This is a genomic window from Paenibacillus catalpae (assembly GCF_900112695.1).
In the GTDB taxonomy this organism is placed as follows: domain Bacteria; phylum Bacillota; class Bacilli; order Paenibacillales; family Paenibacillaceae; genus Pristimantibacillus; species Pristimantibacillus catalpae.
In genome coordinates, this window is sequence record NZ_FOMT01000001.1 from 865,071 (window position 1) to 980,413 (window position 115,343).

Here is a 115,343-nt window from a genome sequence, read left to right on the forward strand (position 1 = left end):
GTACATCCATTAAAGTATTAGGCGTACATGCCGATGGCGGCATGCGGGAGAAGATCTCCGTGCCGGTTACGCATTTGCTCAATACGAACGGGTTAACCCTGGAGCAGGCTGCTGTAATTGAACCATTCAGCATCGGGGCTCATGCGGTCCGTCACTCGGGACTTGGAAAAGGAGACACGGCACTTGTGATTGGGGCAGGTCCAATCGGACTTGGCATTATGGCTCTTGCCAAGCATGCCGGTGCGAATGTCATTGCGATGGACGTCAATAACGAGCGCTTGGCATTTTGCAAACAATGGGCAAAGGTAGATCATGCCGTTAATGCGCTGGACAATCCGACCGCACAGCTGGAAGCTCTGACAAACGGCGATTATCCCATTATCGTGTTTGATGCAACCGGCAATACGAATTCGATGTCTGCAGCCGTACAGTACGTGGCACATGGCGGTACGCTCGTATATGTCGGTTTGGTCAAAGGACATATTTCCTTCGATGATTCCGAGTTCCATAAACGCGAACTCACGATCATGGGCAGCCGCAATGCAACTAAGGAAGATTGTCAGCATGTGCTTGACGTCTTGCGTGCCGGCGGTATTGATGTAAATAGTTATGTTACTCATCAGGTGCCGTTTAATGAGATGATCGAACATTTTGATTCCTGGCTGGATCCGGCAAACAAAGTGATTAAAGCGATGATTGAGTTTCCATAGGGAAAGGAGAAATTGTATGAGAATAGATTCCCATCAGCATTTCTGGATATATAACGAACAGGATTATGATTGGATGTCCGGAAAGCATAAGGCGATTCAGACCGATTTTCTACCGCAGCACTTATTGCCCTTATTGCAGGAGAGCGGATTCGACGGCTCGATTGCCGTTCAAGCCAGACAGACGCTTCAGGAAACAGAATGGCTGCTGTCACTCGCCGAGCAGAATCCTGAAATTAAAGGAATTGTTGGCTGGGTAGACCTGTGCTCACCGGAGATCGGGCAGCAATTGGAGAAATACAGCACTCATCCTCTGCTCAAAGGTGTCCGTCACGTGGTGCATGATGAACCGGATGACCGCTTTGTGTTAAGAGAAGATTTTATGAACGGCATTTCGGCCCTTGAGAAATACGGTCTAACCTATGACTTGCTCCTGTTTCCGAAGCATCTGCCGTATGCAGCGGAGCTGGTGGAGAAGTTTCCAAACCAGCCGTTTGTCCTTGATCACATTGCCAAGCCGGATATCGCGGGCAAAGGATTCAGCCACTGGGCACAGGATCTGGCAAAACTCGCAGCTTATCCCAATGTCTATTGCAAGCTTTCCGGCATGGTGACGGAAGCGGAGTGGGGCAATTGGAAGGAAGAAGATTTTGCGGTGTACCTGGATGCCGTTATCCAATGCTTCGGAATAGACAGAGTGATGATTGGCTCTGATTGGCCGGTTTGCACGCTTAGCGGTACTTACGAGCAGACAATGAATATCGTGAAGCATTACTTGAACGCTTTCACCGATAAGGAAAGGTCGCTTGCATTAGGGGAGAATTGCGAAAGATTTTACCGTATTGGTTCGTAGAATGATAGACTGCAATTTATCGAAAGGGAGCGGATTGGCTATGAAATTACAATACAATCATGCGTCTAGAAAGTGGACGGACGCACTGCCAACCGGAAACGGGCGCCTTGGAGCGATGATGTTTGGCGGCCAGGAAACGGAACGCATTCAGCTGAACGAAGATACACTCTGGTCCGGAGGGCCGCGCAATACGGATAATGACAACGCTGTCAAGGTCCTTCCTGAAGTGAGGCGGCTGGTTGAGCAAGGCAAATATTTTGAAGCCGATCAATTATGCAAAAAGATGATGGGGCCATATACACAGTCTTACATGCCAATGGCAGACTTATATGTCAAGTTTCTTCATGGGAATATTGTAAAAGATTATCGCAGGACCCTTCATCTGGAAGACGGCACCTCAACCGTGGAATATCGGATCGGAAGCGTGACTTATACAAGAAGCTTGTTTGTATCTTATCCGGATCAGGTTGTCGTGCTTCGACTGGAAGCGAGCAGCCCGGGGAAGCTGGATGTTCTGGCAAGTCTGGAAAGTCCGCTTCGCTATGAAACCTCCTGCGATAAGGAGTGCCTGATCCTTAGTGGAGTTGCTCCCGAACAGGTTGACCCCAGCTACTATGATACGGAAGAACCTCTGGTATATGGCGAACCGGGGAGCTCTAATGCGATGCGGTTTGAAGGACGTCTGGCAGCCAAGCTGGAAGGCGGACAAGCCAAGTACAGTCAAGATGGCTTGCAGGTTACAGGAGCAACTGCTGTTACGCTTATTTTCAGCGCGGCTACAAGCTTTAACGGCTACGATCGTTCACCGGGGAGTGAGGGCAAGAACGAGTCGGCAGAAGCTTCAGCTTATCTGGAAAACGCGATGAAGCTCTCTTATTCTGAGTTGCTGCAAAGACATGTTGCTGACCATCAACAGTTGTTTGATCGGGTTCAGCTCAGCCTGGGGGAATCAATCGCTCCAACCGATTATCCGACCGACGCGCGTATCCGCGATTACGGTGCAAGTGATCCGGGGCTAGTGGAGCTGCTCTTCCATTACGGCCGATATTTGATGATCGGCAGCTCTCGGAAAGGTACCCAGCCAGCGAATTTGCAAGGCATATGGAACGAGGAGACCCGGCCGCCGTGGAGCAGCAACTGGACATTAAATATTAATGCAGAAATGAATTATTGGCCGGCCGAAACTTGTAATCTGGCAGAGTGTCATACGCCGCTATTGGATTTTATCGAAAGACTGTCCAAAAACGGTCAAAAGACGGCTGCAACCCATTACGGAGCGAGAGGCTGGACGGCTCATCATAATAGCGATATTTGGTGTCTGAGCTCTCCGGTTGGAGGATATGGGCATGGAGAGGCGATTTGGACGATATGGCCAATGGGCGGGGTATGGCTCTGTCAGCATCTATGGGAGCATTATGCTTTTGGGAAAGACCAGACATTCTTGCGGGAACAAGCCTATCCCATCATGAAAAATGCCGCCTTATTCTGTCTGGATTGGCTGCATGAAGATAAGGAAGGACGATTGATTACCTCTCCATCAACTTCGCCGGAGCATAAATTCCGCACGTCAGAAGGCTTGGCTGGCGTCAGCATGGCATCTACGATGGACATGTCTTTGATCTGGGACTTGTTTACGAACCTCATCGAAGCTTCCAGCATTCTAGGTGTCGATGAGTCGTTCCGGGAGCAGCTCTCGGATACGCGTAGCCGCTTGTTCCCTCTGCAAATCGCCAGCAACGGAAGACTTCAGGAATGGTCGAAGGATTTCGAGGACGAAGACCAGTTCCACCGTCATGTCTCTCATTTGTTCGGCGTATATCCGGGACGTCAATTGACGTGGAAGGAGACTCCGGAGTTGATGGCTGCAGCAGAGCGGTCGCTCGATATTCGCGGAGACGGCGGGACCGGCTGGAGTCTAGGATGGAAGATTGGTCTGTGGGCGCGCTTTGGCAACGGTAACCGCGCATTTGGGTTATTGTCTAATTTGCTGACATTGGTAGATGGCGAGAAGGAGAACTATCACCATGGCGGAGGTGTTTATACGAATCTCTTTGATGCGCATCCTCCATTCCAGATCGATGGCAATTTCGCTGCAACATCGGGAATTGCCGAGCTGCTCCTGCAATCCCATCAAGGCTTTATTCATCTCCTGCCGGCACTTCCAGAAGCCTGGCCTCAAGGCTATGTGAAGGGACTGCGGGCAAGAGGACATTTCGAAGTGTCGCTTCAATGGGAAGAAGGAGCAGTCCAGAACGTTGATATTATTTCTAACTCGGGAGGAACCTGCCGGGTGATGTCATCCGTTCCGCTGGAAGTGGAAGCGGATGGCGTTAAGCTTACGGTTAATCCGGATGAGAACGGGATCCTGTCCTTCGAGACAGTTCCAGGCGGCAAGTATAAACTAAGCAGAACGTAAATAGCGGGAAGGATCTTCAAATACAGGAGCGGATGAAGAGGAATTTGCTGTTTGTACAGCGAATATACTACGCGACCTTGGTCCGAGGAAGCTATTTGAAGAAAGGGAGAATACCCGACATGTTGGATCAGACAGCAATCAGCCAGATTAAAGCAACGCTTAGAAAAGGGATCGATAATAACGAAGTCTCAGGCGCTAACTTCATGGTGATCAAAGACGGCAAAGAAATTTTCTACCATGAAGACGGTATGGCAGACCGGGAAGCGGGACGACCCATTACCAGAGATTCCGTCTTCCGGTTATATTCCATGACGAAGCCGGTTACGGCAACGGCTGTTATGATTCTGGTGGAACGCGGAGAGATTGATTTGTTCGATCCGGTTAGCCGTTACCTGCCGGGCTTCAAGAATCAGAAGGCAGAGGTTGACGGTGAATTGGTTCCGGTAGAGCGGGAAGTGAATATTCATGACTTGCTTGACATGACATGCGGACTTGTTTACGGGGGAACGAATGCAGCCGGACAAGCAACGGAAGCGCTGTTCCGGGAAGTAGATGAACGTCTGCTGGGAGAAACGCCGCTTGGCACTGTGGAAATTATGAACCGTCTGGGCGGAGCACCGCTTGCTTTTCAACCGGGGGCCTCCTGGACCTACGGAACCTCAGCGGATGTGCTGGGAGCTGTAGTAGAAGTCGTCAGCGGAATGCGCTACGGCGAGTTTCTGCAACAAGAATTGTTTGGTCCGCTGGGCATGAAGGATACCGCATTCTGGCTGCCCGAGGACAAGAGAGGGCGTCTCGTTAAGACCTATGCCGACAATGGCGAAGGCGGATTGACGCTGTATACGGGCAATCATTTGGGTATCATACATCAGATGGACCGCGATCCGGCATTCGAATCAGGCGGGGCCGGACTTGTCTCCACCATTGATGATGCGGCCAAATTTACGACCATGCTGATGAATAACGGGACTCTAAACGGCGTTCAGATTTTGAGACCGGCAACGGTTCGCTATTTGACGACAACAACCTTAAATGCGGAGCAGCAGAAGGGTTTTGACACCTGGCACCAGCTGACCGGCCACAGCTACGGCAACCTGATGCGCATTATGACGGATACCAGAACCGCGGGCATTCTCGCAAGCCCGGGAGAATACGGCTGGGACGGCTGGCTTGGCGCCTACTTCGGCAATTGCCCGCAGGATGGAATTACGATTCTGTTCATGATTCAGAAGAAGGATGCCGGCACCACGCCGCTCACCCGGAAGCTTCGTAATATTGTCATGAGCTCGTTGTTGAAATAAGCAGAAAGCTGCTGCGCTATGTGCGCAGCAGCTTTTTTTTGTTATTGGTCCGGATAGTTCCGAGTCATATAGTCCACGTAGGACTGTGCGAAGATTAAATCCTGCAGCGCTTCCTTCGCTGTGCAAGGGGCGGAGCGGTCGCCTCGGACAGCAGCGAGGAAATTGCGGGCTTGATTGCGCATAGCGGATACGTTTGGCAGAATCGGCTCGTAGGTGAGAGCTTCGCCAACAGTGGCATTGTCTTTCTTTATCGTCACTTTTCCCGCACGTTGGCGTGCTAGCGGGGCGGGAAGATCGATTCGGACATAGCCATGGCGAAAACCGACAAGAATTTGCTCTTCCCACTCATGGGAAGTATGGTAAGGGGCCATCTCTAGCGTAACAGTAATGCCGCTATCGCTTTCTCCATTAAGGACAATCCCGCGGCGGTCGCCGAAGGTAAGCCGGTAATTCTCGCCAAGAAGGTGACGGAACATATTCACTTGATGGATGTAGTAGTTAACGAAGCTGTCCAGCATCTGCGTCATCTTGTCCGTGTAGCTGTCCGGGCCGGGCTCCAATTGGAGTGAAGGATAGGGTTCTTCACTGCTTAGCGGCTGGTCCGCACCCCCAACCCAATCGCCAGGCGGCATCGTTATCCGTATATATTGCAGATCACCATAGCTGCCGCTTTCCTTCCATTCTTCAATAACCCTTTTGGCATACTCCACAGCCGGATCGGAACGCTTATGGTAACCAATGACATGTAAACTGCCGTGTTTTTCGCCTATCTGCACCATATGGCTTCCTTCCCGTACCGTCAGGCAGAGCGGCTTTTCCGTCAAGACAGGAATACCTGCCAGCAAAATATCCGGAATCACATGGGGATGGTTGCGGAAAGGCTGAGGCGCTACGATTGCATCAACAGCGGAATGTTCTAACAGTTCAAGGTGGCTGCTGAATACTTCCGGTACGCCATAGCGGCTGGCGACAAGCTGTGCCATCTGCTTCCGGGGCTCTGCAATAGCGACGACCTCGCATTCGTCCTTCAAAACAGCATAATTAGACAGATGTGCCATTTGCCCCATGCCTCCGACGCCAACAAACCCGATTCTCAGTTTTTTGCTCATCGCAATGTCTCCTTTACCGGTCCTGTATTCTCAAATAGATAAAGTCCGTCTTTGCCAGGTGCCACAATGTCCGGATAGCCGTTGCCGGTAAGGTCCTGAACCCAGAAATAGATACCGGTACCCGAAGCTTCTCCGGCACTGCCATAATCAATTATAAATTTGGTGAATTGGCCGCCATCAATGCGATAGTAGTAGAGCCCAATAGGATCATGAGCGCCGGGGTCGCCATCGTTATGGGCGCGATAACGTTTGCCGGTGACAAGCTCCAGCTTGCCGTCGAGGTCGAGATCGACCAGCCAGAGGTCATGGAATTGCGATCCGGTATCGTCAATCGTGTGGCGGTACCAACTGCGGTTGCCATCTGCCTCTTTGCGCTGCTCATACCAGTGAAGGCCGTAATCATGAGCCTGGCCAACGATCAAATCCATGAGACCATCGCCATTCACATCATGGCCAATAACGGGAACACTCGCAGAGCCTAACGACCATTCGGGATGGAATGTCCAAGGCGTGTGAAAGGGATCCTCAGGCTGCTCAAGCCAGCCTTCATTCAGCACAATATCGATGCGCCCGTCCCCGTTAATATCTACGAAGCCCATACCGTGCCCGCTTGCTGCTTCTCCAATAACCACCTTTTGAAACATGCCGGTGCCTTTGCCGTCGGAGTCTCGGAGCAGCTTATAGAAGGCTTGAGGTTCATTTGGAGTATTGGGGAAAATCTCCGGCACACCACATCCGTCAATATCGCAGAAACGGATCGTCTCAATATTGCCGCAGCGGTCAATATCATTCGTTTCCCACTCGTCTGTGTTATTGCCGGGATTGCGGCGCCATCTCAGCGTTTCGGTAAACCAGGAGCCGGTGATCAGGTCAGGCCATCCGTCACCGTCCACATCCATGGGATAATCGGAGAAGTCATCATGATACTCCCCGATAGCTTCCACCTCGCAAATACGGTGCCTGCGGGTGAAATCCGGTCCTTCATACCAGTACGCTCCGCTTACGATATCCGTAATTCCGTCGTTATTTACATCAAACACGGCACATGCTTCGTACTTGTCTTCCGAAAGAAGGCGTTTCCTGAATTCCAGCATAGAACGATTCCTCCGTATCATAGCTATTGTTTATTGCAAAAAGTCCCGAAAAGCATTTATAGTTCAAGTAGCGCTTACATACTAGAAAATACCGAATTTTAAGCCTGTTCTCAATATGGAATGTTGCGAAATGGGTTATTCATTCTTGTGAATAGAGGGGGATAGAGATGGGAGATTACTCGCGTTTTCTTAATCCGGCTTATTTGATAGCAAGCGGAGAGTTTCATTGCAGAGAAACCAATCCTTTTCAGCATCCGCTTCACCGGCATGAGACGTACAGCGAGCTTCTCTTTGTTGAGGAGGGCAGGGGGACGTTTATTATTGATGATACTCCCTATGAGGTCGGACCCGGGACTGTACTGCTGTATCACAGGGGAGTATGGCATGAGGAGTTGTCCACGCATTACCCGTTTCGCGCTACTTTTTTTGCGTTCAAAGGACTGCAGGTGAAGGGTTATCCAAACGATTACTTCCTGGAAACGGATTATTCACCTGTTGTTGAGCTTGGCGAAAGGGCTGAAGATTTCGTTAAGCTGCTGCGAAGCAGCCACGCGGAGTTTCATTCGGATCGTCCTGAAGCTCGTGCTGCGGCTAATTATTGGTTTGGGTTGCTGCTTGTTCTATTAGCGCGCGAGGTGACGGGTTATGTTGCAGAACGGAGCTCGGTTAAACCCTCGGAAGCTGCTGTCTTGAAGGCAAGAAGCTATATGGAAGAAAACTTTCGGCAGTCAATATCCCTTGAACAGCTTGCAAAGATCACATTTGTAAGCAAATACTATTTATCTCATTTATTCAGGCAAGAGGTTGGGATGTCCACCATTCAATATCTGATCCGATGCCGGATGGAGGCAGCGAAGCGGTACTTGCAAATAACCGACCGTCCGGTTAAAGAGATTGCAGAACTAGTCGGCTATCAGAGCGAGACGACTTTTCATAACATTTTCAAGAAAATGACAGGACTTACGCCAGGGCAATATCGCGAGTTAGAGTGGGAATAGCTGTTTTTTTGCAAAATGTTTTATGGAGTTAACTAAAGTTAATTGGCTGACTCAACAATTTTTGCTACTCTTGTCCTGCTTATTCAGTTAGAGGAGGATGAAGGTAATGCTTCGTAAATTAAGTTACACTTTATTGCTTATCGCAATTGCTTTTGTATTCTGGCCATCATGTGTGGAAAAGGCGGCTTATGCCGCGGTTTCGTTGGAGGAATTGCCAACCCCTCCCGAGCCGATCCCCGGCTCCGTGGCGAGCCCGGTTGGAGGAAACCATATTCTGGTGACCGGGGGGCAGAACGGCTCGAATGCAATGTCGAAGAATTCGTATATCTTTGACACGGTCTCTCAAACTTGGTCGTCTAGTGCGCCATTACCCCTCGCTTATCACAATCAATCCACGCTGTCTAACGGAAGCGTGTTGGTTACCGGAGGGAATGTCTTCACTAATGGAGTCGGGTATATCTATAACGACCAAGCCCGGATTTATAATCCATCTACAAACACGTGGTCGAATGCGGCAAACGTCCCTCATACCGTGATTGGCCATACACAGAGCACACTTACGGATGGCCGTGTACTGATCGCAGGCGGAGCTGACTCCATTTATTCCCCCAGCTCCGATTCCTTGCTTTACAGTAATGCGTATATTTATGATCCCTCCGAAAACCGTTGGGAAGAGGCGGCCCCTTTGCCCAGAGGTCTATATGGAGCAGCCCAAAGCACTTTAAAGGACGGTCGTGTGCTGGTGACCGGCGGCCTGAGCGGGTTTGTCTATTCGTTCTTTTCCTATATCTATGATCCAGCGGCTAATACCTGGACGACGGTTGCGACTATGCCTTATAGCGGCGGTGACCTTTTTTACAATCATGCGCAAGTGACGCTTGAGAACGGGAAAGTATTGGTGATGGGAAATTACAATTTTTACATTTATGATCCCGCGACAAATACCTGGACAAAGGACATTGAGAACCCGGGGAACATGGTCGATGCAAGCTTAGTAAAGATTGGTTCTGCCGTATATGTTATAGGCGGTTACAACTATACGGACTATTCCATTAATACAAAGTTCTATAAGCTTTCCTTCGACTTTAATGCGCCTACGCCACCGACGATTGCGGGAGCCGGAAGCGGATGGACCGCATCGGATGTCGATATCACGATTAGCCCGGGAACGGATGCTGAAACAGGGGTTAATCGGACAGAGTACAGTTTATCCGGTGCTACACTCCTTGGTTGGACAACATACGACGAGGCGTCCCCCATTCGTATCTCAAATTCGGGGCAGACAACCGTTACTGCTCGTACGATAGATCATGCCGGCAACATAAGCACGGCGGCTTTAGCGGTCGTAAAGATTGACCGAACGCCGCCTGCCACGCCGACCATTAATCTGTCAGCAAGCGGATGGAGTTCAAAATCAGTATCAGTTTGGTTTTCGTCTTCGTTGGATTCGGGCGGTTCAGGTGTACAGCGAATAGAATACAGTCTGTCTGGCGCTGTAACCGCAGCCTGGAAAACATATACCGCGGGTTTTGAAATACTCGGGCAAGGACAAACGACAGTCCATGTGCGGGCAATTGATAACGTGGGCAATGCCAGTGCCGAGGGGACAGCCGTTATTATGATCGATAAGACAGCGCCTGGAGCGCCAAGCATTACACCCGCATCCGGTACCTGGAGCAATACGGACATTACTGTAGCCATCGTATCCGGTACAGATACAGGCGGCTCCGGTGTCAGCCGGACGGAATATAAGTTGACCGGTGCTGCGACATCGAATTGGACCACGTATGCCAGTCCAATATTAATAGGGGCTGGCGGACAGACGACCGTTGAAGCCAGAACAATTGATAATGCCGGCAATATCAGTACGAGCAAGTCGATTACCTTGAAGCTGGACAAGACGCAGCCTACGGCGCCGACCGTTACTCCTGGCACGACGAATTGGACCAATGCCGCATCCGTGAGGGTTACCGTTACGCCCGGAACGGATGGCGGTTCAGGTGTCGCCAGGACGGAATATAGCTTAAGCGGCGCTGCTACGCTCGATTGGACGACCTATACGGGACAGGTGACAGTCAATGCCGAAGGGCAAACCACGCTCAGCGCCAGAACGGTAGACAATGCCGGCAACGTTGGACCTGTCACGACAAGTGTCGTAAAGATTGACAGGACAGCGCCTGCGGTGCCAGCTATAACTCCGTCAACTACAGCATGGACGGCAGCTGATGCCTCGTTTACTTTGACTGCCGGAACTGATACCGGCGGTTCGGGAGCAGCCCGCACCGAGTTTAGTCTAAGCGGAGCAGTCACATCGGGCTGGACTACCTATACTGGCGCTGTGACGATCACTGCAGAAGGACAAACAACCATTCACGCCAGAACGATTGATCAGGCAGGCAATATAAGCACCGAAAGCACTTCGGTCATATCGATCGATCAAACAAAACCTGCCGTTCCCGTTATTACACCTGTTGGATCAGATTGGAATGCGTCGAATGTAACGGTAACTGTCGCAGCCGGGACAGACGTTGGCGGCTCCGGTGTGAACAAGACGGAGTACAAACTGTCAGGTGCAATAATGAGAGATTGGACGGCTTATACCGGTGCGGTTTCTATTAGTGCGGAAGGTCAAACGACAGTAGAAGCTAGAACGATAGATAACGCAGGCAACACAAGTACAGCAGCTCCCGTTATTGTGAAGCTGGATAAGACAAAACCTGCTGTGCCGGTGGTGACTCCGGATCTAACAGCCTGGACAAATGCTGCATCCGTAAAAGTTACAATCACACCGGGAACAGACAGTGGTTCAGGCATCAGCCTAACGGAATATAGCTTAAGCGGCGCATCAACTCTTGCCTGGACAACCTATACGGGCCAGATATCTATTACTTCGGAGGGTCAGACTACAATTAATGCCAGAAGTATAGACAACGCGGGAAATGTTGGCCCTGTATCGACAGGAGTCGTTAAGATCGACAGGAGTTCTCCGTCTGCTCCAGCCATCAGTCCTGCAGGAGGAGACTGGTCGGGATCTTCGATTTCAGTAACGATGACCGCCGGAGCAGACAACGCATCATCGGCAGACCGCGTTGAATATAAGCTGACCGGAGTGACAACGCTTGGCTGGACAACTTATACGGAACCTATCAACCTGAGAGCAGAAGGGAAAACAACGGTAACCGCCAGAACGGTTGACAAGGCAGGAAATATTAGCACGGAGTCAGAAGAAGTTCAGTCGATCGATCTCACAGCACCAGGAGCAGCGTTACTAACTTCTGAAGAATCAGGTTGGACTTCTTCAGCTGGCGTGACGGTGACGGCGTTGGCCGGTACGGACAGCGGAGGATCAGGAGTTAAGCGCATAGAATACCGTCTGTCTGGAGCAATCACCACGGATTGGAAGCCTTATACGGGGCCGATTATCGTAACGGAGGAAGGTCAGACGGAAGTATCCGCGCGAACAATAGACAATGCCGGCCATATTGGAGCTTCAACCAAGGTAACGGTTCAGCTTGACCGAACCTCTCCGACGAGTCCTGAGGTTGCTGCTTCGGCTGCGGACTGGACGAAGGAAAACGTTGGTATTACGATCACGCCGGGAACCGATTCTTTATCTGGTGCAAGTCTTACAGAATATAGCTTAACTGGCGCAGCCAATGCGGATTGGACAACCTACTCCGGGGAAATTACGGTGACAGCCGAAGGCCAGACGACGGTTCACGCAAGGACCGTGGATCAGGCAGGAAATAGAAGTGAAATGACCGATTTGAAGGTGTATATAGATAAAACGGTACCGGTATCGCCGGAAATACGAATCGGCAAAACAGGCTGGAATTCGGCAGATAAGGTTGACTTCTCTATCACGCCGGCTGCAGAACAAGGCGGCTCTGGAGTTAGCCGAATAGAGTATCGCTTATCAGGTGCAGTAACGAAAGATTGGACCGAATATTCCAATACTGCGGATATTGAAGCTGAAGGCTTAACAACTATCAGCGCAAGAACCATTGATGCGGCCGGTAATGTTGGTGCTCAGCAGGAAGCGACCGTTAAGATCGACAGATCATCGCCTGCAGCCCCAACCGTTGTGCCCGAGACTACGGAATGGACATCGGCAGATTCCGTGAAGGTGACGGTAACAGCTGGCACGGACCTCGGTGAATCCGGAATTGAGCGGACAGAATACCGAATTACGGGAGCGGGTGCCAAGGAATGGGCGACCTATGAAGGGGAGCTGACGATCACCGCTGAGGGCGAGAGCATTATCAGCACAAGATCCATTGATAAAGCGGGCAACATTGGTTCTGTTGCGGAAGCTGTCGTTCGTATCGATAGAACTCCTCCTCCTGCACCGGTTGTGTTGGAGCCTGCAGACGGCGAGCTTTTTGCAGATAATACGCCGGCGATTTCAGGTACAGCAGAAGCAAATTCTATTGTTACGGTAATGATCGACGGCAGCACGCTTCCTGTCGTTACTGCAGATAGGGATGGAAAATGGAAGGCTCAGCTTGTTCATGCATTGGCTGACGGTGTTCATCATGCGCTGATATCGGTTAAAGATCCCGTAGGCAATACCGCGGCGGAATCGGCTGAACTGACGTTTACCATTGATGCAATTGCTCCGGAAGCTCCAGTCATCGAAGCTCCGGTTCATGGGGCAATGACGAGTAATAACAAGCCTGTCTTTAAGGGACAGGCAGAGGCAAACTCGAAGGTCACCTTATATATTGGAGATACGCCAGTTAAGACGGTAACGGCCAGTGGCGGTGGAATATGGACGTTTACGATGACCGAACCGCTTGAAGATGGGGTTTATTTACTGAAGGCAGCGGCTAAGGATGCTGCAGGGAATGTCAGTGAGATATCAAATTCCGTCTCGTGGACGATAGACACGAAGGAGCCAGTAGCACCGGTTGTCCTTGCTCCGGTAGAGGGAACGATTACAAAAGGAAACAAGGTAACGATCTCGGGAACTGCGGAAGCTGGCGCCACTGTACGCGTTTTTATGGATGATCATCAGGTAGTTGAAGGGAAAGCAAGCAATTCAGGCGCATGGTCGTTTACGCTGACAGAAGAATTGCCGGACGGCAAGCACACGATTCGCGCGTCAGCAGAGGACGAGGCTGGAAACATCGGACTACATTCCGAGGAAATCTATTTTACGATTGATACGGCAGCTCCAGATCTAGCCATCATCTCCGATCCAACCGAAGGGGCATTACTGAACACGGCAAAGCCTGTTATTACTGGACAGGCCGAGGCAGGTGCCTGGATCAATTTGACGATGGACGGATCGGCCATTGACCCGTTGAAGTCGGATGAAGAAGGCAGCTGGTCATTCAGCCCTGCGAGTAGTTTAATGGATGGCGCGCATCAGCTTAAAGTCAAAGTCGCAGATGAGGCAGGCAACGTGAGAGAGGACGCTGTACAGTTGAATTTTGTTGTTGATACGGCAGCCCCAGCGGTGCCATTCGTAACGAAGCCAGATGAAGATTCCAGAACCAACCAAACAAAGCCTGAAATTTCGGGAACGGCGGAGAAGCTGTCCAAGATTACCATCCGGATTGACGGTGAGGTGGCTGGCGTGGCTGAGGCGGATGATCTTGGAAACTGGCGGTTTGTGCCAAAGACGGATCTTATAATTGGCGGACATAGTATTCAGGTGATTGCTGCGGACGCTGCGGGCAACGAAAGTGAATCATCCTCTAATTATCACTTTGAGATTGTTTCAAGTAACGCAAATTTGAGTGAACTCAAGCTAAGCGATATTAGGATGAACGAGCCCTTCCTGAACAAAACGCTGAATTACACAGCGGGGGTTACGTACTCGGTATCGACAACAAAAATGACGGCAGTCCCTGACGATACCCGTGCAAAGGTTGATATTTTAAACGAAAAAGGCGAGCCGCTGGAGGAGTTAATCGATTTGTCCGTCGGAACCCAAATCATTACGATTCGTGTTACTGCTCAAGACGGGACAACAATCCAGACTTATACCGTGACAATTACGAGATATAATCCGGTTAGTCCACCTCAAGTTGAACCGGAAGAGCCGGAGGAACCAGAGGAAGCAAGCCCGGTTGAGCTGGTCGCTTGTAAGCCGGCAGAAAAAAGCACCTCTGCTTTTGCCGATATGACGGGACATTGGGCGGAGGAGACAGTCAGGGACGCATACGGCTGCGGGGTGGTCCATGGATTTAATGATGGTACGTTCCGGCCGGAGGGACATGTCTCACGGGCAGAATTTGTCACGATGCTTATGAATGCGGTGATAGACAAGGCAGCTCCTGCCGGATCAGAATCGGAATTCTCCGATGATGGCAATATTCCAGTGTGGGCGGCTCAAGCCATAGCCAGAGCGAAGGATTTCGGAATTGTAAATGGTTACGCAGACGGTTCATTCCGGCCAAACGAGCAAGTAAGGAGAGCCGAACTGGTAACGATGCTGGCCAAAGCGGCGGGAATTAAGCCTCTAGAGCCGGAGAAGGTAAAAGAGTTATTCTCCGATGCTTCGGACATTCCTGCGTGGGCAGCCGGTTATGTAGCGGCCTTACAGCAGGCAGGTATCTTGCAAGGTAGAGGAGACGGCAAGTTCGAACCTTCAGGCCAAGCAACACGTGCGGAAGCAGCGGTACTGCTGCTTCGGATAATCGATTTCAGTCATCATTAATAATCTTGTTTGATAGAAAAACCATTGCCAAGATTGGCAATGGTTTTTCTTAGCTGTTTTTCAGCGTAATTTATTTGTCTGGCACATATCTACGCAAACAAAAGGCGTCTGTTCATTGAACAGGCGCCTTTTGTTATGGGTTTAGATAAAGTCCAAATATTGCAGCATGCGCAGCAGCATTGTTGCCATCTCTGCGCGGGTGGCCGTATCCTGCGGCCGGAAATTACCTTTCTCATCACCTTTAATGATCCCAAGTGATGCAACCTCGGAAGAAGATCTAATCCTCCTACTAATTTGGTATGGAGATTATAGTTTTTCCGGGACTGAAATACGATTAACGAAAGTTAATTTTTCAGCAAAAAATGTCGAAGTTTCGGTATAATAGAGGTAATATGTCCTATTAGAAGGAGTTCGTATGTTATTCTCTGAACCTATCCTATTGAAAACAAAAATACGGCTTCCTGTCGTGAAGGAAAATCTGGTTGTCCGGGAGAGGCTTCTGGAGTCCCTGGAGCACGGTTTGAAGGGTCGCATGATCACGGTTTGCGCTCCCGCGGGCTCCGGCAAATCAACGCTTATTGCGCAATGGGCACAACTGGCTTGTATACATACCGCATGGGTATCCCTGGATGAAAGAGACAATGATGCCGCGCGATTCTGGCGCTATGTGGTGAATGCTTACATGGTAGCGGGGACGCCTGCATTAACAGAATCGCTCTCGGTTATTTCGGCAATGGTTGCCGGCAATACAATAAATGCTGTAATGGATACGCTACTCAATGAGCTTGCGGCTGTTCAAGAGCCAATTGCTCTTGTGCTCGATGATTATCATCAAGTTGAGATTGCCGATATCCATAACAGTTTATCTTACTTTATTGAATACTTGCCGCCACAACATCGGATCATTATTGCAAGCCGGGGAGAGATCTCTTTTGGTGCAGCCAAATGGCTTGCAAGAGGCGAGCGGACAGATATCGGAATGCAGCAGCTTCACTTTACCCAAGAAGAGACGCAAGAGTTTTGCAGATCAGCGGGAATTGATCTGGAGCAAAGGCATGCCCATAAGCTGTTTGAACGAACAGAAGGCTGGGTTGCGGGGCTTCAGCTGGCTTCTATTTCGCTCCAAGACCAGCAGAATATTGACAGGATCATCTTTGGTTTTGACGGAAGCAATGATAAGGTATCCTCTTATTTATTTCAGGAGGTGCTCGATAAGCTGCCCGCTGATCTGACGGACTTCCTGCTGCAGAGCAGTGTCTTCGAACGGATGGATGCGGAGGTTTGTAACCAGGCATTCAACCGCACAGACAGCCGGGCTCTACTGGAGCGTCTGCGCGCTCTCAACTTATTCGTCATCCCGCTGGATGATCATAATGGTTGGTTCCGTTATCATTCTCTGTTTGCCGATTTCTTAAGGAACCGCCTCAGATCCCAAAGCCGGTTGTTATGGCTGGATTATCATCATGCGGCAAGTCTGGCCTTTGCTGCCAGGGGTATGCTGGATAAAGCCATCGATCATGCGATAGCAAGTGAAAGATACGGCGAAGCAGCGGAAAGATTGGAATCCTATATCCCGGATGCGCTGAAACAAGGAGAGCTCGCTTCGCTGCTCGAACGCATACAGGCAATTTCGGAACATATCCCTATGACAGCAAGTGTAATGCTTTATCAGGCTTTTGTATTTTTCTTAACGGGTCAAATGTTTTTTGCCGCGGAGACCGTTGAAAAGCTTGAAAGGAAATATGAACAACCAGAGTACGCAGCAGAGCTGGAGCCGCTGCAGGGTGGTATGTTGTTCCTCCAATCGAATCTGCTCTTCTACACCGGACGTTATGAGCAATGGGATACGTTTGTCGGGTACCGGCTTCAAGGAGTATTGCCGGAGGATCCGATCTTCTATAATTTCAATTACAATGTGATCGAGCCTCTTGTAAGACGGACCGCTTTTGGATTAAAGGGAGTTTTGTCTGCCGATACCGAAAGAATCGGGCAACGGTTCGTATCCGTGCTGGAGCAGCATGGGTGGGGACAGTCACTTATCAACTTATATGTCGTGCAAGCCTTGTCCGAAGGTTACTATGAATGGAACAGGCAGAGTGACAGCCTGCAATTGGTTCGCAAAATCGAGCAATCCGACCGGGCAAGGCAAACAGCCGGCTTGTTTGTGCCTAACCGGATTACGCTTGCCCGTATTCATGCTGCCGCAGGTCAATTTCAGAAAGCGCACGAGGCAATAGATGAGGCCGTACAGATGGCGGAGCATCTAGGCGAATACCATTGGATATATCCTTTGCGAGCAAGTCGTGCTCATCTCTATTTAAAAGAACACAATCTGGCTGAAGCTAAAGCCGAAATTTCACAGCTGCGTCTGTCTGACCGGATTCAGCCGGCATCTAACCGCTGGTCCGAATATACGGTATATGCAAGAATACTGACTGCTCAGGGGAAAACAACCGAAGCGCTGCGGCAGCTGGAGTTGATCAAATCAGCTATCGAGCAAGAGCATTGCTTTCTCGTGCTTACAGAGATCAGCGTTGTACAGTCGCTGGCAGAATATCAGCGCGGCAACCGCAGCGCGGCACTTCATTTGTTGCATGGAGCGCTGGTCATCGGCGAGGCAAATGGCTACATCCGCAGCTTTGTAGATGAGGGGCCATTGATGAAGAAGCTGCTGCACACGTATACGGAGCAGCGTCAGCGTGAAACTGGACAATTCCCTTTGCAAGGGGTATCGCCTGCTTATGTAGTCAAACTGCTGGAATGCTTCCCCGAGGAGGAGATCCCATCACAAGCAGCTGTGCCATCGTTAGTTGAGCCATTAACGGAGCAAGAAAGTTTTATTCTTCAACTACTGGAACAAGGTGCCCCGAATAAGCAAATCGCGGCTAGGCTTGCTTTGACGGAAGGTACGATTAAGGTGTATTTATCCAGGATTTACGCCAAGCTTGGCGTCTCATCCCGGACACAAGCTCTCGCTGCAGCTCGTCAGTTGAACAGGAGGGAGCAATAGAAGGATACGGAAATCTGGAGATCTCTCCAGATTTCTTTTTTTTACAAGGCCATTCCGCATGAGATGGAATGGCCTTTCATATTGACTATCCCGGGCTATGCTGGATAATAAATAGCATACTAAGAAGCGAGGGAATGGATATGAATACAGGCCCGACTACAGCGACAGGGACTTTTGGATTTCGTTTCACCACGCCGGATCAATTAGCCTTATGCAACCTGTTTGCCATCGGAAGGGATAAGATAACGGATCCGCAATACAGATGGGACGGATTGACCCGATCGGACGGACCTCTGTTGTTATTTCAATATACGCTTGATGGAGAAGGGATTTATGAGAAGGGCCAAGAGAAGTTTCGGATCCAGGCGGGCCAAGCCTTTCTGACGGAAATTCCTGGCGATCACCGTTATTATTTTCCTGCTGACGGGACGCACTGGTCTTTCATCTTTCTGTTATTTCGTCCGGCACTTATACTTCCGAATTGGGAGGAAGTAAAGAAGCAGCTGGGTGAGACTCCCTATTTGCCGGCAGGAAGCCGGCCAATTCGCCTGCTGCAGAGCATGTGGGAAGAAGCCCAGGCAGGAAGAATCAAGGAGCCGTATACCGCATCCTCCTATGTGTATCAATTTGTCTCCGAGCTGTGCCGGTTCGCATTGGCTCCTCAGGATGATACAAGCGAATGGCCGCCTAAGGTGAAAGAGGCAATATCATATATCGAAGCCCACTTTGAGCATATGATTAGTCTCGATCAACTGGCCGATCAGCTTGAGATGTCCAAGTATCATCTGCTCCGTGTATTCTCGAAGACGGTGGGCATGTCGCCCAACGATTATTTGAATCAGATCCGGATTAAGGAGGCGATACGCCTGCTGAAGGAAACTGACTGGAGTATTGAACGGATTGCGGAGCAGGTCGGTTATTCCGGCGGCAGTTATTTTATCAAGTGGTTCCGCAAAATTACGGGGGAGACGCCGGGAAACTTTCGTCTGGGAGAAGGGCAGCTTATCTATAACCGTGTATATTTTGATTAATGAACGAGAGCAATATTTTACTATGCTTGAAACTAGATTACTGTAGATACCTGATTCTGAATGGAATTATGATAGGGATGTAGCAGCAATTCATTCCTATAATTTCTTGAAATGCAGGAGGGTCTCTATGAAGCATCATGAATTTGCCCCAACACCACCGCTTGGTTGGAACAGCTGGGATTGTTACGGTGCAACCGTAAGAGAAGATGAAGTGCGCGGAAACGCGGAATATATGGCTGAGCATCTGAAGGCATTTGGCTGGGAATATGTTGTCGTTGATATACAATGGTACGAGCCGGGAGCCGTATCGGATCTATACCGTCCGTTCGTCAGATTGGAGATGGATAACTATTCGCGGTTAATTCCTGCCGTGAACCGTTTCCCGTCTGCTGCAGACGGGAAAGGCTTCAAGCCGCTTGCTGATTATGTACATAGCCTTGGATTAAAATTCGGGATTCACATTATGCGTGGCATACCGCGCCAGGCTGTTCATGATAACACCCTAATTAAAGGAACCTCGGTTACTGCCCGCGACATTGCGCATACCTGCTCCTTCTGCGGCTGGAACACAGATATGTATGGGGTAGATGCCTCCAAGAAAGGCGCGCAAGAGTATTATAACTCGCTCTTCGAAATGTACGCCGAGTGGGGTGTCGATTACATAAAAGTGGATGACATCGCAGATTCCTGGCTGCATGGCGGGGCGCATCTCGGCGAGATCGAGCTGATCCGCAAAGCGATTGACCATGTTGGACGGCCGATCGTTCTCAGCTTGTCTCCAGGGCCTGCACCAGTCAAGCATGCCGACTTCCTGGAAGAAAACGCTAATCTATGGCGGATGACGGATGATTTCTGGGACCGCTGGCCGCTCTTGCTTGATATGTTCGACCGTTGCAAAACATGGGAAGGCCGCCCGAAGCCAGGCAATTGGCCGGATTGTGATATGCTTCCGCTTGGCCGGATCGGCGTCCGCTGTTCGCATCCGGACAGAATGACGAACTTTACACGCGACGAGCAGCTGACGATGATGACCTTGTGGTCGATCTTCCGTTCTCCGCTTATGATGGGCGGCGAGATGCGTGATAATGACGAGTGGACGTTATCCTTGTTAACGAACTGGGATGTCCTTCATATGCACCGAACCAGCTTTGGCGCACGGCAAGTATCGCGTATCGGTGATCGAGTGGTTTGGATGGCGGAAGGAAACAACGGAGAGCGTTACGTTGCCTTGTTTAATACCGGTGAAGAGGCTGCTGAGGTATCCGTATCCTTCAGCGATCTGGGTATGGACGGTGAAGCGAGTGTGAAGAATTTGTGGAGCGGGGATACGATAAGTTCAATTTCCACTACTCTATCCACCGTTATTCCGCCTCATGGTGCCGCTCTGTATAGATTGAATACGGTATAACCTGTAATGGCGAACTCCCAGAGGAGTTCGCCATTTGTTTGCGGACACTTATTTCATCAGAGCGGAATTAAGCTCGGTAATGCCCATGTTTACTATCGAATCTACATGCTCTCCATTACTCGCCCGCACCAGCGTTTCGACGATGCTTTGCCCCCATGCCGCTTCGTTCTGAGAAATGACGGCAGCTAGCTGGCCATTTAATAACGCGTCATGGTTCGTTGCTGTAATCCCCATTGATACAGCCAGCCGGTTTAATCCCTTGGCTTTCCAGATGAGCGTGGATGCGGAGGCCGAAATATAATCGAGTCCCACCATCGCATCAAAGTGGGGATGGGCATCAATCATACTTTCAATATCGCTCATCGCTTGCTCCTCGCTGCCTTTATTATGATGAACCTCGAGAACATCAATGGATGATTCCTGGTTCAAATAATCCAGGAAGCCTTCCAACCGCTGCTTCATGCCGAGCATTTCCTCCATGCCGTTTTCTACAATAATCATTCCTTTGTTTCCGAGAAGCCGACTCACCGTTATTGCGCTTTGTCTGCCTGTCAGGAAGTTGTCTGCTCCGATATAGGCAGTCCGCTTGCTGCCCGGGGCATCCGATTCAAAGGTGACAACCGGGATTCCTGCAGTTTCCGCCTTATTGATGACGGGAGCCAGAGCAGCGGAATCCACGGGGGAGATGGCAATCCCGTCAATACCTTGCTTGATCATGGATTCCATGATTCGGATTTGCTGTTCCGTATTTGCCTCATCCGGCGCATTAACGATTAACGCTACATTATGGCTGGCTGCTGCTTCGTTCGCATCCAGTGTGACGAGTTCATAAGTAGGGTAAGTCATCGGATAAATAATACCAAAGGTTTTATCCTTGGTGAAGCTGCCTTTAGGCGAAGGGGGATTAAGCGTTGCAGATTGATCCGTCCCGTTATTGGAACAGGAACATAATAAAATGGTGATCATCATGTACATGCCAATCATTCGGATCATGCCGTCTCATCCTTTGTACCTTGATTCCGGTATTCCTTGGGTGTCATGCCCGTCATCTTCTTGAACAGGTTCGAGAAGTAATGGGGGTCGTTATAGCCGACCTCAAAGGCAATCTCGAATGATTTGCTGCGAGTTGTCTTAAGAAGCTCCATTGCCTTGCCAATCCGTATCTGCGTTAAATACTCGGTAAGCGTCTGTCCCGTCTCCTGACTGAACACCTTGCTTAGATGGCTGGGGCTGATCCTCACATGATTCGCAATGATTTTGAGTGATAACTGCTCATTATTATAATGGCTTACAATATACTCCTTCACTTGTTTGATGACGTCACCGTATTTATCCGATGATTCCGCCCGCCACTGCCACAGCTCATTCAGCAGACTGCTTAAATAATGGCAGCAATCCTCCCAGGTAGAAATCTTTTTGATCTCTTGCTGAAGCCGGGCGATACTGCAGCCGGGATCCGCGCCGGTACGGAAGGACTGCTTCGCAGCGCGGAGCGCCTCCAGGGTTAGATCATTTAACAGGTAAAAGCTGTACGAGGACATAAACGGCAGGGACTTCAGCGAGCCTGCAAATTCGCGGACGAAGGAATCCCGCTGCGATGGAACGCCAATCTTCACAAACTCGAAAAATATACTGCGGTCGAGCACAACGTCCATAGGCTCGTGGATATCGTGCAGGGATGCTTGATTGAGCTGGGTCAGCCGGCTGATATATTTATCTTCTTCCGCTTCCAGGTAGGAGAAGTGGATGCCTTGAATCCTCTCCTGTATACTGCCGATACCCGTGTAAATTTCACAGCCGAACTGACGTTCCAGCTCTGTACGGATCCGGGGATTAAAGGATTGAAGCAGTTGGGCCATCTCTTCTGCGGAATGGCTCTTGAAGATACAGACGAGCTCCGACCTGCTGCGATAATAAGATAAGCATTCGATCGGCTGTTCAAGCTGTCTGTCGATTTCATTCCTGATCCCGTTCAGGAGCGTCAGGTCCGAAGATTCAGCTAGTCTGATATCCAGAATGGCAGCCGCATAGAAACGGGAGGTGAGGGGAATGGACAGCTCTTTGGCCGATTCGATCGCTTCCGAGGTGCCGATTAATCCGCCGCATAGGTCGGACAGCAGCCGCTCTTTCGTAATGGACTGGCTTTTTTGCCGTTTCTGTTCCTCATCAATCTTTTTGCTGACCTTTTGAAGGATCGCAATTAATTCGGATGCACTTATCGGCTTCAGGCAGTAATCCTCGACACCAAGCCGTATCGCATTCTGGGCATACCGGAACTCATCATGCCCGCTCATGATAATAACCTTCATGTCGGGCATCTGTTTGCGGACAATGGCGGTTAATTCGAGGCCGTCCATAAAGGGCATTTTAATATCCGTAATCAAGATATCAGGCTTATGCTCCTCAATTAGAGGCAATGCGATTTCTCCGTCTGGCGCGTCTCCACAGTAGATAAAGCCTTCCTTCGTCCAATCCACGCAGCTCCGGATATTTTCGCGGATTAATATTTCATCGTCAACGATCATCACTTTTTTCATCGTTATGACCATCCTTATTTTTTTGGAATACGAACCGATATTTTGCTGCCTTCTCCATATATGCTGCAGATCTCAACCCCGTAGGGCTGGCCAAAATACAATCTGATCCGCTGATGCACATTTTGCAGGCCAAAGCCGCCTTCCTGATCATCCTGCTGGGCTGCCAGAGAGTCGATCGGCTTCTCCAATTCCTCCTGCAGCTGTGCCAGCCGCTCCGGCGTCATGCCAATTCCGTTGTCTTCCACCGTCAGGATTAGATCTCTATCTTCGACATGCCCGCTAATTCTGATCAATCCTTGGCCGCGCTTGTTTTTAATTCCGTGATAGATCGCATTTTCCACTAAAGGCTGCAGACTCATCTTCAGAATCGGGTAGACTTGAAGCTCGGGATCAACCTCTATCTCATATTGCAAAATATCATGATATCTCATCTGCTGGATGACCAGATAATTATGCGCATGCTCCAGCTCCGTCTTAATTGAAATCCAGTCTCGGCCCTTGTTCAAGCTTAAGCGGAAGAACCGGGATAAGGCTTTGACAAGTTTGATAACGCTTTCTTTTTTCTCCGCTTCAGCCATCCAAATAATCGAGTCCAAAGTGTTGTACAGAAAATGGGGGTTAATCTGGGCTTGAAGGGTTCGCAGCTCCGCCATTTGCTTCTGTTCCTGCTCCCGTCTGTTCTTATTCATCAGACTCTTGATCTCTTCAATCATCCGGTTAAAGCTGTTGCCAAGATCCGCAATCTCATCCGTCCCGGTTGGCGTCACCTTCGCATCCAGGTAACCGCTTGAGGCTTTGCGCATCTTGTTCATCAGGATTTGAATCGGTAGAGTAAGGCGGTTAGTCAGGAAGAAATAAAGCGTTAAAGCAAAGATCGCGCTAAGCACAACGCTGACGATAATCAGCTGCCGAATGCTGTTGGCCTCTGCGATAATCTCTTGAAACGGCACGACACCGACAATTTTCCATCCGGTAATTTGCGACGTGCTGTATACAATGAATTGAGGCTTGGATTTGGTTGGGAGAACATAGCTGTCACTTGCTGCCGTCATCGGTTCCTGCGCGATCTGTTCCAGAATGTTGTGCGAGGCCTTGGGGGACTGAGGCTGGAAGACGGTGGTTCCGTATTGGTCATTAATATAGAAGAAGCCGGTTTTGCCGATAACGGTATTCGCCAGAAAATCATCAATCATCGCTTCGTTAAGGTCAATAACTATAAAGCCGATAACTTCATGCGTAATTCGCTGTTTAATTGCCGCGACAATCGATAACGCATTCTGATTCGGATAAGTAAATCCGTCGAGACGGTTATGATCGGAGGAAGCGGACTCGGGAATTCGCAAGACGGCATCCGGGTATTGCGTTAAATATTGAAAATACGGATTTCGCAGCGGGTTACGGTCTAATTGGAAAACGCCTTTCCGTTCGCTGATGCCTTTTCCGTAAAAGTTCACCATCGATATGTTTAATACTTTGTCGTACTGATAGGTTTCCCGGTAGAACTTGAACGTCTGAAGGATCGACTTGGCTTCCTGATACGTCTCGGATTGCGAATAGAGGAATTGCAGTACCTGCGGATCCTTCCCCATTTCCAAGATCCTCTCGGTATCCCCGAACAGATTATCCATATTGCGCGCTAATTGGTCCGCGGCCAGCTGGGTCGAGGCTTTACTGTGATCGGAGACGGTATTGTACGATTTCTGATAGGAGATGAGTCCAACGAGCAGTAAAGGAACGGCAGTAAGAATAATAAACATGCTCAGCAATTTGGCCCGGAGGCTCGAAGTAATCCACTTGATGAGCTTCATTGGTTGTTCTCTCCAATTAAGATGAAATTTGTTCCACCACAATAGAACTTGAAAATTTTTAAGGCAAGAGTGGCCTCGATAGAAGTTTTCTCATTATAGCATGATTTTTAGCGCTTTTAAGAGATTCGCGGCATAGTGCACCTTTTGCCAAAAAAATTACACTTTACGTTGAAGGTCCGAGTAAGATACCAAAATTATTAAATCAAACTCGAAACGGATTCCATATTCTCCCTTTAAGCTCCGGATCTATACTTAAGGCACGCCAAACATGGTGAACTTAAGGGAGGATTAACCAGATGAAGCTAAAGAAAAGATGGGGACTTGCTGTAACGCTTGCTGTCATGATGTCTATTGTAACCGCATGCGGCGGAGGTAATGGAGGCAATAACGCGAACAATACGGCGAATGCCACCAATAAGCCGGCCGAGACAGCTGCGGCGCAGGAGGATACGGGCAGTACGGGTGCAGGAGACAAGAAGATTACGCTTGGCTTTTCGCAGGTAGGGGCAGAGAGCGGCTGGCGTACGGCTAATACGAAGTCGATTCAGGATACGGCAAAAGAGGTGGGCTTTGATCTGAAGTTCTCCGACGCGCAGCAGAAACAGGAAAATCAGATTAAAGCCATCCGTTCCTTCATCCAGCAAAAGGTCGACGTGATCGCTTTCTCTCCGGTTGTAGAATCCGGTTGGGATACGGTACTGAAAGAAGCAAAGGACGCCGGCATTCCGGTTATCCTGACAGACCGCGCGGTGGATTCGGCAGATACGTCGCTGTACAAGACGTTTATCGGTTCGGACTTTGTTGAAGAAGGCAAGAAAGCCGGCCAATGGCTGCTGGATCAATATAAAGATACGCAGGAAGATGTCAATATCGTAGAGCTGCAAGGGACAACGGGCTCTGCTCCGGCGAATGACCGCAAAGCGGGCTTCCAGGAAATGATCGGCTCCAATCCCAAGCTCAAAATTATTGCTTCCCAGACCGGTGACTTTACACGTGCCAAAGGCAAAGAGGTTATGCAAGCTTTCCTGAAGGCGCATAAAGATATCGACGTTCTGTATGCCCACAACGATGATATGGCATTAGGCGCGATTCAAGCGATCGAAGCGGCTGGTCTTGTGCCGGGCAAAGACATCATTATTATTTCAGTCGATGCGGTTAAAGACGGCATGCAGGCAGCAGCAGACGGCAAGATCAACTTTATCGTGGAATGCAACCCGCTGCTTGGACCACAGCTTATGGAAGCCGTTCAAGCCGTTGTAGACGGCAAAGAAATTGATGCGCGTATCGTTACGAAAGAATCAACCTTTACTTCGGAGCAGGCGAAGGAAGCTTTGCCAAGCCGTCAGTACTAATGTTCTAAGAATAGTACGAAAAGCCGCCTGGAGCACCAGATTGCCGCTTGGCGGCTTTTTCGCTTGGAAAGGAGACGGATATATGCATACACCGCTATTGCAAATGACGGGAATTACGAAACGATTCCCTGGCGTTAAGGCTTTGTCCAACGTGGATTTCAGGCTGTTCCCCGGTGAAGTCCATGCGCTTATGGGAGAGAATGGAGCAGGCAAATCTACCTTGATTAAGGTGTTGACCGGGGTATATTCCATCGATGAAGGAACGGTAAGAATCGATGATCGGACTGTAACGATCGCAGGTCCGCTAGAGGCGCAGAAAGCCGGGATAAGTACCGTTTATCAGGAAGTGAATCTATGTCCCAATCTGACGGTGGCCGAGAATGTCTTCATAGGCAGAGAGCCTCGGAGGTTTGGCAGGATTCAATGGAAGAAGATGAACGAGGATGCGAAGCAGCTCTTGAAGGAACGGTTAAACCTGTCGATTGATGTGACGCTGCCGCTTCACGCCTATTCCGTCGCTATCCAGCAGTTGATTGCCATTGCGCGGGCTCTCAGCATTTCTGCCAAAGTGCTTATTCTCGATGAACCAACCTCCAGTCTGGACCAAAATGAGGTCCAGCAGCTATTTGGCATCATGCGAAAATTAAAAAGCGACGGACTGGCGATTCTGTTCGTTACCCACTTCCTCGATCAGGTCTATGAAATGTCGGACCGGATCACCGTGCTTCGTAACGGAGAACTGGAAGGGGAGTACATGGCTGCCGAGCTGCCGCGCATTGAGCTTGTATTGAAGATGATCGGCAAGGATCTGAAGCTGCTCGAAGAACTGCCGAAGCTGTCCGAGGAAGCAGGCGAAGCGGCCGGTACGATGATGATTAACGCATCTGCTCTGGGACGCAAAGGCGCGATCAAACCGTTTGATCTGGAGATCCGCAAGGGTGAGGTTGTTGGTTTAGCAGGCCTCTTGGGCTCGGGAAGGACGGAAATAGCCAGATTGCTCTTTGGTGTAGACCGGCCGGATGAAGGGAAGCTGCTTGTAGCGGATTCCGGCAGTACGGTGAAATCGCCCAGAAATGCGATAGACCTTGGCATTGCCTTTTGCTCAGAGAACCGGAAGACGGAGGGCATTATCGATGATCTTACGGTCCGGGAAAATATTATACTGGCCCTGCAGGCAACCAAAGGCTGGTCGAGACCGCTGTCGCGCAAAAAGCAGGATGAGATTGCCGAACAATATATCAAGATGCTGAACATTAATCCGCCGAATCCCGAACACTTAATCAAGAACCTCAGCGGCGGCAATCAGCAGAAGGTATTGCTTGCCCGCTGGCTGCTGACGGAGCCGGATCTGCTCATACTGGATGAACCAACCAGAGGGATTGACATTGGTGCCAAAGCGGAAATCCAGAAGCTTGTTCTATCCCTGGCGAAACAAGGAATGTCGGTTCTCTTTATCTCTTCCGAGATGGAAGAAGTGATTCGCGTCAGTGACCGCGTAGCCGTATTGCGAGACCGGATGAAAGTGAAGGAATTGAGCAGCAGCGAGATTAACCAGAAGGAAATTATGCAAGCGATGGCAGGAGGATAAGGCAATGGGAGGCAAATTGTACAGGCATCATTTGTTCTGGCCGGTAACCGTGCTTGGCGCACTACTATTATTTAACCTGATCTATTCTCCGGATTTTTTCTCTCTTGTTATCCGCGGAGGAAATTTGTATGGCAGTCTTATTGATATTCTTAATTTCGGTGCACCGCTTATCCTTGTATCGATCGGAATGACGCTTGTTATTGCAACGGGAGGCATTGACCTCTCGGTCGGGTCCATCGTTGCCATATCAGGCGCGATGGCTTGTCTAACGATAAGCAAAGGCACGGATCAAAGCTCCTTTCTGCTCGTTATAGGAGCGGTAGGTGCTTCCATTATTCTCTCTGTTGTACTTGGCATGTGGAATGGCGCACTCGTAACGATTACTCGCATTCAGCCAATCATTGCGACTCTTATTTTAATGGTTGCCGGCCGCGGCATCGCGCAATTGATTACAAGCGGACAGATTATAACCGTTTCGAATTCGAATTATGAATATATCGGCGCGGGTTCGCTTGCAGCCTTGCCGTTTTCCATTTTTATCGTTGCAGCCGCATTGCTGATTGCCTCTCTGTTGACACGAAGGACGGCTATCGGATTGTTCATTGAATCGGTCGGCAGCAATCCTGAGGCAAGCCGGCTCGCGGGTCTTCGTTCCAAAACCGTTATTCTGACGGTCTATATTTTCTGCGGATTATGCGCCGGAGTTGCAGGCCTCATTCTAAGCTCGAACGTTTCCAGTGCAGACGGCAATAATGCCGGCTTATGGTATGAGCTTGACGCCATTTTGGCGGTTGTTATTGGAGGTACTTCGCTGAACGGAGGCAGGTTTTATTTGATGGGAACGGTTATTGGCGCCTTAATCATTCAGACGTTGACCACAACGATCTACATGATTGGCGTTCCTCCCGAAATTACGCTTGTCGTCAAAGCATTTGTTGTGCTCGCCGTTTGTCTCATTCAATCCGAGGCTTTCCGGAAGACGCTTATAACCCGTTGGAAAAAAAGGAATTATCCGGCCGAACAGGAGGTTACCCGCCATGCTTAACCGCAAATATATTCCGATTCTCGTTACCTTTGGCCTGCTTGCAGCCATGTTTGCCGCAGGGTCATTCCGTTATACCGGATTTTTCTCCGCGCAGGTACTGTATAATCTGCTGATCGATAACTCTTTCCTCATCATCACCGCCGTAGGGATGACCTTTGTCATCATTTCCGGAGGAATCGATTTGTCAGTAGGATCCGTTATCGCACTAACGACGATGTTATGCGCAAGCCTGGTTGAACAGCAAGGCTGGTCGCCAGCCGTTGTCATACCGATGGTCCTTATCCTGGGGTCATTGTTTGGGACCTTAATGGGCGCTATTATTCATTATTTCAAAATTCAGCCGTTTATCGTTACGCTTGCCGGGATGTTCCTCGCCAGAGGAGTCTGTTATATCATCAGCATTAATACGATTACGGTGACGAATGGCTTTTTTACGAAGGTGGCACAAACGAAGGTAATTCTCCCGGGGGGCAATATTTCTATCAATGTCATTATTGCATTAGCCCTTGTGCTAGCTGCAATCTTTCTGGCCCATTATACGAGATTCGGGCGCAATGTCTATGCGATTGGAGGCAGCGAGCAGTCTGCTTTGCTGATGGGCTTGCCGGTTGCCAGAACCAAAATTCTGGTCTATGCGTTTAGCGGCTTCTGCTCGGCACTGGCCGGGGTGGTGTTTACCTTCTATATGTTGTCCGGGTATGGTCTTCATGCGATGGGACTGGAGCTCGATACGATTGCCGCGGTTGTCATCGGCGGAACCTTGCTTACCGGCGGCGTCGGATACATCGCTGGTACCTTCATAGGCGTATTGATACAGGGGGTTATCCAAACTATAATTAGCTTTGAAGGAACACTTAGCTCCTGGTGGACCAAAATTGTGATCGGCTTATTATTGTTTGTCTTTATCCTATTCCAGAGATTGCTCAGTGAAAGGCGCATAACACTGAAGACATAAGGGGTAATTCCAAGGGGGCGGGCATGAAACGGCTAATCTATCTTGTATTTGGTCTAATTGTTCTACTTATGCTCCAAGGCTGCACATCCCGTGAGGAAGGCTCGGTCCCCGCACCATCGATTGACAGCGAAGCGCCTCCGGCCATTAGCGAATGGCTTAAAAGCTCCGCATCATCGGTAAATCCGGAGAAGCCCATTACCCTTGGATTCTCCCAATTGGGAAGCGAGAGTGCCTGGCGTCTGGCGAATACGGCTTCAGTACAGGATGCGGCAGCCGAATCCGGTATTCACTTAATAATCGAAAATGCAGAGCAGTCCCAAACCAAGCAATTCGAAGCGATCCGTTCTTTTATTCAAATGAAAGTCGATGTCATTGCGATTGCCCCGGTTGTGGAATCCGGCTGGGAGGATATTCTTCTCGAGATCAAGCAAGCCGGGATTCCGGCGGTTATTCTGGATCGTTCGGTTAATGTGAAGGACACGTCCCTCTTTGTGACAACCATTGGCTCTAACTTGTATGAAGAGGGCGTCAAGGCAGGCAAATATTTGATCGACCGGATGCGCAACCAGCCAGGCCCGATCCGGATTGCCGAGCTGCAGGGAACGAAGGGCTCTACTCCTTCCATTCAGAGGGGGGAAGGCTTCCGAAGCATTATTGCGGCAAGAGAGGATATGGTCATTACACAAAGCGCCCCTGCCGATTTTACGGAAGAGATGGGCAGGGAAGTGATGCGCACCTTCCTGGACGTCCCTGCAAAGGAGCGTCCACAGGTGTTATTCGCTCATAATGACGATATGGCTCTTGGTGCGATTGAATCGATTGAAGAGGCAGGTCTCAGACCTGGTATCGACATCATTGTCATATCGGTCGACGGCTCCCGCAAGGCTCTGCAGCAGCTTGCGGCAGGCAAGCTGAACGCGGTTGTCGAATGTAATCCGCTGCTAGGTCCGCAGCTAATGCAGACGGCTAAGGAAATCATGGCCGGCCGAACCTTGCCGAAGCGCATGGTTCCGCCGGAGGATATCTTTACGCAGGAGAGAGCGGCAGAAGAGATAAGCAAGCGTAAATTTTAGCCTAGTAGTCTCAGACAGACGGAAATCCGCGAAGTGCGGATTTTTTTCTTTTTGGAAACAGAAACGTCGCTTATAATAGGTTTGGTTATATCTGGAAAGGGCGGTGGAGCTGGTACAGGAAAAGTTAGTAAAGGCAAACAAAATCGCTTGGGAAACAAAAGCATACGAAGCATGGGTACGGCAATACGGTTCTCCTGCAGAATTAGCCGAGACATTAAGGCAGACAGGCGTTCATCATTTGCGGTATTGGTTGAAATACATAGGAGATCCGGCAGGGAAGCGGGTTCTCAATCTGCTTGGTTCTCACGGGAGGAAAGCGATCGCGCTGGCTATGCTTGGGGCAGAGGTTACGGTTGTGGATTTATCCGCAGAGAATCAGCGTTATGCTCTTGATGTTGTCCGCCGCCGATTGCGTCCGAACGGACGGTTTCTGCTGACCGATTTTCATCCTTTTGCAAGGGCATGGGCGAATACTTATAATCTGCCGGAGCCTAGCGGCAATTACTTTGACAGGCGTGTCAAAGAAGGCGATGTTGCATTCGCTAAGCTGCTGCCGGAAGAGGAGAGAAAAGGTTTAGGCAAGGTGCTGGCCTGCAGCTGGACCCTTGGCGACATTCTGTCGGCAGCGGGTGCTTCAGGATTATATATCCGAACCTTTGAAGAAATTCAAAGCTCATCCAACCCCAATATCCCAGAGTTTTACACGCTGGTGGCCGATAAGATTGAAGCCGCTTTAGCGCCGCTCTATCCAGCTGCAAGTGATGGGGTTTAGCTGGCAAAAGGCATAAAATATTTTTTTGTTTGATGAAAGATTTAGTAGGTACAAGTCCACATTCTTTTCCTGCTATATTCATATGGTATTGCAAAAATAGATAATAGATTAGACAATGACGCCCACCTGCTGGTGTCATCTTTTTATTGCGAGAAAGATGAAACATTTTGGCTTGTACCAACGTTTAATTTAGCATTAAAAGGAATATGGTGTAGGATTATAGCTTCTTTTCAGAAAGATCGTTGATTCCTTGGCAGGGCACATGAAAGGGGCGGCTAAATTGCAATTATATTTTCGGGAAAACTTCTGGAACGCCGGATTGACGGAGATTTTGGATGGGCAGGAACAAAAGGTTGGACATTTGGATTTGAGAAGCGCGTTTGGTTCTGCCATTGACATCTATGGGGCGAATGGAGAGCTGCTGTATAACGGTAGATTTCCTTTCTTCTCGGGCAAATGGGAGGTCAACGGTGCGGACGGGGAGCAGCTGGGAAGGCTTAGAAGCAGGCTGTCGTTCTTCTCGAAAAAGTATACCTATGAAACCATAGGACGAGGGGATTATGAGATTATATCTCCGGCCTTCTCGAAGGACTATGATATTGTAGACGAATCGGAAATTGTTGTCGCCCAGTTTAAGCAAGTGAATGGCTGGTTTTCGTCCGGAGCTTTTGTGCTCGATAATCAATGCGAATTTCTGGATTCTTATGAGCTTATCGCCGTTATCATCGGAATGCATGCAATTCAGAAGGCTGCGAACAGCGCAGCTACTTAATAATAGAGAGAAGACGTCCATGCCGGGCGTCTTTTTATTTCCTGCTTAAAGCCTATCAAACTCTCAACTATGGTACATTGAAGAAGAATGATTCAGATTGGTATTCCACAACTGGAGGGACCGGGATGAGCAGAAGCGTATTAAATGAGGATGAGTTCTATAAGAAAGTGTACGGCGGCTGGATGGGAAAAAACATTGGAGGAACGCTAGGCGGACCGGTTGAAGGGGAGATGGAAGTATTAAAGCTCGACTTCTATCCGGAGCTTAAAAATTTGCCGCTCGCAAACGATGATCTGGATCTGCAATTAGTAGCTTTGCATGCGCTGGAACGTCACGGGGCCAGAATGACTGCGAAGGAGCTTGGCCAGGAATGGCTGGAGCATGTGTTTTTCCCATATGACGAATACGGCTACGCCCTGACCAATCTCCGCAGAGGATTAATTCCTCCGGTCTCGGGATCGTTTAATAATCCTTTTGTGGATTGCATGGGCTCCCCGATCCGATCTGAGTTATGGGCGATGGTTGCCCCTTGCGCTCCTAATATTGCTGCCCATTATGCCTATCAGGACGCGATCCTCGACCATGCTGGCGGGGAAGGCGTTTATGGAGAAATGTTCTTTGCCGCGATCGAAAGTGCCGCTTTTGCTGAAAGCGACCGGGATACTCTCATTCAGATTGGCCTTAGCTATATTCCTGCTAACTGCCGTACAGCGCTGGCTGTAAAGGACCTCATCAGCTGGCATAAGGAAGGCAAGGATTGGCTTGAGGCGCGTGCACTCGTACTTGAGCATCATGGCAGTGACAATTTTACCGATGCCCCGCAAAATATCGCTTTTACCATCCTTGGCTGGCTATACGGCGAGGATTTTGGAGACGCCATTTTGAAAGCGGTTAACTGCGGATATGACACGGATTGTACCGCTGCTACGCTGGGAGCCTCGGCAGCCATACATTTTCGGATCAAGCGGAGATTGCACCATTTGCAGTTAATGCCGTAGATATTGCTTATCGGAAGGGAATGATCAAAGGTTATAAGGATGGCAGCTTCCTCCCTAATGCGTTAATAAGCCGGATTGAAATGACAGCAATGCTTATGCGTACGCTTAGTGAGCAGTCAACTCATGCTTCAACCGACTTTGCAGATGATCGTCTTATCCCGGCATGGGCAAAGTCTTACGTTGCGGCAGCTTATGATGCCGGGATTGTCAAAGGCCGAGGGAATAACCGATTTATACCCGAGGCAACGGCTACTCGTGCAGAAGCGGTCACCATGGTGCTGCATTTGTTGGATTATAATCATAAAGCGAAATAAGATGATAAATAAAGCATCCGGTGCATAATAGGCATCGGATGCTTTATTGTTAAAGTCATGTGACAATGTGGGCCGTTTAATACGGTTTCTCATACAGGAGAATCATGCTAATATAAGAGTGTTTTAATGTAATTTAATTAGGGAGAGTTAAATATGATCATCAAATTCATTCGTTTAAGGTAACGTAAGGTGCAGCTCACATAACCCGGCTTTTTAAACATAATGGCTTGGGTTTATTTGGCTGTGCCTTTTTCGTTCACCTAATACGAATGAAAGGGTGCTCTTTGTGTTGAAAAAAAGCAAAAAGTTGATGAGTGCTGGCAAAATCGAAAGTTTTCAGGAGATTTTTATATGTCCATTATGTAAAAGTCAGATGCAAATGGTCAATTTGCAAAGTTTAGTTTGCGGCAGTCAGCACTGTTTTGATATAGCAAAGCAAGGATATATAAACCTATTGTCTCGAGCAAGTCATGCAAAATACGATAAAAAAATTTTCGAATACAGAAGGGAAATCAGCAAAGGCGGTTTATTTAATCCCTTACATGCTGCGGTAAGTGAAATTATAACGAGTCAACTCCCGAGCAATGAGCCTGTGAGCATACTGGATGCAGGTTGTGGAGAAGGCACTCACTTAAATAACATAAAGAAAGAAATAAATCAGAAAAAAAATAACCCACTATTGGCTGTAGGGATCGATATTTCAAAAGAGGGAATTAGTTTTGCTGCAGCTGAATATCCAAATGCGATTTGGTGTGTCGCGGACATTGCAAACTGTCCATTTAATAGTCAGCAATTCCAATTCATTTTAAACATTCTTTCGCCGGCAAACTATTCAGAATTCCAGAGATTAATTACAGATGATGGTTTGATGATTAAAATCGTCCCTGAACAGGATTATCTAATAGAATTAAGAGAAATCTTTTACAAGGGATCAGAAAAACAGGTTTATTCAAATTCACTTACAACTAGTCATTTTAACGAACACTTTAAGTTATTAGATGTTGAAAGCATTCGATATCAAGCAAATCTGAGTGAACCCTTAATCGAACCTTTGCTTGGTATGACGCCATTATCCTGGGGGACTTCCAAGGAGCGCATAGAAAAAATTCGACAGATGAATCTGAAACAAGTCACTATGGACTTTAAAATTTTGATTGGCAAGAAATAAACCATTAGATTAAGACTCTAACGGAGCGTAGTAAGTATAGTATAGAATTGAAAAACAATCTTAGCTCGGCAGTTCGCCGGACTAAGGTTGTTTGGTTTATTGAGAAATAGAAAGGCCTTTTTTGGTCATACTGGCTAATAGTGTGAGACGATAGAGGGGAGGCGCAAGACGTGACCATTTTGCCGATACATGAACGGCTTGCGGAGTTGTGGATCATTCGCGGGGGCCGGCATCTGACCAGTGAAGAGCAAGCAGACTTCGAGCACTGTCTGGCGGTCAATGCTATGCATATTAGACAAATCGCCAATTTGTACAATCTATCGCTGGCCGCGTCCATGGCCGGGGATGTTACATGGCAGCACGAGATTTGCCAAAGGCTGGAGAGGCTGTGCGGTATGCCGCCGGGCTCGTCCCAATTATAGTGAATGACTAGCGCTCAGCCGTAACTTAACCGGACAGTTATTACGAAGAAATTTAAGCTTACCAACAAGACAGCTGCCGACAAACAGTCGGTAGCTGTTTTTTTGTTTTAATAACCAGCAGCCGCTATTTTAATGGAATTAAAGGGCAAGACCGTTCCTATGGCGAAATTATCAAGAAAGATCCCGGAATTAGTTGAGCAAATGACAGAAGAGTTAAGACAGCCACTCAGTTGAATAATAGCAGGGGTGTGATTGCGTGATTATCATGATAAATGGGGCTTTTGGTTCGGGTAAGACTTCCACTGCCCAAATGCTGCAAACATTAGTTGCGAACAGCATAATATTTGATCCTGAAGAAATTGGACTAATGATTAGAAAGATAATACCTGAGGAAGTAAGGCATATCCATGAACAAACTGATGATTTCCAGGACATTGAACTTTGGAAAATCTTGACCGTAAAGGTGGCGGGTGAGGTAAAACAAAAGTATCAAAAACACTTAATTGTACCCATGACCTTATTTAAAGAGGAAAATTTCAATTACATTTACAATGGATTTAAAAAATTGGATGAAGAACTGTATCATTTTTGTTTAATAGCTTCAGAGGACACCATTTATAACAGGTTAGTCAAGCGTGGCGATACAGTTGGAGGATGGTCATTCCAAAGGACGGCTGAATGTGTCGAAGCTTTTAAGAAGGATATTTATAAAGAGCATATAATTACGGATCACTTGAAGACAACTGAAATTATAGACGTAATTTTAAAGAGAATAAACAACAAATGATGAATGCAATTCGACGAATTGACTACTTCAACAGGTATTAATCTTAGTGGTAGAAGAAGCCGCCTCTACTCACCCAACCTTTATTGACACTGGGGGACAACCATGTATTACAACACTACGAGAAAGATTTTGTATGTAATGATTCTAGCAGGGATTTTTTTGATTATTTTCGGGATATGGCAATACTTTCCTCATTCATACTCGTCCGAAACCCCAGATAGCGTGTTTATGTCGTTAACAGCAAAGAGGGTTGTATTCCCATTAGTGGGTGTCATTCTAACAGCAATTGGTATTACTTTATTAAAGTTTGTTGATGAAGTTGAAAAAGAAACTATATCGCTTAGAGATGAGATCATTCATTTGAGAAAGATAGTGGAAAAGAATTCTAACAAAAGTTTCTAAACTTATGGGCTCAATCGCTAAGGGGACATTCATTCACAACAACACGACAGCAGCCGTCATGTAATTTCGGCTGCTGTTTTTGTTGAAATAAAGATAGTTACACGAAAAGGGAATGGTGGGTAATGTTAATTCTTATTTTCATTTTACTCCTGTTAAATGCAGGGCTACTATTGCATATTAACAGCAAGATACCAAAACGCGATTTATTAGCGGAAGCATTGGAGAGAGATAAATTACGACATATTGAAGAAGATAAAAATCAATCTTCAAACGTTTGATTACATTTTCATATGCTAAGGTGTTTACGGGTATACATGTGACAAGTGTTATTGAAAAGTGAATGAAAAAGGTATGGATTGGGAGTTACTGAATCGAATGGGAACTGGGATTCTTTTAATGAAAAATTAAAGAAGCTATTACCTCGGATTTGAATGCCAGAGTAACACATCCGCTTTACCTACAATATGATGAGTCTAGAAATATAAAGAGGTGAGCCAATGGCAGTCGTAAAATCCAGGAAACAGGATATTGATATGTTGGCAAGGTTGCTTCGCGCTGAAGCTGAGACCGAAGGCGAGATGGGCATGCTCCTCGTGGGAAATGTTGGCATTAACCGAATAAGAGGAAATTGCTCCGATTTTAAAGATATCCGAACAATTCCCCAAATGATCAACCAGCCGCATGCGTTCGAAGCGCTGCAACATAGTATGTACTATCAAGGCGCAAGAGAGAGGGAACGTCGTCTGGCGCAGCGGGCTGTGAACGGGGAGCGGAATTGGCCAGGCGAATTCTCGCTTTGGTATTTCCGTCCAGGATCGTTCGATAATCCCGGGCCATGTCCGCCAACTTGGTATGATCAGCCGTTCGTAGGAAGATGGAAGAAGCACTGTTTTTATCAACCTACAGTGCAAGAATGTCAAAATATATATAATACGTAACTGACTGTCACAGCCAAGAACGTTACCCATTAATGCCGCGTAAATCGCGGCTTCTTTGGGTTTAGTGTAATAAAGTTGTTGTTAATTTTGAAATCGATTTCAAAAAAAGTGAGCAACTATGAGTCCGGCGTGCGAAGTATTTAACACCATAAACCAGCTGTTTACTTCAGATATCAGTTAAATTGTTTTGAATTAGTTATTGAAATCGATTTCAATTGATGATATTATCCATTTCAGGAAAGCAGCATGAGATTACAGCATGGGATTTATTCCAAAAATACTTTCTTGAGAGGTGCTTAAAGCATGGGAGCTAGTATGTGGAAACGGGTGGCCGCACAGACATTGGTTGCTGGTCTTGTTGTCTCCAGCTTTACCGGTATTGCAGTACCGGCTGTATCGGCAGCGACTGATCCGGTCAATGTGTGGATGACAACGGGTGACAAGAGTAATTTGTTAAGCAAGCAGCCGGACGTTGCATTTGAAACAAATGGTGCGCCGGCGGAGCTGACCATTGATTTGGATGAGAATACGAAGTATCAGACGATTGACGGATTTGGCGGTTCTCTTACGGATTCTTCGGCGTATGTGATTTCACAGATGGATGAGCAGGCAAAAGATGCTCTGATGAATAAGCTGTTCAGCCGAGAAGGTGACGGCGCGGGGTTTAGCTATTTGCGTCTGCCAATGGGTGCAAGCGATTTTGCAACAAGCATTTATACATATGATGATATGCCGGCAGGTGAGTCCGATCCCGAACTTGAGCATTTCTCGATCGCTCATGACAGCGCATACATTATTCCGCTTCTTCAGCAGGCATTGGAAATTAATCCGGATTTGAAAATCATGGGAACACCATGGAGTGCGCCAGGCTGGATGAAAACAACGGACTCATCGATAAAAGGGAAGCTGAAAGAGGAATATTACGGCGCGTACGCGCAATACTTCGTTAAATTTATTGAGGCGTATGAAGCAGCGGGGATACCGATTGATGCGGTTACGCTTCAGAATGAGCCTCATTTCGAGCCGGGTGATTATCCGGGGATGCGGATGGAGCCGGAGGACCAGGCCAAGTTCGTTAAAGATTACTTGGGTCCAGCTTTTGAAACTGCTGAAATCGATACTAAAATTGTGGTCTGGGATCATAACTGGAGTGAACCACAGTATCCGATTGACGTTCTGAACGATGCAGATGCGAAGAAATATATTGCCGGCTCCGCTTTCCACGGCTATGCGGGTAATGTAAGCGCTCAGTCGCTTGTTTATGACCAGCATCCGGACAAAGATATTTACTTCACGGAAAGCTCCGGCGGTGAATTCTCCCCTGACTTTGCCGGCAACGTACAATGGGACTTCCAAAACCTTATCATTGGCGCAACCCGCAACTGGGCACGGACTTCGCTCAAATGGAATATTGCCCTTGACGAGAACCACGGCCCGTATGTAGGCGGCTGTAAGGACTGCCGCGGGATCGTTACCGTTAACAGCAGCACGGATGAAGTGACTTACAATGAAGAGTTTTACGCCTTTGGCCAGGCAAGCAAGTTTGTTCTGCCGGGTGCGCAGCGGATCAAGTCGAATACATTCGGAGCAGGCAGCATTGAAGATGTTGCGTTCGTAAACCCGGACGGCTCCAAGGTATTGCTTGCACTGAACTCATCCAAGGAACCTAAGGATTTCAAAGTGAGATGGGGTGCAAAAAGCTTTGCCTACACCCTTCCAGCAGGAGCGGCAGCAAGCTTTGTATGGAACGGTACGCAGGACGGCACAGCATCCATCAGTCCATATGCGGCCTTGCAAGCAGAGGATTACAGCGAATCAAACGGTATTACAACAGCTGTAACAACAGACACTGGCGGCGGAAAATATGCAGGTTCTTCGTCAGACGGCAGCTATATCGCGTTTGATCATGTCGAGTTCCTGAATGGAACGGCAAGTGTGAAAGTTAGAGCCCAGGCTCAAGGTGACGGCGGCATAGAATTCCGTCTGGATGCTCCGGATGGGGCATATGCAGGAGGCATAGATCTTACCGATACGAACGGCTCCTGGATTACGAAAGCCGCGCAGGTAGAAGCCGTTACAGGCAAGCATAAGCTCTATGTAGTGTTCCGCGGCAAAGTGAATCTGAACTGGTTCCAGTTCTCTTATGATTTTGTGCAGAGCAGCTTCAACTACTTGAGTATTGGCGGCAGCTTTGAAGAAGGGGCACTTGCCGGTTGGAACGGCTGGACACCGGAAGGTCAGGCTAGCGCCCAAAAGGCGGACAGAGACAACCCGCGAACCGGTTCGTATAAGCTCACTCATTATTTAGGCGGCAGTACGCCATACGAGCAGACGACATACCGTACCGTCAAAGTGCCAAACGGAACCTATAAGGCTTCGGTCTGGTATCAAAAAGGCGGCGATACCCAGGTAAGTCTAGAAGCGAAGCAATATGGCGGCGCAGATCTCAGCGTGCCTGCAGCAACAACGGCGTATGTAGGATCTTGGACGCAAATCGTTATTCCTGAGATTCAGGTGACAAGTGGCCAAGTTGAACTCGGCATTCATTCTCTTAACAAAGGCGGCGAATGGGCAGCCTTTGACGATGTGGAATTGACACCGGTTATTACGAAAGCGCCATCGGCAGCACAAGGGACGGATGCTCCGGAAACCCCTCAAGGTGTAAGTGCAGAGCTTGACGGAGGTCATAACATAAAGCTTGCCTGGACATCCGTTCCTGGTGCAGAAGGCTATAAAATCTATCGTTCTACTGCAGACTCAGCAACGACGGCAGGTGGTGTATACCCGGATTACCGCTTGATCGGACTGGCTTCCGGAGAGGCAACCAGCTATGTTGATCAAGGCTTGCGCGGTTCTACCGCTTATTCCTACCGGGTCACGGCCTTTAATACAACAGGAGAATCGGCTGCAAGTGTATCTGATATTGCAACAACTGCGGCAGGTTCCGATACGGCAGCACCTGCTGCTCCTGCCTCGCTGATTGCTGAACCGGGCATTGAGCAGGTGATGCTAGTTTGGGAGCCAAACGCGGAGACGGATTTCCTGAAATACAATGTTTATGTCAATGGCTTTAAACGGGCATCGGTAGATCCGGCGCCGGAATCCCGCTATACCGTAACGAATTTGAAAGCGGGTACGCGTTATACCTTTACCGTTAAAGCGGTGGACCAGGCGGGCAACGAATCGGCAGCAAGCAACGCTGTGACCGAAACTCCAACAGTTGCGAGTGTTCTCCTGCCGCTCCCGGGCAACAACCTGGATTTTGAGACGACGGATCAGGATGGAAAGCCTACACTTTCGCCATGGCAGGAATGGCATCCGGGAACGCAAGCCAATGCTTCCTCCATCGATAATGATTCGCCTCGCGGCAAATATAAAATGACGCATTGGGCAGGATCGGCTTACCAGCAATCGAACTTTCAAACGCTGACCGTTCCTAACGGTATGTACAAAGTTCAAGTGTGGGCAAGAACCGGCGGGGGACAGAACAAATTCCAGCTTGAAATATCAGGCTATGGCGACGATGTACCGCAGCTGACGAAGGATATGAGAAGCGCAAGCGGAAGTGTGTATACTCCATTTGCCATTGACCAAATCGAAGTAACGAACGGCAAGCTGCAAATCGGCATATTCTCGGATGCCAAAAGCGGCAACTGGGCGGCCATTGATGATTTTGAAGTGTACCGCTATCCGGATGCGACAGTTGGTGTAACCGGGGTTACACTCGATAAAGCCGAGCTTTCCCTTAATCTGTCGAACATGAAGACGGGCACACTGACTGCGGCCGTGCAGCCAGGTGATGCTGAGAATCATAATGTTTACTGGAGCAGCAGCAACTCTTCGGTAGCAGCTGTAGCAGGTGGCGTAGTTACAGCCAAAGGGGTTGGAACGGCAGAAATTACGGTCACTACGGAAGATGGCGGCTTCACAGCTAAAGCAAATGTGACTGTATCAAGCGGAGAGACTACTCCAACGAACCCGACAGATCCTAATGGAGCCGGAAATACAACTGGTCCTGTCGTGACCAAAGATGGAACCGGTTCTACGATTAGCGGGTTCACCTCGAAAACCGAGACTGATCCGAATGGCGATTCAGCTTCCGTAGTCAAGGTGAATGCAGCATTGCTTACTAGTGCCGCTCAAGACAGCAAGGTGGATTTGATAACAATCGATTTAAGCGATCTGGACGATCAAAGCCATCTACAGGCAGAATTCCCGGCAAATACGCTGACAGAGCTATTAAACACGAACAAAAATCTTACGATTAAGGTAAAAACCGATCTTGGAACGTATGAGCTTCCCCTGCAAGCTATTCTGAGCAGCATGTCAGGAAGCGGACAACAGCTTCGTATTGGAGTTAGCCAGGTTTCGAATACCGCTAAACAGGCAGCAGAGCAAGCACTTCACAACAAACAAGGCAGCTTGATTGGTGTCCCGGTCGAATTTACAGTATGGATCGGCAAGGATCAGAGCTGGCAGGAAGTCACTCGCTTTGGCAAGCATTACGTCATCAAGACAATTACTCTTGGCAAGACGAATGAAAAGCCGGCTGCTGGAGTTGTGATTGGGACGGACGGTACGATTCTTCCGGTACCAACGACCTTCATGACAGATGCAAACGGAAATGTAAATGCAATTATTCGTTCCAATCATAATAGCGTGTATGCTGTAGTTGCAGCGAACAAGTCGTTCCGAGATACAAAAGGCCATTGGGCGGAAAAAGAGATTAACGCCCTTGCTTCGAGCTTTATTGTAAACGGTGTAACGGCAGATCAATTTGCTCCTGAGCAGCAGTTGACCCGTGCAGAGTGGGTCGCGATGCTGACCAGAGCGCTTGGTCTGACAGCAAGCTCCTCAGCAAGCAGCTATAAGGATGTTCCTGATAATGCCTGGTATGCTGAAGCCGTAGCTGCGGCGACAGAAACGGGAATTATCCAAGGCTTCACGGACGGAACCTTCCGTCCAAACGACAAAATGACAAGACAGCAGATGGCCGTAACAGCAGCAAATGTCCTTGCATTTATTGGTAAAACGCAGACGGGAAGTGCAGAACAGCTTGCAGCATTGAAGGACAGCAGCGATATCGCGGCATGGGCAGCGGATGCAGTAGCGCAATCGCTGAAATCCGGGCTTATTAAAGGGACGCCGGAAGGGCGATATTACCCGAATAAGACAGCAACACGCGCTGAAGCCGCATCGATTCTGTACAGGTTAAATACAACGATCCAAGCTTAATAAGGTATGAAGAAGCCGGCTATCGACAGCCGGCTTTTTCATTTGCGTGCGTCATGAGAATGCGAGAAACTGTAACTTTTTTACTTCTGAAACGTTTATTGTTAAAGATAAAGTAGAAATCTGCAGATTGGAGTCATGGTCAATGCCTTATACGTTAGCTCATCCGCTGTTTGCTTATCCTTTGAAACATGTGAACCGCAAATTGGTTAGTGTTACGGGTCTGGTGCTGGGAAGCATGGGGCCGGATATGGAGTATTTTGTTTATCTTGCGCCTCATCAGACGATTGGGCATACGATCCAGGGGTTGTTCATGCAAGTTATACCGCTATGTATTCTGCTGGGCATTTTATTTCATTATGTGGTCAAAAGATCACTTGCTCTGCATCTGCCATCGATATTCGATCTGGATAAGCGGGCATATCGACTGTTGAGCCGTTGGGATATGAGAAGCATCGGGGCATGGCTTATTTATTTGCTGTCCGTCGTTATCGGGTTCTACACCCATATCTTCGTTGATGGCTTTACGCATGAGAGCGGCTATTTTGTCCAGCATCTGGACGTGTTAAACCGGATTATTGTACTAGATCTGCCGTTATTTAAACTATTGCAATACAGCTTCTCGCTGCTAGGTCTGTCCGTCATGTCGCTAACGATTATTTTTCATCTCTATAAAAGCAAACCAAGCACGAAAGGCGTGTCTCGTATTCCATCCCATCAGAAATGGCTGTACTGGTTTGTTGTCGTGTTGTGGGCGGTGTTCCTCACCGTACTGAAACTATATGTCAGCGGTTTACCAACGATTAGTATTCTGGCAGTTGCGCCAGTCTCGGGACTTTGTGTAGGTCTGGTTGCAGCATCCATGATTTACAGGCAGGCATAGACTTCTATAAAATGGGAGAGAAGGCGTTATGATAGCTTAACGATGAGAGGAAGATTGAAATGGGTAAGGTTATATTGTTTCAAGGCGATTCCATCACTGACTGCGGACGTGCCCGTGAAGGAAGTCCGGGACAGGCGCTGGGACAAGGATACGTACATCATATTGCCGGACAGCTGGGCTATCAGATGGCGGAGGATGGGCATCAATTCATTAACCGGGGCATCAGCGGCAATCGGGTATCCGACTTGTACGCCCGCTGGAACGAAGATGCCATAGCGATTAAGCCGGATATTCTCAGTATCCTGATTGGGGTAAACGATACTTGGCGGATTATGGATAACCTGCCTAGCGGGGCAACGGACCGCTTCGAGCGTGCTTACCGCATTTTGCTGGAGGAGACGAGGGAAGTGCTGCCGGATACCAAGCTCGTATTAGGGGAGCCTTTTGTTCTGCGCACAGGCGTTACCTTAAAGGAATGGAGCGGCTGGCGCGAGAGAGTTGAAAGGCAAAGCGATATGGTGAAGCAGTTGGCAGAAGAGTATAATGCCGTGTTCGTGCCGTTCCAGCAGGCTTTCGATCAAGCAGCGGAACAAGCTGCGCCTGATTATTGGCTTCACGATGGCGTGCATCCAACCGCTGCCGGTCATTATTTGATGGCAGCAGAATGGTTAAAAGCCGTTCAGAACAGTCCATTGCGATTAACTAGCGGTTCCCAATTATAAGGGGTGTATCCATGACTTATTCCTTTCTAGGAATCGACCATATTCAATTAGCAGCTCCGGAAGGCTGTGAAGCCAGGGCTCGGGATTTCTTTCATGATCTGTTAGGATGGCCGGAAATCCCCAAACCTGACAACTTGCTGGCTCGAGGCGGGGTGTGGTTTCAATGCGGTACCCACCAGGTACATATCGGGGTTCAAAAGAATTTTGTTCCGGCGGCAAAAGCGCATCCTGCCTTCCATGTACGGAATCTGGAGGGACTGCGCATTCACCTAATTGAGCACGGAATTCCGGTCATTGATGATGAAGCCAGGGCAGACGAAGGTGTGCGACGATTGTATGTAAATGATCCATTCGGCAACCGACTGGAATTGTTGGAGTGGAATTAATCGCATTCGACTATACAATAAGGCTTGGCTACCGGCATTTGTATCGAGTTAGCGAATAAATAAGAATCCCCTTAGGCGATAGGCTCGCTCAAGGGGATTTTGTTTACTTCGGGTTGTTGTTTCCTAATCTGTGACGGGGCTGTGCCTTTATATTTCTTGTACATCTTCGTGAAATAATTGGAGTTATCACAGCCGACGAGGCCGGCAATTTCCGTAATGGAAAGATCACCGGCAAGCAGCAGCCGTTCCGCCTCATTCACCCGGCATACATTTACATAATCAATGAAGGTCCGGCCGGTCAGCTTTTTGAACATTTTACAGAAATGATGGATGTTTAAGTTCATCCGCTTTGCGGCATCTGCGACGGTCTGTTTGTCTGCAAAGTTCACTTCAATATATTCAATCAGCGTCTTGAATCTTTCCCGGTTCTGCACATATTGATTTGTCGCCTGTTCGGGCAGCTGCTGCGGCAGGAATTTACGGGACAGCAGGGTGAGCAGCATGTGAAGCTGCGATTTCACCATGAGCTGGTAAGCGGGCTGCTTTGCTGTAAATTCCGAATTGGCCTGCTCCAGCAGATAATAATAGTCCGCGCATGACGGATCAATTAAGGTGGGCATGACCGGGAGGTGGACACGGCCTTCCAAGTAAGGCAGCACATATTTGGTATGCAGGGAATCGTGCATCCAATTCTGGAACAGGGAGCTGTTAAATACGATGGCCAGGTACGCAATATCTCCATCGCAGGTGCTGTAGCCGACATGAAGGGCGCCGGCCGGTATAAACAAGACATCGCCCGGACGCGCCTCATAGGACTCGCTGTCGATATGGAACATGCCGCTGCCCTGCTGCATGACAATAATCTCGAAATGCTCATGCCAATGCAAATAAAGAATCAGATCGCCCGGCTTCTTCTGATAGGCATGGTTGGTGAAAATCTGAACCGGATGTGTTTTCTCATCAATTCTAGTATTCTCCCGCAGTTCCTTCGGATAGCTCATGCAAGTCTCAACTCCACAATATAGGACTAGTAAAACACAAGAATGGTAGAGAATCCTCCAATTACCCGCGTTATACTGAGTGTGCAATCAAATTTATTCCACCAAAATAGGAGTGGTAATGATATGTCGCAAGTACTTCGAATTGGAACATTAGTAGGCGGAGGGGACGCTGTCCGCGTCATTCCGCAAATTGCTCCTCATGGCTTTGAATCCTACAGCCTGACTTTCTGGCAAACGACCGGCAGCACGGATCTGGTTGAAACGGCAAAGCGGGTTCGCGAGCTGTCAGATGAATACGGTTTCATTATATCGACGGTTGGCATCTTTGGCAATCCGCTGACGGGCGCAGGCAACAATGCGGATACGCTTGCCAGCTGGGAGAGACTGATTGATCATGCGCATTTATTCGGCACGGATATCGTCTCCGGCTTTACCGGCCGTTTGACCGGGGAATCGATTGACAGCTCCATTCCTCGTTATGCGGAAGTGTTTGGCGAACTGGGCAAACGCGCTGCAGACAAAGGAGTCCGGATTGCGTTCGAGAACTGCGATATGGGTGGTACATGGGATAGCGGCGACTGGAACATTGCTCATAATCCGACAGCGTGGGAGAAGATGTTTAACGCGATTCCATCGGACAATATCGGGCTGCAGTGGGAACCGTGCCATCAGATGGTATCGCTTATTGATCCGATTCCGCAGCTTCGCAAATGGGTGGATAAAGTATTCCATGTTCACGGCAAGGATGCAACTATCGCATGGGATATCGTAAAAGAATACGGCATTCATGGCCCCAAGCCGTTCGTGTGGCACCGGACGCCGGGCTTTGGCGATACGAACTGGACGGATATCATTACGATCCTCAGACAAGCGGGTTATCAAGGAACAATTGATATCGAAGGCTGGCATGATCCGGTCTACCGCGATGAGCTTGAGATGACCGGCCAAGTCCATGGATTGAATTATTTGAAGCAGTGCCGCGGCGGATCGTTTGTGCCAAATCCGAAGTAATAGAGGAGTGCATAGTGATGAGTGCAACATATAAAGTGGTCGTAGCCGGCTGCGGAGGCATGTCGAACATATGGATTGATACGGCTATCGAGCGTGAGGATACCGAAATCGTAGCATTAGTTGATATTAAACTGGAATTTGCCGAGAAAATGCGGGAGAAAAAAGGTTTGAGCTGCCGTACCTTCACTGATCTTGCCGAGGCCATAAAAGAGACCGGCGCAAATCTCGTATTCGACGTGACGATTCCGGCGAGTCATCATAAGATCGCCAGCACAGCTATGCAGCTCGGCTGCAACATCTTTGGAGAGAAGCCGCTGGCAGAAACGGCGGAGGAGTGCAAGGATCTGATCCGTATTGCCGATGAGACCGGCAAGTCACACGCCGTCATGCAGAACCGACGGTTTGATCCCCGGATCCGCTCGCTGCGCCATTTAATTGAAACGGGTACGATTGGCAAGCCCGGGTTCGTGAACGCGGATTTCTTCCTGGGGCCGCATTTCGGCGGATTTCGGGATACGATGGCAAGTCCGCTGCTGCTCGACATGGCTATTCATACCTTTGATCAGGCACGGCTTATTCTGGGAGCGGATCCGGTGTCGGTCTACTGCCATGAATTTAACCCGCCTGGCTCCTGGTACGAGGGAGCTGCCGCGGCTGTCTGTATCTTCGAAATGTCTGACGGCTCCGTATTTAATTACCGCGGCTCCTGGTGTGCGGAAGGGGCACATACTTCATGGGAAGCCGACTGGCGGATTACGGGCGAGAAAGGGACAGCCATCTGGAACGGACATGATGCTCCTTATGCGGAAGTGATAGCTCCGGAAGAGCAGGACGGTAAGTTCATCAAATCCTTTGTCCGCATTGAAGGGGATATGGGTGTCTATACGGAGCGTTCCGGACATCCGGGCTGTCTCGATGAGATGTTCCTGTCTCTTCAGGAGAACCGCAGGGCAGAAACGGACAGCCGGGATAATCAATTCAGCATGGCGATGGTGAATGCGGCACTGGAGAGCGCGAGGGTTGGCCGCAAAGTAGCCATTGCGGATTTTATTAGGAAGTAAGAGATCCATGAGAGCGGGAGAGCGGAAGCTTTTCCGCTCTTTTTGTTTCCGAATATATTTGTTTATGCCCGAAATATTTTTGTTTTCAAACAAAAACAAACGTGGTACTATCAAAACATAAAGATAAAACAAAGTATTCGGAGGTAAACAAAATGGTACAAAGCTTATGGCAATCATCTGACGCATCCCGGTTTACGAATGGTCTTGATCAATTGGTCTACCGCTCCAACCTGATCGGAGCAGACCGCCGCGTATGCAATATTTATGGCGGCAATACCTCGACAAAAACAACGGTTAAGGACTTCCGCGGCCGTGATATTGAAGTGATGTATGTAAAAGGCAGCGGTTCGGACCTTGGTTCGATGAAAGCGGCGAACTTTACCGGTCTTCGGATGGAAGATATCCGCCCGCTCTTCGAGCGCGGTGAAATGTCCGACGAAGAGATGGTTGCTTACCTTGGCAATTGTATGATTGACGCGAAGCATCCGCGCGCTTCGATCGAAACCTTGCTGCATGCCTTCCTGCCGTTCAAGCATGTGGACCATACGCATCCGGATGCGATTATCAGCCTGTGCTGTGCCGATAACGGCCGCCACCTGGCAGAAGAGATTTTCGGCAACCGCTTCGTGTGGGTACCGTATGTGCGTCCTGGCTTTACTCTTTCGAAAATGATCGCAGAAGGCGTATTGGCTAATCCAAACGCTGAGCTGGTTCTGATGGAGAAGCATGGCCTTGTCACTTGGGGTGAAACTTCCGAGGAGTGTTATGCGCAAACGATCAAGATTATTAATGAAGCAGAAGCTTTCATCGAAGCTCGTGTAAATGAAGCCAAACTGTTTGGCGGCGTAAAGCACGAAGCGCTTCCTGCCGACGTTCGCCGTCAAATCGTCTCGCAAGTGATGCCTACCATCCGCGGTGCCGTATCCGATGTGAAGAAAATGATTCTTTCCTACGATGACCAGGAAGATGTGCTTGCCTTTGTTGGCGGGGCGGATGCTGCCCAGCTGTCGCAAGTAGGCGCAGCTTGCCCGGACCATCTCGTCCATACGAAGGTTGTCCCGCTCTTTATCGATTGGACGCCAAACACAGAGGATATCGAAGGTCTGAAGTCGAAATTGATTGAAGGCGTTGCAGCTTACAAAGAACAATACAAAGCGTACTTCGAGGAAAACAAAAACGAAGGTGACGTTATGTTCGAAGCGGCTCCGCGCGTTATTTTGATTCCGGGCCTCGGTATGATTAATACAGGCAAGAGCTGGGCGCTTTCGCAAGTCAGCGGCGCATTGTACCATCGTGCCATTTCGGTTATGCGCGGCGCTACTGCGCTTGGCAACTTCGTTTCGCTCAGCGCGAACGAGTCGTATAACGTGGAATACTGGCCGCTTGAGCTTTACAAGCTGTCGCTTGCGCCTGCGGAAGCCGAGTTCTCCCGCAAGGTTGCCTTTATTACCGGCGGTGCAGGCGGTATCGGCAGCGAGACAGCCCGTCGCCTCGTATCGGAAGGCGCACATGTGGTGCTTGCCGACCTGAACCTGGAAGGAGCGCAAAAGGTCGCTCAAGAGATTAACGAAAAATTCGGCGAGAACCGTGCTTACGCGGTTAAGATGGACGTTACGGATGAGCAAGCCGTACAAGCGGCTTATGCAGAAGTAGCGCTTGTGTATGGCGGAGTGGACATTATTGTCAACAACGCAGGACTTGCAACCTCCAGTCCGTTTGATGAAACATCGCTGAAAGAATGGAATCTGAATATTAACGTGCTTGGCACGGGTTATTTCCTTGTTGCCCGCGAAGCGTTCAAGCTGATGAAGCAGCAGGGCATTGGCGGCAACATGGTATTTATCGGCTCCAAAAACTCCATCTTCGCAGGCAAGAGCGTTACGGCTTACAGCTCGGCGAAAGCACTCGAAGCCCATCTTGCACGCTGTATTGCAGCAGAAGGCGGGGAATTCGGCATTCGTGTGAATACGATTCTGCCGGATGCCATCCTGCAAGGCTCTGCGATCTGGAACGGCGCATGGCGCAATGAACGTGCAGCTGCTTACGGCATTGAGCCAGACCAATTGGAAGAGCACTACCGTAAACGGACGACACTGCTCGTTAATATCTATCCAAGAGATATTGCGGAAGGCATCGCCTTCTTCGCATCCTCGAAATCGGACAAAACAACAGGCTGTATGCTGACGATTGACGGCGGTGTACCGGCTGCATTCACACGCTAAGAAGGAGGCTCCCATACTTATGGAACCAAATGTGAAGCAAGCTTATGAAGCGGCAAAGGCTTTGTATGCCCAGCACGGCATCGATACAGATGAAGCACTGTGCAAGCTGGAGACAATCAAAGTCTCCATGCACTGCTGGCAAGGCGATGATGTGAAAGGGTTCCTGAACGCTGATCAGGAATTGACCGGAGGCATTTCGGTTACCGGTCAATATCCTGGCGCAGCAAGAACGCCGGAGGAGCTTCGTTCCGATCTGGATAAAGCGTTCTCTCTCATTCCGGGCAAGCATAAAGTGAATCTTCATGCGATCTACACCGATACGGACGAGAAGGTTGAGCTTGATCAGCTTGAGCCGCGGCATTATGAGCGTTGGGTAACATGGGCGAAGGAGCAGGGCCTTGGCCTTGATTTCAACCCGACCTGCTTCTCCCATGAGAAATCAAGCGAAGGCTTTACGCTTAGCCATCCTGATGCGGAGATCCGTCAATTCTGGATCGATCATTGCAAAGCTTCCCGCCGCATCGGCGCATACTTTGGCGAGCAATTAGGCCAAACCTGCGTAACGAATGTCTGGGTTCCGGACGGCTTCAAGGATAATCCGGTTGACCGGATGACTCCGCGCAAACGCCTAAAGGCATCGCTGGATGAAGTATTCGCCGAGCCGATTGATCCGAAGTATAACCTCGATGCTGTGGAGAGCAAGCTGTTTGGGCTTGGCTCCGAAGCGTATGTTGTGGGCTCCCACGAGTTCTATATGGGTTATGGTCTGCAGAACGACAAAATGATCTGCCTGGATGCGGGACATTTCCATCCGACCGAGGTCATTTCCAATAAATTATCTTCTCTTGCGCTCTTTACCAGCGGTATTCTGCTTCATGTAAGCCGTCCGATGAGATGGGACAGCGACCATGTCGTTATTATGGACGATGAGCTGCTCGAGATCGGCAGAGAACTGGTACGTCACGATCTTCTGGGCACTACGCATATCGGACTCGATTTCTTTGACGCCAGCATCAACCGCGTAGCCGCTTGGGTCGTTGGAACGCGGAACACAATCAAGGCCTTGCTTCGTGCGATGCTGGAGCCGGTTGAGACCCTTAAGAAGGCAGAGCTGGAAGGCGACTATACGACACGTCTTGCATTAACGGAAGAGTTCAAATCGTATCCGTTTGGCGCAATCTGGGATTACTATTGCGCATCAAAAGGCGTGCCTGTCCGTGAGCAATGGATTGCAGAAGTGAAAGAGTACGAACAAAACGTATTGCTGCAGCGCGGTTAGGAGGGCAACCGATTGTCGGATATTATCGCATTTGACCTCGGTGCAAGCAGCGGGAGAGCCATTCTTGGCAGTCTGAAGGATGGCAGGATTGTAACGGAGGAGCTCCACCGCTTTCCTAATGATCCGGTGCAGGCGGGTGACCGTCTGCACTGGGATATTCTCCGGCTGTATCATGAGATCAAGCAGGGCTTGCTTAAAGCGAAGCATAACGGTGTAACGCCGCTCAGCATCGGGATTGATTCCTGGGCTGTTGATTACGGCTTGATCGGCCGGGATGGCGGTCTGCTTGGCAATCCGCTTCATTATCGTGACCGGTCCAGCGCCGGGATGATGGAAAGACTGCGGGAAGAGTTGACTCCGGAGGAGATTTTTAAAGCGACGGGCATTCAATTCCTGCCGTTTAACACGATCTATCAGCTGCATGCGGCCAAGCTTAATCAATCGCCGATTCTAGATTCAGCTGAGCATTTTCTGATGATTCCGGATCTGCTTCGTTACTTCCTGACAGGCGAAATGTACAACGAATTCTCTAATGCAACAACTACGCAGCTCTATAATCCGGTTAAACAGCAGTGGGATGAGGATTTGCTCCAGCATCTTGGCCTGCCGAAGAGCTGGTTCGGAGAGGTGCTTCAGCCTGGCTCGCCTGCCGGTTATTTGCAGCCATTCGTGCAGGAGGAGCTTGGTCTTGGAGCAATTGCCGTCCATGCGGTAGCGGAGCATGATACGGCTTCTGCCGTAGTAGCTGTTCCGGCACTTAACCGATCCTTTGCTTACTTAAGCTGCGGGACATGGTCGCTGCTTGGAACGGAAATATCGGAGCCGATCATAACGGAAGAGGCGCAGCAGCTTAATTTTACGAATGAGGGCGGCTTCGGCGGTACTTACCGTTTGCTGAAGAACATTATGGGCTTATGGATTCTGCAGGAATGCCGCAGGGAATGGGAACGTGCCGGTCAGAATTACAGTTTCCCTGAGCTCGTGAAGCTTGCCGGCGAAGCACCTGCGTTCACGGCGTTTATCGAGCCTGATGATCCCGTGTTTATGGCACCGGGCGATATGCCGTCAAGAGTACGGGACTATTGCCGGAAGACGAATCAGCCGGTTCCTGATAATGTCGGCGCACTTGTTCGCTGCATATTGGAAAGCCTTGCGTTCAAATACCGTTACGTCCTGGAGATGACGGAGCGTTTGTCCGGACAGCAATTCAACGGGCTGCATATGGTTGGCGGCGGTATTCACAACACGCTGCTGTGCCAGTGGACGGCGAACGCAATCGGCAAGCCCGTATGGGCGGGACCTGCGGAAGGAAGCGCGATCGGGAATCTGGCTGTTCAATGGATTGCCAGGGGAGAATTCGCGGATATATGGGAAGCCCGGCGTGTGATAAGGGATTCTTTCCCGATTACGATATACGACCCCGAGCAGGGGGATGCATGGTATGATGGATATGGACAATTCCTGGAGACTACAGCTCTCGGGTGAGTCATCCACCAGTGACCTTGCGTAAGAATCAGGTTTTACGGGCAGCGGTACTGCGGGGATATTCCCGTTGTAGCGCTGCTTTCTCTTTTTGATGATCCGGGGAGGGACAACACATTGAGGCAGGGGATATTAGCTTTCTATTATAATTTGCGGATCAAGTATAAAATTATCGTCCTGCTCGCCTTAATGATGGCGGTGATTGGCATTGCGACCTTTGTAGTCATGCAATATGCTTTTCGCGCTTATGACAAGGAGATTTACAAGCAATCGGCCAGCGCGCTGAACAGTGCTTCGCTTGGTGTTGAGAAAGAGCTCCGCAATATGGAGAAGATCTCCTTCAAGATCGCGACAGACAGTTATATTCAGGATTACTTGAGCGAGATTAAAGCGGGAGGCTCTGAATACAGCAATTATTTGACGGCCGTTAATCTTCGGCAGCGTCTGCTCACGTTCACGAGTAATGAGAAGTATATTCTCTCCTTCCATGTGATGGATATTTTTTCGAAACAATATGGAAACGGATACAAAATGATAAACCTCTCGCAGGAAAGAACGGAGCAAGTCATTAAGGAGACCAATACGACAAACGGAGGCGTTCGTTTTGTATTCCCCGATCATGGGGACAATGCACTGATCGCAGGCCGGGAAATCCGCAGAGTGGATGGGCTTGAGCTGGATCATCTTGGCAATATGGCTGTCCGGATCGATATTGACCGGCTTTACAGCGATCTTGTGACCTCGGCGGATAATTCCAAGGCGTATTTTGCCATTATGGAGAAGGACGGCAATCTGGTCTATCCTCATGATCAGCCCAATGGCATGGATCTGACTTCCCTGCATCTTACCGGGCAGCAGGGCTTCAAGATCGTGACGATAGCGGGCAAAAAATATTTCATCACTTATTTCTCATCCAGCACTCTGAACTGGGTGTACGTCAATGTCATTTCTTATGAAGAAATCTTCCATACAACAGAGTCGGCCAAAAATACCGTTATTATCGTCTATATCCTGCTTTCCGTCCTTATACTGGGTGCTGCCCTCAGCTTCTCGCGATCCATTACAGGTCCCATCGAACGGCTTAATCAGAAGATGAAGCGGATTCAGCTCGGACATTTCGAATTTGCCGACGAGCAGGAGGAGCGTAACCTCGCGAAGGATGAAGCGGGACAGCTGCAGCGCAACTTCCGGATGATGGTGGGACGAATAGATGAGCTTATCAACGAAAACTATGTCAAGCAGCTGACGATAAAGGATACGGAATTCAAGGCGCTGCAGGCACAGATTAATCCGCATTTTTTGTACAATACTTTGGAATCCATTAACTGGTCAGCCAAAATCGCAGGTCACAAGCAAATATCGGTCATGGTAGAATCGCTTGGTTATTTGCTTCGGAGTACGATTAGTCACAAGCAGCCGACCGTGACGCTGGAGGATGAAATGAGGCTGGTCAGCCATTATATTGCGATCCAGCATATCCGCTTTGAAGAGCGGCTTGTCTTCGAGAACCGGATTCCCGACCGTCTGCTTGGCGTGTATGTGCCTAAACTCAGCTTGCAGCCGCTTGTCGAGAACGCAATCCATTATGGGCTTGAGCAGATGATAGAGGCTTGCGTCATAACCATTACGGCAGAGGAATACGAAGGCGGTATTGCGATTACCGTGTCGGATAACGGGCCGGGTCTTGCAGCCGATGTCATTGATCAGCTCAGAAGCGGTGTCATTACACCGAGAGGGACGGGAATTGGACTTCGTAATATTGAAGACCGCATCAAGATGCTGTTTGGTGAAAGCTACGGCATCGGGGTAGAAAGCATTCCGCAGCATGAGACACGAATCACGTTGTATCTGCCAATTGAAATGGGGGAGAGAGCATGAAGTATAAGGTGCTGTTAATTGATGACGAACGGATTATTCTCGAAGGGATCGCTTCTCTCATGGATTGGGAGAAGTATAGAACACAGCTTGCGGGGACCGCGCGCAACGGCCTGGAGGCGCTTCAATTCATCGAGTCTCAGCCGCCGGATATCATTATCAGCGACATCCGCATGCCCGGCATGGACGGTCTCAGTCTGGTGAAGCGATTGAAGGAAACTCATCCCCATATTGCGTGCATTATGCTGAGCGGCTTTGGAGATTTCGACTATGCCCGTCAAGCGATGCAGTACGGGGTGAAGCATTATCTGCTGAAGCCGTGCAATGAGAATACGATCGCCGAGGCCATTGTATCCGTCGTTGAGCAGTTGGATCAGGAGCGGCATACGGATGCCTTCATGCGCCGGATGCAGGAAGAGCTGAAGAAGGTACTCCCCAGTGCAAAGGAACAGTTCCTGAAGGAGTATGTGACGAATAAGCGTTATGGCCGCCGGGAATGGGACGAGTATGGGAGGTTGTTTGGCATTCAGCTCGAGAATCTGGAGGCCAGGCTGCTGCTCTGTCAGCTGGAAGGACCGTTTGAGTTCGATCATCTGTTTGCTCTGAAAAACATTGCCGAAGATATTATCGGCAAGCCTACCATTCTGCTGAGTACGACGATTGGCAGCCAGCTGCTAATCTTGGTTCGCGACCAGTATCCTGAAAGCGAGCTGCTCAGTATTCTGGCGGAAGTGAAACGGACCTTCATGGGTTATTTCAAGCTGGATACAACGATTGCGATCAGTGATGCCGGAGAGCTTGCGGAGGCCCGGAAAATGTACATGGATACGCGAAGCTGCCTGAATCACCGCTTTTATTTGGGAGGAGGAAGTCTGATTACGGTCCGTGATATTCAGCAGCAGCATGAACTGGAGGAGCAGGCTTTTCTGTTTGACGATTCCCAGCTCTGTATGGCGGCCAAATCAGGCAACTGGGAAGAGGTCAGGAGAGAGCTGGATGAAGCTTTTCGTATTTTGGCGGAGCTTAGGCTGGATGACTTGACGGCCAAGTCTTATGTCATCCCCTTGTATGTGGCGCTGTTCAGGCAAGCAGAGCCGCAGCGGATGAATGAGTATTTGCAGCTGCTCGCCAAGATCGAAGCCTTAAGCACGCTGCAGTCGCTGCAAAGCTTCGTGGAGGACGCTGCAAAGCGGATTTGCGAGGAAAACTATGAGATTCAAGCCTGCCGGCATTCCAGCATCATTCGGAAGATGATGAATATCGTAAGCGAGCATTTGAGCAATCCGGCCCTTTCACTGCAATGGGCGGCAAGCGAGATTTTATATATGAATGCGGATTATTTAGGCAAGCTGTTCAAGAAAGAGACCGGGGATAAATTCTCGAACTATGTCATGAAAACTCGAATGGATAAAGCGCTCGAGCTCATCGAGGAAAGCAATGATGTTAAAGTATTTGAACTCGCTGAGCAGCTGGGATTTGGCGATAATCCTCATTATTTCAGTCAGGTCTTTAAGAAATATACAGGCAAATCACCTTCGGATTTCAAGAAAACCTCATAAACAAGATGTCTGTTTTTTGACGAAAAATCACTGGTTATTCGATTCCGGCCTCTTCTTTTTGGCTGTACTATAGGAAATGTAAACACTTACATGGTTTGAGGAAGGGGCGCCAGAAACATGGGAAAGAAGCTATCAGCAGCAATCGCACTCATCTTGGCTACGACTCTTACGGCATGCGGCGGAGGCAACAACAATAATAACGCAAATCAAGCCGCCAATGCTAATGCAAGCACTTCAGCAAATGCGGGGAAATCGGATGCAGGGGAAAATGTTACGCTCCGAATTGCCTGGTGGGGCTCGCAGCCTCGTCATGATTACACACTTGAAGTAATCAAAATGTACGAGGCAGCTCATCCAAATGTGAAGATCGAATCCGAATACGCTAACTTTGATGACTACTGGAAGAAGCTGGCTCCGGAAGCAGCTGCAAGCGAACTGCCGGACATTGTGCAGATGGATATTTCGTACCTGTCGCAATACGGCTCGAAAGGGCAGCTTGCCGATCTTACGCCTTACCTGAACAACCAGATCGACACGACAGATATTTCGGAGAACGCGATCTCCGGCGGTAAAGTAGGCGACAAGCTTTATGGCTTTAACCTCGGCGTAAATACGGTAAACTTCCAATACGATCCCGAGCTTCTGAAGAAGCTGGGTGTAGACAAGCCGGCAGATGACTGGACTTGGGATGACTACTTCGCACTGGCATCAAAAGCAAAAGAAGCGGGACTCTACTTCGATAACGGCTTCCGTCCAGAAGTATTCTTCGGCTACTATCTTCGTACGAAAGGCCAGCATCTCTATAATGCGGAAGGTACGGCACTTGGCTATGAGGATGATCAGCTGTTCGTCGATTACTTCAAGCCGCTGTCGCAGCTTGTGAAAGACGGAGATACTCCGCCGCCAGACGTGAAAGCACAAATTAAAGGTCTGGAAGATGATCTGATGGTTAAGAACCAGCAAGTAGGGATCTGGCAATGGACGAACCAATTCGTCGGCATTCAGCAAGTTGCAAACCGTCCGCTCGAAATGGCGAATATGCCGGGTCCGGATCGCGAGAAAGGCCTCTATCTGAAGCCAAGCATGTACTTCTCGGTTGCTCAGAACTCCAAGCATAAAGAAGCGGCTGCCGACTTTATCAACTTCTTCGTAAATGATGTTGAAGCGAACAAGCTGATCAAAGGAGACCGAGGCGTACCTGTAAACAGCAAAGTCATTGAGGCCATCAAGCCTACGCTTGAGCCGGCTCAGCAGCAAGTATTCGATTATGTCGCTTGGGCACAAGAGAACAGCTCCCCGATGGATCCGCCGGATCCAATCGGCACAGCCGAAATCATTACCTTGTTCAGCTCGCTTGCGGAGCAAATGGACTTCCAGCAGATCACTGCCGAGGAAGCAGCCAAGCAATTCCGCGAGGAAGCCAATGCGATATTAGCCAAGAACAAATAAGGAATAACAGGCAGGGGATGGCTGGCCATTAGCGGCCAGCCATCCTTTATACAGGGCTTATTTAAAATATAAGTTTCATAATACTGTGCTTATATTTCTGGCGAAACGTGTGCTGCTCCTCCAAAGGACGGCGAGCCGTTTACGCTTGTTGGCAGCGAATCTTGTGCAGGAGTTGGTGTAAATGAAAGTGGCTTTGAAGAAAGATATAACGGGCTATGCGTTTATCAGCCCATTTGTTGTCGGTTTTTTGGTATTTACGTTTGTTCCGATTTTAGCTTCCCTCTATTTGTCGTTTACCGATTATGATCTGTTTACAACCCCTTCGTGGATAGGCTTTGATAATTACCATGATCTCTTTACGAATGACAAGAAGTTCTGGAAATCGCTCAAAGTCACATTCCTGTATGTCTTTATCGGCGTTCCGCTTCGTCTGTTCTTCGCGCTTATGGTTGCCATGCTGCTTAATACCGCATCGAAAGCGGTCGGCGTGTATCGGACCTTGTTTTATCTTCCATCCATTATCGGCGGCAGCGTAGCCGTATCTATCATGTGGCGCAACCTGTACGGCGATAAAGGGATTATTAATGTAATGCTTGAAGCTGTTGGCCTGGATGCGGTAAGATGGTTTGCTGATCCAATGGCTGCGCTCTGGATGCTTATTACGTTGTCGGCTTGGCAGTTCGGTTCTTCCATGCTTATTTTCCTGGCTGGTCTGAAGAACATTCCCGCGAGCTTATATGAGGCTGCAAGCGTAGACGGCGCAAATGGTCTTAACCGATTCTTTAAAATAACGGTGCCTATGCTGACACCGATCATATTGTTTAACGCAATTATGCAAACTATCGGCGCTTTCATGACGTTTGTTCCTGCTTATATCATTTCCAAGGGGACAGGCGGTCCGCTGGACGGCACCTTGCTCTATTCGCTTTACCTGTTCCGTCAAGGCTTCCAATTCTTCGATATGGGTACGGCTTCGGCAATGGCCTGGATCATGCTGATTATCGTATCGGTTCTGACCGCAGTGTTGTTCCTGTCATCCAAATACTGGGTTCATTACGAGTCGAAGGAGGGGTAAGCACATGATAGCGAAAAAATGGAGATGGCCGATTTATCATATTTTTGCAGCCGGCGGCGCAATCTTGATGATCTATCCTGTGATCTGGCTCCTCATGAGCTCCTTCAAGAAAAGCGAGACGATCTTTACGACCTCCGGCAGCCTGATTCCGGATCATTGGATCTGGACGAACTACTCGGATGGCTGGGCCGGTATTGGCGGCCATTCGTTTGGAACCTACATCTACAACACGCTTATCCTGGTTGTTCTGGCAACCATTGGCGCGGTATTGTCTTCCGCATTAGTCGCATTTGGCTTCGGCAGGCTGAATTTCCGGGGCAAAAAATTCTGGTTCGCCATCATGATGGTTACGCTGATGCTGCCGCATGACGTAACGCTTGTCCCACAGTACATCCTGTTCTCCAAGCTTCACTGGCTCAATTCGATCAAACCGATTGTCATTCCGGCGTACTTTGGAGCCCCGTTCTTTATCTTCCTGATGGTGCAATTTATCCGGACGATTCCAGGCGAGCTCGATGAAGCGGCAACCATTGACGGCTGCGGCAAGTTCAGATTGTTCTACCGCATTATTCTGCCGCTTATTATTCCGGCAATGGCAACGGCCGCAATCTTCTCGTTCTACTGGCGCTGGGAGGACCTGATTGGTCCATTGCTCTATCTGAACAAACCTTCGATGTACACGGTATCGATGGCACTCAAGATGTATCTCGATGCCGAGACACTCTCCAACTGGGGTGCGATGTTCGCGATGTCGATTGTCAGCCTGCTGCCCGTATTCGCGATTTTCTTCTTCTTCCAGAAGCATATCGTGGAAGGGATTAGTACAAGCGGTCTGAAATAATAGGAATAAAAGGAAAAGCTGCCTGAGAGTTTTGATCTCGGGCAGCTTTTTTCTTGCGCAGGCGCTCATGTGCTTTTTTTGCTTTTTTTTAGTATAAAACAAACCCATAACTTATGAGTACTGGGTTGTTTTTTACAGATCAGAATTCGTTTTGCGGGGCTCTCAAAAGATAGGAGCTTTCGCGCTAATGGAACAATTTGACATACATTTGATGTAAGTAATTGGGTGTTCATTTCCCGAAATTTAGAATGATTTATCCAGCGGCAGACAAGAAGTACTGCCGCTGGAAAATAATCACTTCTCGATTATTAAGTGGTTAAAACTGCAGCGGTAAGACCAGCAAAGTTTATTGTAATGGTTTGCCCACCAGCCACCATATTCCCTGTAGCCCGCAAAGTATAGGTATGAGTGCCGGTCAATGGCGCTTCATCACATGTCGTGATAGCAAGAGTATATGGACTGTTAGCCATCGATCCTGTATCGATCGCAGTAGCAATGACAACTCCATCATCACGAACGATGTCTACAGTTAAAGTTAGATTGTTAGCACTCGGTGTCCATGTTACGTAGCCGGTCAACCAAACGGTGTTACTAGGTTCAGCCACAGTTGCTGCAACCGTTAAAACTGTAGCAGTTGGTGCTGCTAAGGACAAAATAATTGGCGGTGCGCCGGCATACTGTGCACAATCAAATCCAGTTAAAAGCCCTGGTGGTCCAGCTGGTCCTTGAGCACCTTGAGCACCTTGAGCACCTTGAGCACCTTGTGCTCCTGCTGGCCCTTGTGCTCCTGCTGGCCCTTGTGGTCCTGTTGGCCCTTGTGGTCCTGCTGGCCCTTGAGGCCCTGGAGGTCCCGGAGGACCTGGTAATCTACCCATCTTGGTATGCACACTCCTTATTAACTATTTAGCGAGCATGAAGACTATGAAGCCCGATGGTACGAGATTAACTAAATGCTTCCTTCCATTGCGGCCACAAAACAAGATATTCCCGTAGATAAAATTAATTGCAAGTACACAAAAATTTTTTTTTCTTAGAATGTATTGTTGTCCAAGCATTATCCGTTTCTTCACATACATTGTTTATATGATTTTCTATATTAGATTGTGGAGGAAAATAATGAGTTTGGTAGGCATTTTGGTTGCAAGCCGTAAGCAACGGAAGAATGTTCTTAAGCAATATCTTCAGTCCAATACAATGAATCTGAAATTATTTTGTTTTACTCCATCCTCCATCAACTGGAGGCGAAAGCGTGTCACAGGGCTTCATCAATCCAACGGCAGATGGGTGATAGGTGATTTTCCATTCCCCAAAGTAGTCTACAACCGTTGTTATAATACCGATCAACTACTCATTGAACGTTTGGGGGCAGTAATAGGCATCAATAAATGCTTTAATCATATTAATCAATTCAATAAACAAGAAATCTATTCAAATTTAAACAGATGGCTTTCTGATTATTTGCCGGCAACCGTTCCCTTCGACAAAGAGAACGCCGTTCAATTGCTAAAGGTTCATAATGAACTATACTTTAAACCTTGTTATGGCCATCAAGGAAAAGGCGTAGTTCGAGTAGAAATGAAAGCTTCAGGTGAAATCCACATGGGCCATCACTATTTTTCGCCGGAAATCATCTTCCAAGACACGCAGCAATTTCAGGAAAGCATACAAACGATACTTGGCTCCACACCCTACATCATGCAAGAAGGTATCTCTATACAACAAGTAGATGACCGAGTTTTCGATATCCGGGCACTCGTACAAAAAAATGAGAATGGATTATGGTCGGTCACCAATCTTGTTAGCCGGATTGCGTCTAAAGGCAGTTTTAATACAAGTATCTACGATAAAGTCTGTTTATCGCAAGAAATACTAGGCCGTCTGTATTCTCCCGATAAAGCTGACCGTATCACACAATCCATTTACGACATCAGTTTAAGAAGCGCTGAAATAATGGACGAAAACACCGCTTATCATTTAGGAGAATTTAGCGTAGATTTTGCTTTGGACAAAGATGAACATGCGTGGATCATTGAGCTAAACGGAAAGCCTCAAAAAACACTATATAATGGCATTAGTAAGCAAAGTGCGGTCTATATAAGACCGATGCAATATGCGCAATATTTGTGCAAGCACAGATCCTGACCGATGGTTTAATATATGGAGTGGGGCTTGGCAGGGTTACTCGCCTTTAAGTGATGGAACACGAAAGTATCCAAGATGAGACCACTTCAAAGTCTGCTTTTAATGAACGAGAAAATAACTACAGAAAAACGAGCCTAAGAATCGCTTCTTAGGCTCGTTTCGCATTCAGGGGCGTTTTTTGTTATTATCGACCCATCCAGCCGCCGTCTACGTTGAGGACATGGCCGCTCAAGTAGTCCGAGGCAGCGGAGGCCAGGAATACAACCGGACCTTTCAGGTCATCCGGCGTACCCCAGCGGCCGGCTGGAATGCGTTCGGTGATGGCGTTCGTACGCGCTTCATCCTTCAGGATAGGAGCCGTATTGTTAGTCGTCATGTAGCCTGGAGCAATAGCGTTCACATTAACGCCTCGGCCGGCCCACTCGTTAGCAAGAGCCTTCGTTACGCCAGCTACGGCATGCTTGCTCGCTGTGTAACCGGGTACGTTAATGCCGCCTTGATAGCTGAGCATCGAAGCGATATTGATAATTTTGCCGCTGCCGCGCTCAAGCATATGACGGCCAGCCAATTGGCTGAGGAAGAAGACCGAGTTCAGGTTCAGGTCAATGACGTCATACCAGTCTTTAGAGGAATGTTCCGCGGCTGGCGTACGGCGGATAATGCCCGCGTTGTTCACGAGAATATCCACTTGACCGAAAAATCCGCGTGCTTGGTTAAATACATCTTCCAGAATGTCCGCATTGCTCAGATCGGCTGAAATTTCCTCTGCTTGCCCGCCAATAGCACGAATCTTTTCAACAGTAGCCTTACTATTCGAAGAAGAGATCGCTACGATGGATGCGCCTGCTTCTGCCAGTCCGAGTGCCATGGCTTGGCCAAGGCCGCCGGACGTACCGGTTACTACTGCTGTTTTGCCTGTCAGATCAAATAACATCGATTAATTCATCCTTTCATAGATCGAGAGATTCGCGCCGGCCTGCCGATACTGTTCAGCTGTATCCGCCGATATCCCCGAGTCGGTAATGATCGTTGTAATTTCATGAAAGTCTGCAAAGGTAAACAAGGCGCCTTGGCCAAATTTGTGATGATCAACAACCACATAAGAGGTTTGAGCAGTCTCGAGCAGGGCCCGTTTGAATACGGTCAACTCACCCGTATAAATCGTAAATCCAAATTCAGCATGAACGCCTGTTGCGGACAGGAATGCTTTCTTGATATTCAGCTTCCGGATGTAAGCTTCCGCTTCAGCCCCTGCCAGCATATTGCGGACGCGGTAGCCTCCGGGCACAACCAGTTGAATTACATCCTTACGAGACAGCTCGGCGATAATATGAACGTCATTGGTTACGACGGTAAGCGGCCGATTGGGAAGCCTCTTCGCAATCTCAATTGTCGTGCTGCCGCCGTCCAAAGCGATAATATCGCCGGTTTCAATAAAAGCTAGTGCCAGCTCAGCAATCTCAGTCTTGGCTGAGGCATGCCGCACGGGCGCCTCTTGCTGAGACAAGATGCCAAGCTGGTCGCTTTGGGCAAGGACTGCTCCCCCGTGAATACGGAGGAGCAGTCCTTTTTCCTCAAGCCTTGCCAGATCCTCGCGAATCGTCTTGCCCGTCACATTCAGTCGTTCGCTTAATTCCTGAACGGTAACTTCGCGGCTGGCCAGCAGGGCTTCCATAATTAATTCATGTCTGCGAATAACATTCATTGTTATCTCAAGTCTTGAGGCGCGACCGCATCCATATCTTCGAAGATTTGGTTCTCGCCAGCCATGCCCCAGATGAATGTATATGCACTTGTGCCTACTCCGCTGTGAATGGACCAGCTAGGCGACAGGATAGCTTGCTCGTTGCGTACAACAAGATGGCGTGTTTCTTGCGGCTCGCCCATGAAGTGGAAGACGTTGCCGTCTTCTTGCATATCGAAATACAGATATACTTCAGAGCGGCGGTTATGGGTATGGCACGGCATCGTGTTCCAGTTGCTGCCTGGCTTCAGCATAGTAAGACCCATCACCAGCTGGCAGCTTTGGATACCGCCTGTATGAATGTAACGGTAGATCGTACGTTCATTGTTTGTGTTGAGTGCACCCAGATGATTCGGGGAAGCTTCGCTGATCGAGGCTTTTACCGTCGGGTAGTTTTTGTGAGCCGGTGTCGAGTTCAAGTAGAACTTAGCCGGACTAGCCGCATCAGCGCTAGTAAACACAACTTCCGCTGCGCCAAGACCGATGTAGAGGCAGTCTTTGGATTCCATATCGTAAGCCGTGCCGTCTACCGTAACCGTACCGCGGCCGCCGACGTTAATAATACCGATCTCGCGGCGCTCCAGGAAGGTTGCAGCACCCATCGTTTTTGTATCTGCTTCAAGCTTGACAGCTTGGTTGACAGGAACAGCGCCGCCAATGATAAAGCGGTCAACGTGTGAGTAAGTAAGAGTCAGCTGGTCTTGAACGAAAAGGGTTTCGAGCAGGAACTCTTGACGAAGACGACTGGTATCAAAAGCTTTAACCTCTTGCGGGTGCGAAGCGTAACGGATTTCCATAATAAAATAACCTCCATTGTTCGAATAATTTGTTTAAGTAAGTTTATTTAAGTTCGTATAAGTTCATTTTAAGGCGATGCATGTGGATTTGCAACCTTTAATTCGAACGGGAAAGTTTATTTTTAATGAAACGAGGTGCAGTAAAGGCCTCTGGTGCTTGATATAGTGAAGGTAGAGATGGATTAGAGGGGAGGGGGATACAATGAGTCAGGTCCGAATTGATTGCGAGGAAATCTATTTGAGGGAGTATGCCATAGACGACGGGGATCAAAGACGAGCTTCCCTTTCCGGAGCGAGAGGTCATGTACGCAATATCCCGGCAGCACCGGAATAAAGGCTATACCACACAAGCAGTGAAAGGAATGATGGATTACTTGTTCCAGCATACGAAAATTGACAGTTTGATTGCACTGGCCCATATCCGTAATACGGCCTCCATGCGTGTTATTGAGAAGAGCGGATTTTCGCTTAAAAAGAAGGTCAAGATCGAAGAAGAGAACTTTCATTATTATAAAATAGATAAAACCCGCTAGATCATCTAGCGGGTTTTATCATTATACCGGTTCCGGATACGGATACAAATCCACCACGCGGTCCGTGTGACCGTTATCGGTCATAAACACAACATGCTCCCGGCGGAATTCGCGGGGGCTGTTCAGGCCGCACGCTGCGGCGAGGGAGAAGAGGCCTTCCCGCATCTGGAGGATGTAGTTCATGACACGCCACTGCTTTTCTTCCGGAGCGAGCGCTTCCTGGTACTTATCGTCGGTCGTCGTAACCCCTGCCGGACATTTGCCAGTGTGACATTGGAGCGCCATGATGCAGCCGTTCGCCATCATAAAGCCCCGGGCCGAGTTGACGGCATCCGCGCCAAGCGCCAAGGCAATAGCGACTTTATCCGGGGTGATGAGCTTGCCGGAGGCGAAAATTTTGAACCTGTCGCGAATGCCGAACTTGCGTGCCGTGTCATCCAGGATAAGCAGTCCCGCGAATAAGGGGAGGCCCATGCCGTCGGCCATCGCTTTGAAGGTAGCTCCGGAGCCGCCTTCGGAGCCGTCTACCGTGATGAAGTCCGGGTAGATATCCATGTCGAGCATCGCCTGGAAGAAAGGCTCTAACCGCTTTGGATCACCAACAACAATCTTAATCCCAATCGGCTTGCCGCCCTCCTGCTGCAGCGTCCGGATGAACTCCAGCGCTTCCTCGGGCCGAGTGAGAAACTCGAAGCGGTTCGGGGAATTGACGGTTTTGCCGATTGGTACGAGGCGCGCCGCCGCAACCTTTTCATTTACCTTGGAGCCTTCCAGATGTCCGCCGCGAATCTTCGCACCTTGATGGAATTTGAGCTCGAAGGCTTTGATGTTGGAATGACTGGCTTTGCGCTTGAACGCTTCAATGGAGAATTGGCCGGCATCATCCCGGAAGCCATAGAGGCCAGGACCGATCTGGGACACGACATCAACGCCGGTTGACAGGTGGACATCAGCTACGCCGCCTTCGCCCGTATTAATCCACGATCCTCCAGCCATGAAAGCTCCGCTGCCGGTGGACTGGATATAGTTCTCGCCAACCGCTCCAAAGGATGTAGCCGAAGCGCCAAATAATCCTTTCAGCGTCCACGGCTGTTCCCGGTTTTCCCCAACAATTAGGGCGTCTTCATCATGCAAGAGCCAAGGTCTTACCTTTTCGTCGATAAACTTCTCCTGCCGAGTAAAGACGCCTTCGTCGGTAATGACATATTTTTTGCCAGGCAGCATGGTCTGGTTGTCGATCTTCAGCTCGCTCGTTAATTTCGGAAACATGGCGTTGGATAAATAAAAGCCGGGCTTCTCGTAATCCCGCCGGCCGCCAAAGGAGATCAGATCGGTCCGGTACTTGGCTGCATACACAACGCCAACGAAATCCGCCCGTGAGAACGGTCTGCCTTCCGTATCATTATCGAACCAGTATTGGCGGAATTCGGGACCCAGTTTTTCAAGCAAATAGCGTAGCCAGCCAAGAAACGGATGCGATCGGATAATGGAATGCTTTGGTTTCTTTGACAATGCATACATATAGCTGAAGAAGATAAGCGGAGGCAGCGCAATAATGGCGACCAGAATAAGCAAAATGGTAAGCAGCATAAACAGTAAACCCTCCCGGTTGGAGAAATAACGTCACAGGCATCCATTATATCACAGCGAGAGGGGGGATACCTTCCGCGCCAAAGCTGCACGTACAAAAATAACCGCCGTACAATCTCAGCGAATGTCCCGCCCGCATATACTGAAAGCGTATATCGATGCTAAAGGGGACGGTGCTATGAATAGACGGACAACATTGCTTATTTCCCTCATTTTGTATGTAGTTCTGGCGATAGTACTTATATTAAGCGCAGTTTTTCATTTTGGCTAAAAATGGTTCTTTGTAGGGTGCCGTGGCAGATTGTCCTGTCATACCATATTGGAGATAGCAGGGGTCTGACCTGCTCAATATGATGATGACGGAGGGAACCATGAACAAGGTCGCCTTCATTACAGGGATTACCGGACAGGACGGGATGTACCTGGCAGAGCTACTGCTTGCAAAGGGGTACACCGTACATGGACTTAGACGCCGGAGTTCGCTCGCTAATACCGGTCGTATCGACCGGATTGCCGATGAAGCGAATAAAACCGGACGGAAGCTGGTACTTCATTACGGAGATTTGACGGATTCCACCAACTTGGTTCGATTAGTCCAAGATATTCAGCCGGACGAGATTTATAATTTGGCGGCTATGAGCCATGTCCATGTCAGCTTCGACTCACCGGAATACACAGCTAATGCGGATGGAATCGGTACTTTGCGGCTGCTTGAAGCGATCCGCATTCTCGGATTAACGGAGAAGACCAGAATTTATCAGGCTTCTACCTCTGAGCTTTACGGGCTGGTGCAGGCGGTGCCGCAAAGCGAAACGACGCCGTTCTATCCACGGAGCCCCTATGCCGTAGCGAAGCTGTACGGCTATTGGATTACCGTGAACTACCGTGAAGCATACAATATGTATGCCTGCAACGGAATCTTGTTTAATCACGAGAGCCCGGTTCGCGGTGAAACATTCGTTACCCGTAAAATAACCCGTGCCGTAGCGCGGATTGCTTACGGATTGCAAGACGTGCTGGCACTTGGCAACCTGTCGGCGAAGCGTGACTGGGGTCATGCCCGAGACTATGTTGACGCGATGTACCGGATTCTCCAACAGGATGTTGCAGAGGATTATGTCATTGCAACCGGAGAAACGACGGAGGTTAGGGAATTTGTCCGTCTTGCTTTTGCGGAAGCGGGTATTGAAGTAGCCTTTGACGGGCAAGGGGCAGAGGAATACGGCTATGTGGTATCCTGCGGCAATCCGTCATTTCAGCTCCCGGAAGGGACGGTTGTGGTGAAGGTAGATCCTCGGTTCTACCGGCCTTCGGAGGTCGAGCTGCTGATCGGGGATTCGACAAAAGCGCGGACCAAGCTGGGATGGCAGCCGGTAAGCAGCCTGCAGGATCTCGTCAGCGAGATGGTGGCCGGCGACCTGGAGGAAGCTCGCCGTGTAGTCGACTTGCGCAAGCTTGGGTATGATGTAAGTCTGGATATGGAATAAGCAAGAAGAGAGCTGTCCTCGCAGAGGCAGCTTTTTTCATTTTCCCTCTTGCCGAATGGATAAAAATTCCCTATAATCTGGTGCTACCCTGACTGTAATCGCAAGCCAAATTGCCTACCCGGATCTGACCGAAGGAATTACAGACGTCGGTTATCCGTATTCCTCCGAGAAGGTGCTGGAGCTGCAGCCGGACCTGATTATTTTTGATGACTGGGATGAAGAGGGACTGGCAGCTCTGAGCAAGATTGCTCCAACGGTTGTGTTTGGACTTGATGGAACTTTTCAGACCAAGGAACGCGTAAGTCATCTGGCAGACCTGCTTGGTAAAACCAAAGAGTATGACGAATGGTTCGCAAAGTACGAGGAGAAGGTCGCCGCAACGAAGACCAAGCTGAACATGAAGGATGACGATACGGCAACTTCCTTGCTGATCTTAGGACAAGACATGTACATTATGGGGAATAAAGGCCTTAATACAACCTTGTTCGGCCAATTAGGATTTACTCCTGCCAAAGGCGTTGACAAACTGGTTAGCGGCAACGAAAGATTTATCGACGTATCCGATGAAGTGCTTCCTGACTATATGGGAGACTATGTATTCCTTCTGACCGACAGCAGTGACGAAACTACAGCAAGGCAAGCAACATTGACGGGTAGCGGTCTCTGGAAGTCGATTCCGGCAGTAAAAGAAAATCATGTATATACACTGGATAGCAAATTCAACTACGATGATCCCATGACGCTGGACCGTTTGCTCGATGAGATTGTCTCTATTATGAATCCTTAAACTAGCAAAGCCCATCTGCAAATCCCGCGAGGATTAGTAGATGGGCTTTTTCTATATAATCATTACACGCCGCGAACCCGCGCTTTGATCCGGTCGCAGATATGCTCAATATCCTGCTCGGTTAGTCCGCCGTAAGTAGGAACGTTAAAGCCTTGCGCGGTGATGCGATTCGCAATCGGGAACTGCTCATGCGGCTGCATGCCGAGGTAAGGGGGCAAAACATGCATCGGGTAAAAGAAGGGCCGCGTCTCTATCCCGTCATCCTTCAACTGAGCCATAATTTCATTCCGCCGGTCTTCATCGGCGCCATTCAAGAGAACGCTGAACATCCAGTAGACGTTCTTGGCCCATGGCTTCTCCACAGGAAGAGTAATAGAAGGCTCATCTTTCAGATTCTTGTGATAGAGCGCTGCAACTCTCTTCCGTTCACCGATATGCCACCCTACATTTTCCAGCTGGGCGCAGCCGACGGCAGCCTGAAGATTGGTCAGACGGTAGTTGTAACCGACAATCGGGAACCAGTACTTGCGTACAGGATCGATGCCTTGGCCGCGAAGCGTGCGCATCTTGCTTGCCAGCTGCTCATCATCGGTTGTGATCATGCCGCCTTCTCCGGTTGTTATAATCTTGTTGCCGAATAGGCTGAAGGTTGCGATATCGCCAAGCGAGCCGGTCCGTTTGCCTTTATACTCCGCACCAAGCGCCTCCGCAGCATCCTCCAGGATGAATAAGCCGTGCTTGCGCGCGACACTGGTGACGGCGTCCATATCGGCCGGATGGCCATAGAGATGAACCGGAATAATGCCTTTGGTGCGCGGCGTGATGAGACTCTCGAGCTTATCGGGATCGAGATTCCAGGTCTCCGGTTCACAATCGACAAAGACCGGGGTTGCACCGCAGTAAACCACGGCATTCGCGGTAGCGATAAAGGTGACGGTCGGAACGATGACCTCATCGCCAGGTCCTACACCAAACGCCAGCAGCGCCAGATGAAGGGCGGTGGTGCCGTTGCTGCAGGAGATGGCATATTTGGTGCCGCAATAAGCGGCGAAATTATCTTCGAATGCGTTAATATATTTTCCGGCTGAAGAGATCCAGGTAGAGTCAATACAGTCCATTACATATTTCTTCTCATTTCCGTTAAATACGGGAACGGCAACCGGATAAAATTTGTTGTCCATCAATTATGCCTCCCTCCGAGTTACCTTACTTCTTAAGACAATGTACGTTTGATAATGGCAGGTACACCAACAGCAAGCGAATGGGAAGGTATAGGCCGGATTACGGCTGCTCCTGCACCAATCATGCAGCTCTCTCCGATTTGCATGCCATCAATGACCGAAACGCCGGTACCAAGGAAAGACTCATCGCCAACCGTGACATTTCCGGATAAATGGCAGCCCGGCGCAATATGGCAGGCGATTCCGATATTCCCGTCATGGTCGACAGTAGCTCCTGTATTAATGATGCTATATGAGCCGATTCGGGTATCCGGCTGAATGACACAACCCGGCATAACAGCAACTCCTGTGCCGAGTGTGACGCCGGACGCCAGATAAGCACGCGGACTAATGGCATTAACAAGCTCGAACCCGAGAGACTCAGCATGCCTCGCGAGAGTGTGACGTCTGGCATTGTTGCCTATTGCGACGAAGGCATGACGGACTCCCTGCTCCAGCAGCGCCGGAAGAAGCTCATCTCCTCCAAGGACCGGCAGACCAAGGACGGTGGCATGTGGATCATGACCGATGCAGCCGATCAGTTCGACATGCGGATCGTGGCGCAGGATATCAACAATCACTTTGGCGTGACCGCCGGCGCCAATGATTACGGTTTTGTTTGGCAAGGCATGATGAAACAAAACAATCGACTCCTTTACGCATATCCCATCATATTCAAGTTGTAATAAAATGCTTCAATTCCGGTTAGACAGGAGTCTAATTCCGTAAATATGGTCGAAATCACCATAGAGCTAGGGCATAAGCCGTTGCTTTTTTAAACCGTGACAATACTCTATCTAAGGAAGATGATGGATTGGAGGTCAAGAATGAAGCGCATAAAAAAACGTAAAAAGGGTTCAGTCAAGCGCAGTTCACGAAAAAGATTTGCTCGTGGCAAGCGGCGTAAGCAAGGAAAGCTGAAGAAATTGTCCAGAAAATTGCTTAGAGGGAGAAAGAAAAGACGAGGTAAGAAAAAGGGTAGACCAAAAAAAATAAGTGATACTCATTCTATGGCACCTGCCTCATTACAAATTGCTGAACATGATTTATTGCGACTTCGTTTAAATAATGCAAGAGTCCGGGAAAGTCTTACGGAAGGCAGCCGGATTATTGAGTGGTTTTACATGATTTTTAAATTAAATAGTGAAGATTTCGTATGGGAGATGTACCGTCAGATTCTGCAAAGGGAACCAGATCCTGCGGGATTCTTTATGAATAAAAACAATATAGATGCAGGCATGCCGAGAGCTGCGGTAGTGGCATCGCTTATACAAAGCGATGAAGCCGCAAGTGTTCTCAGCAGAAAGCCATCTGGAGAGCGTAATACGGCGGCGTACGTGCTGCAATCATTGTTACCTTCTTGGGAGCTGGAATTCATCCATGGCATTTATATGCAACTATTGTACCGATTGCCGGATGGGGCGAGTGTTAAACGTGATATCGACTCTATTAGACTAAGTGTCTCGCGGCAAGCTTTAATCGCTCAATTACTGTTATCGGAAGACATGCAACGACTGCTGAAGAATGGATTGCCTGCCGAAAATCCAATTATATCCAGTAGGCATAGTAAACAGAATATCGGTATATTCTTAAACTTTGTCGTACAAGTGGCTTTGGACGGAGAAGGAATCGGGCGATTTATCGTGCGATTGACAGAAGGGCTTTTGTCTCTAGACAAGAATTACATTATTCACATTGCGTCAACGGATATAAACCAGCGTGAAATGGAACAGACCTTCGATAAACTTAAAGTGGAATTTCCAGAACGGATTCACTTGTACCACTCCGATAGTATGGAGGTTATCAACCGTATAGTTCCTGCAGACACCTGGATCGTTCCATATGCAGGCATGGGCTTGGCTCAATATTTGCAAAAACCTTACCTCGTATGCTTACATGATCTTGTCTATCTTCATCTGCCTGAACTGTACGCGAAGGATATGGAATTTTTCCAATATGTGCATTCCGTGGCTGAGAAAATTACAGCGAATGCAGCCACTGTTGTATTTAATTCCGAATTCATTCGGAATCATGAAGGCCTGACCTTCCTGAAATTGCCGGTACACAAAACAGAGGTGGTTAGATTCGCTGCACCTTATGAAGAATATACGTCAATCGGTGTAATCGCCGAGCATGATTTCCGCTCCCATTATAATCTGTATGGACCGTATATTGCATTTCCTTCGGTAGCCCGTTTGCATAAAAACCATCACAGGCTTATTGATGCCTTCCATCGTTACCGTCTTACAGAGTCCGGCAGGGTATCAGGACTACAGCTTGTTTTCACGGATGAGTTGGGCTATAGGCCTAATCAGCCAGAGATTGCGGAAGCGCTAAACGCCATTGCAGATCCTCAAATAAGGGCATCTATTCGATTTGTTGGAAGAATTCCATCCATTTATGTGCCGTCGCTGTATAAATATGCTGAAGGAGTTGTTGTTCCTACTTTATTCGAAGGCAGTTGTCCGTTTCCTATCCTCGAATCTCTAATTATGGATACGCCTGTATCTTTTGGTCGCCTTGCCGTTGTGCAAGAAGTCGTTCCAGATATGAGCAGTTTTGCTACGTTTGATCCACTTGATCCGCTGGAAATGACAAATGCAATTGAACGTCTTATTAATAACGGCAAATCCGTAGCTCCTGTGCAAAAGGCCGCTTTTGGCAGTCTTCTACACAGAAGTTGGCGGAATGTGGCCGAGGAATACTCCTCTATTATTGATCGATTGGAATAATGTTACGGAATGATTCTGCCGTAATAGCGCCAATAGGTTTGACGGAAAACCTCGAGATATTGCTTAGCTATATCATCCCAAGTTTGAGAGGGATCATGAACTCCTAATGCGGCAGAGAGTTTATACGTGTCATAATCACTAAAAAATTCATCAAGCGCGTTGGCAATGGAGTCGGGGCTGTGCGGGTCGAACCATGCAATCTTGGCACTATGTTTGGACAAATGCTCACGCATAACGGGAATATCCGAACATAAAACAGGTGTGCCGAGACGCAAAGCTTCTTCAACCGGATAGCTGCCGCCTCCTTCTGATAAGCTTGGCATGATTAATGCTTTAGCATTTCTTATAAGAGGAGGAATATCAACATCCTTGACAAAGCCAAGCGGGAACACATCCTTATCGACTGCAAGCCTTTTTTGTTTCATAATTGAAATAAGCGTCGGATTCCATTTATGTTCCGGTGTGGTGTCAGGAAAAGGCTTCCGCAGTAATTCTGTTGAATATCCGGTTAACACTAACGGATATTTTTTTCTGTCCGCAAATTGTGATAAGGCAATTAATAAATTGTAGTGATTTTTATGAGGTGAAGTATTCGAAGGATAGATGATATATTCCGGCGGAAGTTTCGCAGCAAGATCAGGTGATACCCTTTTTGAAAAAATTCTGCTAATCGGTGTAATAGCGTGGGGTATAACGAATGCACGTTCAGAACGGTTGCCGAAATGGAAAACGAGACGGTTTTTAACATGCTGGGATGATACAACGACAGAAGAAACATGGTCCAGCCACATTTTTGATGTTCTCCAATATAATGATAATTCATTTCCTGTAACAAAGGGCGGTACATAATCGAATATTGTCGTATCGTGAAACGTACAGACTGTAGGGCGGTCAATGAGTTGAAATTGCTGCGTATGCGGCCAAAAATAATAAACGATATCGATGTTACTCAGCAAAGGGGCACAATGCGGATCGTTAATGGTACGTTCCGTATAAGCAATCTGGATTTTTCCTGTTTTCAGCAGCTCTTCTGCATTTCTCATTTGAAAATCCGGTGACACAACCAACCTGATCTGTTCGACTTCAGGTTGCCGTGCAAGTGCCGCGGTCAAATTATGCAATAATCTCATGCCGCCGCCTATAGAGAAATGAAGAGACCAAATAAGGATTTTCACTATCTGTCCTCCTGTTAGTCATGCATAATAAATTCTAAATTTTCGCCATTTGTAAATATTGTTCCAGTTTGGATATATCGACAATGATATTATCTATTCCGGCAGGCTCTTTTGGAGGCTGCTCCACAGCGCACAAGAGCTCGTAATATTGCACGTTAGCATGACAGCTGATTTTCCAAAAATAGTCATCAACAAAAGTGTTAGGTGCGAGTTCAATAAAAGATGTTCCAGGCTCGCAGAAAGCAACGTTAATATTTGCGCTTCCGAAGGGAGCGATAACGATATCAGCCGAAGAAAAGATGTCGATTTTTTCCTGCATGGTCATAGGAGTGGTTACCAATTTTTTGAATCCTTTTTTTGTCAATAGCTGCATAACTTCATCCTCGTTAATAACGAATCTCGCAGAAGCATCTTCTCGACTGACGTAGATTCGCTCATAACCGGCTTTCTTGCGAGCCTTCCGGTTATGCTTCAACCCATTTGTAATATATTGAGAGGTCCATGGCGGACATTTCCCTAGATAAAATGGAACGGCAGGGACGACTAATTTTCTTGCTTCGATATGAAAATCCGGTGCCGTAACCTCTAATAATTTATCCATCGGGATTCCGAGCATTTTTAATGATTCATATTGGAAAGGATGATGCAACTTTCCGATAACATAGTGATCAATTGGAATGCCGCTTTTTTCTAACAGATGGAAGCGTGGAAGGATATCAAAAAACCAGTGACCATATATATTTTGCGTATTAATATTCAAATGGGGAATATTCCAGCCCCAGAACAGAGAAGCAACTGTTTTCTCGTAACATACCGGTGATGGAAGAGTCTTTTCAGCATAAGGACAGTCGAATTCAACGTCGAGCAATCGCTTATTATCCGGCGTAACGGGATAGCAGCAGCTGGTCATGAGGCGTCCATTGGGAATCGTAACAACAAAAGCGTCATTAAACTTACATTTCTGATTCCATCGTGGAAGATCGAGACCTTTTGGAGCAGGAAGCGTGATCGTTTGTCTTGGATAAATAACTTTATAATAACTATTATTCTCATAAGGATTAATGCCAAGCTGCATGATCCAATCTTTGGTTTTTGAATAATACTCCAATGGCACGGTATACAGTTTTTTTCACTCCTTAAATGTTTGCGTAGCAAACATACTTCGAAAGCATGGGCCTTAAATGTTTGCGTAGCAAACATACTTCGAAAGCAAGGGCCTAAAATGTATGCTCCGTAAACGTACTTCAATAGCAACTATCGTGAATAGTGCTTTGCTAGCAGGCTTTGGTTCGCAATGACAGTTTTAAATGGCTCTGGGCAGCCTTTCGGGAACAAAATACCTAACCCATTTGAATGAGCAAATTGAAAATGAGGATAGACAGCGCTTAATTGTTCCCAAAGCACATGCACGCCAAAAGTCGGCAGTTTAACGATAATATCGTGAAATAATATAATACCGTTCGGCGAGAGCTTCGGCAGCCAACTCCTAAAGTCGTGAAGAACAGCTTCATAGGTATGGCATCCGTCAATATGAAGCAGATCTATTGAATTGTTCCCAAACAAAGCAAGTGCCTCATCAAAAGTACTTCGGACTAAAGTGCTGAATGCGGAGAATTGTCTGCTGTTAAAGGAATGAACGGCTTGATAGATATTCAAATGCCCATATTGGCCTGTATGTTGATCGCCTTGCCAGGTATCCACTGCATAACAATTAGTTTGTAGACGGGCATCTTGAACAGCTTGGCAAAAGCTAAAAAAGGACGTTCCATAAAACGTACCTAGTTCAACAATTGTTTTTGGTTTAGCAAATCGAACGATATCGTAAGCAAATCGCCTGTGTCCTGACCACGCTCCTCCTACCATAACACCGGTGGGTATTTCTGGTGCGCTGTCCGCTGTGAATGTTGGCCTATAATATTTCCAATCCATATGTCAGCTCCCCATTTCTTAATTTACAAGCACAAAGAGTTTAGATAGTTTATGTGTTGACGATAGGAGAGGTTAGGGACAAACGTGCAAGGCGAAATACACATTTATGAAGCGAGGTGCCGTACATAAGCCGTTACGAACCTATTGTCCATACATACAATGTCAGAGGCAGACGCTAAGAAAAATTCTATCGGCAGTATTTATAGAAATTCACTATAAGGATATCGAGGTGTACGATATGAGAAACCTCGCCAGAAAGAGAAAGGTCGCCTCTTCTTCCAAATCTGCATCAACCAGGCAAAGGCGGAAGCCCCTTCATCCGGTGCGCGCTGACAACACTAGGCAGACGTCCAAGTCCTCCAGACATCGTGCCATGATGGCGTGGCGGCTTGGCAGAAGGGCAGCAAAGGATAATCCGCCGGCTGATCGAGCAGATATGCAGCAGCATGTGCAGGAGCTATGGCTTAGAGAAAGCGGGCAGATTAGAAGGACAACATCAGGAAGTAAATATGATGCGGCAGCAAAAGCTTTCGTCGCCGGTTATTTCTCTGTAACCCCGGATGAGAGTAGTCCCAACTGGGTACTGCTTCCAACGTATAAGAAGGTTGCCGCCGTTGTGATGGCCATGAATGAAGAGCAGTCCATTATGTCAACGATTCGTGAGCTGGAACGTATGCCTTTGCATGAAATCATCGTGATCGTAAACGGCTCTACAGACTCCAGCCTGATGACGGCCAGAACGAGCGGCAAAGCCATTATTCTTCACTATAACGAAGCATTGGGTCATGACGTAGGAAGAGCTATCGGGGCGAAAATAACAACTTCCGATATCGTGTTGTTCCTTGATGCGGATATCCCAGTCTCGGCTGAGCAACTGGTACCCTTTGTGCTTGCAATCAGCCGAGGAGTGGATGTTGCGCTCAATGATCTTTCTCGTTACGTCGGAAGGTTCTCCGATTGGGATAATGTGACGATATTGAAGCATTTCCTGAACCGTTCGAATCATCGGAACGATCTGTCCATGAATTCCATGACAGCTGTGCCGCATGCGCTCTCCCGCAAAGCAATTGAGGTCATAGGTTTTGCGAACCTGGCGATTCCGCCTAAAGCGCAGGCTATGGCGATGCAGCAAGGATTGCTTGTAGGCACCGGTGGCAGTGTCAATGTGTTTACGAAAAACCGGCACAGGAAGGACAATGTAGGTGTGAGCAATCCCATTTCGAAACTCATTATAGGGGATCATCTGGAAGCGCTGGGATGGGCGATGCAGGAGGAAAGTCCTCGTCTAAAGTACGTCGATCAATTGCGCAGAAGGGAGTGTACGAAAAATGTTAACAAGCATAATCATTCCTACCTATAATGCACTCCCCCTGTTGCGGGAGACGATTGATTCGATCCGGAAGCATACGAAAGAATTATACGAGCTTATTGTTGTTGATAACGGTTCTACCGACGGCACGCTGGACTACTTGAAGCAGCAGCAAATCATTACGATCTCTCTCCCAGTCAATACCGGTTTTCCGGCTGCCTGTAATTGGGGGCTGAGACTCTCAAGAGGGGAGAGGCTGCTTATCCTCAATAATGACGTTGTGGTAACCGCTGAATGGCTGAGCAGATTGCACCGGGCTTATGATAGGGATGCTTCCATCGGTATCGTTGGCCCGATGACCAATTATGCCAGCGGAAGACAGCAGATTAAGACAACCGGCCACTATGAAGAGTTCGCAGCACGTTTAAGAGCGAAGCAGGATGGGAAGTGGGAGAAGGTAAATCGCATTGTCGGCTTCTGCATGTTATTCTCTCGAACTCTTATACTGAAGATCGGCATGCTGGATGAACAGTTCTCTCCAGGGCATTTTGAGGATGATGACTATTGCTATCGTGCAAACCGTGCGGGGTATCGGGTTGTCATCGCCAAAGATGCTTTTGTCTATCATCATGGCAGTGCTTCCTTTGGCAGCTACGCCGAAGATGAAATTAAACAGCTTCTTGAGCGAAACAGGCAGCTGTTTATGAATAAATGGGGGATCGATCCCCTTAAACTATCAGGTGAGGATATCAAGGAGGAACGTCATGAGCATTCGGGCGCCTCGTAAGAGATTAACAGGGAAGAGACAGCGGAAACGCAAGAAACCGTACAGCCGAAAACGCCGTTCCATTAAGGTTGCACCCAATTCGGATATTCAACCGATAGAATCTCAACCAGGTACAACGGAATCGGTGATTGACATAGAAGCTGATGGACGCCAGACGGAAGCAAGTCAGCAAGCTAGCTTTCTCGTCGGTTACGAGAAAGGGTATCAAGAGGGCAAATACGCAGGCGGTGAAGAGATCATTGACCAGCTGCTCCCTCCGAATATCCTTTTTCCCGATCACTCGCTTCAGCAAATCATAGCAGCAGGAATAAGTATGTACCGGGAGCAGGCCGTTCCGTTAATGGTTGTGGAACAGGTGAGAGATGCCATTCTTCAGGCCATGGATGAACATAAGCCGTTGTCCATCATCAGATTAGGGGATGGTGAACTGCTTACTTTAGCCCAAGAGATTGTAATGCCCGTAGATTCGGTGGGGCGCGAAGGCAAGTTCCTGGAATATGCCGGCGTGAAAGTGCCGGATCTGGATATCCGCAACCGTCTTGCGGAGGCTGTCACCAGAGCAGATATTGTGGGGATCCCCCGAACAAGAAAGCCGAACTACCAGCTGCTGGTCGCACCTGTATTCCAGGCGTACGGCATATCATTCGGAGAGCGGCAATGGACGGATTCTCTTATTAACTACAGCTTATGTCAGGCAGGATGCCTCATTTCTATTCTTCAGAACAGGCGTGTTCTTATTATCGGCAATATGGCAGAGCCGCTGTCTGCTGTTCTTGCCCAGCACGGCATTCAGATAGCAGGCTTCATTGCTCCGGTGAATGGCGCCCGCGATGCGGCCAGAGTCGTTCAGCTTGCCAGGCATTACGACTTTGATATTGCTCTAGTCTCTGCAGGGATAGCAGCTGTGCTGATCACCGAAGAACTTGCCCGGATAACCGGGAAGGTGGCGGTAGACTTCGGCCATCTTGCCAATGCCCTTGTCAAGGGAGAGGCCGCGATTTCTTGAGCTATGTAGAGGAACAGCCTTTTCGAGCGTTCGAAAAGGCTGTTTGGGTTGGTTAGACGCCGACGGAAATAGCAAGCGAGGAGTATTGAGCGGAGGCAGTAACGCCCGTAAGAGCAACTGCAATCGCGTCAACGGATACTTCAAGCGAGTACTCATGAGCGCCAACTGTAAGCACGTCAAAATTTGTGATTGGCAATGTTACTTCTAGAGTAAGAACAGCGGCCACAGCTAAAGAAACCAAAGACGTACTCGAAACAGAAGCTATAACGGCGCCATCACGTAACAGATCGACTGTAATTGTCGGGTTGACCAATGCAGCGACAAGTGTGCCTGTTAGCAAAACATCAACGACACCGTCAATCTTTGCTCTGTTGGCTGCTGCCGTAGTGATTGTAACGGGTACATCAATAACTTCCACTGGAACAAATGGAGTTCCAGTAAAGCCGATAACCCCTAGCGGGATTACCCCTGCATTATCACCATATACCGCAGCGCCTGGACCAGCAGGGCCAGTAGCGCCGGTCAGACCGGTAGGACCAGTAGGACCTGTAGGGCCTGTAGGGCCAGTGGCGCCTGTCAGACCAGTAAGACCTGTCAAACCTGTCAAACCTGTCAAACCTGTCAAACCTGTTTCTCCCATATCTAATCCTCTCCTTTCGATTGATATACCACATCATATGTTCAAAGATTCATAGAGAAGACGGTATATGCCGTGAACGATTGTCTATTTTTGATAGATTAAGTAAATTCCATAGTTGGGCGGTGTCATATGCCTGATTTATGTCCTTGTTGGCTATTCGTCCATTAGGATTACTCTATTAAAGCATAAGTTGTAGATATGTAATTTATCAATCCGGCACCGGTTAAGGAAGGAGCTCCGGCTTGAATACACGAGATGATTCAATAGAAGGAGATTTACCGTTTCGAGGTGAACGACAATGATCGCTGTTATTATGGCGGGAGGAAAGGGAACACGCTTCTGGCCAAGAAGTACGGTAACAAAGCCAAAGCAATTTTTGACCTTGGCTTCTGAAGAAGCTACTATGCTGCAGCAAACCTATGCACGTTTCCGTTCCTGTCTGCCCGAAGAAAATGTTTATGTCGCTGTCAGCGAGAATTATTTGCCGATTGTGAGGGAACAGCTCCCCGAGCTTGGAGAGAATCGTATCATTATAGAGCCTGAGCAAAGGGATACAGCGCCATGTATTGCGCTGACAGCCAGCTTCTTCATGAGGCTGGAGAGGGATGAGGTACTGGTTACGGCACCTTCGGATCAATACATTCCGGACACGGAAGAATTGATGGAAGCTCTTCGGGCTGCGGAACAAGCGGCAAGGAATGACGGAGTTGTCGTTACGCTTGGCATCGTTCCTACGAGAGCGGAGACTGGTTACGGTTATATTGAAACGATAGAGAATGTGGAGTACGCTGCTAAGTTCGGAGAACGAATTAAAGAGGTTAAAGCTTTCATCGAGAAGCCAACAAAGGAAAAGGCCGAGAAGCTGATTGAGCTGCCGAATATGTATTGGAACAGCGGTATATTTATATGGAAGCCATCTACGATTGCCGGATATATGATGGAGTATCAGCCGCAGATGTGGTCGGTATTTGATCTGAAGGATGACGAATTCAGGCAGTCGTATGCCCTGCTTCCGAAGCTCTCTATTGATTATGCTCTGGTAGAAAAGCTGGAGCGCCTGTATACAATCCCTATTGAATTTATGTGGGATGACGTAGGGACATGGACTTCGCTTGAGAGGATCTTCAGTACCGATGGGGACGGAAATTTACTGCTCGGAAATATTTTTCCGTTTGCTACACGTAACAGCATTATCTATACGGAGCAGCAGCTGGTAGTTGCGATTGGCGTGGAGGATCTGATTATCGTGTCCACCGAGGAAGGGCTGCTTATATGCCGCAAATCGGATGAACAGAATGTCAAGCATGCCATCGCTGCGCTTACTGCCGATCAAGAAGGCCGGCAGGCATGAAAGCACTCATTACAGGGGTAGCCGGTTTTGTTGGCAGTCATCTTGCCGAGCATCTGCTTAGCCAGGGAATTGAAGTGACGGGAACCTTGAGGGGTCACAGTTCGCTGCGCCATATTCGCCATTTGCTGCCGGATATGCGCCTGTATGAGTGCGAACTGATGGATCAGCAGGCGGTTGACCAGATGATGACCGAGATCCGGCCGGATCTGATCTTTCATCTTGCCGCGCAAAGCTTTGTACCGGTGTCATGGGATTCTCCTGCTGAGACCCTGACCAATAATATTGTAGGGCAAATTCATTTGCTGGAAGCCGTAAGAAAGCTTGGGCTGGCCTCAAAGGTGCTAATTGCCTGCTCGAGCGAGGAATACGGGCAGGTAGAAGAGGATGAGGTGCCGGTGAAGGAGACGAATCCTCTTCGACCGGTAAGCCCATACGCTGTAAGTAAAATTGCTCAGAACTATTTGGGGTATCAATATTACAAAACTTTCGGACAGCATATCGTCAGAACGCGGACCTTCAATCATACCGGTCCCCGGAGGGGGGAGCAATTTGTAAGCTCGAATTTTGCGAAGCAAATTGCAGAGATCGAGAAGGGACTCAAGCCTCCGGTTCTGTATGTCGGCAATCTGGAGGCCAAGAGGGATTTCACGGATGTCCGGGATGTGGTCAGAGGATACCGCATGGCACTCGACTATTGTGAAGCCGGAGAGCTATATAATATTGCATCCGGGCAGTGCCGCGAGATCCGGGAAGTAATTCAAATCCTGCTCCGTTACAGTACAGTTGAGATTACGATTGAAGAAGACAAAACAAGGCTTAGGCCATCCGATGTAAAAGTTCTCGTCGGAGACTATACCAAATTCTATCAACAAACGGGATGGACCCCGGAAATTCCTTTTGAGCAGACGATGAAGGATTTATTGAATTATTGGCGAAATGAGCTCGCGTAATAAGGCCTGACCCGGTAGGATGAATGATGCCTTTACCGGGGCAGGTTTTATTTTGTGCTAGACGAGCAACAGCTCCTTTAACCGGTTTCTGATTTTTTGTCCGATAACGGCAGGTGAGAATTCATTATGAATCGTGCGCATGCCGTTGGCCGCAATCGACTCTCGCCACGGTTTGTCGGAGACAAGACGCTGCATATAATCCGCTGCATGGCGGACATTAGGCTCCGCCCAAATCTGATGGCTCTTGTAAGGCCCCCAATCCTGCCCGATGTTAACAAGCTGGAAGGATACCGGACAGGAGTTTGATGCATCCATAAACTCCGTATTGCCGGACCAGTTGGTTGCTATAACCGGTTTGCCTAAGTACATGGCTTCCGCCAATCCCAGACCAAAGCCTTCGGCGCGGTGAAGGGAGACGTAGCTGTCCGTACACTGCAATAAGGCGTTGACCTCAGACCTTGATAACACTTTTTCGATTAAATACATATTACTCCGCTCAGCAATCATTCGCTTCAGCTCGGCAAGCTCGGTTGGCCGGAAATCAGCATTATTCACCTTGAGTACAAGACCGACCCGAGAATCATTCTTATCGAAGGCCAGCTTGAAGGCTTCAATGACGGCACCCGGATTTTTGCGGAGAGTAGAGCTCTGCACATCATACATCATCAGAAACAGAAACCGGTTATCCGGCAGGCCAAACGAGGAACGGTTCACATGTGGAGCTACCTGTACCTGGATGCAGTGGGGGATCGTAGTAACGGGAACGGAAGACCGCTTGGATACGGAAGCTGCGACAAATTTGCTGCATACCCACACTTCATTGACATGGTTAAAGCCATCCACATGCTCCTCCGGAAACTCCGGCAGCTCCCAGTGCCAATAACCGATATTATACCGGCTGTTGAACAGCTCATCGCCGAAATACTCGCGGGCAGGACGCATAAAGTCAGCGTTCATATGAAATATATTTGTATTGTACCTGGCCTTCTCCAACACTTTGTGCGACCAGCTGTAGTCCGACATTCTGGAGGCGACGGCCAGCGGGAAGTTGATGAGGCCAAATGGAATGGTAGCCGTATCGATCGCTTTAGCCGCAAGACGCGAGGATTCCCCGATTCCCATCTCGGCATGAATGAATCCGATGATATTAACGCCAGGTTCACGAAGGGTGTTGTCGTCAGTATGCGGAGCCTGTTCAATTGTTACGGTCTGGTTGGTTCGGCGCTTAATCCCTGGGCGGCGATGCTTCTTTCTGGAGTGCCGTTTCGCGGCGCGTCTGCCGAGTGATCTGGAACGGCTGCTTGATTTGCGTTTTCTCGATTTCAATTTGCTTGACCGTTTCGGCCTTTTACTCGTCTTGTGTCGTCTTTTCACCCCGGTTCAATCCTCTCGATATTAGCGGATATGCACTCGACTATATACTATTCATGCCAATCACATGGTTATAAGGACAACAACCTAGCAGCCGTAAAAACGGCGTATGTCTAAAAAACGAAGCTGGCTTTTTCGGGCAGAAAGGGTATAATGGGGGTTATTGACGTAAGTGAATAGCACCGGGGAGCTGGTTGAGGCTAGCTGAGAGGGAATTCCGAAGAAAATTCCGACCCTTATACCTGATCTGGATAATGCCAGCGTAGGAATGGTTATACAGGTGTGTCTCCTGTTGGAACAGGATAATGACAGACCTGTACGAAATGCTGACGAAATGTATGGTCCTCCGGATTCGGGGGGCCTTTTTTATTTTCAGAAGGTGGTCCGGCAGTAATAGCAAACGTCATAGTCGAGTAGAGAGAGGGAGAGACAGATGGGAATGGGTAAAAAAAAAGGATTCGCAGCGCTTGCAGCCATGCTGGCCGTCGTTATGCTGCTTGCCGCATGCGTTTCGAACAACAACAAGAATGCGGGGAATGAGGCAACTGACAATGGCGCGAATGCGGATCAGCCGCTGACCAAGGTGAAGGTGGTGCTGGACTGGACGCCAAATACGAATCATACCGGTCTATATGTGGCAAGAGACAAAGGTTATTTCAAGGAACAAGGCCTTGACGTCGAGATCATTCAGCCGGGTCAGGACGGCGCGGATAAAATGGTGGCATCCGGCGGGGCGGAATTTGGAGTAGGGTATCAGGAATCGCTCACCATGGCACGGATTGCCGGCTTACCGCTCGTATCGATAGCAGCTGTCATCCAGCACAATACATCAGGCTTTGCATCTCCTGCTGCCAAAGGAATTGATTCGCCGAAGAAGTTTGAAGGCAAAACGTACGGCGGCTGGGGAGCTCCGGTAGAAGAAGCGGTTATCGGATCGCTGATGCAGGAAGAGAAGGCGGATGTATCCAAGGTGAAAATGCTCAGCATTGGCGATACGGATTTCTTCACAGCGGTGAAACGAGATATCGATTTTGCCTGGATCTACTACGCCTGGACAGGCGTTGAAGCTGAACTGCGCGGCGAGAAGCTGAATATGGTTTATTTGACCGATTACAGTGACAAGCTGGATTACTATACGCCGCTGCTGGAGACAAGCGAGAAGTTGATCGCAGAGAAGCCGGAGCTTGTGAAGGCGTTTGTGGCTGGTGCGGCTAAAGGCTATCAATATGCGATTGACCATCCGGAGGACGCGGCCGAGGTGCTGATTAAGGCAGAGCCGGATCTGAATGCAGACCTGGTGCGGGCAAGCCAGAAATGGCTTAGTCCGAAATATACGGACGATGCTTCGCAATGGGGAATGCAGAAGAAGGAAGTTTGGGTGAATTATTCCGAGTGGATGTTAAACCACAAGCTGCTGGAGAAAGAACTGGACGCGGATAAAGCGTTCACGAATGATTTTCTGCCGAAAGCTTAAGTTCTTATTATGGGAAAGCAGGAAGAGAATCGTAAATAGAGGAGCTAACGATTATGGCTAACGCGCTTGTAAGTATTCAAATCTTACCGACAACCCCTAACGGAGAAAGTGTTATTCCGTATGTAGACCGTGCAATCGAGATCATTAAGGCGTCAGGTGTTCCTTACCGCGTAGCTCCGCTGGAGACGACGATGGAAGGCGAGCTGCCTCAGCTGTTTCAGATTGTTCAGACGATGAATGAAGCGATGACCGAGATGGGCTGCCCGTCCGTCATTTCGCAGGTGAAGGTGTATTTCAATCCGGCTAACGGTGCTTCTATGGGCCGATTGTTGGAGAAGTATCCGGATGGGCAATAAAGGATGGTATAACGCGGTCTGGCCTTCTCTGCTGCTCGTTATCCTTCTGCTTGTTGTATGGCAGCTGTCGGTTGACGGCGGTCTTGTGCCTGAATGGCAGCTGCCTTCGCCAACAACCATTGTTTATGAAATGTTCAAGGTGTGGCCGCGTTTGATGGATAATGCCTCGGCAACGATTAACCTGGCCCTTATCGGATATGGCGGCGGTGCCTTTGCGGGCTTTATGCTTGCGGCTGTTCTTCATCTCATTCCAATCGTCCGGAAGGCGGTCTATCCGCTGCTTGTGGTGTCGCAGAACGTGCCGGTCATTGCCATCGGTCCAATCCTTACCATTTGGCTCGGATACGGGGTTCTGCCCAAGGTGATTCTGGTCTGGATCGTATGCTTCTTCCCGGTGTCCGTTGCGATGCTGAACGGCTTTAAGGATACGGACCCGACCCTTCGTAATTATATGCAGATGATTGGAGCGGGCAATTGGCAGCTGTTTATGCGGCTGGAACTTCCAAATGCCGTTACGCATTTATTTTCCGGACTCAAAATCGCTGCTTCTTATTCCGTACTTAGCGCCGTTGTCGCCGAATGGCTTGGCGCGGATAAAGGTTTGGGCCATTATATGATCCTGTCCTCCAAAGGTTACGAGCCGGCAAGAGTGTTTGCCGCTGTATTCCTGATTGTGCTGCTCAGCCTTGCTTTATTCGGCCTGGTAGCCGTTATTGAAAGATTCGTTATCCGGTGGCGGCCGATGAAGGGAGCAGGAAGGGCATGACAACTCCGGCACTAGAGCTGAAAGGGATTCATAAAGAGTTTGATTCCGGCAGGAAAAAGGTTCTGAACGGTTTGTCGCTGTCCGTAGCGGAGAGCGAATTCGTTTCGATTATTGGCCCCTCCGGCAGCGGTAAAACAACGTTGTTCCAGCTGATTGGCGGTCTAGAGAAACCAACAGCCGGCGAGGTGTGGATTGGCGGAAAGCATACAACAGGCAGCCGCGGGCATATCTCGTATATGCCGCAGCAGGCATCCCTCATGCCTTGGCGCTCCGTATCCGCCAATATTGAGCTTGCGCTCGAGATTGCCGGCATAGAGCGGAAGGATGCAGGACGTCAGGCGCGGGAATGGCTTGATCGTATTGGTCTGCTGGAGTACGCCGACTCCTATCCCCATGTTCTTTCCGGCGGGATGCAGCAGCGGGTATCCTTTCTCCGCGCGTTGCTGTCTCCTCAACCGTTAATGCTTCTCGATGAACCGTTTGGTGCGCTTGATGCGTTAACCAGACAACAAATGCAGCAGTGGCTGATGGCCATATGGGAGCAGAACCGAAGATCGGTTCTTCTGGTGACGCATAGTATTGAGGAAGCTTTATTGCTGTCTGACCGCATTATCGTCCTGTCTTCTGCGCCAGCCGTCATTCTGGAGGAGATACCGGTGCCTTTCGCGAGACCCCGTTCCCCGCAATTATGGCGGGAACCGTTGTTTAATGAGCTGAAGCAACACATTCACGATCTGCTTCATTAAGCGGAAGGAAGGTATACCATGCTAGAGTCCTATAAGGCAATTGATGCCCATATTCATGTGGATTCCTACGAGGAAGCGGATAGACAAGCTTTGCTTGAACATGCCTTCGAAGCTGGTATTCAAGCCGTAGTGGCAGTCTCGATGCATATGGAATCCTGCAAGAAAAATGAAGAGTTTGCAAGACAATTCCCTGGCCGTGTTTTTCCTGCTTATGGCTTCCATCCGGAGCAGCCGATTCTATCGGAAGAGGATCAAATCCGGCTGTTTGAATGGATCCGGGCAAAGCATGCGAGTGGAGAGCGATTCGCAATCGGTGAAGTAGGCCTTCCTTATTATTCGCGGACTTCCGCGGAAGAGGAAGGACTGTCATTTGACGAAGCACCGTATCTCGCTTTGCTTGATCGGTTTGGCGCTCTTGCTGCCGAGCTTGACCGTCCAATTATTCTACATGCTGTTTATGAGGATGCGGCGAAAGCGTGCGATATCATGGAACGGTATCAGGTAAAGAAAGTGCATTTCCACTGGTTCAAGGGAGATGAAGCGACGATCGAGCGGATGATCCGACTGGGCTGCATGATTTCTGTTACACCGGATGTTGCCTATGAGAAGGAGATCAGATCGCTGGTTGAGCTTTATCCTTTGGAACAGATGATGGTGGAGACAGATGGGCCTTGGCCTTTTGAAGGACCTTACGAGGGCCGGATGACGGTACCGGCAATGGTTCTTGATGTTTGTGCCCAAATCGCGGCGATCAAACAGCTTCCCGAGCAGGAAGTGAGGGAGCAGCTGCTTCAAAATACCCGTGCATTTTATAAGCTTTAAAGAAGGTTACTCCGTTAGGCTCCGTGGTGGGCATAACGGAGTTTTTTTGTTTGGCTGCGGCAGTAACCGTTACGATGCGGATCGAGATTCCATAGACTGGAGGAGCTCGTTTCATCATTTAACAAGGTAAGGAGGAGGTTATCATAGCAACATTAACAAGATCGCAATTTATCGCAGCACTTGTCCCGACCGTGCAGCAGGTCAGACGTGAAGGTTCATCCTTATTACCTTCCGTGCGTCTGGCGCAATGTATCCTGGAGACAGGCGGAGTTATTCATCCTTGGTACAATCTTGGCGGTATTAAGGTCGGGGGAGGGACTCCCAATCCGTATTGGCATGGGGAAGCCGTGGTGAGGGGAACGTGGGAGGTTGTTGACGGCACGCAGGTGAGTATGAATTCGGCTTTCCGAGTTTATAATAGCGTTTATCATTTTATGAAGGATCAGGATCTGCTGTTCGCAACCAACCGCTACATCCGTGTACGAGCTGCTATAACACCGGAGCAGCAGGCCAATATGCTGTATGTTAGCGGTTATGCGACCGACCCGGCTTATCCCAATAAGTTGATCACGCTGATTAACCAGTACATGCTGAAGCAATACGATCACGCATTTGCTTCCTCGCCGGCTACTTCGATGTTCAGAACCTCACAGATGGTTCCCATTCTGGTGGACGGTCTTGTTGCTTCCGTCGGGCATTACGACGCAGGGACAACCTGGGTGGCTGCCAGGGCGCTGGGAGAATCCTTAGGCGCTGTTATTGGCTGGACAGGAGGCAAGGTCACTGTCAACGGCCAGGCCCTTGATTCTCGCCTGGATATATCAACCGGTTATGTAGCTGTGCGAGATTTAGCGGCGGCACTAAACCGAAAGGCGGTGTGGGAGCAGGCAACCCAGACCGTCACCCTGGCAGCGGCAGATCTCCCTTGAAAGGGATCTGCCGCTTTTTTTCTCAAGAGCGGATGGTCACTCTGGTTCCAACAGGAACGAAATCCGACAAGGCGAGCACATCCTCGTTGTACATCCGGATACAGCCGAGAGATACCATTCCCCCGATGGAGGCAGGATTATTGGTGCCGTGAATACCGTAATGCGGCTTGGAAAGCCCCATCCATAACACGCCAAACGGACCGCCCGGATTCTCCTGTTTATTAATGATCTTGTACTCGCCGGTTGGTGTTTGGGTAAGGATTCTGCCAATGCCAACAGGGTAAGAATGCACAACAATGTTGCCATCCAGCAGATGCAGCATTCGGTCCGACAAATCTACGATGATGCGGTATACGGCCATGTTGCATTCACCTCTTGGTTCATTTTTTGCTTATGCCATGATATTTGTTGATCTGCCGCGAGGTTACAATTGTTTAGTGGGCATGAAAAAAGCGCTCCCTAAGGAACGCTTGTCAGGATAAGAGTGCTTTCTCGTCGCTCTTGCGGAGAATAAAGGAATAGTAGCCGATGTAATAAGCTACCAGGAGGAAGAAAGTGGCCGCAGTAAGCGGATCATTCGTATATTGCTGCATCTGGGCTGTCTCGTTGTTCAGAGCCACTGCAGCGGTTCCGCCGTTGCCAAACATCTCAATGACACGGAAGGCGATTCTGCCAATAAACAGAAGAACGACAAGCGTCTCAATGCCGATATGCGTCCGGTAAAATAACGTATCGTCACGATGCTCGAATCGGCTGTGCTTAATCGCATAATAAGCAATGACTGCTCCGCAGGCGATGCCTAATGCATCGGAGACGTAAATCGCAGGGTGGGGAAAACCGGTAACCAGCAGCAGGATGCCAATCACACTAAAGATGCCGATCCGCATTTTCAGCCTGCCTGGTCTGAATGGCTGAAAGCCGACTGACCTTTTTAAACGCCGGTAGACGACAAACAGGATAACGAGCAGGGGAATTATATAGCTGCTGATCTGCTCCATAAGGTCCGTAAACCTCCTTGTCTGCAATAGTGGTACTGTAACTATATAACAAAACCACCGTAGTAAGAATTTCTAATATTGTTATGTTCAGTATTTCTTTATCTCATTTTATATCGGCTCCATTTCGTCTTTATCGGCCGTCCGAGAAAATGCGAAGCCGGCAATCCTGCTAGAGCTAGGTACGTCTCGAACACAAACGATGAAGCGAGAATGCTTACCGAGTCGTTCCGATAACAAGTATCGGACAATATTGTTAATGGCGTGATGAACTATTTTTGACTCATTGCCGGGGAATTTAAATCTTGTACCGGGTTACAACCTATACACAAAAAAAATCGGACGCTCATTTCTGAGCGTCCTTTCATGGGAGAGGAGAAACCGGACGAAGAGCTTATGGGGAAACGTAAGTCTTCTCCGCGGTTGTCTACGGCATCTTCCGACGCCGATGATTTTATTTTGTCCGCTTTGTGGGCGATTATACATTTTACGGCAAAAAAATATTTGTGGAGTCTGCCTTACGCCTCCGGTGCCTTTATAATCCAAGGGAAAGTGTGGTACTATAGGCATCGACAGTACAGGAAGGGAGCAATAAGCAGTGAGAGTCATTGCGGGAGCGGCCAAAGGCCGCACGCTGAAGGCGGTTCCAGGGATGAATACGCGTCCGACAACCGATAAGGTGAAGGAAGCGATTTTCAGCATGATTGGACCGTTTTTCGACGGTGGACTGGCACTTGATCTATTCGCTGGCACCGGCGGGCTCGGTATTGAAGCTTGGAGCAGAGGCGTCGAGCGGACGATCTTTATCGACCGAGAAAAAATAAGCATTGATATTATTAAATTAAATACGGAAGCGGCAGGAATGGGACGGCATGCGGAAATATACCGCAACGATGCAGAGCGCGCGCTCAAGCTGCTAGAGAAGCGGGGCGTTGCTTTTTCGCTCGTATTCCTGGATCCGCCTTACCGATTGATCCATATGGACGAGCTAATGATTGACATGGCACAGCGTTCGCTGCTGGAAGAAGGGGCGACCATTGTCGTTGAGCATGATGCAGGCCATGAGTACCCGGATCAGATGGAGCAATTTATTTTGCTGAGAAAACAAAAATATGGCGATACGGCAGTAACCCTTTACCGCTATTCGCCTGGCAGCCCAGATGGAGGAACAAGTGATGCAGATGAATGAGAACGGTCGTGTAGCGGTATATCCCGGAAGCTTTGATCCGCCGACATTAGGACATCTCGATATAATTCGACGCTCGGCCAAGCAGTTTGATCATGTTATTGTTGCCGTGTTGAACAATACGAGTAAAAGTCCACTGTTTACCCTGGAGGAGCGCAAGGAGATGCTGCGCGAAATTACAAGCGATCTCCCGAATGTATCGATCGACAGCTTCCGCGACCTGCTCGTCCGGTTCATGAAATCCCGCAAGGCGAGTATTATTGTTCGGGGTATCCGTTCAGTGACGGACTTCGAATACGAGCTGACGCTTGCTTCAACGAATCAATTGCTGGATGACGAGATTGAGACAATCTTTATGATGACCAATCCGAAGTTTTCCTACCTTAGCTCCAGCATCGTGAAGGAAATCGCCATGTTTGGCGGCCCGGTGCATGAGCTTGTTCCGGCTCCTATCGAGCATCGTCTGGTGGAAAAATATAAAGCCAAGCAATCGAACAACTAGCTAGTGCTTTTTCCAGTCAGGTGTTCGAGGCGCAGCTAATCGCATAATGATAAATAAAATAGCAAGCACGGCCGCGGCCGTCAGCGTATACGGCCAAAGTGTTGGGAGGCCTAATGCGGTGACGGCCTCGTATGCGTTGGACGGGCGTTGCCACTCCGTGCCGTTCTGCAGCATAGCTGCCGTAACGCCGGTTAACCGGTCCGGCAGCAAGGTAAGAATGTCCTGCGCCGGCTTCCACAGCAGCAGGGCGAGTGCGCCCGCGTGCACCGCATGCAGCAGTCTGACGCCGATCAGCGGCAGCAGCTTCAGATCCGTTCCGGTTATCGCATAACCGGCCTGCAGCAGGGCGCTTATACCGCTCCAGGCGAGAATGGCTGCAACAGCCGCAGCGCTTACTGCCGCGCTGACGCCAGGTCCTTGCCATACGGCAGCCGCATAAGCTCCGATATGGCTTTCGAGCAGGGCAGGCAGCAGCAGTTCGGCAGCTCCGCTCGGAAGCACAAACTGTATGAGGGGCAGGGCAAGCCGGGCCGCAACAGCCGCGAAAATCATGAAGCCGCCGACAACAAGCAGCTTTTGGACCCCTGAGGACACCGCATCGCCAAGCGCTTTGCCAAAGCTGCGCCCATCCCGTTCGCGGCTTTTATTGATGGCATCAGCAATTCGATCAAATAATCCGCCTGATGCTGTCGTTGCGGCGAGGCTGGCATTCTGTGATAGATCCTTACGACTGTTGAATAGCAAGTTCCATCCGGCTGTACATAGTGCAGAGAGCCATACAACGGCAGCGATGAACAGGCCGAGCTCCGGCCGGTGCAGGAAGCCCGCGCCAATAACGACCAGCATAAAGAGCGGATTAGGCATATGCGACAATGCCAACAATCTTTGTCCTTCGCGTTTGGATACGAGTCCATCGCGGCGCAAGGCTGCCGTTGCTTCCGCTCCTGCCTGATGCCCGGACATCCATCCGAGCAACAACGGCAATGCAGCTTCGCCGGGCAGTTTGAACAAGGTGCGCATGAGGGGTCTAAGCAGAACGCCGATACCGTGAATAAGGCCAAAGGCAGCTATTAGCTCGAATAAGACGAGGAAGGGCAAGAGGCCGGGGAAGACGATATTCCACCAGATCGTAAGCCCTTGAAGGGAAGCTTGAAAGGCTTCATCCGGCTGGCGAATGATTGCAGCGACCAATAGAATAGAGATTGCGGCATATAAAATTGTTCGTGCCATATATCTATCAACTCCAATAGGATTAGGATCAACTTTTCCAGAGGGGTTAGGACAAACCAGGGTCTGTTCCATTCTACGCACACGCCTAGCGGGATAGACCATGGCCCTTTTGAAGGGAGGGAGTACGATGAGCAAGTTTCAATTAACCGGCCGGAAGAGACAGGCTGCAGGTATTATTCTGATTGCCATTATGCTGTGGGTTATTATTTATGCGCCAACTTCTCTTGTTATCTATGAACCTGGGCTTACGTTCGAGACGGAGCCGCTTGTGCAGCATGGCCAGGGGGAAAAGCGAGCCCCTATTCCGTCAGAAGAAGGAGAGCAGGGAGCCTTCCTGTTAACTACCGTTAAATTAACCGATGCGAAGTATTGGCAGGTCATTCAGGCGGCGTGGAAAAAGGACTTTGCCGTATACAGCAAAGATTCGGTTATGCAGGGAATGCCGGAGAAGGAATATCAGCAGGCAATGAAGCTCGAAATGACAGCTTCAAAGCATTTTGCCGTAGAAGCAGCGTACCGTTATGCGGGTATTGCTTATACGACGAGTACAGAGCTTTACATCAGCAAAATTTATGGCGAATCAAAGGATATACGGGTAGGAGACCGCGTAATCAAGGTCGAGGGTGAGAATGTCAATGATATGGAGCAATTCACGGCTGCCGTTATGGATAAAAAAGAAGGGGATATTGTAGCGCTTGTTCTCCAAAGAGGCGAGAATAAGATATTTGCAATGGTTCCTTATCATCTCCTTTTTGGCAACATCACCAATGCCTTAATAGCTCCGGTACCTGATGGATTATCGCTTGGAGAACTGGATATTGTTGTGCCCGAAAATCCAGCGGACGAGATAGAAATCAAAGCAGGAGACATTGGAGGTCCTTCAGCCGGTCTGATGTTTACCCTGCAATCTCTTAATCTATTATTGGAAAAGGACATGACAGAAGGGCTCCGGATCGCGGGGACGGGCACGATGGATTCGTTGGGGAATGTTGGCGCAATCGGGGGGATTGCCTATAAGGTTGCTGCGGCTGATCAGGCAGGGGCACAGTTGTTTCTGGCTCCGGAAGGAAATTATGCCGAGGCATCAGCCAAAGCCAAAGAGCTGCATAGCGAGATGAAGGTAGTCCCTGTCACCTCGCTCGACACGGCGGTCTCTGCTATTCGTAATGCTGCAGCTCACATCAATGAATAGCTATCCTACTCCAATATAACCGGTCTATCCGTGAAATCCCTGTACATCGCAGCTGCCGAAGCATGTCCGGGCTGAGCCAGCATATAGGCTGCTGACGCCTGTGTATCCAGCTCGAGATAACGGGAGTCGACAGGAGGCCTTGCAGCGCTTAACAGGACCGGCAGCTTCGCTTCCTTCTTCATCCGGCGCAGCAGCTGCTGTCCCTTGCCTGTAAAACCAAGGACTCGGATATATTCGACACCAGCGGCCAGCTTGTCCGCTGTGAAGTCTTCCTTCTTGTGATGAAGCAGAATAGACAGAAGAGCACGCTGAAGCTTGGTTCTGGTGTACCGTTTGGTTTTAAGAGCATCCAGCAGTGTCTCAAATCCGGTCTTATCAAGCTTTGGCAGCGCCTGAAGCAGCCTGTATTCGAGGCCTTCCATCATTTCGCGGTATCCGGCAAGCTGACCCGGCGTGTGTGTAACAACGGTATGAAGGAGCGGCTGCACAAAGTTTGACCAGCTCACGGGACTTCTTCCCGAAGCCCATTCCCGTTGCATAACCTCAAAAGTCGTAGACGGCACCAGCGGTCTGCTTGCTTCAAGCTCGCCGCCTTCGAGCAGCAGCTTCCGAATGGCGGTTGCGCTGGCAATCGCATGGTCGGTTACTGTCGTTTGCCCATATTCGGATTTCTCGCGGCGAATCGTGTAAGGCAGCATCCGTCCCTTGATACGCTCAAGGGCAATTAAATAATGAAGGCCAAGCGTATGGTTCGGCTGGGCGAAAGGAAAGCCGGCCGCATCCTCTTGGCCGATAGCGGTCAGATAGGCGGCAATAGCGGTGCTGTACGCGCTCGGATAGCTGACGCCGCCCTCCAGCGCCTCGCGCAGCAGTTCCTGGAAGGCAGGCGGTTCATGGGCAATCAGCTTGGCTGCATCACGCAGCGCATCGATCTCGCCGCTCTCCGTGCCGAAGCAAAAGGCATCTACGACACCCGTAGCTTCAAGAATGGAAACCGCGCCGTAAGCGAACCATTCTGCCGCTTGCGTAGCATAGGCGGTCGGCAGCTCGATAACAAGGTCACAGCCGCCGCGCAGGGCGGCTTCCGTTCGTGCCCATTTATTCATGACGGCCGGTTCCCCCCGCTGCAGAAAATGTCCGCTCATGACAGCAACTACTGCATCGGCGTTTGCTATTTTGACCGATTCCTGCAAATGATATTGATGACCGTTGTGAAATGGGTTATACTCAACAATTAGTCCTACCGTTCGCACTAATACATCTCCTTGCTTTAGATGGATATATGTTCCATCATAGCACAGGGCCGTCTAATTATTCACGGAATAACAGACGAATAGATGAAAAACAGCGTGAAAATGTTGACAAAACCGCTCGATAATAGATATAATAATTTTTGTTTGTTTGGGGTGATCTCATGCAGTTTCATGTACAAGAAACGATGTCCAAAGGCATTAAGGCAAAGATTGATGAGAATCTGGATGTGTCCGCCTTATTTAAAGACAGATCCGATGTCATCAGTTCCGGTCCGCTTCATGTGTCGCTTCAGGTGACAGGCAATGAAGGTTCGATTACGGTCGAAGGCGAATTGACCATTGATTGGGAGCTCGCTTGCTCACGTTGTCTAGACCCCGTGAAGCTTCACACGACGATTCCTGTATTCGATCAGTTTAAACCGGCATCCGATGAGGATGACGAGGAAACAGAAGAAGTTAAGGATGACGACGTTATTGCAGTAACAGGGGACAGGCTGGATTTGAAGCCTTATGTGGAAGAAGTGCTTCAGTTGTTCATGCCGTTCGCGCCGTTATGCAGTAAGGATTGCAAAGGGCTGTGCCAGAATTGCGGACAGAACTTAAATGAACAAAAATGCGGCTGCTCTACGGAGAAGATTGATCCTCGTATGGCAGTGCTCAAGGATTTATTCAAAGACGAACAATAAAGTATGAGCGATTGAATCTATGAAGGAGGTGGGAAACATGGCAGTTCCTCAAAGAAGAACATCTAAAACTCGCCGCGACAAACGTCGTACGCATTTCAAACTGGCAGTACCAGGTATGGTAAAATGCGAGCAGTGTGGAGAGCTGAAACTCGGCCACCACGTATGCAAAGTGTGCGGATATTACAAAACGAAAGAGATTATCTCCCAATAATCTCGGTTTTCCCACAATAGCACTTCATTGCGATGAGGTGCTATTTTTTTGTGTCCATTGCCTCCATAAGGTTTTTTTTATATACTTAATTAGTACCAGGTTATAATATCAGCCATCATTCGAGTAAAATCAGACAAGGGTCACAATACTGTTAAGGTGGTGCCGAAGATCGAACGAATGCCTAAGAGACAGCGGCATCAGCTGCTCGCTCAATTGATTGATGAAAACCCGTTTATGACGGATCGAGAGCTAACAAGACATTTGAAAGTCAGCATCCAGACGATAAGGCTTGACCGGATGGAATTGGGTATTCCCGAGCTGCGCGAGCGGATGAAGCTGATGGCTGAGCGTTCTTATGATTCCGTTCAGTCTTTGCCGCTGCATGAAGTCATCGGTGACATTGTAGATCTGCAGCTGGACAAAAGCGGGATCTCGATATTCGAAATCCGTGAAGAGCATGTTTTCTCACGCACGGGTATTGCACGGGGCCATCATGTATTTGCCCAGGCAAACTCACTGGCGGTAGCTGTAATTGATGATAAAATCGCCTTGACGGTCACAGCGGATATCCGCTTTATCCGGCCGGTAAAGCTGGGCGAGAAGTGCATTGCAAAAGCTTATGTACGTTCGATATCCGGCGAGCGCCACAAGTCCAAGGTGGAGCTTTTTACCTATGTCGGGGATGAGATGGTGTTCCAGGGGAACTTCGTCATTTACCGTTCAGCAGGTGAAGGAGAGAGCGAGGCATAAGCTTTTATGAGTTCAGGCTTTGCCTGCAATTATGCAGGCGGGGCTTTTGGGAGGAAAAAAACATGCGGATCGCCATAGATGCGATGGGAGGCGACCACGCTCCTGGCCTTATTGTGCAGGGGGCGCTGGAAGCTGCGGCGGAGTGGACGGACACGGAATTAGTTCTTGTCGGAGACAAGGCGGCCATTGAGCCGCTGCTCAAAGGACAAAAGCCGGCCAACGTGACGTTATGCCATACGGATGAGGTGATCGGTCCGGATGAAGAACCGGTCAAAGCGGTTCGACGGAAAAAAGGCTCGTCCATGGTTGTTGCCGGCCAGCTAGTACGGGAGAAACATGCCGACGCGATGATTTCCGCCGGCAATACAGGGGCACTAATGACCACCGGTCTGCTTGTAGTAGGCAGACTTGACGGCATTGAGCGTCCTGCGCTTGCCCCAATGCTTCCTACCATGGATGATATTGGTGTGCTTGCCCTTGATCTTGGGGCTAACATGGATGCAAAGCCGGAGCATTTGCTCCAATACGCGATTATGGGCAGTATTTACCGGACAAAGGTGCATGGCTTTGACAATCCCCGTGTAGGTTTGTTGAACGTTGGTACCGAAGAACGGAAAGGCAACGAGCTGACTAAAGCAGCGTATGATTTGCTTGATCAGGCGCCAATTAACTTTATTGGCAATGTTGAAGCCCGCGATCTGCTTAGTCGCAGCTGCGATATTCTTATTTGTGACGGCTTTGCGGGGAATATTATGCTAAAGGCGATGGAAGGCACGGCGGGTTCGCTCATGACATTCCTGAAGGATGCCTTCGGCGAAAACCTTCTGACGAAGCTTGCAGCAGCCGTTATGATGCCGAAACTTCGCACATTGAAGAAAAAGATGGATTACAAGGAGCATGGGAGCGCTCCGCTGCTTGGCTTGAACGGACTGGTGATGAAATGTCACGGTTCTTCGGATGCTTTGGCTGTCAAAAGTGCGATTCGGCAAGCCCGGATTACCATTAAAGCTCAGGTTACTGAGTCGATTGCAGCGGAAATAAGCGGGAGGTCATAATGAATTTACATCCTGTAGGCATTATTGGTACGGGCAAATACGTTCCCGACCGGATATTATCCAATCAAGAACTTGAACAAATGGTGGAAACGAATGACGAGTGGATCGTGACGCGAACGGGTATCCGTGAACGCCGTATGGCGGCCCCGGAGCAGGCAACGTCCGATCTGGCTTATCAAGCCTCGCTGAAAGCTATCGCAGCAGCTGGCATTACGGTGGAGGATCTTGACCTTATTATCGTGTCAACCATTACACCTGACATGTTCTTCCCTTCAACAGCATGTCTCCTGCAAGAGAAGCTTGGCGCGAAGAAAGCGGCGGCATTCGATTTGTCTGCAGCTTGCTCCGGATTTATTTACGGGCTTGCGACAGCATCGAATATGATTGCTACCGGCATGTATAAACATATCCTTGTTGTCGGGGCAGAAACGTTGTCCCGCATTACGGATTACACAGACCGCAACACCTGCATTCTGTTTGGTGACGGCGCCGGCGCCGTTGTTCTTGGCCAGGTAGAGGAAGGCCGAGGCTTCAAGTCGTTTGAGCTTGGTGCGGACGGCGGCGGAGGAGAGCTGCTGAGAGTTAGCGGCGGCGGATCGCGTTTGCCTTCGTCTGCCGATACTGTATCATCGAAGCAGCATTACATCCATATGGCAGGCAATGATGTATTCAAATTTGCTGTGCGCATTATGGGCGGAGCTGCGGAAGAAGCTCTTCGTAAAGCAGGCATGAATAAAGAGGATATTAATCTGCTTGTACCGCATCAAGCCAATGTCCGAATCATTCAATCCGCACTTAACCGTCTGGATCTTCCGGAAGAGAAGTGCATGATTAATCTGGACAAATACGGCAACATGTCGGCTGCATCGATTCCGGTTGCACTAGCAGAAGCTGTAGAGCAAGGTCGGGTACACGAAGGTGACTGCCTCGTATTTGTTGGCTTCGGAGGAGGCCTCACCTGGGGCGCTTCCGTATTGATCTGGTAACGGAGGGAATTCATTTGAGCAAAACAGCGTTTGTATTCCCCGGCCAAGGCGCACAAGCGGTTGGCATGGGTAAAGATGCGTACGAAGCATTTGAAAGCTCGCGCGCGATTTTCGAGCAAGCGGACGAAGCGCTGGGCTTCAAGCTGAGCGATATTATTTTTAACGGACCGGAAGATGAACTGAAACAAACGGCTAACACACAGCCTGCATTATTGACTGTTAGTGTGGCTTTGCTTCAGGCACTTGAAGGCCGAGGCCTCAAAGCCGATTATGTTGCTGGACACAGCCTTGGCGAGTACAGCGCGCTTGTTGCTGCAGGCGTGTTGAGCTTTGCGGACGCAGTCCGCACAGTCCGTGCCCGCGGTCAGTTTATGGAACAAGCCGTTCCGGGCGGACAAGGTGCAATGGCTGCCGTGCTTGGCGCAGAACGCGGCGTTCTGGCTGAACTATGCGCGAAGATCTCAGAAGAAGGAAATACGGTTGAACTGGCGAATGTTAACTGTCCGGGTCAAATCGTCGTTTCCGGTTCTGCAGCAGGCGTTCAGGCAGTTGTCGAACGCGGCAAAGAGGAAGCAGGCGCAAAACGCGTTATTCCTCTGGAAGTAAGCGGTCCGTTCCATTCTTCCTTGATGAAGCCAGCGGCTGAGAAGCTGTCCGGCGTTTTGACGGAAGTATCGATGAGCGATGCAGCTGTTCCGGTTGTGGCAAACGTCACGGCGGCTCCGGTTACCGAAGCGGCAACAATCCGCAATCTTCTGGTGGAGCAGGTGTATTCGCCTGTTCTGTGGGAAGACAGCATTCGTTATTTAGCCCAGCAAGGCGTAGATACCTTTGTTGAGATTGGTTCGGGGACGGTTCTTGCCGGCCTGATCAAGAAAATCGACAAAAATCTGCGTGTCATCTCAGTCAACAGCATTACTGCATTAGAAACCCTTTAATGCCGGTTCATGCAAAACTTGGAGGAGGTATACCATGTTTGCTAGTCTTGAAGGTAAAAAAGCGCTCGTCACGGGCGCATCACGCGGTATTGGCCGTGCGATTGCCATTGCGCTTGCAGAAGCTGGCGCAGACGTAGCGATCAATTACTCGGGCAGCGAGGCTGCTGCAGCGGATACAGCCAAAGCGGTTGAAGCGCTTGGACGCCGCGCCATTATTCTTAAAGCCAACGTCGGCAAAACCGGTGAATTCGAGGCCATGGTCAAAGAAGTTGTTGATCAATTCGGGTCGATTGATATTTTGGTGAATAACGCAGGCATTACAAGAGATAATTTAATTATGCGTATGAAAGAAGAGGAATTTGACCAAGTTATTGAGACGAACTTAAAGGGCGTCTTTAACGGGATCAAAGCGGCTACGCGGCCTATGATGAAGCAGCGTTCCGGACGCATTATTAACATCTCCTCGGTTGTTGGCGTGCTCGGAAATCCGGGGCAGGCTAATTACGTCGCGGCAAAAGCAGGCGTAATCGGCCTCACGAAGTCAAGCGCACGTGAGCTTGCTTCGCGCGGAATTACCGTTAACTGCATTGCTCCAGGCTTTATCCAGACGGATATGACAGACAAGCTGTCTTCCGAAATGAAGGAATCACTCTCTGCCCAAATTCCTCTTGCCCGTCTTGGAGCGGCTGAGGACATTGCGGCTGCGGTTCGTTTCCTGGCGTCCGATGCTGCCTCTTATATGACAGGTCAAACGGTTCATATAGACGGCGGCATGTACATGTAAGTTTGCATATCCGACAGGATGTCTGGAATTGCAACGGTTATGTATGGCATTTTGTCTTAAATTCTCGTATAATACCCTAGGAGGAGGTGAATCGGATGTCCGAAGTAGTAGAACGTGTAAAACGTATCGTCGTCGACAGACTTGGCGTAGACGAAGCGGAAGTCACGCTGGAAGCTTCCTTCAAAGATGACCTCGGCGCTGACTCTCTTGATGTCGTTGAGTTGGTCATGGAACTGGAAGACGAGTTTGATATGGAAATCTCTGATGAAGATGCAGAGACAATCACCACGGTGGGAGAAGTAGTCAATTACATACAATCTCATACGTAAGGAAACTAGGGTCCCGTTGTAATAGACGGGACTTCTCTCCATCTGAGGCAAGGAATCATCATGACATTATGAATGAGCTTGTATGCTTTTTTTATATATAGAAGATGTGATGTACGCATCTAAATTGCAGTCCGTTGAGGTGAATCTTACAGTGAAACAAAGAGTTGTTGTTACCGGCATGGGGGTTATTACCTCGCTCGGCGCAGATCTGGAACAGTTTTGGGGTAATTTGATGGAAGGGAAATCGGGCGTATCGCATATCGAAGCGTTTGATGTATCCGAATATCCGACACAAATTGCTGCAGAAGTAAAGAATTTTAATCCCGAAGATTATAAGCTAGATAGAAAAGAAGCGCGTCGCATGGACCGTTTCGTTCAATTCGCATCGGTAGCCAGCTTGAAAGCCGTTGAAGACTCCGGTCTTGAGATCGGTTCCAATGTTGATCCTGAGCGTGTCGGCGTAATCGTTGGTTCTGGTATCGGCGGTCTCGGTACTTGGGAAGACCAGCATAACATTCTGCTCGAGAAAGGTCCTAAGCGCGTAAGTCCGTTCTTCATTCCGATGATGATCGCGAACATGGCTTCTGGACAAGTATCGATGCTGACAGGCGCGAAGGGTCCGAACAGCACAGCGGTTACTGCTTGCGCAACGGGTACTCACTCGATTGGTGATTCATTCAAAATGATTCAGCGCGGGGATGCCGATGTGATGATCTGCGGCGGCGCGGAAGCGACTATCCGTCCTACAGGTCTTGCCGGCTTCTGCTCGATGCGTGCGATGTCCGTACGCAATGACGAGCCTGAGAAAGCTAGCCGTCCGTTTGACATCGACCGTGACGGATTTGTTATGGGTGAAGGAGCAGGCGTGCTTGTGCTCGAATCGCTGGAACATGCTCAGCAACGCGGAGCTCGAATTTATGCGGAAGTAATCGGTTATGGCATGAGCGGTGACGCTCATCATATGACGGAGCCGGATCCGGACGGAGCTGCGCGCTGTATGACGAAAGCATTGCGCGATGCTGGTATTGAACCGGAAGCGATTGAGTATATCAATGCGCACGGTACATCCACGCCCGTAGGCGATCGTTCCGAGACAACCGCTATTAAGAAAGCGTTTGGCGATCATGCGTATAAGCTGGCTGTAAGCTCGACCAAATCAATGACAGGCCATCTGCTTGGCGCTGCCGGCGGTGTTGAAGCCGTTATTTTGGGCCTTACGCTGAAAAACGGCATTATCGCTCCAACTATTAATTTGGAGAATCAAGATCCTGAGCTTGACCTGGATTACGTGCCGAATAAGCCACGTAAAGCGGATGTCAGAACGGCGCTGTCTAACTCGTTCGGCTTCGGCGGTCATAACGCGACGATCGTGATGAAAGTCTATGAAGCGTGATTCCATTAACGAGCTGCAGACGCGTCTGCAGCTTCGCTTCAAACAGCTCAAGCTGCTGAAGCAGGCATTTACGCATACCTCCTATGTGAATGAACATAAACATGGAACGATCGAGCACAATGAACGCCTGGAGTTTCTCGGCGATGCTGTCTTGCAGCTGCTCGTATCGGAATATTTGTTCACTGCTTATCCGAACCGTCCGGAAGGTGAGCTGACCCGTATGCGTGCATCTGTCGTGTGCGAGCCATCACTTGCGCAATTTGCAGAGCGGCTGGAGCTTGGCGCTCATATTCAGCTCGGCAGAGGCGAGGAGCAGCTTGGAGGAAGACAGCGTCCTGCGCTGCTAGCCGATTTGTTCGAGGCTTTTGTTGGAGCGATATTTCTGGACGCCGGGATTGAACGGACAAGAGTTTTTCTGGAAACGCATATGTTTCCGTATATTGAGTCCAATGACTACGGACTGCTTGTGAAGGACTTCAAGTCCAAGCTGCAGGAGCGTGCTCAGCACAAAGGACTTGGTTCGGTAGAGTATCGGATTATGGAAGAGCGTGGTCCAGCCCATGACCGGGAATTTGTCGTTGAGGTGTGTATCGGAGAAATTCCATACGGCAATGGAAGCGGCAGAACGAAGAAGGAAGCGGAGCAGCGTGCTGCGGCTGTTGCCTGGCAATCGTTGACGGAATAAGCAAATAAGCCTGCCTTAGATTCTAGCAACAGGATCTCCGGCAGGCTTTTTTTAATTTTTTAAGAATGAATGCCGGTTCACTTTGTATGATTTTTGCAGGGGGTAAAAGGATTAACGAGCCGCTTCAAGATGTGTTACAATAGGCGATGAGGTGAAAGCCAGGTTATGTTCCTGAAACGGATAGAATTATCGGGATTTAAATCATTTGCCGACAAGACGGAGATGGAGTTCGTCACCGGCATTACGGCTGTTGTTGGACCAAACGGCAGCGGTAAAAGCAATATTTCGGACGGCATCCGCTGGGTGCTGGGCGAGCAAAGCGCAAAGAGCCTTCGCGGCGGCAAAATGGAAGATGTTATTTTTGCCGGAAGTGATGCGCGTAAAGCAGTTAACTACGGTGAAGTATCGCTGACGCTTGATAACGGCGATGGGGCGCTGCCGCTTGAATATAATGAAGTGACAGTTACCCGCCGGGTCCACCGAAGCGGCGATAGTGAATATATGATCAACAAGCAGTCGTGCCGGCTGAAGGATATTACCGAGCTGTTTATGGATACCGGTATTGGTAAAGAAGCGTACTCCATAATCGGACAAGGCCGGATCGAAGAGATATTAAGCACCCGTTCGGAAGACCGCCGGGGCATATTTGAGGAAGCTTCCGGTATTGTCAAATATAAATCGCGCAAGCGCGAGGCACAACGCAAGCTTGAAGATACGGAAAACAATCTGCTTCGGATTCACGATCTTGTGACGGAGTTGGAAGACCAGGTGGAGCCTCTTCGGATTCAATCGGAGAAAGCTATCCATTTCAAGCAGTTAAGAGAGCAGCTGAAAACGCAAGAGATCTCAATGTACGTACATAACATAGAGAATGTGTACGGCTCATGGTCGGAAGCCAATACCAAGCTGGAACGCCTCAAACGCGAACAGCTTGAGCTGTCCACCGTTGTAAGCAAGCATGATGCCCATTTGGAGAAGGACCGTCAGGCGCTCCGCGAGCTTGAGGAAGCGCTCGACCAGCTTCATGGAGACATGCTTCATTATAGTGAAGAGTACGAGAAGTGCGAAGGTTACGGGGAAGTTCTGAAGGAACGGAAGAAAAACCTGGAGCAAAATAAAAGGCAGCTGGAAGAAACGATTGCTGCCCAAGATGAACGGATCGCTGCATTAACAAGCGAAGAAGCGGAATTCCGCAATCGTGGTGCTGTTCTGGAGCTGCAGCTGGCAGAGCTGAAGCAGAAGCTGGCCGTTGAAGAAAACAATCTCATTGGTGTTACTGGCGGTACAGCAGCCGACGCGGAAGAAATGCTGAAGGGCGAGCTTTTAGAGGTCCTTAGCACGATGGCTCAACTGCGCAACGAAATCCGTTACGCGGCTCAGCAGCAGGAGGCGGTTCAACGGCGTATCGAGCGCCTAAGTGATGAGGAAGCGAAATGGTCAGACCAGCAAAGGAAGCTGAACGCCCGGAAGAACGAGCTCGAGAAGCAGCTGGAAGCGACACTCGACTCGATCAGCAAAGCGCGCACCAAGTATATTGATCAAGCCGAAAAGGCCAAGGAGCTCGGTCAGATCTCTGAGGAAGCAACAGCGGCACTCCGCAAGTGGGAGCAGAAGCTGGATGCCCAAACGTCACGGCGCGATACGATGAAGGAAATGCAGGATGCGCTGGATGGCTTCATGCACGGTGTTCGTGAGGTGCTCAAATCTTCGCGCCGATCTTCAGGATCCGGAGGCATCAGTGGTGTCCACGGTGCCGTTGCCGAGCTTGTTCGCGTGCCGGAGAGAATTGAGACCGCTGTAGAGACTGCATTAGGCGGAGCATTGCAGCATATCGTCATGGAAGATGAGAAGTCGGCCCGCAGTGCGATTGCCTTCCTGAAGCAGCGTCAGCTTGGCCGTGCGACTTTCCTTCCGCTTGATGTTATCCGGGGCCGTCAAGTGCCGGAGCATGATAAGCGGATGGCGGAATCGGTGGACGGCTTTGTTGGTGTTGCTGCAGACCTTGTTTCCTGTGAACCGCGTTATGAAGCGATTATCAATAATTTGCTTGGCAATGTGCTTCTTGCTGAAACGCTGGAACAAGCCAACCGAATCGCATCCAAATGCCAATACCGTTACCGCGTCGTAACGCTTGAAGGTGATGTCGTTAACGCCGGCGGCTCCATGACAGGCGGCAGCCTTCAGAAGAAGGGGGCAAGCCTGCTCGGCCGTCAACGCCAGATTGAAGCGCTGGATCAGGAAATCAAGGATGGCGAGCAGACAATCGCTCAATTGCGGGACAAGTTAAGCGACATTCGTAAAGAGCAATCGATCCTCACGCAAAACATGGAGGAGCTGCGCTCGCAGGCCGAGCAATACCGCATTGACGAGCAACAGGTTCGTGCCGAGCTGCAGCAGTTGAACAATGAAGCCAAGCATCTCAGCGATCAAGAGCAGCTGTTTACGGCAGACCGCAGCAACCATGCGGCGGAGCAGCAGTCGATGCAGGTAATGGCAGAGGCCGCTGAAGTCCGGCTTGAACAGCTGACAGCCGACGAGGCCCGTTTACAGGAGGCTATCAGGCTAGCCGAAGAGCGCCGCAAAGCAAGCGAATCAGCGAAGGAAGAGCTTCAAGTCCAGCTGACGGATTTGAAAATTTCCGTTGCGAAGACGGATCAGGAGAAGCAATCCTTCGAGGATCAGGCAGCACGTGTCCGCGCCGATATACAGCGGGCCAAGCAGGAGCTGGCAAGCTACCGTTCTCTGCTCACCCAGCAGGATGCCGAGCTGGAACGCCATAGCGAAGAAACCGTATCTCAAATCGAGCAGCTCAATCATCTGCGCCTGAAGAAGCAGGAATGCGCGGAGCAGACGGACCTTAAGCGCTCGGCCCGTGCCGACCGTGTCAAGGAATTGGAGCAAGGCGAGAGTGATACGAAGGAACAACGTGCTCAGCTCCGCCAAGTGGAAGAGCAAATGCGGCAGACCGAAATTGCAGCTAACCGGCTCGACGTCGAGCTGGACAACCTGCTGCGCAAGCTGAGTGAGGAGTATGAGCTGAGCTTCGAGCTGGCGAAAGAACAGTATCCCGTGCCGGAGGATATCGTAGGTACGCAAAATGCGGTTCGCGATATCAAACGTCAGATCACAGCACTTGGCGATGTGAACCTTGGCGCTATTGAAGAGTATGAGCGCGTAAAGGAGCGTTTCGAATTCCTGACCGAGCAGAAGGATGATCTTGTTGAAGCCAAGACAACCTTGTACCAGGTTATCCGCGAGATGGATGAAGAGATGTCGAAGCGCTTCCGTACAACGTTCGAACAAATCCGCAGGCATTTCGTTGTCGTGTTTGCGAAGCTGTTTGGCGGCGGTCGTGCCGATCTTGTCATGGTAGACCCTGAACGGGTGCTGGATACGGGGATTGACATTGTCGCCCAGCCTCCAGGCAAAAAGCTGCAAAATCTGCAGCTGTTATCCGGCGGGGAGCGAGCGCTTACTGCGATTGCCTTATTGTTCGCGATCCTGCAGGTGAAGCCGGTGCCTTTCTGTGTGCTTGACGAAGTAGAAGCGGCGCTGGACGAAGCAAACGTCGCTCGTTTTGCCCAGTACTTGCGCGAGTTCTCCGAGCTTACCCAGTTTATCGTTGTAACGCACCGTAAAGGTACAATGGAGGAAGCCGACGTGCTGTACGGCGTAACGATGGAAGAAGGCGGCGTATCCAAGCTTGTCTCCGTACGTCTGGAAGAAGATGCGGAAGAGCAGGAATCCGCTTAAGCAGTTGCCCTAATAGGATGGAGGACATGAACCGGTATGAGTTTTTTCAAAAAGCTGAAAGAAAGCATCGCTTCGAAGACCGAAGCGGTAACCTCGATATTCAAGGAAGGCCTGACCAAGACACGTGTAGCACTTGTTGAGAAGGTCGAAGAGCTGATTACCCGCCGCAAGAAGATTGATGAAGAGTTCTATGAGGAGCTTGAAGAAATTCTGATCGGAGCAGATGTTGGCGTAAATACGGTGATGACGCTGATCGATGAACTTCGCGCCGAAGTGAAGAAACGCAAGATCGAGCAAGCGGCCGAGCTTCAGCCTGTTCTGTCGGAGAAGCTTGTGGGACTTTTGAAGGGTGAACAGAACCCGGGAATTCAAATGGCAAAGAGCGGCATTACCGTTATATTATTCGTTGGCGTTAACGGAGTGGGTAAGACGACTACAATCGGAAAGCTCGCCCATAAGTTCAAAAGCGAAGGCAAAAGCGTGCTTCTCGCAGCCGGCGATACCTTCCGCGCAGCGGCAATCGAACAGCTCGAAGTATGGGGCCAGCGTGTAGGGGTCGATGTGATCAAGCAGCAATCGGGTTCCGATCCGGCTGCCGTTATGTTCGATGCAGTTCAAGCGGCGAAGCAGCGTGGCGTTGATGTGCTTCTGTGCGATACGGCAGGCCGTCTGCAGAACAAAACGAATCTGATGGAAGAGCTTAACAAAATTTTCCGTGTCATTCAGCGTGAAATTCCGGATGCTCCGCATGAAGTTCTGCTCGTCCTCGACGCAACAACAGGACAAAATGCACTCAGCCAAGCAAAGCTGTTTGGTGAGAAGAGCGGTGTTACAGGTCTTGTATTGACGAAGCTCGACGGCACAGCCAAAGGCGGAATCGTTATAGCAATCCGCAATGAACTCAATATTCCGGTGAAGCTCGTTGGTCTTGGAGAGAAGATGACGGATCTGCAGGAATTCGACTCGGAACAGTTCGTGCACGCCCTGTTTGCAGGGCTGATCCAGCGTGAAGAAGAACAGGAAGAAACAAAATAAATAAGTGACAAGGACAAAAGCTTGACAGTGCTATCAGCGATCGTGTAAGATAAAAGACGTTGTGACACTGTCAAGGCTTTTTACTTGACGGATAATGTTGAAGGGGGCTTAAGGCTGATGACTACACATGAACCAGATGCCCTTGCGAAGACAACACGAATTAACTTGTTATTTGACTTCTACGAGCCGCTACTCACGGAGAAACAGCGGACGTTCTTAAAATATTATTTCCACGATGATTACTCGCTCGGCGAGATCGCTGCTGAGTCCGGCATTAGCCGGCAGGCGGTATACGAACATGTGAAACGGGCGGAGCAGGTGCTTGAAGGCTATGAAGCCAAGCTTAATTTGCTGACAAAGCACGAAGCCATGCAGCGGCTGGCAGCCGGACTGGAACGTCAAGTTGCCGAGCTTCCGATCGACCATACATTTAAACAAAGATTACTTGATGATATCGAACAATTGACAAAGACGGAAATTACTTGTGTGACGGAGGTGACAAATCATGGCGGCATTTGAGAGCTTAACGAACCGATTGCAAAATGTGTTCAGCAAGCTGAGAGGCAAAGGTAAAGTAACGGAAGAGGATTTGAACGAAGCAATGCGCGAGGTGCGTCTTGCATTGCTCGAAGCCGACGTTAACTTTAAAGTCGTCAAGGATTTTATCGCCAAAGTGAAAGAGAAGGCACTTGGTCTGGATGTTTCGAAGAGCTTCACGCCAGGCATGGTCGTCATCGACATCGTTAACAAAGAGCTAACGGAATTGATGGGCGGCACGCAGAGCAAACTTGCGAAAGCGAACAAGCCTCCGACCGTTATTATGATGGTTGGTCTGCAGGGTGCAGGTAAGACAACCACAACAGGCAAGCTGGCCAAATTGCTACAGAAGAGCAATCACAAGCCGCTCCTCGTTGCGTGTGACATTTACCGTCCTGCGGCGATCAAGCAGCTGCAAGTGCTAGGCGAGCAGATCAATGCTCCGGTATTCTCCCTAGGCGATCAGACTTCGCCGGTTGAGATTGCGAAAGCCGGTCTTGCGCATGCCAAAGAAAATCATAATGATTATGTCATCTTCGATACCGCAGGCAGGCTGCATATCGATGAAGTGCTGATGGAGGAACTGAAGCAAATCCATCTGAACATAAACCCTGACGAAGTATTACTTGTTGTTGATGCTATGACAGGTCAAGATGCAGTTAATGTCGCGCAAAGCTTCCATGATCAGCTTGAGCTGACAGGCGTTGTGCTGACTAAGCTTGATGGCGATACCCGCGGCGGTGCGGCTTTGTCTGTCAAAGCGGTAACCGGCAAACCAATCAAATTCGCTGCAATGGGCGAGAAGATTGATGCGCTGGAACCATTCCATCCGGATCGGATGGCTTCCCGTATTCTCGGGATGGGAGATATGCTGTCTTTGATCGAGAAAGCACAATCGAACATTGATGCCGACAAAGCGGCAGAGATGGAACGCAAGATGCGGACTGCCGAATTTACATTCGACGATTTCCTTGAGCAGATGGCTCAAATCCGCAAGCTTGGTCCTTTGGATCAGCTGATGGACATGCTGCCCGGCATGAACAAGATGAAGGGCAACATGAAGGATATGAAGGTAGATGAGAAGCAGATCAACCGCGTTGAAGCGATTGTCCGCTCGATGACGAAGGCAGAAAAGCAAAAGCCGGAGCTTCTTAATCATAGCCGCCGTAAACGCGTAGCTGCAGGCAGCGGCACATCGGTTACAGAAGTAAACCGCCTCATCAAGCAGTTTGAAGATATGCGCAAGATGATGAAGCAATTCTCGTCCATGATGGGTCCTAAAGGTCCAAAGGGCGGAATGAAAGGTCTAAAAGGCATGCTTGGCAAAGGCGGCAAAGGGATGAAATTCCCGTTCTAATCGTTATACGGTTCGACAGTTGATTAACCGAAGGAGGTGAATTTCCATGGCAGTACGTATTCGTCTGAAACGTATGGGTGCTCACAAGGCTCCATTCTACCGCGTTGTCGTTTCTAACTCCCGTTCCCCACGTGACGGTCGCTTTATCGAAGAAATCGGTACTTACAACCCGGTTGCACAACCGGCTCAAGTAACGATTGACGAGGAGAAAGCATTGAAATGGCTGCAAACAGGAGCTCAAGCTTCTGATACCGTTCGCGACTTGCTTTCCAAAGCAGGTGTCCTGAAAAAGTTCCATGAGCTTAAGCAACAGAAATAACTGTTGAACAGCGGAGGGCCTTGAAATGAAAGAATTGATTCTTGTCATAGCAAAGGCGTTAGTGGATCATCCAGAGGACGTGCGCGTCAATGAGAGAGATGATGATCGCGGTACGGTGTACGAGCTGTCGGTTCATGCCGATGATATCGGCAAGGTAATCGGCAAGCAGGGACGAATTGCGAAAGCGATTCGTGCCGTCGTCACATCCGCGGCTATCAAATCGCAGAAACGCGTTATCGTAGACATCATATCGTAAATCCATACGATGCAGGGTTAGGATAATTATCCTAGCCCTTTTTCGTACAAATATAGATAGGCGGGTACATACTATGAGCAATATTAAATGGTTTACTGTCGGCAAGCTGGTGAATACCCATGGTCTTCGCGGTGAAGTGAAGGTGCTGCCACAGACGGATTTTGCCGATGTGCGGTTCGCGCCGGGCAGTAAGTTGTCTCTTCAGAACCTGGACAATGGACAGAAGCTGGAAGTTGAAGTGAGCAGTTCGCGTGAGCATAAAGGCATGTTTGTATTGAAGCTGAAGGGCTTCAATGATATTAATGAAGTGGAAAAATACAAGGGCTGGGTATTAAAGGTCGGCGAAGAGGATCTTGAACAGCTCGAAGAAGGCGAATACTACTACCATCAGATCATTGGCTGCCGTGTTGTAACGGAAGAAGGCGAGGAGCTTGGAACGATTTCGGAGATCCTGCGCCCGGGAGCGAATGATGTATGGGTTGTTGAACAGCCTAAGCGCAAACAGCTGTTGCTTCCCGTTATTGATGATGTACTGCTGAATGTCGATGTGGCGAGCAAAACGGTTACGGTGCGTTTGATGGAAGGGCTGATCTAATGATGCGTATTGATGTGCTAACGCTGTTCCCTGAAATGTTCGACGGCGTATTTGGCGCGAGCATCCTGGGAAAAGCAAAGGACAAAGGAATTGTGTCGCTTGAAGCGATTAATTTCCGTGAATATTCGAATAATAAACATAACACCGTTGATGACTATCCGTACGGTGGCGGCGGCGGAATGGTGCTCAAGGCAGAGCCGGTCTTTGGTGCTGTGGAGGATCTAATGGCCAAGAAGGAAGGCGGTTCACGTCCCCGCGTTATCCTGATGTGCCCGCAGGGCGAGACCTTTACGCAGAAGAAAGCGGAAGAACTGGCAAAGGAAGAGCATCTTGTGCTGATCTGTGGCCATTATGAGGGTTATGACGAGCGTATACGAGAATATTTGGTGACCGATGAGCTGTCGATTGGGGATTATGTACTAACTGGCGGCGAAATTCCTGCTATGACGGTCATAGACAGCGTTGTCCGGCTGCTCCCGGGGGTCCTTGGGAATGAGTCGTCGGCTGTGACGGATTCGTACAGCACGGGCCTGCTGGAGTACCCGCATTACACTCGTCCTGCTGTATTCAGGGACTGGGAAGTGCCAGAGGTGCTCATATCAGGCAACCATGCGAAGATTGAAGCATGGCGGCGCGAGCAATCTCTCCTGAGGACACTGAGGCGCCGCCCTGATTTGCTTGAGAAGGCAGAGCTGACCGATAAGGAACGTAAATGGCTGGCTACACAAGAGCAGAATCAAACCACATAAAAAAGAACCGTCATCCAGCCGATCAGGCGGAACAGGCGGTTCTTTTTTTTAGATGCTCGTCCAGTTACTTGGTAACGCGGTTTAGAACGCCTTCAAAACGTGTTGCTCCATCAGCAATTATTTCGCCTGGCTGTTCAGATAAGAATCTAACCTGTACATCGTCGCCGTTCTTCAGTTTTACGATAGTAGTTATATCTATGAAGCCACCACCCCCAGATTTAACTGCTACTGGGTCATTATTAACCGTAATGAAGAGGATTACTGATGAAGCAGCAGTTGGTGTGATGTTGAATAAGACACTTGCAACAAAGGTATAGATCCCGCTTCGTTTCGCACGAAAGGTTGAAGTGGCGGGGTTATACTCTCTCCCTAGGTCAAATTGTTCTTGGCTAAATTCAATTTGTATGAACGTACTAGCTGGAATCGGTTGGGTTTGGTTTGCCAATGCGCGGAAAGCCGATTTGCGGGAACGTTTTTTACAGCTTTTTATAGCGACAGATTTAACTGGTTTGCTTACCGCTTTTGCCGGTTTGCAGCCGTATCCGGATTTCTTTTTACTGGATCCCAATCCATATCCCGACGTACTTACAACTTTCTTGGTTTTGACACTGCCTTTGGCAGCAGCTTTGATTTTTACTGCTTGTTTCTTCATCGGCATTGTTCATTACCTCCATTCTGTTAAATTTGGATGATTGCTAAGCCTCGAATCTAGCAATACATTAATGTATGGCGGAATCCATTTGATAGAGACGGCGATAGCGGGGAAATCTATGAAATGGGCGGTATGCAAGTCCGATTTAACGGACCCGGAAGCCTTCAAAACGCGTACCCGTACTAGTCGAGATGAAACCTTCAGCACTCGTTTGAATGACGACTGTAACGGCATCTCCTTTGCGAAGTCGTACAATTCCAGTTGTAAGAACTATTCCACGTCCTGAGCTTAAAGTTTCAAGAGATGAGAGTTTTACATCATTATTTACTAGAACAGCTAAGGTAACGCTCACTGAAGTTACTGGCTCTGAACCAAATAATACGGATGCAGTGAAGCTATAGACACCATTTTGTTCTGGAGTAAAAGTGGATGTAGCGGGGTTGTACTCATTCTCTAAGTCAAATTCTTCTTGAGCATAAATGACCTGTGGAACTCTGGTGGATAAAACAGTTTGGAATTGGTTGGAGACTGCACGAAAAGCAGATTTTCGAATCGTTCTGGTTCGCTTACCTTTTTTGCGGTTTGAAGCACGGATCACAAGCTTTCCCTTTGTGCTGCTGCTCTTCTTGCTGTTTGAACTGCCTTTCACCTTGCTCTCAACTCTTTTAATCGACATAACATTGCCTCATTTCTATCCGTTTTTATACCTTACTATATGGAAGAGTTGAATTCATAGAGACGGCTGGAGCGGTGATGCCAGGAAATAAGGGCAATCCAGAGGCTTTGTGGTTTATGAATTCGACTGGAGTTTAATGAATAAACATTTTGGCAATATTAATGCTAGGGAAATTGGGTTTAGAGAATAATATAGGTTGAAAAAAGTTGTACACTGTGGTAAAATTTCAAATGTTGTTCGTATTAATCGGGCGGTCCGCTAATAGTGATGACACTGTTCAGATGGAGCAGAGAGAGCTATTAAGAACGTCTATGGTGGAAGGAGTGAAACTAAGATGAATCTTTTACAAACGATTGCGCAAGAACAGCTTCGTCAAGATCTTCCTAACTTTCGTCCAGGTGACACGTTGAAAGTACACGTTAAAGTTATCGAGGGCACGCGTGAGCGGATTCAGCTTTTCGAAGGCGTTGTAATTAAACGTCGCGGCGGCGGAATTAGCGAAACGTTTACGGTTCGTAAAATTTCTTACGGTGTTGGTGTGGAAAGAACTTTCCCACTGCATTCGCCTAAACTCGAGAAAATCGAAGTGGCTCGTCGCGGTAAAGTACGTCGTGCGAAACTGTACTACCTTCGCGAACTGCGCGGTAAAGCTGCAAGAATTAAAGAAATTCGTTAAGATTAAACGACAAGAGGGGCTTGCTCAAACAAGCTCCTTTTCGTTATTTTGTATGACTTGCTATGTACGAATAGGGACACTATAGAAAGAATGGAAAGAAGGCGTACTGGTGAATTCACAACAACATAATGAAGATTCGAATCAACAATCGGAAGTAATCGATGGATCTGTACTGAATACATCAGGACCCGCTGACGCAAAAAAAGGCGGACGTGCCTACAAGGAAATTGTAGACTGGATTAAGGCGCTCGCTATTGCTGTCATTCTCGTGTTTGTTATCCGTACATTTCTGTTCTCACCTTTTATTGTTGAAGGACCGTCTATGGAACCTAACTTCTACACGGGCGAACGTCTTATCGTAAATAAACTGATTTTCAAAATGCGCGAACCCCATCATGGAGAAGTTGTTGTCTTCCATGTGCCGGATCAAGGCAGAGACTTCATTAAGCGGGTCATCGGTGTACCTGGCGACACGATCAAAGTTGTTGGGGACGATGTCTTCATCAATGAGCAAAAAGTGGATGAGCCTTACATTAAAGAAGCCATCGAATCCGCTCATGCAAATGGTGAACTCTATAACACAGGTCCGGATTTCCCGAATGCGAATGTATCGGAGTCCGTTGTGCCTGACGGTAAAATATTCGCTATGGGCGACCATCGCGGTAATAGCCAAGACAGCCGTGATATCGGCTTCGTGTCTGAGAAAGAAATTATCGGCCGGGCGGATGCCATGTTCTGGCCATTAAATAAAATCAGCATCATTAAGCACTACAAAGTGCACTGGTAATGTTGCAATGAGGTGAGGAAATGACCATTCAATGGTTTCCCGGTCATATGACCCGGGCAAAACGGCAAATACAAGCGAAGTTAAAACTAATCGATATTGCCATTGAGCTATTGGATGCGCGTGTTCCGCTTTCCAGCCGTAATCCTATGGTTGATGAGATTTTGAGCGGCAAGCCGCGGCTGATTGTTTTGAATAAGTCGGATCTAGCTGATCCGAAGGTCACAGAGCAATGGATCGAATATTTCAAGTACGAAGGTCATGAAACGGTAGCAGTTGATTCTTCGACAGGAACGCGTATTGGAGATATTCCAATGAAGGCGAAGGAAATCCTGAAGGAGAAAATCGATCGCCAGTTGTCAAAAGGGATGAACCCTCGCGCAATGCGTGGATTGATTGTTGGTATTCCGAATGTTGGTAAATCTACGCTGATCAATCGTTTGGCTGGACGTAATATTGCCATTACAGGCGATCGGCCGGGGGTAACGAAGGGCCAGCAGTGGATTAAAACGAACTATGAGATGGACTTGCTGGATACACCGGGTATTTTGTGGCCGAAATTCGAAGACGAGCTGGTTGGCTTTCGCCTTGCAATGACAGGTGCAATTAGAGAGCAAATCCTGAACGTGGAAGACATTGCGTTCTTCGCGGTTCGTGAGCTTGCGGAACGATATTGGCCGGCCTTGAAGGAACGATTCGAGCTTGACACACCGCCTGCTGATCCGACAGATTCGGATGAGATCGTTCGGATAATGGAAGATATCGGACGCCGCAGAGGCTGTCTGGTGAGCGGAGGACATGTTAACCTGGAGAAAGCATCCGGCATTATTTTGCGGGAGCTTCGTGCAGGTAAGCTTGGACGTATTACGCTGGAAGCGCCTTTCCCGGCAGCAGCAGGAAGACCGGGGGAGTAGAGAACGTGCTGGAATATGAACAAAGGTTATGGGACGAGGGATATTCCGCAATTGCCGGCGTAGATGAGGTAGGAAGAGGCTGCTTGTTCGGAGATGTTGTCGCGGCTGCGGTTATTTTACCGCCTCATCTTGTGCTTGAAGGTGTTAATGATTCCAAGAAGCTGTCGGAGAAAAAGCGGAATGAGCTCTATGACATCATTCTAGATCAAAGTCTCGCTTGGGCTGCGGCCCGTGTGGATGCGGAGACCATCGACAGGATCAACATTAAGCAGGCAGCAAGGCTTGCTATGAAGATCGCGCTGGAATCTCTGCAGACAGAGCCGGATTACTTGCTGGTTGATGCGGAAAAGGTGGATATGCCTAAGCCGCAGCTTGCGATTATTAAAGGGGATGCAACGAGCCAGTCGATTGCAGCCGCTTCGATTATCGCTAAAGTAACACGCGACCGGCTGTGCGAGAATGAGTGGGAACCATTATATCCGGAGTACGGGATTGCGATACATAAGGGATATGCGACCAAGCTCCACCGGGAGCGGCTGCTCGAATATGGAGCAAGTCCGCTTCACCGCAAGTCTTTTTTAGGTAAAATATTTGTAGAACAACAACAGCTATTTTAAAA

The 115,343-nt window shown here is 49.1% G+C and carries 102 protein-coding genes, 1 pseudogene and 1 riboswitch (1 of these 104 only partly in view); of the genes and pseudogenes, 78 read left to right on the forward strand and 25 right to left on the reverse strand.

The genetic code is table 11. From position 1 onward, the window contains the following. The 4 genes from BM200_RS03440 to BM200_RS03455 all read left to right on the forward strand — a co-directional run. Nucleotides 1-710: the 3' portion of a zinc-binding alcohol dehydrogenase family protein gene (locus BM200_RS03440; protein ID WP_091181366.1), read on the forward strand. Its footprint begins 307 nt before the window's first position; 710 of the gene's 1,017 nt are visible here — the last part of the coding sequence; its start codon lies beyond the left edge, outside the window; the stop codon is at nucleotides 708-710. A 16-nt stretch (nucleotides 711-726) separates the two neighbouring features. Continuing rightward, on the forward strand, nucleotides 727-1,560 hold the full coding sequence (locus BM200_RS03445) for an amidohydrolase family protein (RefSeq protein WP_091181368.1): 834 nt from the start codon (nucleotides 727-729) through the stop codon (nucleotides 1,558-1,560). A gap of 40 nt (nucleotides 1,561-1,600) precedes the next feature. Next, nucleotides 1,601-3,976 (forward strand): glycoside hydrolase family 95 protein, encoded by a 2,376-nt coding sequence (locus BM200_RS03450; RefSeq protein ID WP_091181370.1) that lies wholly within the window; start codon nucleotides 1,601-1,603, stop codon nucleotides 3,974-3,976. A 119-nt stretch (nucleotides 3,977-4,095) separates the two neighbouring features. After that, nucleotides 4,096-5,277, forward strand: a complete 1,182-nt coding sequence (locus BM200_RS03455) for a serine hydrolase domain-containing protein (RefSeq protein WP_091181371.1) — start codon at nucleotides 4,096-4,098, stop codon at nucleotides 5,275-5,277. Between the two features lie 41 nt (nucleotides 5,278-5,318). Here BM200_RS03455 and BM200_RS03460 read toward each other — a convergent pair whose 3' ends face one another. Together BM200_RS03460 and BM200_RS03465 are read right to left on the reverse strand one after the other, a co-directional pair. Continuing rightward, on the reverse strand, nucleotides 5,319-6,386 hold the full coding sequence (locus BM200_RS03460) for a Gfo/Idh/MocA family protein (protein ID WP_091181373.1): 1,068 nt from the start codon (nucleotides 6,384-6,386) through the stop codon (nucleotides 5,319-5,321). Beyond that, nucleotides 6,383-7,480 (reverse strand): FG-GAP repeat domain-containing protein, encoded by a 1,098-nt coding sequence (locus tag BM200_RS03465; protein ID WP_091181374.1) that lies wholly within the window; start codon nucleotides 7,478-7,480, stop codon nucleotides 6,383-6,385. The genes BM200_RS03460 and BM200_RS03465 overlap by 4 nt, the downstream gene beginning before the upstream one ends. Nucleotides 7,481-7,647: 167 nt before the next feature. Between BM200_RS03465 and BM200_RS03470 the strand changes: the two genes are divergently transcribed. Together BM200_RS03470 and BM200_RS03475 are read left to right on the forward strand one after the other, a co-directional pair. Beyond that, nucleotides 7,648-8,478: a helix-turn-helix transcriptional regulator gene (locus tag BM200_RS03470; protein ID WP_091181375.1), complete on the forward strand. Its 831-nt coding sequence runs from the start codon at nucleotides 7,648-7,650 to the stop codon at nucleotides 8,476-8,478. 106 nt (nucleotides 8,479-8,584) lie between these two features. Beyond that, nucleotides 8,585-15,145, forward strand: a complete 6,561-nt coding sequence (locus tag BM200_RS03475) for an OmpL47-type beta-barrel domain-containing protein (RefSeq protein WP_175532720.1) — start codon at nucleotides 8,585-8,587, stop codon at nucleotides 15,143-15,145. 168 nt (nucleotides 15,146-15,313) lie between these two features. Here the strand turns inward: BM200_RS03475 and BM200_RS30295 are convergent. Next, a pseudogene (locus BM200_RS30295) lies at nucleotides 15,314-15,409 on the reverse strand (S-layer homology domain-containing protein); the annotation flags it as partial. Nucleotides 15,410-15,560: 151 nt separating this feature from the next. On the opposite strand from BM200_RS30295, the gene BM200_RS03485 reads away from it, so the two are divergent. The 3 genes from BM200_RS03485 (at nucleotide 15,561) to BM200_RS03495 (ending at nucleotide 20,594) form a co-directional block, all read left to right on the forward strand. Next, nucleotides 15,561-18,155, forward strand: coding sequence for a winged helix-turn-helix domain-containing protein (locus tag BM200_RS03485; RefSeq protein ID WP_091181378.1), 2,595 nt, complete (start codon nucleotides 15,561-15,563; stop codon nucleotides 18,153-18,155). A gap of 134 nt (nucleotides 18,156-18,289) precedes the next feature. Beyond that, entirely contained in the window at nucleotides 18,290-19,186 is an 897-nt protein-coding gene (locus BM200_RS03490) for an AraC family transcriptional regulator (protein WP_245772880.1), read from the forward strand. Between the two features lie 127 nt (nucleotides 19,187-19,313). Continuing rightward, complete coding sequence (locus BM200_RS03495; protein WP_091181380.1) at nucleotides 19,314-20,594, forward strand: glycoside hydrolase family 27 protein; 1,281 nt, start codon at nucleotides 19,314-19,316, stop codon at nucleotides 20,592-20,594. Nucleotides 20,595-20,642: 48 nt separating this feature from the next. On the opposite strand, the gene BM200_RS03500 is transcribed toward BM200_RS03495, so the two are convergent. Genes BM200_RS03500 through BM200_RS03510 form a run of 3 tightly spaced genes read right to left on the reverse strand, consistent with a single transcriptional unit; the run spans nucleotide 20,643 to nucleotide 24,939 of the window. After that, nucleotides 20,643-21,587, reverse strand: a complete 945-nt coding sequence (locus tag BM200_RS03500; protein WP_091181382.1) for a sugar ABC transporter substrate-binding protein — start codon at nucleotides 21,585-21,587, stop codon at nucleotides 20,643-20,645. Beyond that, nucleotides 21,584-23,131, reverse strand: a complete 1,548-nt coding sequence (locus BM200_RS03505) for a response regulator (protein WP_175532721.1) — start codon at nucleotides 23,129-23,131, stop codon at nucleotides 21,584-21,586. Before BM200_RS03505 ends, BM200_RS03500 begins: the two co-directional genes overlap by 4 nt. A gap of 14 nt (nucleotides 23,132-23,145) precedes the next feature. Then, nucleotides 23,146-24,939, reverse strand: coding sequence for a sensor histidine kinase (locus tag BM200_RS03510; RefSeq protein ID WP_091181385.1), 1,794 nt, complete (start codon nucleotides 24,937-24,939; stop codon nucleotides 23,146-23,148). A gap of 296 nt (nucleotides 24,940-25,235) precedes the next feature. Here BM200_RS03510 and BM200_RS03515 point away from each other — a divergent pair, with 296 nt between their 5' ends. The 17 genes from BM200_RS03515 (at nucleotide 25,236) to BM200_RS03600 (ending at nucleotide 44,748) form a co-directional block, all read left to right on the forward strand. After that, the gene (locus BM200_RS03515; RefSeq protein ID WP_091181387.1) at nucleotides 25,236-26,291 is read left to right on the forward strand and encodes an ABC transporter substrate-binding protein; all 1,056 of its coding nucleotides are present in this window, start codon (nucleotides 25,236-25,238) and stop codon (nucleotides 26,289-26,291) included. A gap of 82 nt (nucleotides 26,292-26,373) precedes the next feature. Continuing rightward, nucleotides 26,374-27,879 carry a sugar ABC transporter ATP-binding protein gene (locus tag BM200_RS03520; protein WP_091183463.1) on the forward strand — a complete coding sequence of 502 codons (1,506 nt, stop codon included), beginning with the start codon at nucleotides 26,374-26,376 and terminating at the stop codon, nucleotides 27,877-27,879. Between the two features lie 4 nt (nucleotides 27,880-27,883). Then, nucleotides 27,884-28,924 carry an ABC transporter permease gene (locus tag BM200_RS03525; RefSeq protein WP_091181389.1) on the forward strand — a complete coding sequence of 347 codons (1,041 nt, stop codon included), beginning with the start codon at nucleotides 27,884-27,886 and terminating at the stop codon, nucleotides 28,922-28,924. Beyond that, nucleotides 28,917-29,879: a galactofuranose ABC transporter, permease protein YjfF gene (yjfF, locus tag BM200_RS03530; RefSeq protein WP_091181390.1), complete on the forward strand. Its 963-nt coding sequence runs from the start codon at nucleotides 28,917-28,919 to the stop codon at nucleotides 29,877-29,879. Before BM200_RS03525 ends, yjfF begins: the two co-directional genes overlap by 8 nt. Nucleotides 29,880-29,902: 23 nt before the next feature. After that, nucleotides 29,903-30,952 (forward strand): ABC transporter substrate-binding protein, encoded by a 1,050-nt coding sequence (locus tag BM200_RS03535; protein ID WP_091181391.1) that lies wholly within the window; start codon nucleotides 29,903-29,905, stop codon nucleotides 30,950-30,952. Nucleotides 30,953-31,055: 103 nt separating this feature from the next. Then, entirely contained in the window at nucleotides 31,056-31,724 is a 669-nt protein-coding gene (locus BM200_RS03540; protein WP_091181392.1) for a class I SAM-dependent methyltransferase, read from the forward strand. A gap of 280 nt (nucleotides 31,725-32,004) precedes the next feature. Then, on the forward strand, nucleotides 32,005-32,496 hold the full coding sequence (locus BM200_RS03545) for an LURP-one-related family protein (protein WP_091181393.1): 492 nt from the start codon (nucleotides 32,005-32,007) through the stop codon (nucleotides 32,494-32,496). 125 nt (nucleotides 32,497-32,621) lie between these two features. Continuing rightward, the gene (locus BM200_RS03550; RefSeq protein WP_091181394.1) at nucleotides 32,622-33,494 is read left to right on the forward strand and encodes an ADP-ribosylglycohydrolase family protein; all 873 of its coding nucleotides are present in this window, start codon (nucleotides 32,622-32,624) and stop codon (nucleotides 33,492-33,494) included. Then, nucleotides 33,410-33,808, forward strand: coding sequence for an S-layer homology domain-containing protein (locus tag BM200_RS03555; RefSeq protein ID WP_139230746.1), 399 nt, complete (start codon nucleotides 33,410-33,412; stop codon nucleotides 33,806-33,808). Before BM200_RS03550 ends, BM200_RS03555 begins: the two co-directional genes overlap by 85 nt. A gap of 286 nt (nucleotides 33,809-34,094) precedes the next feature. Beyond that, nucleotides 34,095-34,976, forward strand: coding sequence for a putative RNA methyltransferase (locus BM200_RS03560; protein ID WP_425434515.1), 882 nt, complete (start codon nucleotides 34,095-34,097; stop codon nucleotides 34,974-34,976). Nucleotides 34,977-35,146: 170 nt separating this feature from the next. After that, complete coding sequence (locus BM200_RS03565; protein WP_175532722.1) at nucleotides 35,147-35,398, forward strand: DUF7667 family protein; 252 nt, start codon at nucleotides 35,147-35,149, stop codon at nucleotides 35,396-35,398. Between the two features lie 265 nt (nucleotides 35,399-35,663). Beyond that, nucleotides 35,664-36,185, forward strand: a complete 522-nt coding sequence (locus BM200_RS03570; protein WP_245772932.1) for an AAA family ATPase — start codon at nucleotides 35,664-35,666, stop codon at nucleotides 36,183-36,185. A gap of 899 nt (nucleotides 36,186-37,084) precedes the next feature. Further along, the gene (locus BM200_RS03580) at nucleotides 37,085-37,525 is read left to right on the forward strand and encodes a cell wall hydrolase (RefSeq protein ID WP_091181397.1); all 441 of its coding nucleotides are present in this window, start codon (nucleotides 37,085-37,087) and stop codon (nucleotides 37,523-37,525) included. 303 nt (nucleotides 37,526-37,828) lie between these two features. Then, nucleotides 37,829-42,760 (forward strand): S-layer homology domain-containing protein, encoded by a 4,932-nt coding sequence (locus BM200_RS03585; protein ID WP_245772882.1) that lies wholly within the window; start codon nucleotides 37,829-37,831, stop codon nucleotides 42,758-42,760. A 142-nt stretch (nucleotides 42,761-42,902) separates the two neighbouring features. Continuing rightward, on the forward strand, nucleotides 42,903-43,640 hold the full coding sequence (locus BM200_RS03590) for a DUF4184 family protein (RefSeq protein ID WP_091181399.1): 738 nt from the start codon (nucleotides 42,903-42,905) through the stop codon (nucleotides 43,638-43,640). Between the two features lie 59 nt (nucleotides 43,641-43,699). After that, on the forward strand, nucleotides 43,700-44,362 hold the full coding sequence (locus tag BM200_RS03595) for an SGNH/GDSL hydrolase family protein (RefSeq protein WP_091181400.1): 663 nt from the start codon (nucleotides 43,700-43,702) through the stop codon (nucleotides 44,360-44,362). Between the two features lie 11 nt (nucleotides 44,363-44,373). Next, entirely contained in the window at nucleotides 44,374-44,748 is a 375-nt protein-coding gene (locus tag BM200_RS03600; protein ID WP_091181401.1) for a VOC family protein, read from the forward strand. A gap of 71 nt (nucleotides 44,749-44,819) precedes the next feature. Here the strand turns inward: BM200_RS03600 and BM200_RS03605 are convergent, their stop codons facing one another. Next, on the reverse strand, nucleotides 44,820-45,749 hold the full coding sequence (locus tag BM200_RS03605; RefSeq protein ID WP_091181402.1) for a helix-turn-helix domain-containing protein: 930 nt from the start codon (nucleotides 45,747-45,749) through the stop codon (nucleotides 44,820-44,822). A 123-nt stretch (nucleotides 45,750-45,872) separates the two neighbouring features. On the opposite strand from BM200_RS03605, the gene BM200_RS03610 reads away from it, so the two are divergent. The 10 genes from BM200_RS03610 (at nucleotide 45,873) to BM200_RS03655 (ending at nucleotide 59,603) form a co-directional block, all read left to right on the forward strand. After that, entirely contained in the window at nucleotides 45,873-46,760 is an 888-nt protein-coding gene (locus BM200_RS03610) for a sugar phosphate isomerase/epimerase family protein (RefSeq protein WP_091181403.1), read from the forward strand. 17 nt (nucleotides 46,761-46,777) lie between these two features. Beyond that, on the forward strand, nucleotides 46,778-47,821 hold the full coding sequence (locus tag BM200_RS03615; protein ID WP_091181406.1) for a Gfo/Idh/MocA family protein: 1,044 nt from the start codon (nucleotides 46,778-46,780) through the stop codon (nucleotides 47,819-47,821). Nucleotides 47,822-47,973: 152 nt separating this feature from the next. Further along, nucleotides 47,974-50,043 carry a bifunctional aldolase/short-chain dehydrogenase gene (locus BM200_RS03620; RefSeq protein WP_091181407.1) on the forward strand — a complete coding sequence of 690 codons (2,070 nt, stop codon included), beginning with the start codon at nucleotides 47,974-47,976 and terminating at the stop codon, nucleotides 50,041-50,043. A 19-nt stretch (nucleotides 50,044-50,062) separates the two neighbouring features. Continuing rightward, the gene (gene rhaA / locus BM200_RS03625) at nucleotides 50,063-51,322 is read left to right on the forward strand and encodes an L-rhamnose isomerase (protein WP_091181409.1); all 1,260 of its coding nucleotides are present in this window, start codon (nucleotides 50,063-50,065) and stop codon (nucleotides 51,320-51,322) included. A 12-nt stretch (nucleotides 51,323-51,334) separates the two neighbouring features. Next, the gene (locus BM200_RS03630) at nucleotides 51,335-52,807 is read left to right on the forward strand and encodes a rhamnulokinase (RefSeq protein WP_091181411.1); all 1,473 of its coding nucleotides are present in this window, start codon (nucleotides 51,335-51,337) and stop codon (nucleotides 52,805-52,807) included. 114 nt (nucleotides 52,808-52,921) lie between these two features. Further along, nucleotides 52,922-54,682 (forward strand): cache domain-containing sensor histidine kinase, encoded by a 1,761-nt coding sequence (locus BM200_RS03635; RefSeq protein ID WP_091181413.1) that lies wholly within the window; start codon nucleotides 52,922-52,924, stop codon nucleotides 54,680-54,682. Beyond that, nucleotides 54,679-56,238, forward strand: coding sequence for a response regulator transcription factor (locus tag BM200_RS03640; RefSeq protein ID WP_091181414.1), 1,560 nt, complete (start codon nucleotides 54,679-54,681; stop codon nucleotides 56,236-56,238). Before BM200_RS03635 ends, BM200_RS03640 begins: the two co-directional genes overlap by 4 nt. Before the next feature lie 117 nt (nucleotides 56,239-56,355). Beyond that, the gene (locus BM200_RS03645; RefSeq protein WP_091181415.1) at nucleotides 56,356-57,687 is read left to right on the forward strand and encodes an ABC transporter substrate-binding protein; all 1,332 of its coding nucleotides are present in this window, start codon (nucleotides 56,356-56,358) and stop codon (nucleotides 57,685-57,687) included. 181 nt (nucleotides 57,688-57,868) lie between these two features. Next, nucleotides 57,869-58,762 (forward strand): carbohydrate ABC transporter permease, encoded by an 894-nt coding sequence (locus BM200_RS03650; protein ID WP_091181416.1) that lies wholly within the window; start codon nucleotides 57,869-57,871, stop codon nucleotides 58,760-58,762. Nucleotides 58,763-58,766: 4 nt separating this feature from the next. Further along, a complete protein-coding gene (locus BM200_RS03655; protein ID WP_091181417.1) occupies nucleotides 58,767-59,603 on the forward strand; it encodes a carbohydrate ABC transporter permease in 837 nt (278 codons plus the stop codon). Nucleotides 59,604-59,911: 308 nt separating this feature from the next. Here the strand turns inward: BM200_RS03655 and BM200_RS29875 are convergent, their stop codons facing one another. After that, nucleotides 59,912-60,478 carry a hypothetical protein gene (locus tag BM200_RS29875; protein WP_175532723.1) on the reverse strand — a complete coding sequence of 189 codons (567 nt, stop codon included), beginning with the start codon at nucleotides 60,476-60,478 and terminating at the stop codon, nucleotides 59,912-59,914. Nucleotides 60,479-60,719: 241 nt separating this feature from the next. Here BM200_RS29875 and BM200_RS03665 point away from each other — a divergent pair, with 241 nt between their 5' ends. After that, nucleotides 60,720-61,745 (forward strand): YheC/YheD family endospore coat-associated protein, encoded by a 1,026-nt coding sequence (locus BM200_RS03665; RefSeq protein WP_091181421.1) that lies wholly within the window; start codon nucleotides 60,720-60,722, stop codon nucleotides 61,743-61,745. Nucleotides 61,746-61,929: 184 nt separating this feature from the next. Here the strand turns inward: BM200_RS03665 and kduD are convergent, their stop codons facing one another. From kduD to kduI, 3 genes are read right to left on the reverse strand one after another with little or no spacing between them, the layout of a single operon-like run. After that, nucleotides 61,930-62,679, reverse strand: a complete 750-nt coding sequence (kduD, locus tag BM200_RS03670; protein WP_091181424.1) for a 2-dehydro-3-deoxy-D-gluconate 5-dehydrogenase KduD — start codon at nucleotides 62,677-62,679, stop codon at nucleotides 61,930-61,932. Nucleotides 62,680-62,682: 3 nt separating this feature from the next. Further along, the gene (locus BM200_RS03675) at nucleotides 62,683-63,450 is read right to left on the reverse strand and encodes a DeoR/GlpR family DNA-binding transcription regulator (RefSeq protein WP_091181426.1); all 768 of its coding nucleotides are present in this window, start codon (nucleotides 63,448-63,450) and stop codon (nucleotides 62,683-62,685) included. 2 nt (nucleotides 63,451-63,452) lie between these two features. After that, nucleotides 63,453-64,286: a 5-dehydro-4-deoxy-D-glucuronate isomerase gene (gene kduI / locus BM200_RS03680; protein WP_091181428.1), complete on the reverse strand. Its 834-nt coding sequence runs from the start codon at nucleotides 64,284-64,286 to the stop codon at nucleotides 63,453-63,455. Nucleotides 64,287-64,488: 202 nt separating this feature from the next. Here kduI and BM200_RS30580 point away from each other — a divergent pair, with 202 nt between their 5' ends. After that, on the forward strand, nucleotides 64,489-64,620 hold the full coding sequence (locus BM200_RS30580) for a hypothetical protein (RefSeq protein ID WP_281248334.1): 132 nt from the start codon (nucleotides 64,489-64,491) through the stop codon (nucleotides 64,618-64,620). Then, nucleotides 64,589-64,819, forward strand: a complete 231-nt coding sequence (locus BM200_RS03685; protein ID WP_245772883.1) for a GNAT family N-acetyltransferase — start codon at nucleotides 64,589-64,591, stop codon at nucleotides 64,817-64,819. Before BM200_RS30580 ends, BM200_RS03685 begins: the two co-directional genes overlap by 32 nt. A 21-nt stretch (nucleotides 64,820-64,840) precedes the next feature. Here BM200_RS03685 and BM200_RS03690 read toward each other — a convergent pair whose 3' ends face one another. Next, nucleotides 64,841-66,409, reverse strand: coding sequence for an FMN-binding glutamate synthase family protein (locus BM200_RS03690; protein ID WP_091181429.1), 1,569 nt, complete (start codon nucleotides 66,407-66,409; stop codon nucleotides 64,841-64,843). A 371-nt stretch (nucleotides 66,410-66,780) separates the two neighbouring features. On the opposite strand from BM200_RS03690, the gene gmd reads away from it, so the two are divergent. Then, nucleotides 66,781-67,896, forward strand: coding sequence for a GDP-mannose 4,6-dehydratase (gmd, locus tag BM200_RS03695; RefSeq protein ID WP_091183474.1), 1,116 nt, complete (start codon nucleotides 66,781-66,783; stop codon nucleotides 67,894-67,896). Between the two features lie 172 nt (nucleotides 67,897-68,068). Next, a complete protein-coding gene (locus BM200_RS03700) occupies nucleotides 68,069-68,683 on the forward strand; it encodes an ABC transporter substrate-binding protein (protein WP_175532724.1) in 615 nt (204 codons plus the stop codon). A gap of 62 nt (nucleotides 68,684-68,745) precedes the next feature. Here BM200_RS03700 and BM200_RS03705 read toward each other — a convergent pair whose 3' ends face one another. Together BM200_RS03705 and BM200_RS03710 are read right to left on the reverse strand one after the other, a co-directional pair. After that, complete coding sequence (locus BM200_RS03705) at nucleotides 68,746-69,864, reverse strand: DegT/DnrJ/EryC1/StrS family aminotransferase (RefSeq protein ID WP_091181433.1); 1,119 nt, start codon at nucleotides 69,862-69,864, stop codon at nucleotides 68,746-68,748. A 32-nt stretch (nucleotides 69,865-69,896) separates the two neighbouring features. Next, a complete protein-coding gene (locus tag BM200_RS03710; protein WP_091181434.1) occupies nucleotides 69,897-70,544 on the reverse strand; it encodes an acetyltransferase in 648 nt (215 codons plus the stop codon). Between the two features lie 186 nt (nucleotides 70,545-70,730). Here BM200_RS03710 and BM200_RS03715 point away from each other — a divergent pair, with 186 nt between their 5' ends. Next, nucleotides 70,731-72,635: a glycosyltransferase gene (locus tag BM200_RS03715; protein ID WP_175532725.1), complete on the forward strand. Its 1,905-nt coding sequence runs from the start codon at nucleotides 70,731-70,733 to the stop codon at nucleotides 72,633-72,635. Nucleotides 72,636-72,637: 2 nt separating this feature from the next. Here BM200_RS03715 and BM200_RS03720 read toward each other — a convergent pair whose 3' ends face one another. The 3 genes from BM200_RS03720 to BM200_RS03730 all read right to left on the reverse strand — a co-directional run bounded on the left by BM200_RS03720 (nucleotide 72,638) and on the right by BM200_RS03730 (nucleotide 75,739). Further along, on the reverse strand, nucleotides 72,638-73,810 hold the full coding sequence (locus BM200_RS03720; RefSeq protein ID WP_091181439.1) for a glycosyltransferase: 1,173 nt from the start codon (nucleotides 73,808-73,810) through the stop codon (nucleotides 72,638-72,640). A 34-nt stretch (nucleotides 73,811-73,844) separates the two neighbouring features. Continuing rightward, on the reverse strand, nucleotides 73,845-74,885 hold the full coding sequence (locus tag BM200_RS03725; RefSeq protein ID WP_245772884.1) for a glycosyltransferase family 61 protein: 1,041 nt from the start codon (nucleotides 74,883-74,885) through the stop codon (nucleotides 73,845-73,847). Between the two features lie 179 nt (nucleotides 74,886-75,064). Next, the gene (locus tag BM200_RS03730) at nucleotides 75,065-75,739 is read right to left on the reverse strand and encodes a class I SAM-dependent methyltransferase (RefSeq protein ID WP_091181443.1); all 675 of its coding nucleotides are present in this window, start codon (nucleotides 75,737-75,739) and stop codon (nucleotides 75,065-75,067) included. A 322-nt stretch (nucleotides 75,740-76,061) separates the two neighbouring features. Between BM200_RS03730 and BM200_RS03735 the strand changes: the two genes are divergently transcribed. The 3 genes from BM200_RS03735 to BM200_RS03745 are packed head-to-tail and all read left to right on the forward strand — an operon-like array spanning nucleotide 76,062 to nucleotide 78,841. Next, complete coding sequence (locus BM200_RS03735) at nucleotides 76,062-77,099, forward strand: glycosyltransferase family 2 protein (RefSeq protein ID WP_175532726.1); 1,038 nt, start codon at nucleotides 76,062-76,064, stop codon at nucleotides 77,097-77,099. Continuing rightward, the gene (locus BM200_RS03740) at nucleotides 77,068-77,835 is read left to right on the forward strand and encodes a glycosyltransferase family 2 protein (RefSeq protein ID WP_091181448.1); all 768 of its coding nucleotides are present in this window, start codon (nucleotides 77,068-77,070) and stop codon (nucleotides 77,833-77,835) included. Before BM200_RS03735 ends, BM200_RS03740 begins: the two co-directional genes overlap by 32 nt. Next, nucleotides 77,813-78,841 carry a GT-D fold domain-containing protein gene (locus tag BM200_RS03745; protein WP_091181450.1) on the forward strand — a complete coding sequence of 343 codons (1,029 nt, stop codon included), beginning with the start codon at nucleotides 77,813-77,815 and terminating at the stop codon, nucleotides 78,839-78,841. Before BM200_RS03740 ends, BM200_RS03745 begins: the two co-directional genes overlap by 23 nt. 52 nt (nucleotides 78,842-78,893) lie before the next feature. Here the strand turns inward: BM200_RS03745 and BM200_RS29880 are convergent, their stop codons facing one another. Then, nucleotides 78,894-79,481: a hypothetical protein gene (locus tag BM200_RS29880; protein WP_091181452.1), complete on the reverse strand. Its 588-nt coding sequence runs from the start codon at nucleotides 79,479-79,481 to the stop codon at nucleotides 78,894-78,896. A 298-nt stretch (nucleotides 79,482-79,779) separates the two neighbouring features. On the opposite strand from BM200_RS29880, the gene BM200_RS03755 reads away from it, so the two are divergent. Together BM200_RS03755 and BM200_RS03760 are read left to right on the forward strand one after the other, a co-directional pair. Beyond that, the gene (locus BM200_RS03755; protein WP_091181453.1) at nucleotides 79,780-80,832 is read left to right on the forward strand and encodes a mannose-1-phosphate guanylyltransferase; all 1,053 of its coding nucleotides are present in this window, start codon (nucleotides 79,780-79,782) and stop codon (nucleotides 80,830-80,832) included. After that, entirely contained in the window at nucleotides 80,829-81,782 is a 954-nt protein-coding gene (locus BM200_RS03760) for a GDP-mannose 4,6-dehydratase (protein WP_091181455.1), read from the forward strand. Before BM200_RS03755 ends, BM200_RS03760 begins: the two co-directional genes overlap by 4 nt. Nucleotides 81,783-81,839: 57 nt before the next feature. On the opposite strand, the gene BM200_RS03765 is transcribed toward BM200_RS03760, so the two are convergent. After that, the gene (locus BM200_RS03765; RefSeq protein WP_245772885.1) at nucleotides 81,840-83,156 is read right to left on the reverse strand and encodes a glycosyltransferase family 4 protein; all 1,317 of its coding nucleotides are present in this window, start codon (nucleotides 83,154-83,156) and stop codon (nucleotides 81,840-81,842) included. A gap of 170 nt (nucleotides 83,157-83,326) precedes the next feature. Continuing rightward, nucleotides 83,327-83,439: riboswitch (TPP riboswitch) on the forward strand. Between the two features lie 147 nt (nucleotides 83,440-83,586). Between BM200_RS03765 and BM200_RS03770 the strand changes: the two genes are divergently transcribed. The 6 genes from BM200_RS03770 (at nucleotide 83,587) to BM200_RS03795 (ending at nucleotide 88,246) form a co-directional block, all read left to right on the forward strand. After that, nucleotides 83,587-84,627 (forward strand): ABC transporter substrate-binding protein, encoded by a 1,041-nt coding sequence (locus tag BM200_RS03770; protein ID WP_091181456.1) that lies wholly within the window; start codon nucleotides 83,587-83,589, stop codon nucleotides 84,625-84,627. Nucleotides 84,628-84,680: 53 nt separating this feature from the next. Further along, entirely contained in the window at nucleotides 84,681-84,983 is a 303-nt protein-coding gene (locus tag BM200_RS03775; RefSeq protein ID WP_091181458.1) for a thiamine-binding protein, read from the forward strand. Then, nucleotides 84,973-85,749, forward strand: a complete 777-nt coding sequence (locus BM200_RS03780; RefSeq protein WP_091181463.1) for an ABC transporter permease — start codon at nucleotides 84,973-84,975, stop codon at nucleotides 85,747-85,749. Before BM200_RS03775 ends, BM200_RS03780 begins: the two co-directional genes overlap by 11 nt. After that, the gene (locus tag BM200_RS03785) at nucleotides 85,746-86,495 is read left to right on the forward strand and encodes an ABC transporter ATP-binding protein (RefSeq protein ID WP_091181464.1); all 750 of its coding nucleotides are present in this window, start codon (nucleotides 85,746-85,748) and stop codon (nucleotides 86,493-86,495) included. Before BM200_RS03780 ends, BM200_RS03785 begins: the two co-directional genes overlap by 4 nt. A gap of 18 nt (nucleotides 86,496-86,513) precedes the next feature. Next, the gene (locus tag BM200_RS03790) at nucleotides 86,514-87,317 is read left to right on the forward strand and encodes a TatD family hydrolase (RefSeq protein ID WP_091181466.1); all 804 of its coding nucleotides are present in this window, start codon (nucleotides 86,514-86,516) and stop codon (nucleotides 87,315-87,317) included. Nucleotides 87,318-87,508: 191 nt separating this feature from the next. Continuing rightward, nucleotides 87,509-88,246 carry a glucosaminidase domain-containing protein gene (locus BM200_RS03795; protein ID WP_245772886.1) on the forward strand — a complete coding sequence of 246 codons (738 nt, stop codon included), beginning with the start codon at nucleotides 87,509-87,511 and terminating at the stop codon, nucleotides 88,244-88,246. Nucleotides 88,247-88,268: 22 nt separating this feature from the next. Here the strand turns inward: BM200_RS03795 and BM200_RS03800 are convergent, their stop codons facing one another. Both BM200_RS03800 and BM200_RS03805 read right to left on the reverse strand, forming a co-directional pair. After that, entirely contained in the window at nucleotides 88,269-88,607 is a 339-nt protein-coding gene (locus tag BM200_RS03800) for a L,D-transpeptidase (RefSeq protein ID WP_091181469.1), read from the reverse strand. A 112-nt stretch (nucleotides 88,608-88,719) separates the two neighbouring features. After that, nucleotides 88,720-89,244 carry a CcdC protein domain-containing protein gene (locus BM200_RS03805; RefSeq protein ID WP_091181471.1) on the reverse strand — a complete coding sequence of 175 codons (525 nt, stop codon included), beginning with the start codon at nucleotides 89,242-89,244 and terminating at the stop codon, nucleotides 88,720-88,722. A 595-nt stretch (nucleotides 89,245-89,839) separates the two neighbouring features. Between BM200_RS03805 and rsmD the strand changes: the two genes are divergently transcribed. Beyond that, complete coding sequence (gene rsmD, locus BM200_RS03815) at nucleotides 89,840-90,430, forward strand: 16S rRNA (guanine(966)-N(2))-methyltransferase RsmD (RefSeq protein WP_091181475.1); 591 nt, start codon at nucleotides 89,840-89,842, stop codon at nucleotides 90,428-90,430. Beyond that, on the forward strand, nucleotides 90,417-90,929 hold the full coding sequence (gene coaD, locus BM200_RS03820; protein WP_091181476.1) for a pantetheine-phosphate adenylyltransferase: 513 nt from the start codon (nucleotides 90,417-90,419) through the stop codon (nucleotides 90,927-90,929). The genes rsmD and coaD overlap by 14 nt, the downstream gene beginning before the upstream one ends. On the opposite strand, the gene BM200_RS03825 is transcribed toward coaD, so the two are convergent. Next, nucleotides 90,930-92,159 carry a nucleoside recognition domain-containing protein gene (locus BM200_RS03825; protein WP_091181478.1) on the reverse strand — a complete coding sequence of 410 codons (1,230 nt, stop codon included), beginning with the start codon at nucleotides 92,157-92,159 and terminating at the stop codon, nucleotides 90,930-90,932. A 127-nt stretch (nucleotides 92,160-92,286) separates the two neighbouring features. On the opposite strand from BM200_RS03825, the gene BM200_RS03830 reads away from it, so the two are divergent. After that, complete coding sequence (locus BM200_RS03830; RefSeq protein ID WP_175532727.1) at nucleotides 92,287-93,351, forward strand: S16 family serine protease; 1,065 nt, start codon at nucleotides 92,287-92,289, stop codon at nucleotides 93,349-93,351. 5 nt (nucleotides 93,352-93,356) lie between these two features. On the opposite strand, the gene BM200_RS03835 is transcribed toward BM200_RS03830, so the two are convergent. After that, entirely contained in the window at nucleotides 93,357-94,604 is a 1,248-nt protein-coding gene (locus tag BM200_RS03835; RefSeq protein ID WP_091181492.1) for a nucleotidyltransferase, read from the reverse strand. A 161-nt stretch (nucleotides 94,605-94,765) separates the two neighbouring features. Between BM200_RS03835 and BM200_RS03840 the strand changes: the two genes are divergently transcribed. From BM200_RS03840 to trmD, 18 genes are all read left to right on the forward strand, one after another. Further along, nucleotides 94,766-95,290, forward strand: a complete 525-nt coding sequence (locus BM200_RS03840; RefSeq protein WP_091181497.1) for a YceD family protein — start codon at nucleotides 94,766-94,768, stop codon at nucleotides 95,288-95,290. A gap of 37 nt (nucleotides 95,291-95,327) precedes the next feature. After that, on the forward strand, nucleotides 95,328-95,501 hold the full coding sequence (gene rpmF, locus BM200_RS03845; protein WP_015845071.1) for a 50S ribosomal protein L32: 174 nt from the start codon (nucleotides 95,328-95,330) through the stop codon (nucleotides 95,499-95,501). Nucleotides 95,502-95,678: 177 nt separating this feature from the next. Beyond that, nucleotides 95,679-96,251, forward strand: a complete 573-nt coding sequence (gene fapR, locus BM200_RS03850; protein ID WP_091181499.1) for a transcription factor FapR — start codon at nucleotides 95,679-95,681, stop codon at nucleotides 96,249-96,251. Nucleotides 96,252-96,313: 62 nt separating this feature from the next. Then, nucleotides 96,314-97,306: a phosphate acyltransferase PlsX gene (plsX, locus tag BM200_RS03855; protein ID WP_091181500.1), complete on the forward strand. Its 993-nt coding sequence runs from the start codon at nucleotides 96,314-96,316 to the stop codon at nucleotides 97,304-97,306. Next, nucleotides 97,306-98,292: a beta-ketoacyl-ACP synthase III gene (locus BM200_RS03860; RefSeq protein ID WP_091181502.1), complete on the forward strand. Its 987-nt coding sequence runs from the start codon at nucleotides 97,306-97,308 to the stop codon at nucleotides 98,290-98,292. Before plsX ends, BM200_RS03860 begins: the two co-directional genes overlap by 1 nt. A gap of 14 nt (nucleotides 98,293-98,306) precedes the next feature. Beyond that, nucleotides 98,307-99,230 carry an ACP S-malonyltransferase gene (gene fabD, locus BM200_RS03865; protein WP_091181503.1) on the forward strand — a complete coding sequence of 308 codons (924 nt, stop codon included), beginning with the start codon at nucleotides 98,307-98,309 and terminating at the stop codon, nucleotides 99,228-99,230. A gap of 34 nt (nucleotides 99,231-99,264) precedes the next feature. Further along, nucleotides 99,265-100,014, forward strand: a complete 750-nt coding sequence (gene fabG / locus BM200_RS03870; protein ID WP_091181513.1) for a 3-oxoacyl-[acyl-carrier-protein] reductase — start codon at nucleotides 99,265-99,267, stop codon at nucleotides 100,012-100,014. A gap of 95 nt (nucleotides 100,015-100,109) precedes the next feature. Continuing rightward, nucleotides 100,110-100,343: an acyl carrier protein gene (acpP, locus tag BM200_RS03875; protein WP_091181516.1), complete on the forward strand. Its 234-nt coding sequence runs from the start codon at nucleotides 100,110-100,112 to the stop codon at nucleotides 100,341-100,343. Between the two features lie 151 nt (nucleotides 100,344-100,494). Further along, nucleotides 100,495-101,736, forward strand: a complete 1,242-nt coding sequence (fabF, locus tag BM200_RS03880; protein WP_091183479.1) for a beta-ketoacyl-ACP synthase II — start codon at nucleotides 100,495-100,497, stop codon at nucleotides 101,734-101,736. Further along, nucleotides 101,726-102,421, forward strand: a complete 696-nt coding sequence (gene rnc, locus BM200_RS03885; RefSeq protein ID WP_091181518.1) for a ribonuclease III — start codon at nucleotides 101,726-101,728, stop codon at nucleotides 102,419-102,421. The genes fabF and rnc overlap by 11 nt, the downstream gene beginning before the upstream one ends. A gap of 165 nt (nucleotides 102,422-102,586) precedes the next feature. Further along, on the forward strand, nucleotides 102,587-106,174 hold the full coding sequence (smc, locus tag BM200_RS03890; RefSeq protein WP_091181520.1) for a chromosome segregation protein SMC: 3,588 nt from the start codon (nucleotides 102,587-102,589) through the stop codon (nucleotides 106,172-106,174). A gap of 36 nt (nucleotides 106,175-106,210) precedes the next feature. Beyond that, entirely contained in the window at nucleotides 106,211-107,209 is a 999-nt protein-coding gene (ftsY, locus tag BM200_RS03895) for a signal recognition particle-docking protein FtsY (RefSeq protein ID WP_091181522.1), read from the forward strand. Nucleotides 107,210-107,326: 117 nt separating this feature from the next. Then, nucleotides 107,327-107,728 carry a YlxM family DNA-binding protein gene (gene ylxM, locus BM200_RS03900; RefSeq protein WP_091181523.1) on the forward strand — a complete coding sequence of 134 codons (402 nt, stop codon included), beginning with the start codon at nucleotides 107,327-107,329 and terminating at the stop codon, nucleotides 107,726-107,728. Then, nucleotides 107,715-109,103: a signal recognition particle protein gene (gene ffh, locus BM200_RS03905; RefSeq protein WP_091181526.1), complete on the forward strand. Its 1,389-nt coding sequence runs from the start codon at nucleotides 107,715-107,717 to the stop codon at nucleotides 109,101-109,103. The genes ylxM and ffh overlap by 14 nt, the downstream gene beginning before the upstream one ends. A gap of 46 nt (nucleotides 109,104-109,149) precedes the next feature. Next, nucleotides 109,150-109,422, forward strand: a complete 273-nt coding sequence (gene rpsP, locus BM200_RS03910; protein ID WP_015845058.1) for a 30S ribosomal protein S16 — start codon at nucleotides 109,150-109,152, stop codon at nucleotides 109,420-109,422. Between the two features lie 25 nt (nucleotides 109,423-109,447). Continuing rightward, complete coding sequence (locus BM200_RS03915; RefSeq protein ID WP_091181527.1) at nucleotides 109,448-109,678, forward strand: KH domain-containing protein; 231 nt, start codon at nucleotides 109,448-109,450, stop codon at nucleotides 109,676-109,678. 73 nt (nucleotides 109,679-109,751) lie between these two features. Further along, entirely contained in the window at nucleotides 109,752-110,273 is a 522-nt protein-coding gene (gene rimM, locus BM200_RS03920; RefSeq protein ID WP_091181528.1) for a ribosome maturation factor RimM, read from the forward strand. A 2-nt stretch (nucleotides 110,274-110,275) separates the two neighbouring features. Further along, nucleotides 110,276-111,022: a tRNA (guanosine(37)-N1)-methyltransferase TrmD gene (trmD, locus tag BM200_RS03925; RefSeq protein WP_091183482.1), complete on the forward strand. Its 747-nt coding sequence runs from the start codon at nucleotides 110,276-110,278 to the stop codon at nucleotides 111,020-111,022. Nucleotides 111,023-111,086: 64 nt separating this feature from the next. Here the strand turns inward: trmD and BM200_RS03930 are convergent, their stop codons facing one another. Together BM200_RS03930 and BM200_RS03935 are read right to left on the reverse strand one after the other, a co-directional pair. Then, nucleotides 111,087-111,680: a C1q-like domain-containing protein gene (locus tag BM200_RS03930; RefSeq protein WP_091181529.1), complete on the reverse strand. Its 594-nt coding sequence runs from the start codon at nucleotides 111,678-111,680 to the stop codon at nucleotides 111,087-111,089. A gap of 139 nt (nucleotides 111,681-111,819) precedes the next feature. Further along, nucleotides 111,820-112,350: a C1q-like domain-containing protein gene (locus tag BM200_RS03935; protein ID WP_091181533.1), complete on the reverse strand. Its 531-nt coding sequence runs from the start codon at nucleotides 112,348-112,350 to the stop codon at nucleotides 111,820-111,822. Nucleotides 112,351-112,684: 334 nt separating this feature from the next. Here BM200_RS03935 and rplS point away from each other — a divergent pair, with 334 nt between their 5' ends. From rplS to BM200_RS03955, 4 genes are all read left to right on the forward strand, one after another. Continuing rightward, entirely contained in the window at nucleotides 112,685-113,026 is a 342-nt protein-coding gene (gene rplS / locus BM200_RS03940; RefSeq protein WP_091181535.1) for a 50S ribosomal protein L19, read from the forward strand. Nucleotides 113,027-113,135: 109 nt separating this feature from the next. Then, nucleotides 113,136-113,813 (forward strand): signal peptidase I, encoded by a 678-nt coding sequence (gene lepB, locus BM200_RS03945; protein WP_091181536.1) that lies wholly within the window; start codon nucleotides 113,136-113,138, stop codon nucleotides 113,811-113,813. 20 nt (nucleotides 113,814-113,833) lie between these two features. Then, complete coding sequence (gene ylqF, locus BM200_RS03950) at nucleotides 113,834-114,724, forward strand: ribosome biogenesis GTPase YlqF (RefSeq protein WP_091181538.1); 891 nt, start codon at nucleotides 113,834-113,836, stop codon at nucleotides 114,722-114,724. 5 nt (nucleotides 114,725-114,729) lie between these two features. Further along, nucleotides 114,730-115,341 (forward strand): ribonuclease HII, encoded by a 612-nt coding sequence (locus BM200_RS03955; protein ID WP_091181539.1) that lies wholly within the window; start codon nucleotides 114,730-114,732, stop codon nucleotides 115,339-115,341. Nucleotides 115,342-115,343 lie beyond the last annotated feature (2 nt).

What these genes read in the sequence shown, in the direction of transcription:
- BM200_RS03445 (WP_091181368.1), top strand. Translation starts at nt 727, where the DNA reads ATGAGAATAGATTCCCATCAGCATTTCTGGATATATAACGAACAGGAT.
- BM200_RS03450 (WP_091181370.1), top strand. Translation starts at nt 1,601, where the DNA reads ATGAAATTACAATACAATCATGCGTCTAGAAAGTGGACGGACGCACTG.
- BM200_RS03455 (WP_091181371.1), top strand. Translation starts at nt 4,096, where the DNA reads ATGTTGGATCAGACAGCAATCAGCCAGATTAAAGCAACGCTTAGAAAA.
- BM200_RS03460 (WP_091181373.1), bottom strand. Translation starts at nt 6,386, where the DNA reads ATGAGCAAAAAACTGAGAATCGGGTTTGTTGGCGTCGGAGGCATGGGG.
- BM200_RS03465 (WP_091181374.1), bottom strand. Translation starts at nt 7,480, where the DNA reads ATGCTGGAATTCAGGAAACGCCTTCTTTCGGAAGACAAGTACGAAGCA.
- BM200_RS03470 (WP_091181375.1), top strand. Translation starts at nt 7,648, where the DNA reads ATGGGAGATTACTCGCGTTTTCTTAATCCGGCTTATTTGATAGCAAGC.
- BM200_RS03475 (WP_175532720.1), top strand. Translation starts at nt 8,585, where the DNA reads ATGCTTCGTAAATTAAGTTACACTTTATTGCTTATCGCAATTGCTTTT.
- BM200_RS03485 (WP_091181378.1), top strand. Translation starts at nt 15,561, where the DNA reads ATGTTATTCTCTGAACCTATCCTATTGAAAACAAAAATACGGCTTCCT.
- BM200_RS03490 (WP_245772880.1), top strand. Translation starts at nt 18,290, where the DNA reads ATGGATATGAATACAGGCCCGACTACAGCGACAGGGACTTTTGGATTT.
- BM200_RS03495 (WP_091181380.1), top strand. Translation starts at nt 19,314, where the DNA reads ATGAAGCATCATGAATTTGCCCCAACACCACCGCTTGGTTGGAACAGC.
- BM200_RS03500 (WP_091181382.1), bottom strand. Translation starts at nt 21,587, where the DNA reads ATGATCCGAATGATTGGCATGTACATGATGATCACCATTTTATTATGT.
- BM200_RS03505 (WP_175532721.1), bottom strand. Translation starts at nt 23,131, where the DNA reads ATGAAAAAAGTGATGATCGTTGACGATGAAATATTAATCCGCGAAAAT.
- BM200_RS03510 (WP_091181385.1), bottom strand. Translation starts at nt 24,939, where the DNA reads ATGAAGCTCATCAAGTGGATTACTTCGAGCCTCCGGGCCAAATTGCTG.
- BM200_RS03515 (WP_091181387.1), top strand. Translation starts at nt 25,236, where the DNA reads ATGAAGCTAAAGAAAAGATGGGGACTTGCTGTAACGCTTGCTGTCATG.
- BM200_RS03520 (WP_091183463.1), top strand. Translation starts at nt 26,374, where the DNA reads ATGCATACACCGCTATTGCAAATGACGGGAATTACGAAACGATTCCCT.
- BM200_RS03525 (WP_091181389.1), top strand. Translation starts at nt 27,884, where the DNA reads ATGGGAGGCAAATTGTACAGGCATCATTTGTTCTGGCCGGTAACCGTG.
- yjfF (WP_091181390.1), top strand. Translation starts at nt 28,917, where the DNA reads ATGCTTAACCGCAAATATATTCCGATTCTCGTTACCTTTGGCCTGCTT.
- BM200_RS03535 (WP_091181391.1), top strand. Translation starts at nt 29,903, where the DNA reads ATGAAACGGCTAATCTATCTTGTATTTGGTCTAATTGTTCTACTTATG.
- BM200_RS03550 (WP_091181394.1), top strand. Translation starts at nt 32,622, where the DNA reads ATGAGCAGAAGCGTATTAAATGAGGATGAGTTCTATAAGAAAGTGTAC.
- BM200_RS03570 (WP_245772932.1), top strand. Translation starts at nt 35,664, where the DNA reads ATGATAAATGGGGCTTTTGGTTCGGGTAAGACTTCCACTGCCCAAATG.
- BM200_RS03580 (WP_091181397.1), top strand. Translation starts at nt 37,085, where the DNA reads ATGGCAGTCGTAAAATCCAGGAAACAGGATATTGATATGTTGGCAAGG.
- BM200_RS03585 (WP_245772882.1), top strand. Translation starts at nt 37,829, where the DNA reads ATGGGAGCTAGTATGTGGAAACGGGTGGCCGCACAGACATTGGTTGCT.
- BM200_RS03590 (WP_091181399.1), top strand. Translation starts at nt 42,903, where the DNA reads ATGCCTTATACGTTAGCTCATCCGCTGTTTGCTTATCCTTTGAAACAT.
- BM200_RS03595 (WP_091181400.1), top strand. Translation starts at nt 43,700, where the DNA reads ATGGGTAAGGTTATATTGTTTCAAGGCGATTCCATCACTGACTGCGGA.
- BM200_RS03600 (WP_091181401.1), top strand. Translation starts at nt 44,374, where the DNA reads ATGACTTATTCCTTTCTAGGAATCGACCATATTCAATTAGCAGCTCCG.
- BM200_RS03605 (WP_091181402.1), bottom strand. Translation starts at nt 45,749, where the DNA reads ATGAGCTATCCGAAGGAACTGCGGGAGAATACTAGAATTGATGAGAAA.
- BM200_RS03610 (WP_091181403.1), top strand. Translation starts at nt 45,873, where the DNA reads ATGTCGCAAGTACTTCGAATTGGAACATTAGTAGGCGGAGGGGACGCT.
- BM200_RS03615 (WP_091181406.1), top strand. Translation starts at nt 46,778, where the DNA reads ATGAGTGCAACATATAAAGTGGTCGTAGCCGGCTGCGGAGGCATGTCG.
- BM200_RS03620 (WP_091181407.1), top strand. Translation starts at nt 47,974, where the DNA reads ATGGTACAAAGCTTATGGCAATCATCTGACGCATCCCGGTTTACGAAT.
- rhaA (WP_091181409.1), top strand. Translation starts at nt 50,063, where the DNA reads ATGGAACCAAATGTGAAGCAAGCTTATGAAGCGGCAAAGGCTTTGTAT.
- BM200_RS03640 (WP_091181414.1), top strand. Translation starts at nt 54,679, where the DNA reads ATGAAGTATAAGGTGCTGTTAATTGATGACGAACGGATTATTCTCGAA.
- BM200_RS03645 (WP_091181415.1), top strand. Translation starts at nt 56,356, where the DNA reads ATGGGAAAGAAGCTATCAGCAGCAATCGCACTCATCTTGGCTACGACT.
- BM200_RS03650 (WP_091181416.1), top strand. Translation starts at nt 57,869, where the DNA reads ATGAAAGTGGCTTTGAAGAAAGATATAACGGGCTATGCGTTTATCAGC.
- BM200_RS03655 (WP_091181417.1), top strand. Translation starts at nt 58,767, where the DNA reads ATGATAGCGAAAAAATGGAGATGGCCGATTTATCATATTTTTGCAGCC.
- BM200_RS29875 (WP_175532723.1), bottom strand. Translation starts at nt 60,478, where the DNA reads ATGGGTAGATTACCAGGTCCTCCGGGACCTCCAGGGCCTCAAGGGCCA.
- BM200_RS03665 (WP_091181421.1), top strand. Translation starts at nt 60,720, where the DNA reads ATGAGTTTGGTAGGCATTTTGGTTGCAAGCCGTAAGCAACGGAAGAAT.
- kduD (WP_091181424.1), bottom strand. Translation starts at nt 62,679, where the DNA reads ATGTTATTTGATCTGACAGGCAAAACAGCAGTAGTAACCGGTACGTCC.
- BM200_RS03675 (WP_091181426.1), bottom strand. Translation starts at nt 63,450, where the DNA reads ATGAATGTTATTCGCAGACATGAATTAATTATGGAAGCCCTGCTGGCC.
- kduI (WP_091181428.1), bottom strand. Translation starts at nt 64,286, where the DNA reads ATGGAAATCCGTTACGCTTCGCACCCGCAAGAGGTTAAAGCTTTTGAT.
- BM200_RS30580 (WP_281248334.1), top strand. Translation starts at nt 64,489, where the DNA reads ATGAGTCAGGTCCGAATTGATTGCGAGGAAATCTATTTGAGGGAGTAT.
- BM200_RS03685 (WP_245772883.1), top strand. Translation starts at nt 64,589, where the DNA reads ATGTACGCAATATCCCGGCAGCACCGGAATAAAGGCTATACCACACAA.
- BM200_RS03690 (WP_091181429.1), bottom strand. Translation starts at nt 66,409, where the DNA reads ATGCTGCTTACCATTTTGCTTATTCTGGTCGCCATTATTGCGCTGCCT.
- gmd (WP_091183474.1), top strand. Translation starts at nt 66,781, where the DNA reads ATGAACAAGGTCGCCTTCATTACAGGGATTACCGGACAGGACGGGATG.
- BM200_RS03705 (WP_091181433.1), bottom strand. Translation starts at nt 69,864, where the DNA reads ATGGACAACAAATTTTATCCGGTTGCCGTTCCCGTATTTAACGGAAAT.
- BM200_RS03715 (WP_175532725.1), top strand. Translation starts at nt 70,731, where the DNA reads ATGAAGCGCATAAAAAAACGTAAAAAGGGTTCAGTCAAGCGCAGTTCA.
- BM200_RS03725 (WP_245772884.1), bottom strand. Translation starts at nt 74,885, where the DNA reads ATGCAGCTTGGCATTAATCCTTATGAGAATAATAGTTATTATAAAGTT.
- BM200_RS03730 (WP_091181443.1), bottom strand. Translation starts at nt 75,739, where the DNA reads ATGGATTGGAAATATTATAGGCCAACATTCACAGCGGACAGCGCACCA.
- BM200_RS03740 (WP_091181448.1), top strand. Translation starts at nt 77,068, where the DNA reads ATGTTAACAAGCATAATCATTCCTACCTATAATGCACTCCCCCTGTTG.
- BM200_RS03745 (WP_091181450.1), top strand. Translation starts at nt 77,813, where the DNA reads ATGAGCATTCGGGCGCCTCGTAAGAGATTAACAGGGAAGAGACAGCGG.
- BM200_RS29880 (WP_091181452.1), bottom strand. Translation starts at nt 79,481, where the DNA reads ATGGGAGAAACAGGTTTGACAGGTTTGACAGGTTTGACAGGTTTGACA.
- BM200_RS03755 (WP_091181453.1), top strand. Translation starts at nt 79,780, where the DNA reads ATGATCGCTGTTATTATGGCGGGAGGAAAGGGAACACGCTTCTGGCCA.
- BM200_RS03760 (WP_091181455.1), top strand. Translation starts at nt 80,829, where the DNA reads ATGAAAGCACTCATTACAGGGGTAGCCGGTTTTGTTGGCAGTCATCTT.
- BM200_RS03770 (WP_091181456.1), top strand. Translation starts at nt 83,587, where the DNA reads ATGGGAATGGGTAAAAAAAAAGGATTCGCAGCGCTTGCAGCCATGCTG.
- BM200_RS03775 (WP_091181458.1), top strand. Translation starts at nt 84,681, where the DNA reads ATGGCTAACGCGCTTGTAAGTATTCAAATCTTACCGACAACCCCTAAC.
- BM200_RS03780 (WP_091181463.1), top strand. Translation starts at nt 84,973, where the DNA reads ATGGGCAATAAAGGATGGTATAACGCGGTCTGGCCTTCTCTGCTGCTC.
- BM200_RS03785 (WP_091181464.1), top strand. Translation starts at nt 85,746, where the DNA reads ATGACAACTCCGGCACTAGAGCTGAAAGGGATTCATAAAGAGTTTGAT.
- BM200_RS03790 (WP_091181466.1), top strand. Translation starts at nt 86,514, where the DNA reads ATGCTAGAGTCCTATAAGGCAATTGATGCCCATATTCATGTGGATTCC.
- BM200_RS03800 (WP_091181469.1), bottom strand. Translation starts at nt 88,607, where the DNA reads ATGGCCGTATACCGCATCATCGTAGATTTGTCGGACCGAATGCTGCAT.
- BM200_RS03805 (WP_091181471.1), bottom strand. Translation starts at nt 89,244, where the DNA reads ATGGAGCAGATCAGCAGCTATATAATTCCCCTGCTCGTTATCCTGTTT.
- coaD (WP_091181476.1), top strand. Translation starts at nt 90,417, where the DNA reads ATGCAGATGAATGAGAACGGTCGTGTAGCGGTATATCCCGGAAGCTTT.
- BM200_RS03825 (WP_091181478.1), bottom strand. Translation starts at nt 92,159, where the DNA reads ATGGCACGAACAATTTTATATGCCGCAATCTCTATTCTATTGGTCGCT.
- BM200_RS03830 (WP_175532727.1), top strand. Translation starts at nt 92,287, where the DNA reads ATGAGCAAGTTTCAATTAACCGGCCGGAAGAGACAGGCTGCAGGTATT.
- BM200_RS03840 (WP_091181497.1), top strand. Translation starts at nt 94,766, where the DNA reads ATGCAGTTTCATGTACAAGAAACGATGTCCAAAGGCATTAAGGCAAAG.
- rpmF (WP_015845071.1), top strand. Translation starts at nt 95,328, where the DNA reads ATGGCAGTTCCTCAAAGAAGAACATCTAAAACTCGCCGCGACAAACGT.
- fapR (WP_091181499.1), top strand. Translation starts at nt 95,679, where the DNA reads ATGCCTAAGAGACAGCGGCATCAGCTGCTCGCTCAATTGATTGATGAA.
- plsX (WP_091181500.1), top strand. Translation starts at nt 96,314, where the DNA reads ATGCGGATCGCCATAGATGCGATGGGAGGCGACCACGCTCCTGGCCTT.
- BM200_RS03860 (WP_091181502.1), top strand. Translation starts at nt 97,306, where the DNA reads ATGAATTTACATCCTGTAGGCATTATTGGTACGGGCAAATACGTTCCC.
- fabG (WP_091181513.1), top strand. Translation starts at nt 99,265, where the DNA reads ATGTTTGCTAGTCTTGAAGGTAAAAAAGCGCTCGTCACGGGCGCATCA.
- acpP (WP_091181516.1), top strand. Translation starts at nt 100,110, where the DNA reads ATGTCCGAAGTAGTAGAACGTGTAAAACGTATCGTCGTCGACAGACTT.
- rnc (WP_091181518.1), top strand. Translation starts at nt 101,726, where the DNA reads ATGAAGCGTGATTCCATTAACGAGCTGCAGACGCGTCTGCAGCTTCGC.
- smc (WP_091181520.1), top strand. Translation starts at nt 102,587, where the DNA reads ATGTTCCTGAAACGGATAGAATTATCGGGATTTAAATCATTTGCCGAC.
- ftsY (WP_091181522.1), top strand. Translation starts at nt 106,211, where the DNA reads ATGAGTTTTTTCAAAAAGCTGAAAGAAAGCATCGCTTCGAAGACCGAA.
- ylxM (WP_091181523.1), top strand. Translation starts at nt 107,327, where the DNA reads ATGACTACACATGAACCAGATGCCCTTGCGAAGACAACACGAATTAAC.
- ffh (WP_091181526.1), top strand. Translation starts at nt 107,715, where the DNA reads ATGGCGGCATTTGAGAGCTTAACGAACCGATTGCAAAATGTGTTCAGC.
- rpsP (WP_015845058.1), top strand. Translation starts at nt 109,150, where the DNA reads ATGGCAGTACGTATTCGTCTGAAACGTATGGGTGCTCACAAGGCTCCA.
- BM200_RS03915 (WP_091181527.1), top strand. Translation starts at nt 109,448, where the DNA reads ATGAAAGAATTGATTCTTGTCATAGCAAAGGCGTTAGTGGATCATCCA.
- rimM (WP_091181528.1), top strand. Translation starts at nt 109,752, where the DNA reads ATGAGCAATATTAAATGGTTTACTGTCGGCAAGCTGGTGAATACCCAT.
- trmD (WP_091183482.1), top strand. Translation starts at nt 110,276, where the DNA reads ATGCGTATTGATGTGCTAACGCTGTTCCCTGAAATGTTCGACGGCGTA.
- BM200_RS03930 (WP_091181529.1), bottom strand. Translation starts at nt 111,680, where the DNA reads ATGCCGATGAAGAAACAAGCAGTAAAAATCAAAGCTGCTGCCAAAGGC.
- BM200_RS03935 (WP_091181533.1), bottom strand. Translation starts at nt 112,350, where the DNA reads ATGTCGATTAAAAGAGTTGAGAGCAAGGTGAAAGGCAGTTCAAACAGC.
- rplS (WP_091181535.1), top strand. Translation starts at nt 112,685, where the DNA reads ATGAATCTTTTACAAACGATTGCGCAAGAACAGCTTCGTCAAGATCTT.
- ylqF (WP_091181538.1), top strand. Translation starts at nt 113,834, where the DNA reads ATGACCATTCAATGGTTTCCCGGTCATATGACCCGGGCAAAACGGCAA.